This window comes from Phaeodactylibacter xiamenensis (assembly GCF_000759025.1).
In the GTDB taxonomy this organism is placed as follows: domain Bacteria; phylum Bacteroidota; class Bacteroidia; order Chitinophagales; family Saprospiraceae; genus Phaeodactylibacter; species Phaeodactylibacter xiamenensis.
The window spans coordinates 115,344-230,686 of sequence record NZ_JPOS01000020.1 but is presented as its reverse complement, the minus strand read 5'-3'; the positions used below and the strand labels follow the sequence as shown (position 1 = coordinate 230,686).

Below are 115,343 nucleotides of genomic sequence, written 5' to 3'. Positions count from 1 at the left end.
CCCCTGTCGCAGGGCGGTCAGCCAGCGGCGGGCGAAGAGGGAACGGGCGGGGGTTCGTTGGTTTTTGCTGCCGGATGTAAAGTAGCGGCGGGTGGGGTACGACAGGGCGTTTTCTACCTGATCGGCGCAGTCTGCATCGGCTTCCCAGGGGGTACCACCGGGTTGGCCTTTGTATCGGTCGCCAAAGGCACCGGAGTAGCAGGCGTCGAGCGCCAGGAGCACATGCTTGCTGTTGCTTTTGGTCACCCGGCGGCCCAGTTCGGCGTAGCTCAGCCAGGTATCGCCGTAGGTATCCCGCAGCTTTCCATTGTGCGGAACGAGGAAACCCTCGTCGGCAGCGGCGTCGTAGTAGCCGTGGGTGGAGAAGAAGTAGAGCACCTGATCATTGGGGCGTACGCGGGCGTTCCACTTCGTGATTTCATCCTTGATGTCTGCTTTGCTGGGGTTCTTGACGTAGTGGAGCTGAAAACCGTAGTCCGACTGCAAAAGGTTACCGATGGCTTTGACCTCCTCTTCGGTTTCCGGCAGGGATGTCCAGCCTTGGTCAAAGGAGGTGCAGTAGAAGAAAATGGCGTAGTCTTTGCCATCGCGCAGGGCGGACTGGGCGGAAAGGCTGTAGCTGAAAAACAGCAGCACCATTAAAGGTAGAAAACGGGGTAAAGTCATAGCGTAGAGGGTTTGAACACTGTGTAAAAGTACAAAAATTACAGGCTGAGCCGAATTGAAGATGGGAGAAGCCGCAACAAGTATAACAAATTCAGTAATTTGGCAGCAAACCCCATGGTTATGAAGATACCATACCTCTTATCGCTGCTTTTTTTGTGCCTACCTCTGGAGCCTCACGCGCAGGTATTCCTGGGCGACGATGCCGACTTTTTCAACAAAAAAGCCCGCCTCTACCAGCGCTGGCTCGATGCCAAAGGCTACGGGCAAGTGCTGAAAGTAGATGAAGCCAAGCTGGCGAAAAACGGCATGGAACTGGAGCTGTGGCTCAGCCTGCGCACCACCAACCCCGACGAAGGCGCTGCCCTTTGGAACGAACTGCAGCAAACCCTGGCAGAGCAGGAAGACGGCGAGTCGCTGGACGAAACCCTCTACTATACCTTCGTCCGCTTTATGGAAATTCCGCCCGCGCAGGGCAATATACAGGTGTACCTGCCGGCGGCTTCCGGCAGTGGTTACAACCCCTGTTTCTACTACTGGATATGGGAGGCTGACAATGCCATACAGCAAAAAAAACGCATCAATGCCTGCAAAGCACAGACGCTCAATATCCCGGTAGAGCTGCCCAGGGTGGAGCAAGCGGTGGGGACATCCGAAGTCGCTATTGACAAAAAGCGTAGCCGCCAAGAAGTCTTCGATGCGGTACTGCGCTACGCCCGGCAGCGCTATGAGCAGCCCCGGGAAGGCTGCGAAGAGCGAAAGCCCGAAGTGGAACAAACCGACTTCAATAACGAATATGTCCTCAAATTCCACGTCTCCGACCTCTGCCGCGAAGTGTTAACCGACGAAGAGCAGTCCCTCTGGTGCGATTTCGTGGAGCTGTGGTGGGGCGACTGCAACGATATGCGCCGGGAGCGCCTGGAGTTCACCTTCCACTACACCCCCACTGATGACGGCTACCTCCTCACGGGTAGCCTGACGGGCAAATTCGGCTCCGGCGTATACAAGCCCCGCAGCAGCGGCTATATGGATATGGAGCCCGACTTTGAAGACGACTTCCTCATCCCTTACGTCAACCGCTTTCAGCAAGACCTGAAGCGCTATCTGGAACGCCCCTAGCTTATGGACCACACCAAATCCTCCATCCGGCAGCTCATCACGCAGGGCAAGCTTGAAGCCGCCAATGCCGCTGCCCTCGAATACGCCGAGTACTCCGGGCTGAGCGACATCGCCAACGCCCTCACGGTACTTGGCAGTCGTGCGCAGAACCACCACGAGAAGTGGAACGCCGGGCTGATTTCTTACGAGGAATACTCCCGCGCCCACGCCCAAATCACCCACAGCCTTACCGACTGGGTGAGCCGCCTGCCGGATGAGCCCACGCCCGGCAAAAAGCGGCGCCGCCTGCTCACGGAGGCTACTTTCAAGAAACGCCTGTTTTACCTCTTGTGCCTCATCAAGGTAGCCGTCATCCTGCGGCTGTCCTACCACTGGAGCACGGGTGGCTTTAGCAATGACCAATTCCAGGGTACCGTGGCTTTGCTGGCCCCTGCTCTGGCCGCCTACATCTCTGTGATGGTGGCCGACTACCTGCGGCAGCACCACAAAGGGCCGGAGCCGCCCCGGTATATTTCGGGCCCGCTCGTCACCTTCTCTTATTTTTTGCTGCCCATCTACGGGCTGCTCCTACTCCTCTTCATTGAGCTGAAGGCCAAGTCTGCCTTCTCCTTCGCACAGATGAATACCTGGCTGGCGCTGGTGGAGAGTGTGCTGGGGGCTTACGTGGGGCAGATTGTGTTTTCGTTTTTTCGGAAGGGGGGGTGAGAAAGAATGCACTGCTCTTCCGTCTCCGTACCAAGCAATGCATTTCTAGTTGTATTTGACCCTCAAGGGTGCAGGACAGTCAGCGGGACAGATCGTGTACGGCAGCCATGTCCGTAGAGCTGACTGTTCAGACTTTAACTGTATTGCTGAGGCGAAACCCTATGTTGTTGTTACTATTGCCGGGGGTGTTGTTGTTACGATTAGCACAACGCAGTTTGGCTGGTTTGTTGTTCCAGGAGCCGCCCCGTTGAACCCGGTTAGAGCCCTCATGCTGACTGCCCTTGTAAAATTTCCTGCCTTAATCCGTAAAAAGGTTGCAACTGTGCCCAGTAGCTGTTCATACTTTGCAAAAAAGCAGCTTGATCTAAACCTCCCTTTCTGTAGACTTGCTCTTTGCTTTTCATCCGGCGTAACATGCGTTTGCCGTTAGGTCGGGCGATCCTTATTGTCTTGGGAAAAATCCTTCGACCAAGAAATGTTAACCCGTTAGCCGCTTGGTTGATGAAGGTCGCTTTCTCTTTCAGGTGCAGTTTTAATTGCGCTGAAAGGTAGCTTTCAATAGCTGTTTTGTAGCTTTTCAATGTCTCTTTATTCTTTGAAAACAAGACAAAATCATCCATATACCGGACGTATTTTGCGCTGAGCTGCTGTTTTACAAAGTGGTCGAAGGGGTTGAGGTAAACATTCGCAAAGAATTGGCTGGTTAGGTTGCCAATAGGAAGGCCTACCCCATTTGATCCGCCATTTTGTATAATGCCCTTGGCTACGCTCAACAATCGCTGATCTTTAATTTTACGATTGAGTAGTGCGATCAATACTTGTTGGTTGATGCTATCAAAGTATTTGTCAATATCTGTCTTCAAAAACCATTGATGCCCCCTCATAAAGGCTTGTGCCCGGTTTATGGCTAAGTGCGTGCCTTTCCCTTTACGGGTAGCATAACTGTCGTGTATGAAACAACGCTCGTAGATCGGTTCCAGTAGATTGATTAAGGCATGATGCACTACTCTGTCTTTGAAGGAAGCAACGGAAATGATCCGCTCCTTAGGGTCGAATATTTTGAAATAACGATAAGCACTTGGCTTATACCTGCCGTTGATTAATTCCTGTTGCAGCTCTAACAAAGCAGGCTCCAATTGAAAGGAAAATTGCTGAGTTGAAGGTTTTCCAACAGCTCCCTTCCGGGCTTTCTTATAAGCGGAAAACAAGTTGGAAAAGCAGGTAAAGTCATCGAATAATTGCCCATATCTTTTCATGACGGACTACTTTTTGCCCATGCGCCGCACATTTTGCCGGACTCATTGATGGCTCGTGCCAAAAACTCATATTGGGTCACACTCAAATACGAGCGGTCCTTACAGAGGCGGTTGAAAAACCGCAGTTTTTCCAGCTTCATGTTGATCTTTTTAATCAACTCTTTACGCTCGCGGGAATAAATAGCTTCGAGCAATAATTCTACCGTATCGAGCGCCAGATTGGCCATTCGCCCACTCACCGTAAAGCGAGTATGTTTGGGCATTCGCTCACAGCGCTCCAAAAGCCAATCAGTCGTCTGATACCAATGGTTGAATAACGGATAATCCTGAGGTTGTGCCATGAGTGTGAGTTTAAGAAAAAGGTAAATCATCTATTTTGCCAGCAGCTTCCTGTTCGGATTGCACCTGCTTGCCCCGCTCATAGAAGTCTTTAATGATATTGGTAATATGCGCTCCGTATTTTGTTAGCCGTTTTCTGCCAAAACCCTTTATTTGCTTTAAGCTCTCCAGCGTTCTGCATTTCATCTTTATCATTTGCAAAAACTGCGCATTTGTAGCGATCAGGTATACGGGGATACCTAAATCTCCAGCGTATTGCTTACGCCATTCTCGGAGCCGCTCATAAAGCAGCTGTTGCGCATCATCCAATGCCCGTATTTTATCTTCTCCCTTTAGCACCACTTCATACTGCACGGCAACGGACCAAAAGTGCCGGCCTTCCTCTTCAAAAAAGTGCGTTTTCATGCTGTACACCTTCTTATTCTGGCAAAACTGCGTGATAATCTCATCCGGAAAACCTTCCGAAACCTCATCAAACGGCAGTGTAAAGATTCGTAATTCCATATATGCTGACTATATATACGCCTATACTCCTGAAAATACCGTGCCAATTTTCAATATATCCTTATGCATTTCACTCTTATATATGCTGGTGCATATAGGCCATATATAGAAAGAGGGGCATGGCTCGTACGAGCCATGCCCCTCCTAAGGGAATCTGTAAAAAAATAAAAAGACTAAAACCTAACGACCTGCCCTGCTGAGGCGAAACCCTATGAAGTTGCTACTAAGGCCGGGGGCGGAGTAGTAACGAAAAGCACAACGCAGAAAGGCTGGTAAGAGGCCCCAGGAGCCGCCCCGTAGAACCCGGCCAGAGCCCGTACTGGGGCCACGGGGGTTACGACTGGGACTGTTTTTATAATAATCACTATCGTACCAGTCCCAACACCACTCCCAGACATTGCCGGATAAATCTGAAAAGCCTAGTGTACCTTGCTCGAACATTCCTACAGGAGCCGTACCTGGATATCCGTCATCGTATCCTTCCCAAATAGTCCATCCGGAATTCTCTTTTTTGGCACTTTCATCTGCTATATTTCCATTGGGTTTCCCATTACCCCATGCATACTTGTAATCTTTTCCCCGGCTACGCGCCGCAAACTCCCACTCCGCCTCCGTAGGCAGGCGGTAGCCATCCGCGTTCCAGTCCGCGCTTACGTTCGTACCGCTGATCCGGTACACGGGCTGAAGGTTCAATGCTTCACTTTTCCAGTTGCAGTAAGCTACTGCGCCGTACCAGGTCACCTCTGTTACCGGGTGTTTACCATAGCTTCCTTTCGTAGTATAAGTGCCGCTGCGTTGCTCTATTCGGGCATCTTCGTCATCCAAATCGTACCATTCTGCTCCATTGTATTCGTGCCGCCCTTTGGCATTGAGAAACTCGGCAAACTCCGAATTCGTCACCTCAAAACGATGCAGGTAAAAGTCATCCACCGTGACCGTATGCGGCTTTTCATCGCTGCCGGCATCACTATCCGAGCTCCCCATCTGAAAAGTCCCCCCTTCCACGAAGAGCATATCCGGAAGGTCGCGCCGGCGGGTGGTAGAGGAGGGCGTTATAGTCTCGCCCTGCTCAAAGACTTTAATCTTCGCCTCCGCCTGCGCCCGGTAGCGGCCATTGGGGTAGGCTTGCAGGTAAAAGGCGTAGGCTTCCTTGGTCTTCAGGCGCTGCGCCTGTGCCCATAGCTGCTCCTCTGCGGCATCTGTACCATCACTGCTGTTGCTACCCTGGCAAGCTGAGCGGTGCAGAAACACAAAATCCCCGCCCGCCTCGTGCCGGCTGGTAAAAGAGCCGCCCTCGGGCGTGGGGTAGGAAATACCGCCCAGGTAGTAGCGCAGGTCGCGGGAGGTGACCAAACCGGTGCGGGCGCCGTTGCGCAGGGCTTCCAGCCATTTTTTGGCGAAGAGGGAATTGGCTGGGGTGCGCTGTTCCCGGCTGCCGGAGGAAAAGTACAGCCGGCTGTCGTGCTGCAGGGCTAACTGGGCTTTCTGCTGACAATCGCCTGCACCTTCCCAGGGCAGGGCATCGGGTGCGCCCTTGTAGCGGTCGCCAAAAGCACCGGAGTAGCAGGCATCAAGAGCGAGGAGGACATGCTCGGCAGGATTTTTCGTGATGTAGCTGCCGAGGTCGTCGTAGCTGAGCCAGGTTTGCCCGTAGGCGTCAAGGCGGGGTATTTTGCCATCTGCCGGTACGAGGTAGCCGCGGTCGGCGGATTTGTCGAAGTGGCCGTGCATGGAGAAAAAGAAGAGTACCTGATCGTTTTTGCCGTATTTGCGGCTGTTGATCTCGGCGATCTTCTGGAGGATGTCTGCTTTTTCCACCTCCCGGTGGTACTGCACGGTGAAGTTGTAGTCACTTTCCAGTACCTGACCAATATTGCGGGCTTCACGCCCGGTTTCCGGCAGGTCTTCCCAACCGGGCTGGAAGTCGGTGACATAGAAGAAGTGGGCGTAGTTGTTGCCTGTAGCCTGAGCGCGTAGGCCATCGGAAAGGCTAGCCAGTAAAAGGATAAAAAACAGTAATCTTAAGTGGGGCATATCATGGTGGATTGGTGCTTGGAGTGTAAATATACGAATCAGCATTGTTAATTTATAAATTGGGAGGCTGATGATTATTTGGATAGTCTGCTCTGGAGTAAATTATGGAAGTCAACCTTTTTCAGGAAAGTTCCTCCCCCTTACCCACTCTTGTCCCGGCGCTGTAGCAACTGAGCGAAAGCGGCCAGAGGGGGAAAGTTCCTCCCCCTGCCCCCCTCCAGAGGGGGAAAGTTGCGCCTGGAGTTGGGTGCATTGAAGCGGAGCATAGTGCCTCAAGCTTTGCAATGCAATGCCCTAAACCTTTGGCTCCAGCCTAAGACAAAATACTACGTTACCTCATGCTACCCTGAAATCAACCAAAACCCTACGCCCAAAGCCGCCCCTGCTCCGCATTAGGCAGCAGGCGGAACGACTGCCGGTGGTGTGGCGTAGCCCCGTGCGCCTGTATAGCCGCCCGATGTGCTTTGGTGGGGTAGCCTTTGTTTTTGTGCCAGTCGTAGTGGGGGTGCATTTCGTGAATCTGCATCATATAGTCGTCGCGGTAGGTTTTGGCCAGTACGGAGGCGGCAGCGATCGACAGGTACTTTCCATCCCCCTTGATGATGCAGTGGTGGGGCAGGTCCTGATAAGGCTTGAAGCGGTTGCCGTCGATGAGCAGGCATTCCGGTATGGGGTCGAGTTGAGCGATGGCCCGGTGCATAGCCAGGAAGGAGGCGTTGAGAATATTGATCTCATCGATTTCTTTTGGGGCCACCTGCGCTACAGCCCATGCAATGGCTTCGGCTTCGACGATTTTACGCGCTTCGTACCGCTGTTTTTCTGACAATTGTTTGGAATCATTGAGCAACGGGTGCTCAAAATCTGTTGGTAAAATCACAGCAGCTGCAAAGACCGGCCCGGCAAGACAGCCGCGCCCGGCTTCATCGCAGCCTGCTTCAATCTGATTTTTGTCGAAAAAGGGCAATAACATTATCGCGAAGAGTTGAATTAGTGGCCACAAAGATATAGCTTACGTCCAAGAGATGATGAAAAGTCCAATATTTATCCTACTGCTACTGCTTACAGCCGCTCCACTCCTGGGGCAGGTGACGCTGCGTGGCCGGGTGATCGATCAGGATACCAAGGAGGGCGTACCTTTTAGCAACGTATTTTTCGAAGGCACCACCAAAGGCACCTCTACGGATGTGGATGGTTACTATGAACTTACGGTCAAGGAGCCCGGAGACAGCCTGAGCGCGAGCGCCATCGGTTATAATGTGGTGCGTAAGCCCGTGCTGCCGGACCTCGCAGAGCAGGAGATCAACTTCTACCTTGGCGGCTCCAGCCTGACCCTCAACGAGGTGGTGGTCATTGCCGGGGAAAATCCGGCCAATGCCATTGTGAAGGGCATTATTGACAACAAACCGGAAACCCGCATGAGCGCCCGGGAGTCCTACGCCTACGAAAGCTACGCTAAAATTGAGCTGGACCTGGAAAACATAGACGCAGAGCTGCGCAACAAGAAGCTCCTCAAGCCTTTCGACTTCATCTTCGAGAATATCGACAGCACTTCGGATGAGAAGCCCTTCCTGCCGATTTACATCAATGAGGTCCTCTCCGATGTGCTGTATGTGAAGGATGCGGGCCAGCCCAAACGCATTATCAAAGCACAACGCGCTACCGGCACTAACAATCAGACTGTCATCGAATACATCAAGCGCATCCACCTGGAGTACAGTATTTACGATGACTGGGTTTACGTGCTGGACAAACCCTTCGCCAGCCCTTTTTCCAAATCGGGGCTCAACTACTACGAGTACTACATCATCGACAGCGCCATGGTCAATGGGTACTGGAGCCATCAGTTAAAGTTTAAGCCCAAGCGCAAGCAGGAGCCAACTTTTTACGGCGACTTTTGGGTGGCAGATTCCACCTTTGCGGTACAGCGTGCCAATATGCGGATGACGCCCGATGCCAACATCAACCTGGTCAGCCGCATCATCATACACGAAGAATACGAGCCAAAAGGGGAGGTACCCAACTGGGTGCCGGTCAAGAAAAAGATGGTGGTCGACTTTTCCCCCGCCGAAAATGCGCCCGGGATGATCGCCCGGCGGACCGAGACCTTCAAAAACATGCGCCTCAACCAGGTCGGCACCAAACAGGATTACATTGAAAAGGAAGAATTTTACCTGCTCGATGAAGTCAAGGTAGAGAATGACTCCTTCTGGCAGGCTGCCCGCCACGAGCCGCTTTCCAAAACGGAACAGCAGGTCTACACCATGGTGGACAGCATTCAGAATATGCCTTTGTTCAAGACCTATGTGGAAGTCCTGGAGACTGTCTTCGTCGGCTACCTGCAAATTGGCAAAGTGGAAATCGGGCCCTATTCCTCCCTCTACAGCTTCAATCCGGTGGAAGGCGACCGCTTCAGTATTGGGGGGCGGACTACACGGCTATTCAGTGAAAACCTACGGCTTGGTGGCTTCCTGGCCTACGGGCTTCAGGACCAGCAATTCAAATACGGGGGCAATGTGGATTGGATTATGAGCCGCAAGCCCAGGACCACTGCCGGCCTGGCTTACGTAAACGACATCAGCCTCAACAGCGAGAATAGTGAGGAATTTGTGCAGGGCGATTTGTTTTCCGGGCTTTTCAGGCGTGACCTGCTTATGAAGTTGATGCGTGTAAGAGAGGGCAAGGTCTACTACGAGCGCTTTTGGAAAAACGGCTTGTCCAACCGCGTCACCTTCCTGCATCGGGAAATGGACCCCTACGGCGGTATTTTTCCCGACGGGCGCGGCTTCAACTTTGCTTACTTATCGGACCCGGGCCGATTGACGGATATTGATACGACCATCCGCACAACGGAGATCATTTTCAAAACCCGGTACGTCAAGGATGAGATGATTGTGGACGGAGACTTCAGCCGCAACAGCTTTGGATCCAAGCACCCCATTATTGAATTCCAGTATACCCTGGGCGTCGATGACCTGCTCGGCGGGCAGTACACCTACCATAAGCTCAACCTGAGTTACCGGCACTACTTTTATATGAACCCTGTAGGCTGGATGTCCTACCGCATACGGGCCGGCAAAGTTTTTGGCAACGTTCCCTTCCTGTTGATGGAAGTCCATCCCGGCAATGAGGGCTATCTGGTGGGGCGCAGCATTTTCAATATGATGACGCGGTATGAGTTTGCCAGCGATACCTACGCCAGCCTGATGCTGGAACACCACTTCGATGGGTTCTTCCTGAACCACATCCCGCTTTTGCGAAAGCTTAAATTCCGTTCCTACGCGACCTTCAAAGCGGTGATGGGCCGCCTCTCCAATGCCAACCGCGATGTCAACCGGCTCAACCTCTTCGAGCCTACCGATGTCAACACCTATCCGGGCTTCCGGGCACCGAGCCAACATCCCTACATGGAGGCCAGTGTGGGCATTGAGAATATCCTGAAGGTCTTCCAAATTGAAGCCGTATGGCGACTAAACTACCTTGATAACCCACAGGCAAGGCGTTTTGGGTTGAGGGGCGGTGTGGCTTTTTACTTCTAATTACCGGTAGGCCCTGAAGACCATATCCAGTTGCGAAGCATAGTTGGCAGGTGGAGAATAGGCAAAGAAGACAACAATTTCCAGCCGGACACTCTCCCGGAACAAATCCCGCTTGGCATTCCGCAGCCCGGGCAGCAGGTCAATGCGGTCATCTTCAGGGTAGCGTTGCAGCTGATCGATGTAGAAGACTTCATCGGCAGGGGTACAGTTTTCTGTCCCATCTTCACATATGCGTACCGAGACCCCCTCCATAAAGACATAATCAAACCCATCCAGGCACCGAAGGGTTGCCGAGTAGGCACTCACCTCAGAAATCGCCGAGGTATCCGTATTGTTCTGGTTGAGGAAGAAGTTAATATTGGTAGCCACCCCGCGAATGGCGTAAGCCCCCGGAAGCACAGGGCTTTCACCGGCTTGAATGGTGAAGCGGAAATTCGGGTAAGCCAAATCAAACAACGGCTGCCGGTTATCACGGCGGCAGGCAGCGAAGATGAGCACTGTGAGGAAGATGTAAACCAATTGCTTCATAATGTTCATAACAACCGAATGCCCGGAAAGATTGTGTGCGTGGGACATCTTAAAGATTGCTCTTTTTTCACGCCGCCCGGGCAAGCAAAATTAAAAACTAAATTTATGCTTGCCTTTCCAATTATCAACTATATTTAAGCAGTTGAACAAAACGACACACTTATGGGCGAGCAAAGAGTCTCTCTGGTACAGGATGAAGTATCTATGCAACAGTTTGTTAAGAAGCTGCTGCGGGATGTACAGGCATTGGAGTACATGTTGGACAACGACTGGTTTGAAAAGGACATCGTCCGTATCGGGGCGGAACAGGAGATGTGCCTGGTGCACCGAAAAACCTACAAGCCGGCTACAATTGCCATGGAGGCGCTCGACCACATGAAGGACTACGACTGGGTGGAGACGGAGCTGGCGAAGTTCAACCTGGAGACCAACCTCGACCCGCGGGAGTTCACCGGGCACTGCCTAAGCGAGCTGGAAAAAGAGAATGCCGGCAAACTAGACAAGATTAGTGACCGGCTAAAGGACATGAAAGCCCGGCTCATCCTGACCGGTATACTGCCAACGCTGCGCAAATACGACCTGGAGATGCACAACCTGACGCCCAAAAAGCGTTACTATGCACTCATGGAGGCCATCAATTCTCAGCTGCAGGGCAGTGCCTATGAGCTTCGGCTTTCGGGGATTGACGAACTGCTGCTGCGGCATAATTCTCCACTGCTGGAGGCTTGCAATACCAGCTTCCAGGTCCACCTGCAGGTAAGCCCCAACAACTTTGCACCGTTGTACAATATCTCGCAAGTTCTGGCTGCCCCCGTTATTGCCGTGGCTGCCAATTCGCCTATTGTCTTCGGCAAGCGCTTGTGGCATGAGAGCCGTATTGCGTTGTTCCAGCAGGCCCTGGATGTACGTACCACAAATGAACATATGCGGCAGCGCAGTCCCAGAGTCAGTTTCGGCACCAACTGGCTCAACGAATCCATTATGGAGATTTATAAGGAGGACATCGCGCGCTTCCGTGTACTGCTGAGTGCTGATGTGGAAGAAGATTCTATAAAGCTGCTTTCAGAAGGGAAGGTACCCAAGCTACGTGCCCTGCAGGTTCACAACTCCACGGTGTACCGGTGGAACCGCCCCTGCTATGGTGTGAGCCCGAATGGCCAGCCCCATCTCCGTATTGAGAACCGGGTCATCCCTGCCGGTCCAACCGTTGTTGATGAAGTGGCCAACGCTGCTTTCTGGCTGGGAGCTATGGTAGGCATGCACACTGCCTATCCTGATATCCGGGCTAAAATTGGGTGGGAAGATGCGCAGGACAATTTCATCAAATCCGCCAAATTTGGTATCGATACCAAGTTCACCTGGTTTGGCGACCAGAAAGTAACGGCTACTGACCTCCTGCAGCAGGAACTCATCCCACTGGCACGGGAAGGCCTGAAGCAACGCAATGTGGACAGTGGCGACATCGACCGGTATATGGGCATTATTGAGGAGCGGGCTAAAATGCATATGAGCGGCTCGCGCTGGCAACTGCGGGCCTACACCAAACTGTCCAAGGAGGTAACCCGCGATGAAGCCCTTTGTGGCCTGACCGCCTCCATCATCAAAAACCAGAAAGCCAATAAACCGGTACATACCTGGGACCTTCCTAATGCAGAAGATATGCCCGATTACAAACCCGCCCGCCTGATGGTCGATGAGTTTATGGAGACCGACCTGTTTACGGTGCAAAAAGATGACCTTATCGAACTGGTCGCAGAACTCATGGATTGGCGCAAAATCCGCTACATGCCTGTGGAGGACTCCAAGGGCAAACTCGTAGGGCTTATTACTTCCCGGCTGTTGCTGCGCTACTACACGCACCAAAGCCGGCTCAACGGCAAGACCGCAACCTGTGTGAAGGATATCATGATTAAAAGCCCGATCACCGTTGGGCCCAATGAGACGATCGTGCAGGCCATGCGCACGATGCGCGACAAAAAAATCGGCTGCCTGCCTGTGGTGCAGAACGATGAACTGATCGGTATCATCACAGAAATGGATTTTCTGCGCATCACTGGCCGCCTGATGGAACGGCTGGAGGCGGAGTTTGAGGATTGAGCCTAATCCAAAGCACGCTTTAAATCGCGCAACAGGCGGCGCTGCCCAAGCTCTATCCGAAACTCCATACGCTCGTTGAGCAGCCGGCCCTCCTCCGTTGAATTGGAAGTGCGGGGTGCAAAATCGCCCTTGCCCGCCACCGTCACCCGGCTGGTGCTGAGCTCGTATTTCCGGGTCAGCTCATTCACCAGGGTGGCAGCCCGCATGGCACTAAACTCCCATTTGCTGTTGATGCTGTTGCGGCGCAAAGGCTCGTTATTATTGTGGCCGATGACCGTGAGCTGCAGCGTGGGATAATCCGCCAGATACCGGCTGATGATTAGCAGGGTCGAGTCAGCCGCCGGTTCGAGGCGGGTAGTGCTGCCCGGATAAAACAGATAATCAGCTAACACAGATAACGACAAATAGCCCCCGGGTTCCAATTCAAGAGTAAAGGCAGCAGAATCCCGCCTTTGCAAAGTATCAAGCAGCTGAGCACCAAGGGTATCAAGCTCGGCGTTGCGGGCTTCCAGCAAAGCCTGGAAAGCCGCAATTTTGGCATCTCTTTCGGCAATGAGCGCGTCCCGTTCCTGCAGGCGGTCATCCAGGTCCTGCACTTCATTTGAGCGCTCTCTTTGCAACCGCTCAATTTCATCATCAAGGGCAATGATGCGGTCTTGTAAATTGCGCTGACTGGCGAGCAGGGCTGTATTCTCTCCCCGGCGCTCAGCAGTATCTAATCGCAACTGGTAGACGAGATTTGTAGTGGAATCCAAACGGTAAGTTAAGCTATCTGCCACCGCATCAGCCGTAGCGATTGCAGCCAGGTGCTTTTTTTTGCTCACACAGGACACCAGTAGCAGGGGAAGTACCCCCATCCAGATTATCTTCCTCATTTGCAGACGATTTATCCCCACAAATATAGCCTTCCTGCGTTGCCCGCTAAAAAATACGTGTGCATTCCTGAAATCAGCGAGCCCCGGAAAGGCGCGAAGGCTTTCCCGGGGCTCGAAAAGTTATTTGGAATTTGATCCGGCCAGGTTTAACGCAGCCGTATGCTGGAGGAGCCCAGCATGCCAATCTCAGTAAAGATGGACACCCGATAGAAGCCAGGGTCAAGCTTTTCTTCCAAGTCATAGACGAAAGACAAGCGCTGATTTTCAGCAATATCCACGTCTTTGGCCTTTACGGCGATGATATCCATTTCCTGGTTATTGACAATAGTTTTTGCCTTTACCGGATTGGCAGCAGCAATTGGCGTTCCCTTGTCATCGTTAATGGTCAGATAAAGGGTACGCAGTCCCTGCAGCTCGTCCGGTACACCAGTCAGGTCGAAGCTGACCCGGATGGTCCGTACACGGCGCGCTTTGGAGGTTACTTTGTCATTACCTTTTTCCAGCTCTACCTGAAAGGCAGAAGCCTTGAAGTTTTCCAGCGTCAGGCGGCTGTTTTCTTCTTCAATGGTGCGACGGATGTTGTTGAGCTGCTCTATTTCCGCTTTTGAAGCGGTAAGCTCGCCTTCCATCATGCCCACAGCCTGCCGCAGGGAATCATTCTCAGCTACCAGTCCCTGAATATTGGACTGCAGCTCGTCCTTCAGGGACATGAGTTCCTGAATCTCGGCACGCAGGGCATTGATCTCGGAGGAACTTTTCGCACGGATATTCCGGATGGCCGCCTCTTTCTGCGCGATGGTTTCCTGGGCTTGTGCCAGGTCGCCCTGCAATTCCCCGTTTTGCTCAGCAAGCATGGTATATTCACCCTGCAGGCTGTCCACTTCTGAAAGCAGGTCTTCTCTCAGTCCTTCCAGGTCTTCAACCGTACCCTCCAGTTTATCCCGGACGCCTTCCAGTTCCTTTCGTTGATTGCTTTGGTTGAGCCCCCAAATACCGGCGGCGATGAACAGGATCGCTAAGATAACGATAGCGGCAATCATGCCTTTTTTCTGGTCCATAGTTGTTACTGTTAGTTGGTTTTGATGATGAAGCTTGTCTTTTTGTCAAGCGTGTTTCTTCCCACCTAACGAAGTGCAATGGCCAAATCGCATGATGGCCTCCACTTTTTTTAACATTTTTTTAATTACGAAGTTGTCTAAAAATGATTTGTATGGAGTTTAGTTTTTCTCAACAAAATGATTGAAAAGGCTAGGAAATGAGCACTCATCCAATTTCTAGCAGATGTCTCGTACCGGACTAAAAGAGATTTGAAGCCATCAATCCAAGCGTTGGTCCGCTCAACAGCAAACCTTTCCTTATACAACTCAGGGTCTACAAGGTATTCATAATCAGTGTTTTTTGCATTCCTTTTGTTGATGTCTATGTTGGCAAGGATTTCCAGCCCATCACAGTACTCTCTAAAGCTCCTGCTGTCAAAACCAGCATCTGCATTCATTACCAAACCTCTTGGGTCGATATCGGCCTGCTCTAAAATTTCGCAGATATTTTTGAATGCCTTGTTAATTTCATAGAGGTCATGATGATTACCTGATACGGGTTTTGACATCGCTAACGGGATTCCGTTGGAGTCAGTCAAAAACAGCATGTTTGTTGTTTTTGCAGATTTCCGGCTTTGATACCCCACTGCCTCACCACCCATTCTAACTCGGGTCTGGCTACCGTCTAAAGCTACGGTGGACATATCCAAGGCAGCTTTATTTGCTTTCAATAATGCCGTCCATAAGCGATGCCAAGAACCATCTTTAGCCCATTTATTGTAATGATAAAACACTGTTTTATAGGATTTTATGGCAAATCCAAAAAACTGGCGCAGGGGTAACTCTCGCCATTGTGTACCTGTTTTTAGGCGGTATATTATTGCTTTGACCATTTTCCAAAGCTTAACTTTTGGCTTGCGCCCTAGATTTGTTGTGCTCAAATAGGGCATCAAATTGTGTGTGATGAATTTCTTGGTTAATTTTACGTACATAGTTGCGAAAGGAGTTTGGAAAAGTTTAGAGATTTCCAAATATCTCCTTTTGCAACTTTTTGTGCAAACCATCTCGATTTCACCACGATTCTTTTTTAGACAACTTCTACTCCGCAATGGTCATTCGCAGCGTGGCCCGCGACTGCCCCTGACTGAGCTGTAGATTGTAAGTCCCTGCGGGCAAGCCCTCTACGGGCAACTGTAATTGTTGCCCTCCCGCCAGCAAATCCATTTGTCCGCCGCGCAGACGTTGCCCAAATTGGTTGGTCAGGCTCCAGGTCATGACTCCGGCTTTAGGGCTACGGACGGACAATTGCGCCTGATTGACTACCGGATTGGGGAAGATCCGCGCCTTGAGTACACCGGCTTCTGCAAACGAAACACTTGTAGGGTCCAGGTCAAGTACTTCGATCAGGTCCAGGTAAATGAAGTTGCCATAGTCACCAACATTTTCAAATTCTATTGTTACGGCTTGTCCTGTAAAATCTGCCAGGGAGACAGTTTCTGTGCGCCATTCGTCACAACCTTCAGGTACGAACGGGCTGATTTCCGGGCTTGCTGTGGCCAGGTCGCTGCCAAAGGCTTCGTACACGGTGGTCTTATTGCCCTCGCAATCGATCAGGTTTACCCGAAGCCCATCGGCAATACCCGTCGTCTTTTGGGCATGAGCCACATCAAAACGCAGCGTGGGGTTATCCAAACTGCTCAGGTCGAAATTGGCACGCAGGTAATCACTTGTGTTGCGGGTATCGACCAGGAAGTTGTTGATGCGCATGGCACCGGGGTCGCAGAAGTCAAAGTCCACCCGTTCCCAGGCCGCGAGGTCGCCCTCAGGGTTCTCCACCGTCCAGGTTGTTGCCGGGAAGGCATCTTCAAAGGTCTCCAGGTAAGGCTGTTGCAGTTGCCGCACTTCCACATGGCTCATTTGTGCCAGGGTATCAGCAATACTGCCTTTGTAGGCGATTAGCTCCACGGCATAACTCCCCCCTTCCGGATAAATGACTGTCGGCATTTCTACCGTTGAAGTGGCGGGCAGCCCGCCCGGGAAATACCAGCGGATGCTGTCGTAGGCACCGGTTGTCAGGTTCTCAAATGCCACCGCCTCGCCCGGGCAAATCTCGCGGGACTCCGGCCCAAAGGCAGGCTGAAGAGCATCGACTTTAAACCGGAAGTAGCCTTCCGGAGCCACTATAGGGCGCACCTGAGATTTCCCGCTGTTGGCTTCGGCAGCCAGATAATACTCCACTACCGTATTTTCCGGGAAGGGAGGAATACTGCTTGTCCAAACAGATGCTGAAGTATCAGAAAGCACCATATTTACTGTGGTATAATCTGCCTCACCTGCCGTGCGGTAGTGCAGCGTAGCCTCCGCAATGCCACTCTTGTGCTTGATGATCGCGCTAAGCGGATAGGCATCTTCGGTACTTTCCTGGTCTTGCAGGCGGGCGTGGGCAATCCACAGCGGATCGTTTACGCCAACCAGCTTGGTGATGCAGTGGATCGCACCAAGGCTGGGGATGATCCCGTTGCAGTCAATACCCACGATATTGTAGCCGGGCAGGGCCTCCTCATAAATGCGCAGGGCGGTGGTATCGTACTGCTCATCGTAGGTAGGCACAAGCACGGTACCATTCACAAACAGGGAATTAGTGTACGTGCGGTAGTCCCCGTTTTGATCCGGGTAGCGCCCCTGTGCATCAGGTGGCATGGGGATTCTTAGGATGCGGTAGGGATTCCCGAATGGGGTCGGCACCTCGTTGAGCAGGTACTCAATATTGGCTTCTATCTGCGGCCCATCAGACACCCCTTCCGGATACTCCCCGATGATGATGGTTTCTTCGTCAATGAAACGCATGTGCATATCGAGGTGGTGGATCACATCGTAGGGCAGAGCAGGCAACTTCACATAGCGGTCCACACCGAAAAAGAGGTTGGCAATCTGGTCGATCTCTGCTTCGGTTTTGAAGGGGTTTTCCTCCAGGATCAGGTCAGAGGAAAAAATGGTGCCCATGCCATCACGGAGGTTGTTCCCTCCGCTGTGCACCCAATCGTAGGGCGGCTCTATGGCTTCGTAAATGGGTAGCCCGAGGTGCTGAGCGATGAAGGCCGGGATTTTATCATCATTCGGACGCCAGGGCCGGTTGTAGATGTAATCCGCGATCATCAGGCTGTCTACGTCATTGTGGTAAATTGTCCAGGGGCCGTAGTCCCGAATCCAGATGGAATCATACTCCGGGCTTAGTATCTCAACGTTTTCCAGGGAAACGTTCCCGGAACTGAGGTAATTCGAAACGGCAGAAGGGTTATCTGCAAAGATGATGACTTTGCATTCGGCGGAGCCATGGCGCACAATCTCCCTGAGCAGGATCGCATGCTGATTGCGCCAGCTTACCAGCAGTGCCTGTGATTCTTCCCACTCGGCCATCAGGCGCACCGGGGCGGGGGGTGGATCCGTGCTGACTTCCTGTGCCCGGGTTGAGGTAGCAGGCAGCAATAATAACCAAACGAAGCAGATCAGTAGTGTAGACCTTAGTTGCATAGGATGAGTTTTGTACCTCTTAAAGATACACCGATACCACTACTTTTTAAAAGACAACTTTGGATTGCGTCGCCAAAATTGCCAGAACGTTGTTATCAGCCTCCCTAAAAGATTGTACCTTTTCGTGAAGAAAAAATAATGTATGCCCGTTTTTGAAGAAAGTGGCCTGCAGTTCGGGTTCGATAACCGGTGGACGGTACGCAAGTACGATGCCCACCGCTTCTTTCAGGGCTTCAGCGGTGCCGGTCTGAAGGGGGTAGACTTCATTGCCCTATCAGGCAGTGCGCTGCTCTTGCTGGAAGTCAAAAACTACCGTCGGCGCCGGGCCTGGCAAACGGAAAACCCTTTTGACCGTATTTTGGAAACTCCGGAAATATTCGCCGGACATATGGCGGGCAAGTTTACAGATACCCTGCGGGCACTCCGGGCTATTGGCACTTACTATCGCCGAAAGTGGTTATTCCGACTATTCCGACCCATCTTGCTGAGGCGTTCCGGAGGGCACTCCGACTGGGCATTCTGGGCACAGGTGGATGCACATCTGCAAGGCGGCCAACCCGTGATCGCGGCACTTTGGCTGGAAACCGAACGAGACCAGGCTGTCTTCCGCGAGCAGCTAAGGCAGTCCCTGAAAAATCTGCTTGAAGATGAGGTTCAGGAAGTACAGGTGTATCATCTGGCCATGGACAAATCACCGGAGGGCATTCAGGTGTACCTTGCTCAAAAATAACCCTACTCTTCCTCCTCCGCGAGCCGCTGATTGTAGCGGGCTACCGAACGGGCGAATTCCAAAAAGTACTTATGTGCCGGAGTAAACCGGAAAATCTGATCGTCCAGCCTCTCAATGATGCGGCGGCGGTGCAGGCGGTTGTAGAAATTGCGGCGGGCCTGGGCGTCCTGCAGGTTGGTAGTAGCGTCAAGGACTTCCCGGAAGGAAGACATTTCAAACATTTGCTCCACCTGCTCAAACTCCAGCGTGTGAAAAGAAAGCTGCTCCAGCAGGTTATAGCCTTCCCGGTCGAGCTCATAGCATAATATACCCAGGAAGATGCACACATCGCGCGAAAGCGGGTCGCTGTCCCGCCCACTTTGCAAAAAGGCGTACTCACTGTGGTATTCCAGGGACAGCCCGAAGGACTCCCGAAAAAAAGCCTGATAAAAATCAACGTGCTGCTTTAGCGTCATGAAAGCCGGGTCGCCTTCGAGGAGGAAACGCCCGTCTACCAGCAAGGCTTCCACTACATCCTGATGGCCCTCGGGGAAAGTGATGCGGCGTTCCGCAGTGGTATCCGTATTCATAAAGCAGTCGATTTTTGAGCCCCTGTTTCCTGCGCTTTGCGGCGTACCTCCATGACGGGGAGGTCAAAAACAGCGGACTCGATTTGTAATTGGATGCGGCCTTCGCCAAATTCGGCTTCGTACTCGTCAGCTTCTTCAAAGAGCAGGCTGCCAATTTTGAGGAAGCGCTCGGTGGTAGGCATGGCTTCGTGCGCCTGCATCGCCTCATAGCACCATTCAAAGTAGTTGCCAACCGGGGCCGCAGCCTTAAGTGCCTGCTGGTAATGGCGGCGGTTGAAGTAGACCTGACGGGTGTTCACCGGGGCGGTTTCTTCTTCCTTAAGGACAATATCGGCCGGGCGGCGCTCAAACTGCTGCAGGAACAGCTCCAGCCCCACACCTATATTACTGCCCGTGAGCGTGAACAACCGGCGCGCGGGCATCACCGGCACTTCGTGCAGGAAAGGCCGCTCCAGAAAATAAAGCCAGCCACTGAGGATTTCCGACTCGGTCTGCAGGCGCTCGATCAGTGGCAGCAACTCGCGGGTCACCACATGGGATTGCCGGAGAATGCGGGCTTCAGCTTCACGCAACAACTCATGCAGACGCTCAAACCGTTGCCGGATACCGGTGTGCGGATGATTGAAGCGCTCCACATTAACATAAGCGGATACCTGATTCAGCAGATTGGTAATGGACTGCTTTTTCTGGACGTCGAGGATTCGGTTGAGCGGCTCGATGTAATATTCGATCAGGTGGCGGGCGCGGCGTACCCGCTCACTGTAGGGGATTTCGCCTTTGTTGGCCTTGAGGTACTGACTGTTGCGCAGCAGCTGGCTCGTATTGCTCTCTACATTTTCCAAAAACTCCTGCAGTTCCTGATAGAAGGCGTCGAGGCGTTCAGCCAGGATGAGAATGTCATCGTCCCGGAACGCCTGAATGCGCTTGAACAGCTCAAGGAAAGCCTGCCGGTACTTGGTCAGCTCCTCCGGCAGCAGCGGCTTAAACTCGTTAAGCAGAAAAGCCAGAAAGCCCCGCACCGGCTCATTGATGCGGAAGCCATTAGGCTGGCTGACCACCAGTTTGTAGTCCAGCATCCGCTTGACGATAACGTCCGCTTTTTCTTCTGTGGCTTCTTCAAACAGATCCCGACCAATGATGCTGTGCTCCAGTTGCAGGCGGTAGAGCGTGCGGAACAGCTCGAAGTTATCTTCGAGGAAGCGGAGGGCCTTATCTGGTTCTGCTTTTAAGATCATGCTATACCGCTTGGGCTACCTGAATAACGTGTTTCTGCTCATCAACCACCAACTGCCCGCTGGGCTGCCGCTGAATAAGCAGATACTGGTCAAAGCCGTCCACAATATCCGGGGCGGCAAAAATGGGATAAAAGTGGTGCTCTTTGCAGAACTCCACGAGCTGGGGCCGGTTCTTCCCATCGATGGTGGCAATCTCGTCGATAAACAAGACCACCCGGTTGTCCGGGCTACGCTGCGACAGCCGGCTGATGACCGCCATGACGATGATGAGGCGCAACATCCGGTCCGTACCATCTGACTCCACCTGCCGCCCGAGGTTGACCGAGCGGACTTTACCATTGATGGAAAGCCGCAACTGCAGGTTGAACAAATCACTAAAGGCGATGGCCTGCCCTTTCTCGAGGTACTCCCTCAGGATGTCGAGCCGCTTGGCAGTATGGTCGGGCATACGGAACAGCCCATCAGTGGTGAGGGACAGCTCAGCGATGGACCGCAGGTCGTTCTGCAGGCGCTCGTTGGGCTCAAGCAGTACATTGAGGGATTCCAGATTGGAGATTTGGATCTCGCCCATCGTCTGGTTGAACTCATGGTGCACGAAAGCTTTGAATTCCTCATAGGCATCCAGAAAACGCTGAGCCGGGTTAGCAAACTGCACAGCAATGCTTTCCAGCAGGCTTTCGATACTCTGCTGCTTATCCCCGATCGAGAGCATTTCCTGCTCTAGCTGGGTGACAAACTGTTGCTCGTCGGCCAGGTCAAACTGGGTTTTGTCTTTGAGCTGTTGGAACAGGCGCTGCCGGGCTTCCCGCTTTTGGGCCACCTCTTTGCGCAACTGCTTGATCTGATTGAATAATTGCCGGATGGCATCGGGCGTGCGCACCATTTCCTGTGCATCAGGCTCCATAACGGGCAGGTTCATTTCCTCCACTTCCCGCTGATCGCGCTCCATATCCCGTGTTGACTGCTCAATGCCCTGCACCTCTTCCTGCAGCTGTCGGATAGCACGCTGCCGCCGCTGCAAGTCCTCCTGTACGGTGCGGTATTCCTGTTCGAGCGTATTCAGCTGCTTCTCCAGCTTGCGGATAGCCTGCTGCTGGCTTTTTAGTTCGTTTTTGATTTCAGGCAGCGCGCGCACCTGCTGCAGGGACTCCTCCAGTTCCTGGCGTTTAGCCTTGGCGGCTTCGAGTTGTTTTTTGATTTCGGCGCTGTTCTGAGCCGTGTCCATCAGCTGGGCGTAGCGGTCGCGTTCCTGCTGTAGTTCGGCGACTTCTTCTGCCAGTTGCCCGGGGTTGCTTACTTCCTGCATAGGAAAATCCTCAGGCAGCTCAATCTGCCCGTCGAAGAGCTCAATGAGGCGGCTGGCCTGGCTGATGGGCTTCTTGATTTGTGCTTTTGGCAATCGGGCGATATCCGGATGCAGGATGCTGTTGAGGAGGCGGCGCTGCGCATCGTCTTTCGCCAGGTGGGCTATAAGCCAGTCGTTGATATCGGCCTGCTGTGCCGCTTTGCGCTGTATTTGCTGATCTAGGCGCTCAATGCGGCGCTGCAACTGCTCTGGTGGCTGGGCGGCATTAGCAGCATACTGCTGCAGCCGGAACCAGAGCTGCTCCACTTTCTCCTGCTGATTTTGCAATTGTTGCTCCAGCAGGCTTTCAGCGGGGAGTTCCAGTGCTTGCTGCTGCTGTTGCTGTAGGGTTTGGGCTTCGCTCTTCAATTGGCGAAGCTCATAATCAAGACGGCCCTTTTGCTGATTGATCCGGTCATTCTCCACACTTTTGGCCTGAAGCTCGCCCTCCATTTGCTCAATTTCCTGCTTTTTGCGATGGCGCTGTTCCATTAGTGTGGCCCGTCGCAGGTTGGCACTGGCGAAAAAGGTAGCCGCCTGCTGGCAAAGCAGCTCGTAGTGGGCTTTCACTTCGCTGACCAGGCTTTTGAACTGGGTGAACTCTGCCTCAATATTTTTAAGTACAGACAACTGCTGGCTTTGGTAGCGCAGGCGGTCAATCTGCTGTATATTCTGCCGGCTGTAGCTCAGCTCGTCCTGATCGCGGCTGTCGGCAATCAGCAGGATGTCCTTGAGGGCCCGGTTGTCGATGAGTTTAGAGTTGATGAGGTAGCGGTAGACTTTATTAAAACTATTGTACGTACCGCTGATCTTGCACTTATCGGTGAGCCAGACCACGGCATCATTTCGGTCCCCAACCTGATAGATGTGCTTGAGGATTTCCTGGACCTGATCGATTTTTTTGACCTTCGCGCCTGCTTTGACGGCGGTGCGCATTAGTTCCTTGTAGTTGCGCAGGTGTTGTCCATCTGCCTGCTCTTCAAAGAAATAGCTGCGTTGATAAGGCTGATCGATGCGGGTGTAGAGCACCTCATTGTCAGCATTGCGGTGCACAAGCATGCAATAGCGGCGGTCCCGCTTTTTGACCTCGAAGAGGATGAAGCTCCGCTCCGGGCTTGGGAAGTAGTGCGCCAGGGTCTCCTTATCGGCCGTACGCTGCCCGCTGAAGTTCATCAGGCGTTTATTGACCAGGAACAGGAAGTTAAGGGCATAGATCAGGGAGCTCTTGCCTACGTTATTGGGGCCTACCAGCTGCAGGGAGTGGCCGTGTTCGAATCCGACCTCTGCCATTTTGTAGGCACAGGAGTTAATGAGTACGAGTTTGGTCAGCATAGCCGACAAAGATAAAAAAACAAGGCTAAGAAAGCAGGGCTACAGTACTTTCATCAGGGTACGGAAAGCAACGAACTTACCCTTGTACCGGTCCTGATGGTCTTTCTGCAACAGGTAGGCATGCTTTTCCTGATAGAGTTGGTAGGTGGTCATATTGGGGCTCAGGTACTGAATGCTATAGGTGAAGCCATCGGACTCATCCGTACCCAGCAGGCGGGAAATCCGGTGCTCGATGAACATGCCGGTTTCCATAATCGCCGGGATGTGCACCCGGCGCATCCACCGCAGCCAGTCTTCGTGTACGTCGTGGTCTATTTTCACCGTAACATTATACAGGATCTTGCTCATGTTTATTTTTTAGCATTTTGTAGGAAGGGCTATTCTCCAAAGATTTCAGCCAGTTTGATTTCCAGGGCTTCTGCACGAAGTTTGTTGGCAATGACGCTGCCCTCAGCGTCAACAAGCACGGTGTGGGGGATAGAACGCACTCCATACAGTTGGGCGACTTCGTTCTGCCAGCCTTTCAGATCACTTACGTGAGGCCAGGTTAGTCCATCAGCTTCAATAGCAGCCAGCCACTTATCGCGGTCCCGGTCCAGGCTGATGCCCAGTATCTCGAAGCCTTTATCCTTGTATTTTTCGTATACTTTCACCACGTTGGGGTTCTCCCGTCGGCAGGGTCCGCACCAGCTTGCCCAAAAATCGAGCAGAACAACCTTCCCCCTGAAATCCGAAAGGCTCAGTGGCTCACCCTCGGGGCTATTCTGCGAAAAGTCCGGCGCACTGCCGCCTTTCATCAGGTTTTTCACCTGTTCGATCTCCGCATACATGCTCGCTGCCGCATCCGGATCTTTCTCTTTGTAAACGTCAATAAACGCCTGTGCGAAGTGAGCAAAGCTTTGGCTGTTCCTTTGCTTAAGTCCTGCCACGACCCCGGAGAGCGCCAGCTTGTGTGCCGGTGAGCCAGGCGCTATGCCGGACATTGCCCCCTCGATAAACTGCTGCTGCCGTTCCGCATTAATACCAATGCTCGCCAGCGTGGTGGCATATTCCTGGAACTTTTCGAAGGTCCAGGGCAACTGTCCGTATACCGGCTGGGAAAAGTCTACAAGGCCAAAAAACTCGTTGGCGAAGTATTCAATTTCATTACCGTACCCTTCCGGGTGGTTGTGGTAGCTCAGATAGGTGTTCAGTCGCACAATAGGGCCAAACAAAGGGTGTTGTTTTTCAGCGCGGGCCAGCAGGGCCAGCTTTTTTTCGTCCAGGGCTTCCATATCAGCAACGACTGCAGCCTTACCTGCACTGTCCCGTTTGGACTGGTAACGGCGGATCAACCCTGCGCCTTCCTGCTTGAGGGCATTGATTTCTGTCTTCAGCTCCTGATAGTTCGTATTCAATGGAGAGTCACCAACTGCGGCAGTCCGGATTTTAAGGCAGCTGCCAGACAAGCGTATGGTGTCCTCCTCACCAAGCAGGAGTGGGATCATATTGCTGCGGCTGGTCCCGATGTAGAAGAAGCTTGTTTCCTGCTTTGGCAAACGGACCTGATACTGATCCTCTCCGGTTTTCTCTACTGATTGGACCGGATAGAACTTGCTGCCGTCAAACTTCAGGAGGGCCAGCGGTTCCTGGCAACCGGCCAGATTTACTTCTACCACGACTTCCTGAGCCGGCGCTGCAAGAGTAAACAGGCATAGTATCCATATGGAAGACAGTAACTTATGCATGGTCTTATGTTTTGGCGTTATAAAGGTAAAATACAAAAGGTGAAGCATTTTACCACTCCACCTTTTACCCGTTCTTAGTTCAGTCGGATTTCATCCTCGTTCTCATCGTAGAACTTGTACTTGGTCAGGTGGAAATCATTATTCGCCTGAATACGCACCCACTTGTAGTAATTCATGTACCAGCGCATTTGCACGCTTGGGAGCCCTTTCTTGAGGTAAGCCTCAATGAAGGGGTGTACCAGTAGTTTGATTTTCGACTTTGGCCGGGACTGAACGATGAAGTTCAGGTCGCGCTCGATCTCGTCATAAATCAGCAGGGAAGCATTGATCTTTCCGGTACCGTTGCAGGTTGGGCAGACTTCAGAAGTGCTGATATTGACCTCCGGCCGCACCCGCTGACGGGTAATCTGCATCAGCCCGAATTTGCTCAGGGGCAAAATCGTATGCTGAGCGCGGTCTTTCTTCATAAACTGCCGCATGGCCTTGACGAGCTCTTTGCGCTGCTCAGCCTTGCGCATATCGATGAAGTCGATAATAATGATACCACCGATGTCCCGCAGGCGCAACTGCCGTGCAATCTCTTCTGCTGCTTCCAGGTTGACCCGCATGACGGTATCTTCCTGCTTTGAGCTGCCCATTTTGTGCCCGCTGTTCACGTCAATAACGTGCATAGCTTCGGTGTGCTCAATGACGAGGTAAGCCCCACTTGGCATAGTAGCCGTTTTGCCAAAGGATGCTTTGATCTGTTTGGTTACACCGTGGGCATCAAAAACAGGCTTATTGGTCCGGTGTAAATTGACAATCTTGACCTGCTCCGGAGATATATTCTCGAGGTAGCCCCGGATGTTTTGGTACATCTGCTTGTCGTTGACTACAATCCGGTTGAAGGAGTCCGTCAGTACGTCCCTCAGTATACTCGAGGTTTTATCCAGTTCGCTGAGGAGTTTCAAAGGCGGCTTGGCCTTGTGGAGCTGTTTGTGAATATCCTCCCAGCTCTGCATGATCTGAATGATCTCTTCGTGCAGGTCCGCCACTTTCTTGCCTTCAGCCGCTGTGCGCACAATTACGCCAAAGCTCTTCGGCCGGATACTCTCTACCAGGAGGTGGAGGCGTTTACGCTCTTCGGCATTACTGATTTTTTTGGAAACAGCCACGACGTTGGAGAATGGCGTGAGGACGATATAGCGCCCCGGCAGTGTCAGCTCACAACTCAGGCGCGGCCCTTTGGTGGAGATCGGCTCTTTAAGCACCTGAACCAGGATAGGCTGCTTCTTACTAAGCACCTGATCGACTTTACCGGTTTTGATGATATCCGGCTCCATCTTGAAGTTGTCAAGTGTATGAGTATTGACCCCGCCTGACATCGCACCATTCGTGAATTTGAGCAGCGACTTGAGCTTGGGGCCCAAATCAGTGTAGTGCAGGAAGGCGTCTTTAGGGTGCCCGATATCCACAAAAGCGGCATTCAGGCCAGGCATGAGGCGTTTGATACGCCCTACGAAAATGTCCCCTACGGTAAAATTGTCGTTGGTTTTCTGATAGTGGATTTCTACCAGTTTTCCGTTTTCAAGCAACGCAATTTGAACCTCCGTGGGGGTGGAATTGATGATAAGTTCTTTTTCCACGGTCATGTTTTTGGGCTCCTGCCTGAACTCTCGGGGCTCGCCTTATACCAAGGTAGCGGCAACCGCCCGGCACGGGCAGAAGTCAAAGATAAACTCGGTCTCAGCGATCAAGCGAGATACGAACAGCAGTGGAAAAGAACCGTTGAAGTGTCACCCTAAGCCAATTATAAAGTGCCTTTGATGTTAATAAAGGCAGAGCATAAAAGCTTTGGGCTCATTTATCGTAAAGTTAGGTCTGCTTTAACAGGAAGGAAGCTGCTTTGTCTTCATAAAAGGAGCCTGATTAGAGGCAAAATATCTTCTTGCTAACACGCGCCTACTGCGCCGTGTCGTTCTCTGCAGCTCTAAAGTATCCTATTATACAAGCTCTCCGGTAGCCGCTCTTTCGATTCGGGCTATACTTTTGGGCCTGTAACCTGTCAAAGAAGTTTTTTCTTTCTTCTGCCAGCACCTCATGTATAATCTGAGGCACTAACCTGAAGTGGATCAGCGGTTATTACAGCTGAAAGGGTATGAGGCGACGGGCCGTATTTGAATGACGGCTCCCCAACTTCATCCGGCATAGCTGATGTACAATACCACGCCTGAATACACCGCTTCCGGAGTCAGGCACAGGCCAGACTCCGGAAGCAACCGAAAATCACTTACTTATTCTTCTTCTTATGACGATTCTTGCGCAAGCGCTTTTTACGTTTGTGCGTTGCGATCTTATGTCTTTTTCTCTTCTTTCCACAAGGCATAGTCAGAATCCTTTTAAAAATGAAAAAATCAAATATTTAATGATAATTACTGTCTCAGTTGCCGGCACTGCTCAGCAAATGCATTAGCCTGCTCAGCATTTCCGGCGCCTTCATAAGCTTGAGCCAGTAAACAAATGGTTGTCACGTTCTGCGAGTCAGCTTTCAAAGCGGCCTCCAGGCGTTTGACGGCATTCTCAAACTGCCCGGTACGAATAGATAGCCGGCCAAGGGCATTAAGTACTAAAACATTGTCAGGCTGCTCTTGGTTGAGTTCTCTCAACATCAGCACCCCTTTCATTGGGTTGTCTTCCGGCGGATTATTGGTATAAGTCAGCGCCAGGTTAACCCGATTGGCCAGGTTTTCCGGATTCAGGGAAATGGCATTTTCAAAAGCCTGTATTGCCCGTTTCGAACAAAAAGACTTTATCCGCTCCTCTGTCGTACGCTGTGTACAGATAGAGTAGGTAGTCCCTGCGATGGACCATGCCCCCTCGTTATTTTCCACCTCAGCCACCTGCTGCGCATAGTGGCCGGCGATGGAGAAACGCTGCAATTGATACCATTCCCCGGAGAGCTCCTTGTACAAGCCTACCCGGATGCTGTCTTCAAGTGAAGACTCCAGGTCTTGCTCAAGGCCCGAAATCATCGAGCGCTGAGCAGGCTCAAGCACTGCTTTAGCTTCCTGAATGACCAAATTAATGTCTGTACTTTCAACCGATAGTGCTCTGGACGTTTCCAGACTTGCGATATCTTCAGGTTTTCGGTCGCAGCCCAGGTAGAGTACCAGAAACAAGGCTAATGCCCCGGCGATGACCGCCCACTGAAGCTTTGTCATATCAGCAAAAGTTATTTTGTATCTTCATCCGGGAGCGCATCCACATTTTCTTTCACCTGCTCCACGAAAACCTTCGCCGGCTTGAATGAAGGGATATAATGCTCAGGGATTTCTATGGCGATATTCTTCTTGATATGGCGACCGATTTTTTTGGCGCGCTTTTTAATCACGAAAGAGCCAAAACCGCGGATATACACGTTCTCACCATCAGAAAGGCTGCCTTTCACTTCTTTGAAGAAAGTCTCCAAGGTAACCAACACGTCTACCTTTGGCACACCTGTTTTCTCTGAAATTGCTGCAACCAAATCAGCTTTTCTCATCGTTAGTTCTTGGTTTATAGTCAGTTATAGCAATTCTTGCTTTTTCAAAACGAAGGGCAAAGCTCGGTATTTATTTTTTTAATCGAAAATAAATGTTTGGTTTATTTTTACTTTTTTTGGTTCGCGCTCAACTGGTTACAGCAAAAAATGACTTTTCCATTCCTTTCTTTATCTTTGCACATTGCAAAATTGCGGCTGTATTAGCCTACCTTCCGGGCTTAAAGCCTAAACTTATTTCTATGCTGCTATCAATGACAGGCTACGGCCGCGTGTCACATCCCTTTAAGGATAAAACCATCAATGTAGAGCTCCGGTCTCTCAATAGTAAATACACTGATATCAGGGCCAAAATACCTCAAAACTACCGGGAAAAAGAGCATGAACTCCGCAAGCTCATCTCCGACCGGGTGCACCGGGGCAAAATAGAGGTCAATATCGAAGTAGCTTCTGATAGCGGGGATGAGGAGTACGGCCTCAACGAACCGCTCTTCCGCAAATACCACCGGGAGCTGAGCCGCCTTTCTTCCGAACTCAACATACCGGATGGCGATATGCTGCAGGCTATTCTACGGCTGCCCTCTGTAGTGGCGACTGCGGCTGACAGCATAGACGAAGAGGAGTGGTCTGCCATGAAAACCGCGCTGAATGACGCGATAGAGAAGTTCACCGCTTTCCGCACCGCCGAGGGCAATGCCATGAAGGAGGATCTGCAACTACGCGTTGAAAACATCTCCAGCCTGCTCCAGCAATTGGACCCGGAGGAGGAAGAGCGCGTGACTAAACTGAGGCAGCGTATGCGGCAAAGTTTGGATGAGCACCTGGGCAAGGACAAAGTAGACGACAGCCGCTTCGAGCAGGAGATACTGTTCTATCTCGAAAAAATTGATATCACGGAAGAGAAAGTCCGCCTCGAACAGCACTGTAAGTACTTTATTGAGGAACTCAACAAAAAGCAGCCCCTCAAGGGCCGGAAATTAAGCTTCATCAGCCAGGAGATGGGCCGGGAGATCAACACTATGGGTGCCAAAGCCTATTCTTCCAGCATCCAAAAGCTGGTAGTAGAGATGAAGGACGAGTTAGAAAAAGTTAAAGAACAAGTGGCCAACACCGTATGAGTAAGTTATTTCTATTTGCCGCGCCTTCAGGAGCTGGCAAAACTACTATTGTCCGGCATCTCCTTGAGCGCTATGATCATTTGTCTTTTTCCACCTCAGCCACTACCCGGCCCAAACGGCCGCATGAAACGGATGGCAAAGACTACTATTTTATTTCTCCGAAGCAGTTTACGGAGTTAGTGAAAAGCGAGGGCTTTGTGGAATGGGAAGAGGTATATGAGGGCCTGTTCTATGGCACCCTCAAAAGTGAAGTGGAGCGGCTATGGGGAAAGGGTAAGCATATTGTGTTCGATATTGATGTAAAAGGTGCAGTCAATATTAAGGAAGCCTACCCCGAGGAGGCAATCGCTGTATTCGTCAAGCCCCCTTCACTTGAGGCGCTGCGTCAGCGGTTGGTTGCCCGTGGCACTGAGGACGAGTCTAATCTCCGTAAACGGCTGGACAGAGCGGCTGAAGAAATGACCTATGAGGGCCGTTTTGACATCGTACTCATCAACGATGACCTGCAACAAGCGCTCCGTGCTGCGGAAAAAATTATTGAAGATGCAATAAAGGAAGCCTAGACATGGCAACGCAAACGACTAACGGCATTCAGATTACGGTACAGCCTTCCTATCAGGCCGCTTATTCCCGTCCTGCTCAGCACCGCTACATTTTTGCCTACGAAATCACCATTGAGAACAACAGCAAGGAAACCGTGCAGTTACTTGGGCGCCACTGGTTTATCTGGGATGCCAACGGACATGTGCGGGAAGTGGAAGGGGAAGGTGTGATCGGACAGCAGCCTGTCCTGCCGCCGGGGGGCAAGCATCGCTATGCCTCCTGGTGCGACCTATCGACAGGCATTGGGAAAATGCACGGTGCCTTTCAGATGGTCAACATACTGGACAACAGTACCTTTAAAGCAATTATCCCAACCTTTTTCCTGATCGCGCCTGTCCGGCTGAATTAATCCGTATACGCCTTGAGGTCCGGAAAGTCAATGATATGCCTGCGGGCACGCATCTGATCGGCACGCCGCCCATCTATATACGCTGCTACGTAAGCCGATGTAAAGGCGCCCCTGAGCAACTTCACCTTAAACGCCTCCGCCTCTTCAAAAGTCGTAAAAGCACCTACCGTATACCGGTAATACGGACCATCCATCTGCCGTTCTACCATGACGCCTTCGTACGCATCGAGGCTGTTGGTGCCATAGGCGCCGCTTAGTGCCCCTACCTGTACCTTGTACAATAGCCGTTGATGAACAGGATGCCTGGGGACTGCATTAGCGTACCGGAGACCTACGACTGGAAGAGGGGTTGTGGCAGCCTTGCCTTCAGGAAGGTAGAATGAAAAATCAACACTGCATTCCTGATCACCTACTGCTTCAGAAAGCAATCCTCTGATAAAAATACGGTCGTTCGGTACTCCTTTTTTCAAAAGGGCTTTTGCGACAGCTTCTGCCTGCTGAGCACCTTTGAATATTGCTGCGCCTTTGCCACTTTCAACCTCTTTCTGGTAAGCCGTTAAAACCAGGTAGGCATCTTCCTGTTTTTGCATGGTGTCTGCGATGGTCTGCAGTTGCCGAAGCTGATCTGCGGAGAAGGCTTCCGGCGTATCCATTCTGAAGTAGATCGGGGGCAGGAACAACAGCCCGGCATTGCCTGCCTCAGAAGCGGTCTCCGGTGCCCCGTCCACCTGAGGCTGAACAGGAACCTCCTCCTGTTCACCTGTAATTTCGTGCTCCGCAGACATTTCTGCTTCTGGCACTGACGCCACCTCTTCAGTAGTGATGATCTCCTCAGGCAAAGCCGGTAGCGATTCCCCTTCTGGATTAGCAGCCATATCCTCCTGAGGCCCGGTTACTTCGGGTTCAACAAGCCTGGATTCTACATACCCGTAGTACTCATCCACACGGAGTTCCATCTCCGGCAAAAAGTTGTCAAAATGAGCGGCATAAAGGTCACGCTGTCCCATACCGTCCTTTCGGGAAGAGGCAAAAAAGCCCGTGAAGCCGTCCTTGGCGATCCGAAAGTAGGCATCATCTTCAGAAGAGTTGATCTTCGTCAGCAGATTTTCAGGCGTGGTCCAGGTTTCGGAATTGGCGTTAAAAACAGCTTTTACGATATCCAGTCCTCCGATACTAAAATCAGGATGGTTGGTGCTGTAATACAGGGTTATGCGGTCCCGGGCCAGAAAGGGCGTGGTTTCGTCATAGGCGGTATTGATTTGAGGGCCAAGGTTGACAGGAGTCCCCCACTGCCCGTTTTTGTATTCAAGGCGATACAGGTCAAGCCCACCGTAGCCTCCGGGGCGCCGGCTGGCGAAGAAAACCAGGTTGTCACTGGCGAAGAAGAACGCTTCATCACCAATAGCAGGATTGATAGGCCCTTTGAAAACATCAGAACTCACCGTTCGCTCTTCCTTATCGTTGCGGAAAGTATCCACAATAATCTTGGCGTCCTCATGGTGCCAGCCCTGAAAAAAATACAGGACAGTACCGTCCGCATTGAAATCCAGGAGCACATCGTGCCGCGTACTGTTGACCAGGTACCCCACAGAGCTTACTTCCTGCCAGTTCCCCCCACCACCGGTAGCAGAACGGCAGGAAAAAATATCGCTATAGAACTGTCCGGTACGGCTGTCCGGCATTCCATTCTCGTCTCTGCGCCCGCCCAAATTACCGCTGCGCATGGATGAAAAATACAACCGATTGCTGAAGTTAGGGCTGGGCACGGGTGCGAACTCATCGCCGTTAGTGTTCACTTTGGGCCCCAGGTTTTCAGCGTACACTTCAGAGGGCAGGTACTGCAGCCGCATACCGGTTGCGCAGCGGCGGATATCGTCCCATACCATTTTCCGGTTGGGGCTATTGGCGCGGATACGCCTTAAATAGTCTTTATAGTAACCCGCTGCTTCTGCAAACTGGTTCATAGCATGGCGGATCTTCCCCAGGTAGAGCCAGCATTCCGGAAAAGGATCCTTTTCACTACGGATAATAGACTGGAACAAGCGTCCCGCGGCTTCCAGTTGGTTGGTTTGATAATAGGATACCGCGAGTAGGAAGCGCGCTTCCTGGTCGTTGGCTACCAGGGACTCTGCTGTTTTTAACACAGCAAGCGCTTCTTCGTACCGTTGATTGACGAAGAACGCCTTGGCTTCTTCTTTTTTGTAGGCTTGTGCCTTGAGTGCGTGCCCCACTGTCAATGACAACAAGGCAAGTAGCAATATTCTCATAGCGCCTGTTACTTTTGAGGAACGGCCGCGGCAGAGGACCGTTCAGGGTTAATGTCGACAGGTTACCAAAGCTCTGCGCCAACAGGCATCAGAGCACAAAAGGCGTTATTCATGATTGTGCTTGTAAGGCATCAGGGTTGGGGGGTAAAAAACTTTTCTATTATAAAACTTAACCGCATCGAATGCAAGGAATATGCCAACTTTTATATCTAATTCCTGCATCCGATGCGGAAATAATGCATGTTAAATGGTTTGGGTATCATCAAACTGCTCCATATAGTCTCCTATCCGGCGCAGGAAGGAACCTCCAAGGAAACCATCCACAACACGGTGGTCGTAAGACAGCGAAAGGAACATCATATGGCGGACCGCAATAAGGTCGCCGTATTCAGTTTCCACTACCGCAGGCTTTTTCCGGATCGCGCCTACGGCTAAAATAGCCACTTGAGGCTGATTGATGATTGGCGTACCCATGACATTGCCAAAGGTACCTACGTTGGTCAGGGTGAAGGTTCCGCCCTGTATCTCATCAGCCCCCAGTTTATTTGCCCGGGCGCGGGCCGCCAATCCGTTAACCTGCTTGGTAAGCCCCATCAAATTAAGATGATCGGCATTTTTAATAACTGGTACGATCAGGTTACCGGAAGGCAGTGCTGTCGCCATACCGATGTTAACGTTCTTTTTGCGTACGATTGTGTTGCCGTCCACCGATACATTAACCATTGGGAAGTCTCGTATCGCTTTGGCTACGGCCTCCATGAAAATCGGAGTGAAGGTAATTTTTTCTCCGTGCTTTTCCTGGAACTGTTTTTTCACTTTGTTGCGCCAGTTGACAATCTTTGTCACATCCACCTCCACAAAAGAAGTCACGTGCGGTGAGGTCTTTTTGGAATTCACCATATGGTCCGCAATGATGCGGCGCATGCGGTCCATCTCAATAATTTCAACATTATCGGAAGCAGATACCCCGGCGGAAGCAGGTTGAGCAGGCGGTGCTTTGGGCTGTTTTGGCGCAGCAGTTTCCTGCACGGGAGCCTTGAGTTCAGGCGCAGAGGAGGGTTGGCTTTTGCGGTTTTCCACGTAAGCCAGGATATCCTTCTTAGTCACCCTGCCCTGTAGGCCGGAGCCTGAAATCTGCTCCAGTTCGGCCATGCTAATGTCTTCTTTTTCCGCAATGGTACGGACCAGGGGTGAGTAAAAGCGATTGCTGCTGTCCGTACGCTCAACGGGCGCATCAGCCTCAGCCATAGCAGGCTCTGGCTGAGGCTCTGGCTTATCTATGCCATTACTGCTGGTCTTTTCGGCAGGCGCCTCGGCTGTCTCTTTGACGCTTGGACTGGCTTGCGGAGTAGCTTCCTCTCCATCTGTACCAATAATCGCAATAACTTTACCAATCTCCACCGTTTCGTCTTCCTGAAAGCGGATTTCCTGAATCACTCCGTCTACCGGAGAAGGCACTTCGGAATCAACTTTATCTGTGGCAATTTCAAGAATGGTTTCATCCTCCTCAACGGAGTCTCCTACCTGTTTAACCCATTTGAGGATGGTTGCCTCCATGATGCTTTCCCCCATTTTGGGCATAATCAGTTCGACTTGAGCCATAATTCTTTCTTTCGTTGTGTATTTTGGTTCTATTTGGCAGGTCTTTGCCTGTGCCTTTTCAGACCGCAAAATTAGCCGTTTTGCACTTGTAAAACAAATAAAGCACTGCATTCCGAAAGCCCCTGCTCCTTACCTTGATTTAGCCATTGGCTAATGAGGCAGGATAATGTTTTTTCAGAAACCGGCGGATAAAATTCAGGGCATGTGCACCAGTATATTCAATATTTTTCTCACGGTCTTTTCCAGCCTTAAGCAGATAAGCCTCCGTCATATTGTGATCTCCAACGGCAAGCCAGATGGTCCCTACCGGCTTTTCCGGCGTACCGCCGCCCGGGCCGGCAATTCCGGAAACGGCAACAGCAATATCGCCTCCGAAGTGCTGCAGGGTGCCAGCCACCATTTCGCGGACTGTAGCCTCACTTACAGCACCATCGGTTTCCAGTGTAGCAGTGCGCACGCCCAGCTTTTCCTGCTTTACTATATTGCTGTATGCTACGATACCGCCAAGAAAGTATGCAGAAGAACCGGGAATACTGGTAATCAGGTGCGAAAGGTACCCGCCGGTGCAGCTTTCCGCTGTACTGAGCCACAGCCCGCGTGCTTTCAGCATTTGCCCGACTACAGCCTCCAGGCGGTCTTCTTCTTCTCCGAAGAGCAGGTCCTCCACCCGTTCTTTGAAACGGTTAGCCCACTGCTCAAGTTCGTCCTGGTATTGGTCAGACTGACTCCCCCGGCTGCTGAGCCGCAGCCGTACTCTCCCTAGATTGGGCAAATAGGCTAGCTTGATATGGGGCGGAAGGGCGTCTTCAAGGTCGGCGATGCGCTCGGCAATGCGGGATTCACCTTCTCCGGCTGTGAGTAAAGTACGATGCGCAATCCGTTCCAGGGGATACTGTGCCTTCAGGCGGGGCAGGACTTCCTTCTGCATGAGGGCTTTCATCTCGTAAGGTACGCCCGGCATGGAGACGATCACCTTACCATCTACTTCAAACCACATGCCCGGGGCGGTACCCATTGGGTTGGTCAGCAGCGTAGCGTTGTCCGGCATGTAAGACTGCAGCCGGTGGGCTTCCGTTGGCTGACGCCCGAGCTGCTTAAAAAACCGCTCGATGCGCCGGTAAGTCGGTTCATGAAAAGACAGCCTGCCGCCGGTAAACTCCGCAAGGACTTTTTTGGTGACATCATCTTTGGTAGGCCCCAGGCCTCCGGTCATTAAAATCACATCTGCGAAGCGTAGCCCTTGCTCCAATGCCTGAACAATGCTTTCTGCCTCATCCGAAACGGTCATTATCCCGGTAATATGCGCTCCATTAAGATTGAGCTGCTGCCCCATCCAGGCCGAATTGGTATCCACAATCTGCCCGATAAGAATTTCATCACCTATTGTGATCAGGTATACTTTCATGAACCTTTTTTCTGGAAAAGACCAGTAAGGGGCGATTTGTTGCGACAAATCAGGAAATATCAGGCACCAATGCGATTTCCTTAAGTGCGAAGGGCTGAAGCTCCCCACTGATGCGTAAAAGCAAGCGGCCGGCTTCATCTACTCCGGCAGCCTCTGCCTCGAACTCTCTGCCGTCAGGCAAACGATAAGTGCGCAGCTCCTGATACCCGGTCAGGTGCTGGTAATAATCGCGCCTGAGCCGGGTAGTCTGCCCTGCCCTCAGCTGAAGGTAGCGTTGCTCGAGTGCCTGTAAATAAGAAGCCGCTACCTCGTCCAGGTCGTGTATGAGGCCCGTATCCAGGTACAGTGAAGTGGCGAATGGCAGCTCAGGAGGGAAAGCCCGTTGATTAATATTGACCCCGGTCCCGATGATGCTATGCTGTACCAGCTGCCCGGCCAGCTGATTTTGGATAAGAATGCCTGCAACTTTACGCGGCCCCAGATAAACATCATTGGGCCATTTCACGCTTACTACAGATTTGGCATAAGCTGACAGCGCATCACGCAGCGCAAGAGTGGCAGCCATATTGAGCTCGAACTGTTTGCGGGCCTGTAAAAAATGAGGGTACAAAATGACACTCAGGGACAAGCTCTCCCCTTCCGGGCTCTCCCATTTACTGCCAATTTGTCCACGGCCTGCAGTTTGTGTGGCTGCCGAAATGACCGTTCCTTCAGTTGGTTTACTTTTTGCAAGGAGTTCCTGTGCGTAACTGTTTGTGGAAGCAAGAGCCTCGAAGGCATGAACAACCTTTCCGATAAAAAGGGTGTTTTTGTTAAGCAAGAGCAAATTATTTGATAATTTTATTTGTTGTAAGCCCCGGGAGGGGGCTATTCCACCTCAGAACCATATTTTGGGGCAAAACGAAAAACGAATGCCTCCTTTATTCATTGCAAAATTAACAAAATCTGAGTTTGAATTCACACACCAAAGTTCAACAACGCGAACTCACCACCGAGGCGCTGAACGAATTGATCATTGAAAGTATTCAGGACATCAAGGGCAAGAATATCATCAAGCTGGACATGCGAAAACTGGATGATGCCCCAACTGACTATTTCATCATTTGCGAAGGCGACTCCAACACCCAGGTAAAAGCCATTGCCGATCACATTCAGAAACGGCTCAAAAGAGAGGCAGATACCTTTGCCAGCCATGTTGAAGGCGACCGAAATGCGCTTTGGGTTTGCATCGACTACTTCACGACTGTAGCGCATGTGTTTCATAAAGAGCGGCGCTCTTTCTATGAATTGGAGAGCCTTTGGAGTGACGCACAGGTTACGGAATACAAGAGTTTATAGTCTGCTCAGAACTCTTGGCCGAATTCTGGCAACGAAATATCGTAAAGAACGTTACTACATAAATTTCCTGGGTATATCACCCCGGACATCCGGCTCTGATTACAGTCTTGTGGAAATACTCTAATTTTGGGGCGGCTACAGGACGACAAGCATTACAATCAGTTGAGACAGGGCCTGGCTCTGCCTGATTCGATAAACGTATATTTTAATGGAGAACAAGAATAACCAAGAAGATAAGAACAAGCCAACCGGGCCCAAATTCAATACTTATTGGATTTATGGGATTATTGCGTTGTTCCTGCTGGCACTGAATTTCTACAGTATGTCAGAAGGCACCATGGAACAAGTAAACCGGCAAAAACTCGGTGAAATGATTGCGGACCAGGACGTGGAAAAACTGGTGGTGGTCAATCAAAAACGGGGCTATATCTACATCAAGCGGCAGGCCCTTGAGCAAAAAACAGAGTTTTACAAAGATGCCGAAAGCCGCTCCTCGCTAAGCGGGGAGAACTACCAATACTGGCTTGAGGTAGGCTCAGTGGAAGCCTTTGAAGATTGGCTGCGGATCACGCAGGAGCAGGCAGACATACCTGAATCGGAGTGGATTTATCCAACTTTTGAAACCCGCCAGAATTGGCTGACGCCACTTTTGGGCTGGGTACTACCGATCATCATCGTGGTTGCCATCTGGGTTTTCATCATGCGCCGGGTAAGCGGTGGTGCCGGTGGGCCCGGTGCCCAGATTTTCAATATTGGCAAATCCAAAGCGACCCTTTTTGATCAAAACAGTAAGGTTAACGTCACTTTTCAGGATGTTGCCGGGCTTGATGAAGCCAAAGAAGAGGTCATGGAGGTCGTTGATTTCCTGAAAAATCCTAAAAAATATACTGCTCTGGGTGGTAAAATCCCGAAAGGAGTTCTGCTGGTTGGCCCTCCGGGCACTGGTAAGACACTCCTTGCCAAAGCAGTAGCCGGTGAAGCAGGGGTCCCTTTCTTTACGATTTCCGGTTCAGACTTCGTAGAGATGTTCGTGGGTGTTGGTGCCTCACGGGTACGCGATCTGTTTAAGCAGGCAAGGGAGAAAGCGCCTTGTATCATCTTTATTGATGAAATCGATGCGATTGGACGTGCCCGCGGGAAAGGTAATATGCAGGGAGGCAACGATGAGCGGGAAAACACCCTCAATCAGTTGCTGGTGGAAATGGACGGCTTCAGCACCGACAAAGGTGTCATCCTGATGGCCGCTACCAACCGACCGGATGTACTTGACAGCGCATTGCTGCGCCCGGGGCGTTTTGACCGACAAATCGGTATTGACCGCCCGGATCTCAAAGGCCGGATATCCATCTTTAAAGTACACCTCCGCAATATTAAGATTGGTGAAGGAGTCAATGCTGAAGCTCTGGCAGAGATGACACCGGGCTTTGCGGGAGCAGATATTGCCAACATTTGCAACGAAGCCGCGCTCGTGGCTGCCCGCCGCAATAAGCAGGCGGTGGATATGGATGACTTCAACTTCGCACTGGATCGCATCATCGGCGGCCTGGAGAAGAAAAACAAGCTCATCTCCCCTAACGAAAAGAAGATTATCGCTTACCATGAAGCCGGGCACGCCATCTGCGGATGGTTCCTGCCACACGCTTCTCCGCTGGTGAAGGTGACGATCGTACCACGTGGTGTCGGCACTTTGGGGTACGCCCAATACCTTCCTAAAGAAGAGTACATCACGCGCACCGAGCAACTGCTCGACCGTATGTGCATGACCTTCGGAGGACGGGCTGCCGAGTCTATTGTGTTTGATAAAATCTCTACCGGTGCGCAAAATGACCTTGATCAGGTTACCAAGATGGCCTATAGTATGATAACCGTCTTTGGCATGAATGAGAAGGTCGGCCAGGTTTCTTTCTATGGCCTGTCACAAGACCAATTCCAGCGCCCTTATTCTGATGACACGGCCTCCCTGATTGACGATGAGGTAAGAAAACTTGTCGAGTCTCAGTACATCCGCGCCAAAGAATTACTGACAGAACACCGGGAGGACCTGGAAAAGCTGGCAGAGGTATTGCTGGACAAGGAAGTCCTGCTCAAATCCGATGTGGAGCGCCTGCTGGGCAAGCGCCCGAGTGAGGCAGAGGACGATCCGGAAAGCGGCTTTGATGACCATATCGCCGGCCAGTTGAAACCTATAAAAAGGGAAGAGGCTGAGGTATCCACTGAAGCGCCTTCAGAACCTAATAATGCTGAGCAAAACGGCGAAGAGAACAAACAGGAAGAGCATCAGGAAGAAGAAACACCGACCAAAAATGCTTAAGGCATAAACAGCCTCTTACCTTCTGATTACAAAGCCCCGCCTGCTTCCGTGGAAGCAGGCGGGGCTTTTATCATGATGCCTTTTTAAATTTATTTTTTTCATATGCTTTTTATATCGGTATATACTATCACTTGTTAAGCCCACGTTAAGGAGCCAATTTTATGCATGACAGGGCGCTATTGAGCTCCGAAGGTCCCAGGTATCTGACTACAGAAGCCAATGATAACGAAGCCAGGTCTGAGAAATTGCCGCATGCCTAAACAATTTATATTTTTTTTCATATAGAGAATTTTTTAGTTTAATACTTTGCGAATGTGTCTAAAACCTGTTAACTTTGAAACATCCTAATCAGTTGTGGGGTAAACCCGCATCATCCATCAAACCAAAGAGTGTTTCGGGGGCAATGAGGCAACTCTATGCTCGGTCCGGCAAGCTGGTCTGCAATACTAAGACAGCTTCCGAAAGAGCAGTTTGTCATTTTTCCTTTTCACTTTTTCTGAGAACGACTTCAACACAAACTTACCTTGAGAAAACGCAAATAGTACGCCGTGGCCGTGGTCTGCACGCTCCACGCCCTTGTACTATTGGGATGAAGCCATCATTCTTGACCCCAGGCTGCAGGATTGACCCCCTGCGTGATAAGCAACTGTATTGTCAAACTGAACACGGCAAATCCATTGTATTCAAACCATAATCTTATGAAAAACAACGCTGCGGGCAGGCTTCATGCTCTGGAAGCTTAGGCTTCTGAAGTTTTCCCCAGCCACGAGCCGGTATGCTTCATTTCAACTGCCTTAGGGCTGATGTTGCGAAGCTTTCCGGATTTACACAGGTGCAAGCGCACGTAGCAGTGCCATGCGCTAACTAATGATGCAAACACTCACCTGTTGACAATGAAACGTTTGTCAGTAAATGGGAGTGGTGTGCCCCGACAACTGATTGATAACAAGAACCGATTGTTAACCAAAAACCGTTTTACACCATGAGATTCCCACTTACGTTGCTGGCGCTGCTGGCATCACTGCTTGCCTTTGCACAACAAGGCCTCAAACCCATTGACTTGATAAACACCGCTAAAAACGAACGTACAACATTTGAAGAGCTTAACTTATTTACCATCTCACAACAATCTGATTACGCCCCTGCACGGCAGCTTGATGCCAATGACTTTACGTTACTTGAACTTGACGAAGAACCCCTTTCTGCTTTGGTACACCTAAAACCCGACGCCATTAAGCTGTCGTTACCTGCTAAAGGCCGGTCCGGATCTATTGACCTGGAGATGGTCCGCGTCAATCCGCTTAGCCCTGGCTTTGTGGCGATTACAGCTTCCACACAGCGCCCGGTCAAAGCACCACAGGGGGCGCACTACCGGGGAGTCGTCAGGGGGGCACCGGGCTCGGTCGTCGCCCTAAGCTTTTTTGAAGACGAGGTCATGGGGCTGATCAGCACCCCCGGTCAGGGCAACCTCGTGCTCGGAAAAAACCAGGAAGCCCGCTCCCCTCAGGAGTACATCTTGTATAACGACCATAATGTGCTCCGCGAAATGCCTTTCGACTGCGCTACCTCTGATGATGCGCCGGATTACCGCCCGGAGCAACTGGAACCGGTGGTGGGCGAACGTGGCCCTGGCGATTGTGTACAGATCTACCTGGAGATTGATTATGATGTCGTGCAAAGCAAAGGCGGTGTGACCGGAGCAACCAACTACATCACCGGCTTATTCAATCAGGTAGCTACCTTGTACGCCAACGAAACCGTCAACATCCGCCTGTCCGAGATGCTGCTTTGGGACCAAATTAGTCCGTACAATGGCAACAACAGCTTTGTCATCCTCACTCAGTTTGTCAACGAGCGCCCCACCTTTAATGGCGACCTTGCCCAGCTAATCAGTTATCAGGCTTCCGGCGGCATCGCTTATCTGTCTGGCCTATGCAATGAATACTCGCCCCGGCACGGATTCAGCAGCATTAATGCAACTTACGCTGCCGTACCCACTTATTCCTTTTCGGTAATGGTGGTCGCGCACGAGCTTGGGCATTCCTTTGGCGCCCGTCATACCCACGCCTGTGCCTGGAACGGCAACAATACTGCTATCGATGATTGTGCAGGGTATACGGAAGGGAACTGCGCCTCCCCGGGTTGGCCTTCCGACGGCGGCACGATGATGAGCTACTGCCACCTGCGCAACGTGGGTATCAATTTCAGTAAAGGTTTTGGCTTTCAGCCCGGTAACGTCTTGCGCAACGCCGTAGCCGATGCGGACTGCCTGCAAGCCTGTGCTACAGATGGCGGAGGCGGAAGTATTGACACCTGCGCCGGACAGGAAGTCGCGCTGGAGATTGTCCTCGATGCCTATGGCATTGAAACCACCTGGGAAATCAGAGATACCAGTGGCGCATTACAATACAGTGGCGGCCCGTATCCCAATACAACAAATGGTACCATCATTAACGAAATGCTCTGCCTCAAGGAAGGATGTTATGTATTCGAAATCCGGGACACCTACGGCGATGGCATCTGCTGCGACTACGGTGATGGCTATTACGCCCTTACGGACACAAGTGGCTTACTGTTGGCCACGGGTGGGGAGTACGGTACCGGAGAGGAAGTCAATTTCTGCCTGCCTGCAGAACAGCCGGAGCCAGGAGACAACAATTGCCTCCCCATCAACTTTTCGGATTACGAAATCCTGTCCTTCGGTGGACCACAGGATGCGGGCACTCACGATCTGCTCGATGATGGCGAGGTCCTCCGTATCCAAAACAACGCCTGGAAAGCCATAGAAGTCAACTATGAGGTGACGCCTAATACTGTCATTGAACTGGAATTTGGCTCTACCCGTCAGGGAGAAATACATGGCATTGGCTTTGACGAAAACAACAGCATATCCTCCAACCGCCTGATCCGGTTATACGGTATTCAAAACTGGGGTTATGGCAACTACGACAACTATCCCGGAGGGGCAATTTGGAAAAAATACGTCATCCCGATTGGTGAATTTTATACCGGGGAATTTCAGTACCTGTTCTTCACGGCTGACCATGACCGACCGCCCCGCAATGGCAACTCCTACTTCCGCAACATCATTATTTATGAAGGAGACGACTGTTCAGGCAGCAATGGATTGGGCACCCCATTAGCGGCTTTGGAAGAAAATGCGCCCACCGCAGCACTTAGCCTGTACCCCAATCCCGTAGCGGATTTGCTCACGCTACAGCTTGATCAGCCACAATTGGAGCAAGCGAGGGTGGAAGTCTATGCCCTGACCGGACAGCAAATGCCAATCGGCACACTAGATTGGATGCCTGGTACCGTGCAACAGCAAATCGACGTCAGTCAACTGCCAGCCGGCACCTACGTCGTGCGGGTACAGGCCGGGCATCAGTACTGGGTAGAGAAATTTACCATTTCCAGGTATTAACATACAGACAGCCGCAAAAGGCTGTAAAGACATGGCATTAATTGTGTGAATTTCGAGCGCTGCGGCAAAGGAGCCGCAGTGCTCTTTTTTTGTTCATCAAAAATGCCGTTTTTTTGCTTATACATTAATTTTTACTACATTTATCACCATCGAGACAGAACAAGCTTCTTACTTTAAACCAAGACTCCAAACATTTAAGATTTACACCCCTGGTTATATCCATATTATACTGAGCCCGAAAATTTGAATGGGCTTAAAGTCAATCTGGATCAACGCTTGCCAGAACAAATGCTCCTGTACTCCTAACAGGTGTTTTCACCCGCATGGCACTTAAGTGCCGAGAAACAATCGGATAGTGACGCTCAGTTTGAGCTGTTCAAAAGCTTTGGATCACTGCAACATAGCCTGTTACAGGTTAGGTGCCGTGCATTAGGTCCTCTTCATGCTTTTTGAAGCAATACGGCTTTACCTGCTGCCATCAATGGGATTGGCCAGCAGTGGGTTTTGTATGCCTTCCAGGCTGCTTCTTCATTCTGAAATTCTTTTTAACCATTAATAATTAGTATGAAAACTCTACTTACAACAATCTCCTGTTTCCTTGCCCTGTCCCTCTTTGGGCAAGGCATCCTAAAGCCTGCCGAGCTCGTTAAGGCGGAGAAACGCAAGGGCATGCCTTTCCAAATGGTAACTGCTTTTGACCAATCTGAAGGACGGGCGAACCTTGGGGACGAGGCTCCTGACCAGTACGATCTGCTCGAAATGCGGGACGAGGTGGTACAGCAACTCCATGCCGAGCAGCCAGACCGCATCACGTTTAACTTACCCTCCACCCATCGCAGCGAGCTCGCCATTGAGCTGGTCAGGGTGGACCTCTTTACCGATGATTTCCAGGTTACGGACAGTCAGACCGAGTCTGCCGCTGATGTAGACTACGGCGTGCACTACCGTGGCATTATCAAAGGGGAGTCCGGTTCTATTGCCTCCCTGAGTGTTTTTGAAGATGGGGTCATGGGCCTGTTCAGCCCGGCAAGAGGGGGCAATCTCGTCCTTGGCCAGTTGGAAGGCAACCGCAATGAAACCCGCTACATCCTGTACAACGATAAGGATGTACTGGAGCGCATGGCTTACGATTGCGGTACACCCGACGATGGCGAAGGCTACACCCGGGAGGAACTGCAGCCACAAGTCGGCACACGGGCACTTAGCGACTGTGTGCGTTTTTACTACGAAGTAGATTATGACATTTTCCAAAACAAAGGGGGTACACAAGGCGCGACCAACTACGTAACGGGCATTGCCAACGAGGTGGCCACGCTCTATGCCAATGAGAATATCAACACCGTAGTTTCAGAAATTTTTGTCTGGAGCTCCAGCAGCCCTTACTCCAGTAATTCCAGTTCCGGAATGCTTTCTGATTTCCAAAACTTCCGTAATGGGGTCAATGGAGATCTGGGCCACTTGTTGTCCTATCAGGCCAGCGGTGGTATCGCTGCTGGCTTCTCCGGGCTTTGCAACAGCAATCCGGATAATAGCCTGTGTTTCTCTTCCATTAGCTCTTCTTATTCGCAGGTGCCGACTTACTCCTTCACGATTATGGTCACCACTCACGAGTTTGGGCACCTGTTCGGTTCCCGCCACACCCACGCCTGTGTCTGGAATGGCAATAATACGGCTATCGATGGCTGTGCCGGATCAACAGAGGGCTCCTGCTCTCTGCCGGGCTACCCCAGCAATGGAGGAACGATTATGAGCTACTGCCACATTCAGAACGTCGGGATCAACTTCAACCTCGGCTTTGGATCACAGCCTGGCAACGTCATCCGTAACCGTGTGTCCAATGCCTCCTGCCTGCAGGCCTGTGACGGTGGCGGCGGCAACCCCACCTGCAACGACAATGAGATTACGCTCACCATTAACCTGGACAACTACCCGGGAGAGACGACCTGGAGCGTGGTTAATGGCAGTGGCACAACCGTAGCTTCCGGTGGGCCATACAGCGGTGCAGGGTCTACCGTCACCGAAGACATCTGCCTGCCGAATGGCTGCTATGACTTCACCATCTTCGACAGCTATGGAGATGGTATCTGCTGTGGTTACGGCAACGGCTCGTACAGCCTCACCGATGGCAGTACGGTACTGGCTTCGGGAGGCAGCTTCGCCAGCAGCGAGGCCACTAATTTCTGTGTAGGCAGCACACCTCCTCCCCCGCCACCAAGCTACTGCGGCTCGGAAGGCAGCAATAGCAATTTCGAATGGATTCAGCGAATACAGTTTGGCAGTATTAATAACAACTCCGGCAACGACGGTGGCTATGGGGACTACACCAACCTTTCCACCGCACTCACGCCCGGAGGCTCTGTTTCCGTCACACTGGTGCCCGGCTTCTCCAGCTCTACTTACACTGAATACTGGCGCCTGTGGATTGATTACAACCGTGATGGCGACTTCTCAGATGCCGGAGAGCAAATCGGACAGGGCAGCGGTACAGGCACTTTGTCAGGTACCCTGAGTGTATCTCCAAACGCAACTCCAGGCACTACGCGCATGCGGGTAGCCATGAAGTACAACGCTTATTCCACGCCTTGTGAAACATTCAGTTATGGCGAGGTAGAAGATTACACCATTACTATTGGCTCTGCTTTACCCGGAGAAAATGGAATCGCCGTGGGCAATCCTTCCGGCCTGAAAAGCAACGACCTGACTAAAGGCGCCGGCTTCCGCATCTTCCCTAACCCCGCCAAAGACCTCGTCAATCTGCAATACCGTGCCGCAACTGAGGGCAAAGTGGAAATTGAGCTGCTCGACCTGATGGGCCGCACGCTGCAGGCGTTCACGGATCAGGCAGTGAGTGGCTCCAACGCCTTCCAACTGGAAACCAGCCAACTTCCGGAAGGCACTTACCTCATCCGGTTGACCCAAAACGACCAACAGCATGTGGAAAGGGCGGTCATCAGCCGATAATGAGGAATAACGGTCTCGATAAATTGTCTCGATAAAATAGCAGTGCCCGGTACAAGCTCGCAAGCCGTACCGGGCACATTTTCGGCTGCACGTAGACGCTGTTACCAGCGCAGGGCTTGCAGCATCAGGCCGAAAATATCGTTGTTTTGATAAATGCCCATAAACTTAGCTGCGCCGGGGCCGTAGGCATAAACCGGGATAAGCGTAGCAGAGTGCCCGCCAGTAGAGAAGGTAGGGTTGATATGCTCATAAGTCCGCTGCATGCGCACTTCAGCGGCTGAGAGGGACATCCCGCCCGTTTCATGATCTGCGGTAACAATCACCAGGGTATTCCCATCTTTTTCTGCAAAATTCAGCGCCGCATCAATCGCTTTATCAAAGTCTTTCACTTCCTCAATGATGTAATCACCATCGTTCGCATGGCCACCCCAGTCAATTTGAGAGCCTTCCACCATGAGGAAGAAACCATCTTTGTCCTCAGAAAGAAAATCAATAGCCATGGCGGTAGCTTCAGGGAGGAAGTCTCCCCGACCTTCTGACATTTTCGGCATACCATCAGAAGCCAGGAGGTAGCCATACTTTTTGCTATAGTCCCAGGCCGCAGGCTTGGCAAGAGCAGTGGTATCCATCAGGTAACCGTAAGCGGCAAGGGAATCCAGGTAATTTTTGCCATCCTTACGGCGGGCAAAGAACTCAATGCCACCACCCGCAAAGAAATCGACAGGCGCTGCAGGTAGCTGAGCCGCTATTTCATCTGCCATACCCCGGTTTTCCACATGCGCAAAAAAGGAAGCAGGCGTAGCATGCGTGATAGAAGAGGTGGCTATAACGCCGGTAGCCTGCCCCCGGGCTGCAGCCATCTCGAGGATCGTCTCCCGGGCAATCGTATCTTTATCTACTCCAATGGCGCTGTTGTAGGATTTGTAACCGGTTGAGAACGCAGTAGCGCCCGCCGCCGAGTCGGTAATCGTAGCGTCAGTGGGTTCATTTTGGTGCAGCCCGATGTGCTGGAAACGGGTAAAGCTGGGCGTTTTATCCTGGTAGTAAAAAGCAGTGGACATCTGCGTCAGCCCCATGCCGTCCCCAATCAGCAGGATGACATTTTTTGGCTTTTTACGGATGGCCATTTGCTGGTAGCTGTTGTTGCAGCTCTGTACCACGAGGATAGTGGCGAGGAGGAAGAGTAGCTTTTTCATATCGCGTAATGCAGTTTTAGGCAAAGGTAAGGTTTTGATGTTGTTTAAAAGTTAACTTTGTACATCGACTCGGATGACCTGCCCAAGGGCCATTCCGCAATCAAAAGCTTAAAAGATTATCACAGATGAGCCAAACCGTTTTTCAACTCAAAATCACGCTGATGGGCTCCCAAAAGCCTCCCATTTGGCGGCAGATACAAATCCCGGCAGGGCTGGACTTTCAACAGTTGCATGCGATCATACAAGGTGCCATGGGCTGGACCAACAGCCACCTGCATGCTTTTACCGATCGGCGGCGGAGTTTCAGTATCGGCATGCCTGACGAGTTCGATATGGATGAGACGCAGGACGGCCGCGAGGAAAAGGTACAAGACTACCTTAGCGCCAAAGGCGATTCACTGATCTACGAATATGATTTCGGGGACAGCTGGGAACATATCATAGAGGTCCAAAAAGTACTGGAGGCAGAACCGGGCGAAACCTACCCTAAACTACTCAAAGGCAAAGGGGCATGCCCGCCTGAAGACTGTGGAGGCATTTGGGGCTATTACCATATGGTGGAAGCCATCAACGACCCTAAGCACGAAGACCACGAAGATATGGTGGAATGGACGTGCGTAGAAGAATGGGATGTCAATGAATTTGACGAAGCGCACGCACGGGAGCGTATGCTTGATCGGTTCAATAACGCCAGGAATTCCTACGGTATGTTTTTTTAATCAAGCTTTTTGCAGCAATTGCCGGATGGCTTCTCCCACCTGCTCAAAGGGGAAGCCCTGAGCGATACGTTCCCACTTCGCCCGGATTTCCGGCAGGCATAAGTTGCCAATGCTGCCTTCATGCGTGTGCCGGATTTCCCGGGGTGGCTCAAAGGTACCGTTAGCAATCTGTCCGCCCACAATCTGGTAGGCTTCCCGGAAGGGCTTGCCTTCAAGCACCAGCTGATTGACGGCCTCCACGCTGAAGAGGTAGCGGTAGCGCTCATCTTCCAGCAGGCGCTCCGCCGGGCGGGCGTGGGGCAAAGCGTAGTTGAGAATGCTCAGGCACTGCTTGAGTTGCTGCAGGGCGGGGAAAATGGCTTCTTTCAACAATTGGAAGTCGCGGTGATAGCCGGAGGGCAGCCCGGCCGTCAGTTGGCTGATTTGCACGGGCAGGGCCTGCAGGCTGTTGCAGCGGGCCCGGAGCAGCTCGAAGACATCCGGATTTTTCTTGTGCGGCATGATGCTGGAGCCGGTGGTGAGCTCATCCGGGAAGGATAAAAAGGCAAAGTTTTGGCTGACGTAGAGCACGACATCTGCAGCGAGCTTGCCCAGGGTAGCCGCAGTGCCGGCGATACCATAGCTGAGCTGCTGTTCAGATTTTCCCCTCCCCATTTGAGCGTGTACCACGTTGTAGCTCAGGTCTTCAAAGCCCAGCAGTTCTGTGGTCATGCGACGGTCGAGCGGGAAGGAGGCACCGTAGCCCGCCGCTGAGCCCAGCGGATTGTGGTTGATGGTCTGGTAAATACCCTGCCACAGCCGCAGGTCGTCCACCAGGCTTTCCGCGTAAGCGCTGAACCACAGCCCGAAGCTGGAGGGCATAGCGGCTTGGTAGTGGGTGTAGCCGGGCAGCAGAATGTCTTTATGCTGTTCGGCAAGCTGTAAAAGGGTTTGAAACAGCTCGCCCATGAGCTGGGTGACTTCCTCTATCTCCGAGCGGAAGTACAACCGCAGGTCCACCAGCACCTGATCATTGCGGGAGCGCCCCGCGTGTATTTTTTTGCCGATATCGCCCAGCTCTTCGGTCAGCAGGTATTCCACCTGCGAGTGGATGTCTTCCATGCCTGCTTCCACAGTCATACCCTCTTCGGTTGCCTTTTTATACAGTCGGCGAAGGGCAGCTTGCAGTTGCGCCAGCTCCTCTTCGGTAATCAGCCCGATCTTGGTGAGCATCTGCACATGCGCCAGAGAGCCGAGGATATCCCAGGGCGCCAGGTAGGCATCGAGTTCGCGGTCCTGCCCTACGGTGAAGGCTTCAATTTGCTGATCGAGAGTGTAGGATTTTTGCCAGAGTTTCATAATGTAGCTGCAAAGTGGTCTTGGAAGTACAAGGTTTTCAACTTAGTATCAATACCATTTAGATGAATCGCCTCCGGACCTTATTTTTATTAATTGTAATAAATTCGTGTTGGCTGGATTTCCCTGCCTTTAGAAGAGATTTGATCAACTTTAATAAGAAGTCAAAAATCTTAGCGTAATCATCCTTTTCATACCTTAAAAAAACAATCGTGACCTCTTCAACTTTATGAGCAAAGACCCACTCACCAAAGTCTTTATCTTCTGTAATGAGAATTTGGTTGCTAGATTTAGCGTATTCGATTACTTCCTTATCACTAATACCAGGCGCTTCTTCCAATATCCATGTGACCTCAATATTTTGTTTCCGTAGCCCGGCTACAATTTTACCATTTAGTCCTTCATCAGCTAACACCATAATCTAGGCAGCCTTAATTACTTCTTCATTCTCAATAACTAATGCGGCATAAGTTATGGCAGCTGATATGTCCTCCCGCTTAAGATGAGGGTACATCCCCAAAATTTCCCCTGAATCGTATCCATCCGCCAGTTTTCGGAGTAGGAGCTCAACCGTAATCCTTGTGCCCTTAATAACCGGCTTGCCCAGCATTACATCCGGGTTTGATTCAATATGATCTCTTAAATTTACCATAACATAAGATATTGCTTATAAGTCCAATGACAGCCCTAACGATAAAATTAACAAAAATACACTACCGGTAGTTTCCAGGGCCCGACTTAGAGAAATGCCTAATCCCCTACCCGCTCCACATACCCCTCCAACAACCTAATATACCGCTCAATCCCTTCTTCCACTTCAGCTATCTTAATGTACTCATCCGCCGTATGCGAGCGGGCGGAGTCGCCGGGGCCAATTTTGACGGTAGGAAAAGGGCAGAGCGCCTGATCGGAAAGCGTGGGCGAACCGTAAGTGGACATGCCCAAAGCAATACCTGCCTGCACCAACGGGTGGTCTTCCGGTATACCACTGGGGTTGAGGCGCAGGGAGCGGGGCACGAGTATAGACTGTGTGTGAATCTGCAGGTACTCCAGCACCTCAGCATTGGTGTAATGCTCATTGGTGCGCACATCGATCACAAAATCGCAGCGGTCGGGCACCACATTGTGCTGATGGCCGGCCTTGATCTGCGTCACGGTAGCCTTCACCGGCCCCAGCAGGCGGCTTACCCGCTCGAAATCGTGCTGACGGATCCACTCAATATCCTTTAGCGCCAGATAGATGGCGTTGACGCCCTCATTTCGGGCCGCATGCCCGGCAATACCCGTGACCTCCGCATCAACCACCATCAGCCCGCGCTCGGCTATGGCCAGCTGCATCTGCGTAGGCTCCCCGATGATGCCCACGGCGATTTCCGGCAGTTCCGGGAGCACCGCAGCTATGCCATTCGCACCTGAGATCTCCTCCTCTGCGGTGGCTGCCAGGATGAGGTTGAAGGGCAGGTCTTCCCGTTCGTAAAAGTGCAGGAAAGTGGCGATCAGGCTGACGAGGGGACCGCCGGCGTCGTTGCTGCCCAGGCCGTAGAGTGTGCCGTTCTCCAAGTCTGCCGCAAAGGGGTCGCGCGTCCAGCCTTTTACCGGCTTGACGGTGTCGTGGTGGGAATTGAGCAGCACGTTGGGCTTGGTTTCGTCGTAGTGGCGGTTGAAGGCCCAGATGTTGTGCCCTTTTTGGTGCGTAGTTAGGCCTGCATCTTTCAGAAAACGGTCGATTAGCCCGGCCGTCTTCTCTTCTTCGCGGGAGAAAGAAGGCGTGGCGATTAGAGACTGTAGCAAGGATATGGCTTGGGCGGCAGTTGGTCGTGAAGACATGTCGTTTATAGCTGATTCAGCGGCAATTTAGGAGAAATTAAATTAACTTACTCTTTGGAGTGAGTTGTAAAACAAGAGCAACTACCCGGTTCGGCTATCTGTTTTTGATACAGGATGATTAAAAACTACATAGGAGATGAAAAAATCTGAAGAAATATATCAGAAACTAAAAGAGAAACTGACAGACGAGGAGATCGTAGAGCGCTATGTCATCCCTGAAGAAATAAGTGAGGCGGAACGGCAAGTAGTTGAGGAAGCGTTTAGGGCCATCCGGATGAATATGCTCAAAGAGCGGTCGGAGCAGCAGCAGCTATTGAGCGAGTTGATGCGCATGAAACTACTGATCAGGGATTATTTAAAAAACAGTCCGTATGATGAGGCTTTCTCCTTTGCTAACCAGCTTCAGGCGTATATTAAGATCATTGACCGGCAAAAACAGGATTTTGCGGAAGAAATCGACATCCACCCGACCCGTTTGAGCAGGATACTGTCCGGAAAAGAATGCCCAAACATTGAGTTGGTCTACCGGCTCGAAAAACATGGCGGCCAGCTGATCCCTGCGATTTATTGGTGGAAGTTACACGCCAAACAGTTAGAGTACCTCATTCAAAAAGATGAACAAAAGCGTTTGGAAGAAAGCCATAAGGTGAAAAACCACTTAAAGTTTAGGGCCTAGTGGTCTGTCAAGGCTAAAACTAGGGGTTGCCTGCGGCGAATTTTGAGGCTACTCTTTGTTGGATAACCCCTTACGTAGCGCTGCTATGCGCGGGAAGATCCGCCTTGATTAGCCTCAAAATTCGCTCCCACTCAACCCATAAATTAACACTTGACAGACCACTAGGCGATAGTTGTTTTGTTCCCTGTAGATGGATTAGTCAACTACTTCTGTCCCAGTCCCGGATTTCAACCCCGCCAAATCTGCAATCACCGCCCGCTTCGCCCCCGCCTGAACCGCCCGGAAGGCGTTATCCAGCTTTGGCACCATGCCGTCTACGATCACCCCGTTTGCCCGGAAATATGCATAGCTGTCTGGGTTTAAGGACGGGATAAGCGATGCCGGGTCTTTTATATTGCGCATTACGCCAGGCTGCTCAAAGCAGTACTGCAATTCCACCTCGTAATCAGGTGCCAGCCCAGCCGCAAGGGAAGCGGCAATGGTATCTGCATTCGTATTGAGCAGCTGTCCCTGCCCATCATGGGTGATGGCACAGCAAACGGGCACTAAGCCTGCGCTCAGTAAAGCCTGTAATTGCTCCGACTGCACGCTGACCACATCCCCTGCATAGCCGTAATCCACAGCTCCGCCCCTCCGTTTTTCCGAAAGGATGATATTGGCATCCGCCCCGCTCAGCCCAATGGCCGGGCAGCCGAGGGCTTGCAGTTGGGCAACGGTGCGCTTGTTTTCCAGGCCGGCGTAAACCATCGTCACCACCTCCAGCGTGACCTCATCGGTAAGGCGGCGGCCTTCGTGCATGCGCGGGGTGAGGCCCATGGCTTTGCTGATTTGGCTGGCGCGCCGCCCACCGCCGTGTACCAGGATTTTATGCCCCGGTAGCTCGTGGAAGTAGCGCAGGCAGTCGCTGAGGGCTTCGGGCTGCTGTAGCAGGGCTCCTCCGATTTTTAGAATGGTAAGTTTGGACATGTTATTGGCTTTTCAGCAGTTCTTTAATCGCCGCCATCGCCGCCCAGGTCCGGTTGTTGCTTTGCTCGAGATGCAGGGAGCGCGGGCTGTCAATCACAGTGTCCGAAACGACCACATTGCGGCGTACCGGCAGGCAGTGCATGAAGCGACCGTTATTGGTCACCGCCATTTTTTCCGGGCTGATCATCCAGCGGGCATCCTGGTTTTGCACTTGCCCGTAAGCCTGGTAGGGCGACCAGTTTTTGACGTATACAAAGTCGGCTCCTTCTAATGCCCTTTTTTGATCGTAGATGACCGGGGTATCGCCCACGAATTCCGGGGCCAGCTCGTAGCCCTCCGGGTGGGTCAGGCAGAGGTCCATATCGGCAACCTGCATCCATTCAAGGAAGGAATTGGCGACCGCCTGTGGCAAAGCTTTGGGGTGAGGCGCCCAGCTCAGCACTACCTTTGGGCGGTGCGCCGGGCGGTGCTCAGCAATCGTCACCCAGTCAGCCAGGGACTGCAGCGGGTGACGGATAGCCGATTCCAGGCTGAGAACCGGCACTTTCGCATGCGTTTTGAATTGCTCCAGTATAAAATCCTGATAATCGCGCTCGCAGTCTGTCAGGCTGGGAAAGGTGCGCACACCGATAATATCCGCGTACTGACTGATGACACCCGCCGCTTCCTTCACATGTTCTGCCTTATCGGCATTCATAATGGCGCCATCCTCAAACTCCAGCTGCCAGCCTTGGCCGGCGTTGTGCACCATCACCTGCATGCCGAGGCTGAGGCCGGCTTTCTGCGTGCTCAGCCGGGTGCGGAGACTGGGGTTGAAAAACAAGAGGACCATCGTCTTGTGCTGCCCAATGGAAAGCAGGTCTTCCGGCGGGCTTTGCTTGAGCTCCAGGGCACTTTGGACCAGCGCTGCCGGGTCCGCTACATCGTGTACGGAAGTGAAATGCTGCATAAGGTTTAGAATTGAGAAGGTTTGAGCCGCAGGCCAGCCGCTTCGTCCAGCCCAAACAGCAGGTTCATATTTTGCACCGCCTGCCCGGACGCGCCCTTAAGCAGGTTGTCGATCATGCTGACAATGAGGAGCTTGCCTTCGTGCCAGTCAAGGTAGACGATACCTTTGTTCGTATTCACCACCTGTTTGAGGTCCGGATTAGTTGGGGAGCAAAATACGAAGGGAGAGTCGGCGTAAAACTCCTCAAACAGCTCTGTGGCTTTTCCAGCTTTTAGATCGGTATAGAGGTAGGTACTTGTGTAAATACCCCTGGGGAAATTGCCCCGCAGCGGCAGGAAATTGATGTCCAGGTCAAAATCGGGCTGCAACATGCGTACGCTCTGCCCAATTTCCTGTAGATGCTGATGCCGGAAAGCCTTATAGATGGAGATGTTGTTATTGCGCCAGCTGAAGTGGGTAGTGGCTGAAGGCGCCTGCCCTGCCCCAGTGGAGCCTGTGACGGCGTGCACGTGCACATGATCTTCCAGCAGCCCGTTTTTAGCCAGAGGCAGCAGCGCCAGCTGAATCGCCGTGGCAAAGCAGCCCGGGTTGGCAACACGCGTAGCCAAACGGATACGGTCGCGCTGTAGCTCGGGCAGGCCGTATACAAAATCATGGTCTTCGCTTTCCGCCCGGAAGTCGGTGCTCAAGTCAATAATGCGGACCTCCTCCGGCACTTCATTTTCCGAAAGGAAGCTGGCCGAGCGGCCGTGCCCCATGCAGAGGAAGAGCACATCCACACTGCCATATTCTGCTTCGGCCTGAAATTGGAGGTAAGTCTCGCCCAGCAGGCTTGTATGCACTGCGGCGACTGCTTTGCCTGCCTGACTATTGCTTTGTACCCAGGCGATTTCAACATCCGGATGATTGATAAGAATACGGAGCAGTTCTCCGGCCGTGTAGCCCGCTCCGCCTACAATACCTGCGTTAATCATCTTTTGGTGCATTTTGCTGTACGAAATGGTGGATTTTCAGGTTGGTCGACAGGATTTTGGTGAAGCCTTTGACATCCTCCCCGCTCCAGGCTTTGTTCATCTCGCCGTATTGCCCGAAGCCGCTGTTCATCAGGTCGTAATCTGACTGAATGCCGATGAGCTCAAAGCGGTAGGGGTGCAGTTGGACGGTAACGCTACCGGTCACTGTTGCCTGTGTTTCGGCCAGAAAAGTTTCGATATTGCGCATCACCGGCTCCAGCAGTTGCCCCTCGTGCAACAGCATGCCGTACCAATTAGCCAACTGCTCTTTCCAGTACTGCTGCCACTTAGTAAGGGTGTGCTTTTCCAGCAAATGGTGCGCTTTGATGATAATGAGCGGGGCAGCCGCTTCAAAACCAACCCGCCCCTTGATGCCGATGATAGTATCGCCCACGTGCACATCGCGGCCAATGGCGTAGGGGGCTGCCAATTCCTGCAGCGCCTGTATGGCTTCCAGCGGGTGGTCGTAGGAAACTCCGTTCAGCCCGGTCAGTTCCCCTTTTTTGAAGTGGAGAGTGACTACCTGCGGCTCCTTTTGCGTAAGCGGGCTGGGATAGGCTTCCTCCGGTAGAGTCTGGTCGGAAGTCAGGGTTTCCGCCCCACCCACACTAGTGCCCCATACGCCCTGATTGATGGAGTATTTGGCTTTCTCCCAGGGCCAGTCGATGCCGTGCTTTTTCAGATAGTCAATTTCTTCCTGCCGGGACAGCTGCATATCGCGGATGGGCGTGATGACCTGCAAGTTGTTGCCCAGTACCTCGAAGACCAGGTCAAAACGCACCTGATCATTACCAGCGCCGGTACTGCCGTGGGCTACGGCATCTGCGTCCAGGCTATTGGCGTACTTGACGGTCTCCAGCGCCTGAAACATCCGTTCGGCACTTACGCTCAGCGGGTAGGTGTTATTTCGGAGCACGTTTCCGTAAATGAGGTAGCGCAGGCATTGGTCGTAGTAGGTGGGCAAGGCGTCCACGGCTTTATAGGATGCCGCGCCTAGCTGCAGGGCTTTCTGCTCCAGGGCTTTCTGCTCTTCCGGGGAGAAGCCGCCAGTATTTACCGTAAGGGCATGCACTTCCATGCCTTTATCGGCGGTCAGGTGTTTTACGCAAAAGGAAGTATCGAGGCCCCCGCTGTAGGCGAGGACCACTTTAGGTGGTTGGCTCATGTTTATTGAAGGGTTTAACGTTGGTTGACAATCATGTTGCTCATATCGTAGGCCATGGCATCTGCTTCCTCTTTGGAAGGCGCAAGCATAGCCGTGCACAGGCACATCCGGCGCTGATTGCGCTCGAGGATGTCGTAGTTAGGGCAGGATTTACAGCCCGCCCAGAAGGCCTCATCCTGTGTCAGTTCAGAGAAGGTGACCGGCCGGTAGCCCAGGTCGGAGTTGATACGCATTACGGCCATGCTAGTGGTGATACCGAATAGTTTGGCCTGCGGGTACTTGTTGCGCGACAGCTCGAAGGCTTTGGCTTTGATTTGGCGGGCCAGGCCGTGCTGCCGGTACTGTGGGAAGACGATGAGGCCCGAATTGGCAACATAGCGCTCGTGGCTCCACACCTCGATGTAGCAGAAGCCGGCTACCTGGCCGTCCTGAAGGGCGATAATGGCGTTGCCATTCTTAATTTTAGTACGGATGTACTCGGGCTGTCGCTGAGCGATACCGGTACCACGGGCGCGGGCAGACTCAGCGTACTCGCGGCAGATTTCTTCAGCATAAGCCTCGTGAGAAACGTCCGCTATCTGGATATCAAACTTCATGTGTCAAATTGATGCCTTTAGCATTTGGTACAGAGACCAAATGGTATTCAGATTGATGAATGCAAAACGTGGTTTTAATTTTCAGCAGGGAAAAGGAAAGGGTAAGCAAAGCTACACCCCGGATGGGTTATATGTTGAGTATACGCCCCTATGGGCGACGTGGGAAGCGTCGACGAGCACCTGCCGGGAATGTCCGCAGGAATAATGGTGAAATGATAATATTTGCTACGTCGTGTTGCATTTAGACATGCAAGCTATAGGAGATTTCAAGAAAATGCAAAATTTGCCCGGAAAAAATTAAAATTTGCCCTTTTGTGATCTAGTGCATTGAAGGAAAACAGCCAAAGCCAGAAATTTGCAGCAAAAAATGAGTCAAAAGGCACCCTTGATTACCCGAGATGTTTTGGCCATAGAGCGCACAAGGCTGGCCAATGAGCGTACTTTTCTGGCCTACTTCCGTACTGCGGTAGTTTTCCTAAGTGCAGGGTTCGCTATACTTGAGATGTCAGCGCTGGAAGAAATCCGGCCTCTTGGATGGTTCCTCCTATGCTTGTCCCCTATAATTCTGGCTGTAGGTATTGGGCGGTTGGTCTACATCCGCGCGCACATCAAAAAATACTATCAGTTGTGACAGTGCAGTTGCTTTTTACCGGCACAACCACTATATTTGAAGTACCAAACTACTTTTTAAGGAACAAAAACCTCTGTGGCTGAAAGGCTACAGGGGTTTTGTTTTTGATTTTCAGTCTTTCAAAAGGCGATGATTCATCGGGTGCAGATAAACAAAAAGCCACACCCGGCAACTCCGGATGCAGCTTTTTTATCAGCAAGTCGGTAAAATTCTGATTGAAGTGCTTTATTCCTCAACGTAGTTTTTAGGCAGCTCGCCGGAAGCGCTTACCCACTCCTGCAGCGCGTAGGCAAATCCCCGGCCGGAATGTTCTACCTTAGCCAGCAGCCCTTTCTTATTGGCCAGTTTATGCAGGCTCGCGTTAAGCTTGGTCTTGATCTGAGCAGCTCCCAGCTTGATCTCAGGATTTGCCACCCCGATTTTTGTCAGTTCAGAAGTGGTCAGGACTTTGCCTTTGTCTTTAATGCTTTTCAATACAAAGTCATCCCATTCTGACAAACGATAGCCCGGGACATGCTCATTGGCAGGTGTCTCTTTTGCGGTTTGGCTGGCCTTTTCTTTAGCGGCCTTCGGTTGGGTTTCTGTAGTTGCTTTCTTTTTGCTTTTGGAGCCAGGCGGGCGGCCAGGCCCCTTTCCCTTTCCTTTTGTTTTGCTAGTGGCGGCAGGTTTGGCATCCTTTTTCTCTGTGGTTTTCTTATTCTTAGCCCCTTTTGGACGACCGCGCCCTTTAGTCTTAGGAGCAGCAGCTTTCTCTTCTTTTTCCTTTTTGGGAGCTGCCTCTACTTCCGGTACGTTCACAGTGGCTGTAGAAATTTCCAGCCCAAGCGCTGTTTCCGCTTCGGACAGATAGCCTTCCAGTTCGCTGACCATAGCCTGCGTTTTGACCACCTGATACTGCAGTTTCCTCAAATCGGAATTAAACTTATTAATTAAATCCCTTAGTTCTAAAGGGGATAGCTTTTGAAATTCCATTTTTTGTTTTTTATTTCGTTCTCAATTAAAATGCAAAACTAATCAAAACGTTTATTTTACTGCCTTTTTTCTATTAAATTTCAAAATAAGAAAAACAAGATCAGTATACAACAATGAAGCAATGGAAGGCATTCTAAGTATTGATTTTAACATTGAAGCCTAATTCGTTTTTTTGAATTTTAAATTTACAACATGACTGCCTCTCAGCATATCAAAATACAGAGTACCTTAACAATGACCCGAAAGCTTAACCCCAAGCCACAGGCTTAATACCAATTCCGGTTTTTGAAGCTTAGCAAACCATTCACCCGCCCACCAATGAGGAAGATAAAGAGATTTCAGGCCTGTACATCTTAAAGTCATCCAGCGTTGATCGAAAAAAATGGAGAATTTACCGTGCATAGTGTAAGATTGGGGCATCACAGGGCGTTAATTGCCTGTTGTTCAAACCAAAACACCCGACCACCATGTCAAAGACCAAGGAGTTCCTGCTATATTGCTCCGGAGCAGATACCTCAATTCTCGAAAAATGCCCTTCCGACGAAAATAAATTTATCGGTATTGGCGGCACTGTACTCTTCACCGGCTTGCTGGCATTTTTCTCTGCCGGCTATGCTGTCTATACTGTTTTCGACAATTATTTCTTTGCTTTCGTATTCGGCCTGATCTGGGGGCTGATGATTTTCAACCTCGACCGGTACATCGTAGCCAGTATGAAGAAGCGCGGGACGTTCTGGAAGGACTTCGCTATTGCCTTCCCCCGCCTGCTGATGGCGGTATTGCTTGCGCTGGTCATTTCCAAGCCTTTGGAGCTGAAAATCTTTGAAAAGGAAATTAACGCCGAATTGCTGGTAATGGAACAGGAGGTATTTAAAGACCAGGAAGCTACCATACAGAGCCGATATCAGTCGTCCATCCAAAGCCACCTCGACCGCATACAGGGCCTGCAAGCCGAAATCCACACCCAGGCTTCCATCCGCGACACGCTCGCCCTAATGGCCCTGAGAGAAGCAGATGGCACCGGTGGGTCCGGCAACAAAAACCTGGGCCCTATTTACCGCGCTAAAAAGGCCGATGCGGATAAAGCAGAAGCCGAGCTGCAAACGATCAGAATGCGGGTATTGCCCCTTATCGCTGAACAGGAATCAGCAGTGAATGAGCTGGACAGCCTGATGAAAGCGGACATCGCCGGACTGGAGCGGGGCGCTTACGGAGGCATGGCGGCACGTATGGAAGCGCTGCACCGGCTAGGCTCGGAAAGCGACGCCATCTACTGGGCCAGTATTTTCATCATGCTTCTCTTTATAGCCGTTGAAACAGCCCCTATTTTTGTAAAACTCATCTCACCGCGCAGCCCCTATGACTACCTGCTGTACAACTATGAGCATGAGTTCGAAATGGACAACCTGGAAAAAGTGAGCCTGCGCAATAACGCCATGAGGAACAAAGTGAAGTTCGATACCGAAACCAGCATTTACCGGACGCAGCAAGAGATCAAAATCGAAAAAGAACTGACCAATACCTACCTGCGCCGCAGGAAAGAAGCCATCGAGCAAACGCCCGTGGAGTGGGAGCAACCTCCATTCCTCAGAGAAGCAAGTTGATGCTTAGTCAATTGCCTGCAGCCCTTTCAGCACATCTTCCGGCAAAGCCTCGAGCACTTCCTTACCGTGACGATACCCTTCGTCCCGAATATGCTCATAGGCTTTCCAGGAGGCGAACCCAAACTTCTGCACATTGGGATTGAAGTGGATATCAAGGTACTGAATCGTCTCTTTGCGCCGGGCTGTGCTGTACAAGAGCGAGGACTTGGTGATGATGCTGGTCATGGAAGGCATTTTGTACTTTCTCTTTTTTCTTCGGAACTTATCCCGCAGCAACTCCCAGGAGCTCGGGGTTTCATCAAAGTCCAGGGTGTAATTTTTATCCGCAAGGAAGTCTACCCCAATAACGGAGCCCGCGCCCATTTTGCGCATTACATCCACAGGGAAGTTGTTGAAGTTGCCCCCGTCAACCAGGAGGTCATCCCCTAATGGAACAGGTGGAAAAACGCCAGGTACCGCCCCTGATGCGGTAAGCAGCTTCACGGCAGAACCACGGGTAAAGACTTCTTCCCGGGCTTTACTGAGATTGCTCACTACAACGTGCAGCGGTATCCAGGAATCAGCCAGGTCAACATCCGGATGGCCAGTCAGGCATTCAATAGCCCGGCTGATCATATCCCGGAACCGCTTCCCTTTAATCAGGGAGACCAGTGGCAAGACATTCAGGTCTTTGGTCGGGTTGTACGCGGCTGCCCCTTTCAGGCATTTATCGGTCTGTTCGTAAGTAGTGTCAAAAGAAATCACAGCCGCCAGCATAGCACCCGCACTCGTGCCGCCTACGATATCGACCGGCACGTCCTTTTCCAGAAGGGCCCGGTACACACCGATATGTGCAAAGCCTTTGGCACCCCCACCTGCCAGGGTCAGCCCGATGGCATTGCCGCACAAACTCCGTACTAAGCGGGGAATATCGCGTGGATTGTCCTGCCGGATGTGAAAATGACGGTGCAGCCACGGGCGCTGATCAAGCCAGTTTACAGTTCCTCTTGGAAAGGGCGCGCCTGCCGGATGTTGCAGGACCAGTATTTTGGGGGCCATCCCTGCTGAGAAGGCCGTTTCCAGTTCCATCTCCAGAGGCGTTAGTGCAGGCCCGGCAGTAAAGGGCGCCCAAAGCAGCACCTGATCTGCCTGCCGCATGCAGCGGAGTATCCACTCTTTCTGATCCGGCCGGCCGGTAAAGATCAGGAAGTCGTGAGCTGATTCCTGCTCTTCCAACCAGTGGCTTACCCGTTCGGAGGCCAGACCTGCAGAGCGATTCTGCATTGTCTCCGAGCTGTAGGGAACATCGGCTTCTGTTAATACCCTAACGCTACCAGCTTCCTGAAGGGCACCTTGCAGCGCTTTGAAGTATTGCTTAAAATCTTCGTTTTGATCCTGAGCGAGCAACAACATAGTGGCCGGGCGTTTCACCTGATGTTGCCCGGCATCATCCCTGCGCAGCCGCTTAATGATGCGTTTGGTAATGCGGTGCCCTAACTGTGGAAAATGCTGAAGGGCCTGAAAGTAAGCCTCCGCAGAGATTTTGATCAGGACGCTGTCCCTTATCGCCATCACACTGGCCATGCGGGGCTCCTCGGAGTGAACGGCAATTTCCCCCACGACCTCTCCCCTTGCTACCTCGCCCAGTACTTCAGATGGGTTGCCCTCTCCGGCAGACCGGCGCAGCGCAAGCAACCGCCCCCGCACGAGAAAGTATACAGCATCTCCCTGATCACCTTCTTCAAAAAGATAATCGCTACCATGCAGCTTGATCCATTGGATGTGAGGCAAAAGAAAATCGAGCAGCGCTTCGTCGAATTCACCGAATATTTCACCCAGGCCTTTATGCAGCAGGTGTTTATCATCCTTTTTTACAGTAGAAAACATAAGCCATCAATTTTAGTCACACGCAATCAATAATCCACAACCTGTAGCATGCACTACAGGAAGGACCCTCCCTGCACCGCTCTGGCACAGACAGCTCCGAATTTTCAAGGGGATATTGGTCTGACAAAAATCGATTAGGCCCTGAAAGGGAAGCGTTATTATCACTTTTTCTGGCCTTTAAGGCGCTTGAACGCAGCCACAATATAATTGTTTTTTTGGTAAACGCTAAAACACCCGGCCTCATGGTTTCAAACCATCTGCCAACGGCTACTCTGCCTGAGGCTCGATAGCAAAAGTTAAAAACTAGCCCTGATTTTAACTTCCTACCCCCGGTGGGGAGTATCTTTGACGGGAACAACCAAAACAAAACGTATGGATTTAAGTCAGGTTGCTGCCCAGGTTTTACGGCAGGCGGAATACTACCTCCCCCACCTGACCTCCCGGCAATACACCGAACAGCCACAACTGTTGCAGGGCAGCTCCGTGGGGCAACATACCCGCCATTTTATTGAGTTTTTTGAATGCCTGATTGAGCAAAGCCAGCAACCTGCCGGAGAAATTGACTACAGCAAACGACGGCGCTCACCCGAAGTGGAAACCCAGCCTGGCAAAGCCCTTCAAAAAATCGAGTCGGTCTGCACACAACTTTCACTGCTGGAAGCGCCTCAACCGCTACGGCTGCAATGCAATGACCTGCAACATATTGCAGAATCCAGTACCATACCCACTACCCTGGAACGTGAGCTGGTCTACAATATCGAGCACACCATCCACCACCTGGCCATTATCAAAATTGGCCTTGCGTTGGTAGCCCCTGAGCTTATCCTCCCGGAAGCATTTGGCACCGCTCCTTCAACGATGGCTTTCAGGGCAATGCGATAGCTCTTTTCTTTTTACCGCACAACGACTACGCCAAACTTTGTCGGACATTTAAAGGCTAATTTACTTATATTGACGTTAATATCGGCTGGCTTTAACCCTCCCCGTCAACAAATTGAGCTGTTGATGTGTAAAATAGTAAGACCAGCCCGAGCAAATGCACAACCTTTATGTCGCAAAGCCTACCTATTCCACCTAATGAGGAAGAACGCCTCAAAGCACTGGCATCCTACCAGATTATGGACACCCTTGCTGAAAAGGAATTCGACAACCTCACCCGTATTGCCTCCCATATTTTTGATGCGCCTATTGCACTAATCACCCTGCTGGACGACAAGAGGCAGTGGTTCAAATCTAAAATAGGACTCGAAGCAGAAGGCACCCCCCGGGAAGTTTCCTTTTGCCAGTACGCTATAGTAGATGGAAAGACACTTATCGTCAACGATGCTCACGAAGATGAGCGCTTTGAGGACAATCCTCTCGTCACCGGCAACCCCAACATCCGGTTTTATGCCGGGCACCCTATTACAAATGAACAGGGGCACAGCCTGGGCACGCTCTGCGTAATTGATGACAAGCCCCGCTCTGCCACACCAGAACAAATTGAATTGCTCAGGGGGCTGGCAGAAACTGCTATGAGCCTTATCGCATGCAGAAAGATCAATTACCGCCTGGAAATCTACAAGCGCTTCTTTGATGAGTCGCTAAACCTGATGTGCATCGTGGATATGCAGGGCATCTGCAGAGAGATTAACCCCTTTTTCATGAAAAAGCTGGGCTGGGAACAATCCGAACTTCTTTCCAGGCCTCTTATGGACTTTTTCCACCCGGACGATCAGGAGCGGGCTTATGCACAACTGGAAAAACTCAACGAGGGCGAGCCAGCCGTGGAGTTTGAAAACCGCCTGCGCAAAAAAGACGGGTCTTACATTTGGGTACAGTGGAACTGTCAGCCTGACCCCGCCGCCGGGCAGATGTTTGCCATTGCCTACGACATTACGCCCCTCAAAGAGAAAAACGCAGCCCTTCACGAAGCTATCCACCACAAGGACATCTTCCTTTCCAATATGAGCCATGAAATCAGGACACCGATGAACGCGATCATTGGGTTTTCGGACCTGATGGAGCGGACTGAACTCGGCCCCACACAGCGGGAATACCTGGACGCCATCTCCGTGGCCGGCAATAACCTGCTGGCAATCATCAACGATATTCTTGACCTTTCGAAAATTGAAGCTGGTAAAATTGACCTGGAATCCAAGCCAATGGAGCTGAAAAAAGTCATACAGGATGCCATCAAGCTCAGCCAGTCCAGGGCGGAAGAAAAAGGACTCCGCCTGAGGGCCAGCCTGGACATGAATGCACCGGAATACATCATGGGCGACCCCACCCGCCTGCATCAAATTCTGGTGAACCTCATTTCCAATGCCGTCAAGTTCACAAACGAAGGGTCTGTAACGGTAGATGTCGAAGTCAAAGACCGGGATGAAGAACATGCAGGCCTGTGTTTTAAGGTTTCCGATACCGGCATAGGTATTTCGGAAGAAGACCAGGAGCGTATTTTCAACCGGTTTGAACAGGCGCGGCAGCCCAAAGAAGTGCTCTTTGGAGGGACCGGGCTGGGCCTTAGCATTGTAAAAATGCTGGTGGAGCTACACGGCGGCCACATTGAGGTAGAAAGCCAGCTGGGCGAGGGAACCACATTTTCCTGCTACCTGCGCTTACCCATTGCCCAATCTCCTGAAAAACCTAAAGCAACCAACGTGGATACCAACTCACCCCTGAAGCTTTCCGGCGTACGGATATTACTGGCGGAAGACAATAAGCTCAACCAGAAACTCGGCTCCTTTGCCCTGAAAAACAACGGCGCCATCGTGGAATTTGCGGAAGACGGAGAAGCTGCCGTCGAAATGGCCCAAAAGCAGGCGTACGACATCATACTGATGGACCTGCAGATGCCGAAAATGAACGGCTATGAAGCGACCCGGCAGATTAGAAAAATGCTGAAGACCACTACCTCAATCATTGCCTGTACAGCGCACTCCCTGGTTGGAGAACGAATGAAATGCATTGAGGCAGGAATGAACGATTACATTTCAAAGCCCTACACAGAAGCTGTCCTCGTAGAGGCCATTCAGAAAGCCCTTCGTGAAAAGTAGTGCCGTGCCGGTATTATCCCAGAATGTGGGACGGGATAGACAACAGCGGCATGTTGCAGTGGTACGACATTTCCTTAGCGTGGCTGTACCGGAGCAGTTCCTGGAAGAAGTTGCGCTTATGCGTGACCATCACCAGCACGTCTACCGAATGGGTCTCCATGTACCTGGTCAGCCCCTCCCGGATATCCGTGCTCTCGATTACCTCAAAAGTTGTATTGTCGTAAGCGGGTAGTTTCCCCTTAAACTGATCCATCTCGTGGCGGTAGTCTTCGGCGTGGGACAAGTCTACATTCACACAGTGTATTTTGGCGTTGAATGGCCGGCAGATTTCCACTACTTTCTGGAAGGCTTCCACCTCCTCGTCCTGATAATTCACAGCAAAAGCAATATCATCAATCTCTCCGTCAAACGCTGCCTTTTCAGGAATAGCGAGTACCGGGCAATTGGCATTTTCCAGTACTTCCCCTGCCACACTGCCCATGAAGATTTCTTTCAGCCCCCTTGCACCTGTGGTCCCCATCACGATCATTTCCACTTGTTCCTCATCCGCCACCTTCAGGACGGTTTCCACTGTCCGGCCAGGCTTAAGCAGATGCTGTACGCTAAGAGCGCCAAAGCCCTCCCGCTGTTGAATATTACGCAAAATCGGAATAGAATCCTTGAAATTCTCAAACTCATCCAGGTCATAGCTTTCGTAAAACTCAGAAAGGGTATGGGGCAGGCCTCCACCTCTGACCTCCGGCTTCTGATACACATGGAGGGTAATCAGTTCAGCTTCCATGTTTTTGGCCAGGTGCAATGCATAAATAAAAGCACGCTCTGCAGCTACAGAAAGGTCAGTGGGAAAAAGTATCTTTTTCATGGTAAGTTGGTTTCTTTTGCTTAGAGCTCAACCAGGAAACCCGGGCATGGCCCTTTAGGACTACATATAGAAGTACGAACCGAAAATTAGTGAATTTCGGAAAGTTGAATGCGATAAATGCGGGAAATTTTGAGATTACTTTAAATCCTGAGTAAAGATTTGATTTCTTCTACTTCCAGAACCCTGCCGCTCGCTACCACCTGCTCTCCAATTTGCAATGCCGGAATAGCCGTGATACCCAGGTCCATCATCTCCTGAATATCAGAAACTTCCTCTATGCTCACCTCCAGGCCCAACTCTTTTGCGGCCCTTTGCATATTAGCATGCAGATTGCGCGAAAGGTTGCAACCAAGCCCAAAAAGTCGTATTTCTGTATTCGTCATGGCGTTCAATTTGCCTGAGCAGGTAGATTCATGGAATTCGTAAGTAAACCGGGCCGCAGTACGTAAATGAATTCCGTACAGCTTATTTCACGGTTCAAAATTGCAGTAATACCTTTGTTATTCTATTGACATTTGTCAGCCCCCTTTCTGATTTTTCTCAAAAAAGGGGCTACCTTGAGGTATACTGTCAACGATACGATAAATAAAATACCTTACCGATTAGTTCTGGTTTATGGAAGTGACTTTTATCACCCTGCTGTATTTTGCAGCGTTCCTGCGCCCAGCCAAAAGACTATATTTACATGCTTAGATACTTTCTACCCCTATCCTTTCTACTTTTGAGCACTGCGATCTGTTTTGCTCAAGATAAAGAAACCCTGCGCCAGCTGCCTCCGGAAGCTGTTCAGCTTTATCCCACTTTGGAGGATATGGAAGGCTACGCGGTCGGACAGTACAAAGATTACCTGCTCATCTTTGGGGGAAGTATTCGTTCCAAAATATCAGATAACAATTACCAGGATTTCCCCAATCTTGATATTCTGCTCATTGATTTTAATGAAAACCGGGCCAGTGCCTATACCAACGGCAGCTATGAGGGCAGCCTTGGAGAACAGATCAGCGCCACGGGGCTATCTTATTACCAAAATGATGGCCTACTCTATCTGCTGGGGGGCTATGGCTACAGCGAAACGCACAATCAGTTTATCACCTTCCCCTACATTACCGTTATCAACGTGAAGCAAACCGTCCTGTCACTCCTCAATGGCATGGACCCGGTCGCCAGTTTTTACCAGCTTTGCGACGACCGCATGGCTGTTTTTGATGCTGAAATGGACTATAACGGTGATGAGTTTTTCCTCATGAATGGCAAATTCGCGTATAAACTGCGCCCATTCGCTGACAACCCGCGTTATGTGGAGGAAAAATACAATGAAGAGATCCGCACCTTTAAAATCAGTAAAGACGGGGCAGAATGGCACCTGGAGCATTTTGAGACCTGGTACGACCTTGAAGCCTTTCGGGAGCAGTATGGCACTCTTATTCCGGAACGCATCGAGCAACAGCTGCAACAGCTGCAACAGTCCAGAAACCTTAGCCAGTGACAATAGTCACTCTTCGCGCTGAGGGAAGTCATTTAGCTGGCCTGAAAACCCCTTTACATTTGTAGTGTAAGCAAAAGAATTGATAGAGATCGATTCAAAGCTAACATGGTCAATTGGGTGTTCAATCATTTTTGCCGGAGTAGCGTAAGTTTTTTGAGACGAAACGATCAACCGGCTATACAGCCGCACTGTCGAATTTTTCAGTGCGGCTGTTTTTTTCCTATTTCTGCTTCACATAAGCTTCCACCCCTTTACCGGAAAGCTCCGACTTTAGAGCCTGGGCACTAGCAAGCCCATCAAAGCGGTCAACTAACGCCACCGCATAACGCCCCCGGTCGAAAAGCTCTACAGAAGCGTTGGCGTACCCCATCCCTTTCAGTTTGCTGACCATCTCTTCGGCATTATTCCGGTATTTAAATGTGCCGGCCAGCACCATATATTGCCCACTGGCGACAGAACTGAAATCCGGTTTTATACGGCCGTCTTTTGCAGGGCCCCGGCTGGAGGATGTCTGCAGATCGCTGTCTGCATCCTCGTAGGCAGGTTCATCACCTTCTGTTATGGCTTGATCGCCTTCACCTGTATTGTCAACGGCCGCCCCGCCTTCATCATAGTAGCCATCATCAAAGGTGGCTATCGTATCTTCCGGATAGTACTCCTCTTCTGCGTATTCGTCCTCTGGATCCGAAACCATTTGATCTGCAGTAGCCGGGGCTTCCGGACTGCTCCCCAGCAAATTGGTGGTCATGTAGATCAGGTAGACGAGCGCAGCTACGCATACAGCAACAATAGCAATGGTCACATAATCGAGTCTTGACATAGTGGAGTTGGTGTTGTTTGGTGATGAAAATAGGTAAATTTTACTAACTACTGTTAAATCTGTGCATAAGCTCAACTTTTAACAGCTAACATGCAATATCTAAACGCTCTAATGGGTTAATGTTCCCGTCTGTTATCTACAGCAACAACGCTTCCCCTAGTAAAATTTTAATCTCCCAAAAAAACAGTCTTAATCCGGAATACCTGCACGCTTTTGAATGGAAGCCTGCATGTGGCATCTGTTTGACTTGATGCCGTCATCAATGCCTTTGACCAAATACCAGAGGCTGATAACCCTTAAAGTATCCTAAAAACCGATTGATTCCCCATTCCCTGACCGGGGCCGGCTTTGTGCTGGCCCTGGTTTTTTATTTTTTTCACCCCTTAGTTTTACTTTTAAACTAAGAGTGCGTAAACTTGTAGTGCGATAGATAGTTTACAAACAAAACTAAGCTTGTTTTTACTGAGGTCAGACTACCTTGTAAAAGCCAGGCAGGCTATTGCCCCCGGGGATTTTTTATTCTCAAATCCTAAAATTTAAACAAGATGGGTTACGCAAGATGGTCGAGTGATGCCTACCAGCATCTCCGGGCAAGTTATGCCAACAAGTCAAGAAACGATATTTTTCAGGCCAACCGCCACCGGCGGATGAATGCCGCTGTGAACCCCTACGGGATTCGCGTCCGGGAAAGCCGGGATTCGCAACGGCACCCTAATTCCTTAGCCATTGGTGTTTTCCTCGATGTGACGGGCTCGATGGGCCGTATGGCCGTATACCGGAGCAGCTCGTGCGTTACAAACTGGGCGCGCTTATGAATACGCTAATTGCCCACGGCGTTAAGAGCCCACATATTATGTTCTCTGCCATTGGCGACCACCTCTCTGATCAGGCTCCTCTGCAGGCCGGGCAGTTTGAGGCAGGAGCGGATGAGCTGAGCGACGGGCTGTCCAAACTTTGGCTGGAAGGCGGCGGGGGCGGCCAAATTCAGGAGTCCTACCTCCTCGCCTGGCTACTGGCGGGCCGGCATACCTCCATCGACTGCTTTGAAAAGCGGGGGCAGAAAGGTTTCCTCTTTACTGTAGGGGACGAAGCCAGCTGGGAACGGCTCTCGCCTGAGCAGGTACAGCGCATCATGGGATACTGCCCCCAGCATACGCTCGATGCGTCTACGCTGTTGCGGGAAGCCCAACGAATGTATCATGTTTTCCACATTCACATCAACGAAACCAGCTACCGCAATCACCCCGAAGTGATCGGCTTCTGGAAAAGCCTGCTGGGGGAGCGCGCCCTGATACTGAATGACCACAATGCTCTGGCCGAGCTCATCGCCGCCACAGTAGCTATAATCAGTAGGCACCCATTTGAGCAAACGATGGCGGGCTTCGAGCCAGCCGCCGCACAACAGGTATCTCAGGCGTTAGCTCCGGGTACAGGCTGGAACAAGCGCTCTTCTAACACTACAATCCTTCCATTATGAGCACACAGATTGTCATTGGGCTGGGCTACGGCGACGAAGGCAAGGGCCTGGCCACCGATTATCTGAGCCGCCGGGCGGCGCACCCCGTTGTGGTGCGCTTCTCGGGCGGCCATCAGGCAGGGCACACGGTAGTAGGCCCCAAAGGGGAGCGGCATGTATTTTCGGGCATTGGCGCGGGCACTTTTCAGGGTGCGCCCACCTTTTGGAGCCGGTACTGCACCTTTTCGCCTCCGGCTCTGCTGAACGAGCATCAGTCGCTATCGAAGCTGGGCTATCTGCCCCGTATTTTTGTGGATACGCTGTGCCCGGTCACCACGCCTTACGATATCGCATACAATCAGCTGCTGGAGCGCAGTCAGCGACATGGCAGTTGCGGAGTGGGCTTTGGGGCTACCATTGCGCGGCATTCGGAAACGCCCTGCCGGCTCTTTGCGCAGGACCTTGCATTCCCGGCAGTCGTGCAGCAAAAACTTAAAGCCATTGAGCAGTACTACGTGCGCAAAGCCAATGGGCTGTTGGCGGCAGAAAACTGGAAAGAGGAGGTCATGGCGTGGCAGGAACAGTTGCCGGCCGTGCTTAAGCGTATCCACCTCACCTCAGAATCCCGGTTTTTTGAGCGGTACGAAGGAGCCAATTTTATTTTTGAGGGCAGTCAGGGTATTCTGCTGGACATGGAGCACGGTTTTTTTCCGAATGTTACCCGGGCGCACACCACCTCCCGCAATGCACAGGCCATTATTAGGCGTAACGGGCTGCCAGAGCCGGAAGTGTTTTGCATCACCCGGGCTTACCAGACCCGGCATGGCAATGGTTTTCTGAGCAATGAAGGCATTCCTGCGGACCTGGTTCTCAACCCCAAAGAGACCAATCAGGAAAACGAGTGGCAGGGCCAGCTGCGCTACGGCACGCTGGATGTGGACCTCTTGCGCTATGCCCTGCAGTCTGAGGCCAACTACTCCGCCGGGCAAAAACGGCACCTGTTCCTCACCTGCCTCGACCAGTTGCAAGGGCCCCTGCAGGCTACCCTTGGCGGCAAACGGCATACTTATCAGACACCGGACTTAATCGCCCGCCTCCTCCCAGGCATTACCGGCATAGTTTACCAGAGCTACTCCGATGACGGGCAGCAGGTCAAAGGCGCTACTTTTACGGCAAAGGCCATAGGCAAATAGTTATCTTTACGCGGACCATAATCCGCAACCTATGACACTAAGAGAATTTTTTGACGTACTGACCAACGATCCGACCTATGTACTGGTTTACCTGTCCATCATACCGGTCATGGCCTTTGTGGCCGGGCTGACGGGACAGGACAAAGGCCACGAAGCACCGTGGAAATACCTTTACTCCACGCTGATTTACTTCATTTGTGTGCCGGGGATTTTTTCCATCACCGTCTCGGTCTATCAGTTTCTGTTTGAGCGGCGCAGCATTTGGGACGCGGATGTATTTGTGCAGGTCCTGCCCATTATTTCCATGGTCGTCACCCTGCTTATCATCCGGCGCAACGTCAACCTCGACTACATCCCGGGCTTCGACAAGCTGGGCGGGCTGGTGATGATCATCGCCTCCACGCTCATCATCATGTGGTTCATAGACCGGATGCGGATTATTGTATTTTCGTACCTGCGCTTTGAGTATGTTATCTTTTTCTTTGTTGGCCTGCTACTGGTCATCCGGTTTGGGTGGAAGCGGGCGTTTGGGAGTGCCTGAGCCTATGGCATTACACCCCCGGACAACAGTCCTCTTTATCATGAAAATGGTTAAATTAGTAGTGGGGCAAAAATAAAATGCACAACTTTTTAAAGCTTTTGCTCCAACATCTTTCAAAACCCGCCCTTTGGTTGGTTTTATACGACGTTGGAACAAAACCAGTTGTGCATTTCATTTTTCGAGTAGCCCTCAGGAAGGTAAAGCCAATATGATGATTAGGGACCTGCCGGTATTGCTGTACACTGCCATTTGTCTGGCTGCCATGGCCGGGCTTAGCAACAAGGCTTCCGCCCAGTTGGGGGGCCCCAGGTTTATCAACTATGGTGTAGGCGAAGGGTTATCGCAGAGCACGGTCCTTTCGGCCTACCAGGACAACTATGGCTTCCTCTGGCTGGGCACCCGGGACGGGCTCAACCGTTTTGACGGGTATGCTTTCGAGGTATTCCGCCGGCGGCCCGCCGACAGCACTTCCCTGGCAAACAACGTCATCAATGACATCACCGGCGACTCTCTTGGTAATATCTGGATCGCCACTCAAGGTGGGGTAAGCCGGTACTTGATCAATCAGTCGGGGTTCCGGAACTACACGATCCCCAATCTCCCTCAGCAGGAGACCCGCTGCCTCTGGATTGACCCTCAACATCAGCTCTGGGCCGGGACGAATGATGGCCTCTTCCATTATAATCCGGTAACGGATGCCTTTGAGCAGCCCAATACCCCTCTGGTAAAAGCGGTGGGTGAACGCTACGTCACCAAAATCTTCACCGACGGGGAGGACAGGTTATGGGTGGGAACAACCAGCGGTTTATTCTGTCAGCTGCCAGATCAGCAAACCATCATTACTTATACTCCAAATGCCCAAAGACCAGCCCACCAAATCAGTAACGAGCGGGTGGAGGATATCATACAGGCCCCCGACGGCAAACTTTGGGTGGCCACCTACGGCGGGGGAGTATGCGCCTATGATCAGAAGGGCCAACTGACGACCCACTACGATGACCGCCCGGAATCAGAAGTACGCCTCTCCAATGCCTTTGTGCGCTGCCTCGAAGTCACCCCCGATCAAAAGCTGTGGATTGGTACCTTCCAGGGGCTCAACATCCTGGACACCCGGACGCTGTCTTTACAAAAAATTTTACAGGACAGCCGCTCCAGCAGTGGGCTGAGCCACGGCTCCGTACGTGCCCTGCTGCAAGACCGGAAAGGAGCGATTTGGGTGGGTACCTACTTTGGCGGAGTAGACTATTTCGATCCGGACAATCAGCGTTTTCAGCATTATACCCATCTGCCGGAATTGGATTACAGCCTGAGCTTCAATGTCGTCAGTGCTTTTGCCGAAGCCACAGACGGCAAATACTATGTAGCCACAGAAAGAGGCGGCCTCAACCTCTTTGACCCTCAAACCCGGCGGTTCCGTCGGCTGCGGGGCCAATCCGGGCATGAGCTCAGGAGCATGACAATCAAATCCCTCTATGCCGCTCCGGACGGGCAGCTATGGGTGGGCACCTTTAAAGGCGGGCTCCATGCCTATGATGCTAAAACCAACCGGTTTACCCCTCACTTTGGTGCCGAAACCTCACAACTCCCTGCACTTTCCGATGCCATTGTAAATGCCATTGCTCCGGCGGGCACCTATCTTTGGATTGGTACGGATAAACACGGCGGGCTGCATAAGTTTGACCCACAGTCCGGACAGTACGTAGATTATCCCATGCGTAAAGCATTGCATCAGCACCTGCTGAATGTAAACGTTAAAGCCATCCATGCCGATCAGCTGGGCAACCTCTGGCTGTCCACTTTTGGCCGTGGCCTGGTCCTGTTTAATGAACAAACCGGCCGCATCACTACTTTTGAGCACCTCCCCGGAGACCCTAACAGCCTGCCGCGCAATGATGTCACTCATGTGCTGGAAGACCAGCAGGGGCAAATCTGGGTAGCCACCAAAGGGGGAGGCATCTGCCGCTTTGACCGGCAACGCCAGCAGTTTCAAACCTTCGATACCCGGAATGGCTTGCAAAACAATACGGTACTGGGACTATTGCAGGACCAGCAGGGGCAAATCTGGGCCAGCACCATCAATGGTATTAGCCGCTGGGAAAATGAAAACCAGCGCTTCAGAAATTACAGCTACACCAACGGCTTCCCACTCGAAGAGCTTAACGAGGGTGCCTTTTTCACCGCTACCAACGGGCAGCTCTTTTTTGGCGGCAGCAACGGGTTTGTCACTTTCGACCCCGCCTCGCTGGCCGACAACACCTATGTCCCACCAGTATACCTGACGGCACTCAAGCTGTTCAATAAAGATGTAACTCCGGGCGATGATACCCGCTTACTGAACGTCAGTATGCTTCAAACTGATGAACTACAGCTGCGCTATTTTCAGTCCATCATTACCCTCGAATTTACAGCCCTCAACTTTTTGCGCCCGGAGCAGAACCGTTACCAATACAAGCTGGAAGGGCTGGAAGACGATTGGAACGAGGTCGGTAGCCAACGGTCGGCCACCTACACCAACCTCAAGGAAGGCACCTACACCTTCCTGCTCAAAGGGGCCAACAACGATGGGCTATGGAACCCGGAGCCCACTCAACTGAAGATCACCGTGGAAGCTCCGCCCTGGCGCACCTGGTGGGCTATACTACTGTACAGCCTGGTCATTCTGCTGGGCATCTACCTGCTCCGCTACCTCAGCCTGCGCAGTGCCCGACTTCGAAACGAGATCCGCATTAAGGAACTGGAAAAAGAAAAGCTGGAGGAAGTCCATCAGCTCAAGCTACAGTCCTTTACCGATGTCTCTCACGAATTCCGGACTCCTCTTACGCTTATTATCGACCCCCTTGAGCAGGTGCTGGAACAACACAAGGCTGAAGACTGGCTGGGGCGGCAATTAAACCTTATGCACTTCAATGCCCGCCGCCTGCTCCTGCTGGTCAATCAGGTGCTGGATATCAACGCCTTGGAGACCGGCAAAGTAGGGCTGCGAAAAGAGCCTGTCCCGCTTGGGCAAATGACCAAACACATCTGCGATACCTTTCGGGGGCAGGCCGCCAAGCATCAGCTTGAGCTCTATTTTGCAGATGAACTGCCGGAGGCCTGGTACGAAGCCGACAAAGACAAGCTCGAAAAAATCATTTATAACCTCATCTCCAATGCCATCAAATTCAATAAGCCGGGCGGGCAGGTGCGGGTGGCACTGTCGCAAAAACCAGATAACGGCAAGGTTCAACTGACCGTTGCCGATACGGGTCAGGGCATTGCTCCGGAAGTGCGCGAAAAAGTCTTCGAACGCTTCTACAAAAGCGAACAGACCAAAGGCACCGGTATTGGCTTATCGCTAACCAAGTCCCTGGTAGAGGCCATGGGCGGCTCCATCAGGCTCCAAAGCCAGCCGGATTCAGGTACGACTTTTACCCTGCTTCTCCCGCTTAAGCCCGTAGGGCAGTCGGACGAAAACGTAGCATCCGCTTTCGTGAAGCCGCTGCCGGTGGAGTACCAACTCAGCGTAGACGAGCCCAATGCCGCTCCGGAAAACACCAACAGCAGCAGCAAGCTTCACCTTCTCATTGTGGAAGACGACCCCGACCTGCGCCGTTACCTGCGGGACAACCTTTCGGGAGCTTACAAAATCACGACTGCCAAAAACGGGCGCAGCGGTTTAGAAAAAGCCCGTACCCACACCCCTGATTTCATCCTTTCTGACATCATGATGCCCGAAATGGACGGTATAGAGATGTGCCGGGCGCTGAAAACCGATCCCGAATACTGCCACATCCCTATCCTGCTGCTTACCGCAAAGGGAGAAGATACCGATCGTGTACACGCCCTGGAAACCGGTGCCGATGATTACCTGGCCAAGCCGTTCATCATGAGGGAACTGCGCAGCCGCATCCAAAACCGGCTCAAAATGCGCGACCTTCTGAGGCGACGCTACAGCCACGGGCCGGATTTACAAACCGAAGCGCTGCAGCTCAGCAGCTACGACGAGGAGCTGCTCCAACGGGTGCAGGCTGCCGTGGAAGCCCACCTTGATGACCCGGACTGGAGCGTGGAAGCATTAGCCGAGGCCGTCAACCTGAGCCGGGTACACCTCTACCGCAAGCTGAAGGGGCTGCTCGATGTATCTCCGAGTACCTTTATCCGCAACATCCGGTTGAAACATGCCGCCCAACTGCTTGCTCAGAACAAAGTCAATGTGAGCGAAGTCGCCTACCGCGTCGGATTTCAGGATCCTGCCTATTTTGGCAAAAGCTTTAAGAAACAGTACGGCCTCAGCCCCTCTCAGTACGCCAAACAAGCCGGGAAGTAACCCCATTACCTGCCTTTTGTAACGCTTTTACGCACACAAGCAACGTATTCCCCCTTCCCTGTAACCTCAGTGCCATTTTCCTGTAGCTGCCGGACATACATTTGCATTAACTCAAAAACGGGAGAAGGATGAGCTCAGATAAAAACGACCTGGATGAAAAATTGAGATTTAATGCCGTAGTCGAAGTACTCGTCACACTAATAATCCTGGCTGCCGCATTACTGATCCTAAATGCTTTGTAAGCAATGAAGTACCTATTCCAAATAATCATACTACTATTAGCAAGCGCCACCCTGAGTGCACAGACCGGTACCGCTTTCGGTATCATCACAGATGCTGCCACCGGCGAGGCACTGCCCGGGGCTACAGTTGTGGCCATGAGCAACGGCCGGGGCACGATTACCGAACTCACCGGCGAATACCGCCTGCCCAACCTGCCGGCCGGCAAACAGCAACTACAGATTTCCTACATCGGTTACCAAACAGATACCCTGGATGTGGACGTTCCTGCCGGTGGGACGGTGAATGCCAATGTAGAGCTGCTCCTAAATGCCACCGTACTGGGAGAGGTCGTCGTGCGTGGTCAGCTCGAAGGGCAAAAGAAAGCCCTCAACCAACAGCGCTCCGCCGACAATATTATCAATGTGATTTCGGCAGACCTGATCGGCCGCTTCCCTGACCTCAACGTGGCAGAAGCCCTGCAGCGTGTACCCGGTGTGAATATCAGCCGCTCCCGGGGCGAAGGCTCCACGGTTTCGCTGCGGGGAACGCCCACGCACTTTACCACCATCAACATTAATGGCGAGCAGTTGCCTTCCACGCAGAGCGATGGCTCCCGTAATGAATCACTCGACCTTATCCCGGCTGATCAACTGGCCTCTATGGAGATTACCAAAGCCATCACGCCCGATATGGATGGGGATGCCATCGGTGGTACGGTCAACCTGCGTACCCCAACCGCCACAGGCATGGATCTCAAGCTGAAAGCCGAAGCCGGCGGGGGCTACAACAGTATGTCCCAAAGTTACAACGGCATCGGGCGCTTCAAAGCCGGGCGCCGATTTTGGGAAGATGATAAGCTGGGTACCGGCCGCTTCGGTGCCCTCATCGGGCTGAGCTACTTCGAGACCGACAACGAATCTGACGAACTGGAAGCCGTGTGGTCGCCATTTGGGGATACGCCGGTACTTGGCCTGGGCCGGGACACCGTTGTCATCGAAAATCATCAGGTGTCTGACCTCGTCAACCAACGGACGCGCATGGGTGCGACCCTCACCCTGGACTACAAATTTTCACCCAATTCCGACATCATCTTCAACTTCATGTACTCCCGCCGGGGCGATACCGACGAAAGGAACCGCCTCCGCACCTTCCTCAACGAATCTGCCGGCGTCACCTGGGTTTCCCTGGATACCATCCGCGGGGCAGAGCTGCGCCGGGATATCCGCCTGGCGGAGTCTTTTTCTGAGAACCTCTCCTACAACCTGCAGGGACAGCACAAATTTGGTCGCGGCACTATCGACTGGGGGCTCTACCACGCCGATAGCCGGCGGGTGGAAGATGCCCTTATTGGCCGTTTTGAGCGCGGGGAGCAGAGCCGGATCGACCTCTATACGCTGAACTCCTCCGGCATTTACAGCGATTTTGCCCAATTCCGGACCATCGGTAGTGAGCTGGGCTTCTTTGACCCATTCCTGATTACGGATATCAACCGTTTCGAGCAGTCGAGCCTCAACCTCGATGCCACCAACAGCGTGGCTAAGGTCAACTACGAACTACCCTATCAGATTGGTTCGTACCAGGCTACGTTCAAGACCGGGGTTAAATACCGGCGGCAAACCAATATTAAAGCCTTTGACAGCGATGTCTATAACTTTTCAGACCCCAACCGGGTACTCGATCAGTCTGAAGGCTTTGCCAGCGTCATCAGTGATTTTGAGGATGAGAACTTCCTGGACGGCAATGTACGTTTCGGCCCCGGTATAGACCCCGGGAAATACCGGGATTTCGTTGACCGCAACGACAACTTATTCATCTTCGACCCCATTCGGTCTAACCGTAACTCATTCAATGCTTCCTACGAAGCCTCCGAGGACATCATCGCCGGCTATGCCATGACCCGTATACAATTCCGGAACCTCATGGTGCTCGGCGGGCTGCGGTACGAAACCAATGAGGTCAATTACGATGCCTTCTCCGTCAATAATATTACCGGAGAGGCCACTCCCATTACCGATGGGACGAATTACAGCTTTTTGCTGCCCAATATCCACCTGAAGTACAGCCTCGGCAAATTCACCAATCTGAGGGCTGCCGCTACCTGGAGCTACGCACGCGCCAACTTTGACGACATCGTGCCTTTTCTGAATATTGACGAGGAAGGCTCCCGCATACAGGCCGGCAACCCCGATCTGCGCCCCGGCTCCGCCCTCAACCTCGACCTGCTGGCGGAACGCTACCTGGGCAACGTGGGCATTATTTCCGGTGGCCTGTTTTATAAGCAAATCGACGATTTCCAGTTTAGCCGCAACCTGCGCTTTCTGCGCCCGGGCGATCCCTTCTACGATGAGTTCCCAGGCTTCCAGTTCCGGCAGGAGCAAAACGGGGAAACCGCAGTCGTGTACGGTTTTGAGATGAACGTGCAGGCCGCATTATCATTCCTTCCTAAACCACTGGATGGGTTGGGGCTCTTTTTCAACTACACCTTCACCGAATCGGATGCCTTTACCAGCGACCGGGACAACATCAGCCTGCCCGGGCAGGCGACGCATACCTGGAATGCTGCCCTGAGCTACGACTACAAGCAGTTTTCTGTAAAAGGGTCCCTGAACTACAACGGTACCTTCCTGAACACCGTAGCCGGGGAAGCCCGCAACGACCTGGTACAGGAGGGGCGCCTGCAGGTTGATCTGAATGGCTCTGTAGCCGTTACCGATCGCATCACCCTGTTTGGGGAGTTCCTGAATGTGACCAATGCCCCCGTGATTGTCTATCAGGGCATACGGGAGCGCATTGCACAGTATGAAGTCGTAGGCTGGTGGAACCGCTTCGGCCTTTCTTACAGATTATAATAACCGAGTAGAACCATGAGAATCCGAAATACCACACTTCTGTTCAGCCTGGCGCTGCTTTTACTGAGCTGCCAAAAGGACGACAACACCTTTGAAAAGCAAGGCCCGGAAATTCAACCCCTCGTGCCGGTGGAGTCCTTCCGGCAGGACCGGGGGCGGGAAGTCAACCTGAGCTTTGAGCTGCGGGCCATCAGTGGGCTGGGCGCCTTGCAGGTACTAAAAGACGGAGAACCTTATGACAATATCGACTTTCCGGCAGACGACCTGATCTTCCAGTATGACTTTAACTATCTCGTGGAAGAACTCCCGGATGGCACAGCGCTAAACTTTACTCTGGAGCTGACCGATCAGCTTGGCGCTACTGCGGAGCCCTTTACCTTTGAGGTGATAGTTGGCCCGCCCTTCGACATTACCGACGAGACCATTGCCGGCACCGAGGTCAAAGTCATTACTGGCCGGATCAACCGCGACATCCTTTTGGAAGCCCAGCATACCTACCTCATCAACGGGCTGGTATCGGTGGAGGACAACAGTACCCTCACGATTGAGCCCGGCACAACCATCCTCATGCGCACTTTCAATGGTACGGAGGATTCCCGCCTGGCGATTACGCGAGGGTGCCGGATCATTGCCGAAGGCACCAAAGACAGCCCGATTGTCTTCACCAGTCAGGGCATCCTGGATGGCACCGCAGCATGGGGTGATTGGGGCGGCATATTTGTCTACGGCAATGCCCCCACTAATCAGGCCGCAGTGGTCTTTGAGGAAGGCTTCACCTACGGCGGCAATAACCTGGGCGAAAGCTCCGGCTCCCTGCGCTATGTACGCATTGAATATGCAGGCAAAAGTGATGCCGATGGTATTCAGCTATATGGCGTAGGCTCTGGCACGCAAATCCGCTACCTGCAGGTGTGGAACTGCTTCGACAACGGCATCCGTTTCAAAGGCGGCGGGGCGGATATCAAGTATGTCGTAGTGACTGACCACGGGGCCTACGGGCTTTGGGCAGAGCACGGATGGCGGGGCAGAGGGCAATTCCTCCTCTTTCAGACCTCCATTGCGGCTACCATTATCCCGGTCAACTTTAACAACATTGCCCGTTCCCTGGAGCTGCGCAACGATGCCAGCAATTTTGAGCTGGAGCCCCGCACTTACACCTACATCTCCAATGTAACGATGATTGGCAACGGCAGCACCGATGCAGATGGTACCCGGCGGGGGTTCCGGGTCAGAAGGGGCGCAATGGGGCTTTTCCACAATATGATCGCCACCAACTACCCGGACGATGCAGTGCGGGTGGAAGATGTGGCGACCGAACGCCTCGACGATGGCACCATGGAGATCGGCAACATCCGGTCCTGGAGCAACAAGACCAATTACGACGAACTGGCAGCCGATTACTTTCTGCCCGATCCCGATTTCAACCTGAGCGAAGAGCCTGTACCCGGCATCACGCCCGGCAATTTTGTGGGCTCCGTGCCCAGTCCGTTCAATCCGGCAGCAGATGCCCGTTTTGGCAACTGGTTTACACCTGCGCCTTACATCGGTGCAGTCGAAAACGAAGCCAACGACTGGACGGCCGACGGCAGCTGGTGCAAAAACCAGGACGGCACCATACGATAGAAAAATCAAATTTTAACTTCTTCTAAATTCACTTGTCATGAAACCTCAACATTCTTTTTTTCACCCTCTTGTTATTCGCGCTGGGCGGTATGCTTTTATTCCAGGCCTGCGGCGATGACGAAGAGCCTGTTTTCCCTGCACCCGCAATTTCCGTAGTTGGCGACAACCTCGTCAACCTGAAGCCCGGCCAGGATATCACCGTAGAGCTCAGCCTTCAGGCAGAAGGTGGCCTTAGTTCCATCATCGTGAACCGCGGCGGCGGCTTCTTGGAAGAAATCACGCTTCCCGACCCGGACGCCACGACCTTTACCTACACCGGGCAAATAGTTTCTGCCGATGCGATGGAGGGAGAACTGGTGGAGTACGAATTTATTGGTGTGAACACCCAGGACCTGGAGTCTGCTCCGGCAGCTTTCAGCGTGAGTGTCAATCTGTACGATGCCATTGATATTGGTGGCACTTCTGTGTTTGATGTAGACCTGCCGACAGATGGCATCATCCCGGCTGGTACGACTGTGAAGTTCGCCGAGGGCCGTTCTTACTACCTGGCGCAGCCTGCACCAGACGTGAACATCTCTTTTGAGGAAGGCTCCACTTTCCAGATTGAAGCGGGTGTGACCATCTATCTGCAGGCCGGTGTGGATATGGACGTAACGGTCTTTGGTACGGCCGATATCCGCGGCACCGCTGATGCTCCGGTGGTGATGACCAGCGAAAACGTACTGCGCCCCGGTGCAAACCCGGAAGCAGGCGACTGGAACGACTTCCAGATTGAAGGGCAGGGCAAAGGCACCAACAGCGGGTTTGTACAGTACCTGCGTATTGAGTATGCCGGAGACCGGGCTTTCGTCCTGGACGATGTAGGCAACGGCACACAGGTATCTCACGTGCAGGTATGGCAGTGTACAGATGAGGCGATCTTCATTGCTGGTGGCGATGTGAATGTTTCCCACCTCATTGCTACCAACTCCGAAGACACCCAATACCGCACTGATGATGACTACAGCGGCAACATGCAGTTCATCATTGCCGTAAGTACAGTACCCGGTGCAGGCGCAGAGTCCATGTACCTGCGTGGCGACTCAGAGGCGCTGATCTCCAACGTAACTGTAGTAGGGCCAGGTGCTGAGTTTGAACCAGATGGCGAACCAGATGGTGTCCGCTTCTGGTCTACCCGTGGCAACAAAATGTATAATGCCGTAATTACTGGCATCCCTTCCTGGGCAACCCGCGCCGAGGCCAATGAAACCGATGGCCGGCCTGAGGTCACAGACATCAACGGCCCGGTAGTCTTTGCCTACTCCAATGTATTTGGCTGCGATCAACTGGCACGCGATGATGCAGAGCCGTTCTTCACAGATCCCTCATTCAACAACTCTGAAGAAGCCATCCCTGGCATTGGGGCTAACGACTTTGTACCCGACGCCCGCGCAGGCAGCGACTTTGATCCTTCCTCCCTGGGCAGCTTCTTCGCACCGGCCAACTTCAAGGGCGCTATAGAAAGCCCGGATAATGACTGGACACTCGGCTGGGTGAAAAACCCGGATGGAAGTGTACGGTAAGCCTCTAAGAATTTGAGTGTAATTAAGCTTTTCTGTCGGCTGGGCATCATTTGCTCAGCCGTTTTTTTTGCATCAGTGTTGCATTTTTGGAATCCCCGTGTTATTTTTGCAACATCGTTGCATTAAATTAAAATTCTAAAGATGAAAATGCTAAAGTATTCCTCGCTTCTAATGCTAGCGCTCAGCGTAATGGTTTTCACTGGCTGTGATGAAGAAGATGACCATGATCATGACCACGATCACAACGAAATCACAATCAACATCCTGGAGCCTGGTGCCGATGAGGTGGTGGCCGATGCAAGCGACGTTCATATCCATATTGAAGTCGAAGCTACTGATACCAATCATGATATTGACATCGTTCTCCATCCAGATGGTGATGTAGATACTAAGATTATTGATCAGCACATGCATGACCACGATCAAAAAGTTGTTTTCGAGCAGGACATTGATCTGTCAGGGTATCCTGCAGGCACTAAATTCCACCTCGAAGTGGAAGCCTGTAGTGACCACGATTGCGAAGAGAAAGTGTTTGCTGATGTAGAGTTCTCTATTCAGTAAGCCCCTGTTCCTCAGCCCGGCTTAACCTAAAGCGCCGGTAGTGCCTCTGTTGCATTACCGGCGCTTTTTTTTGCCCTCTACTCACTGACCACCTAACCAAAGTCACTGAAAACCACTGAGAAAAGTCATCTGCTTTGCGCTGAAATTCCGGTTACATTTGAATAGAACATAAAACCAGGGCATCATGAAAAACTTCATCCGGACTACGATACTGCTTTTGGCGACTTTGCTGATGACCAGCGCTGCCAGGCGGGATGTGCGCCCCGGCATGGTGCAATTTGACCGGGCATTTCTACCGGCACTGGATTACACCCTGCAAGCCAATACGCACGATGCTAAAAAGGCCGTCTTCTACCTGGAATTCCGCTGGCGTCGGCTGCGCGATCAGCTCGCGCATCAGTACCCTGCCGAAAAGGAGACCCTGCGCCGCATTGACAGCTGGCTGGGCGATGCGTACTATGCAATTGATGCTAACCGCCCCTACACAGCAGCCAATCAGTTAGAGCACGTGAAGTACGAACTGATGGTCCTGCGCGGGCACTACGGCATCGACTACTATCTGGATGACCTTTATGACTTTCAGGGCGGACTGGAGCTGCTCACAGAAGCCGCCAGTGATGAAATGCTTTGCCTTATGGATTGGGGTGAATTTATTGCCCTCGGCAAGGAGCTCCGCCTGGAATGGCAGTACATTATGCAAAAGCCTTTTGATCAGGAATTGTACGACTTTGACGACCAAACCGTCAAACGACTGATATACGAACAACGAGCAATGGCGGAAGCTCTATATACTTTCGCAAAAGCAACCAACCGGGCAGACCGGAATGCAGTAGCCACTGCGGCCAAAGACCTCATGCCTCACTACAACGAAGTACTAAGGCTCTTTGGAGACTACCAGTCTACGCAAACATTCTTTGCCCGGCACAACCTTATTAGATAACAGAAAATCGGCCATTATGAATCCGGACACACCTATTCGGGAAATTATGACAACCAACCTCATTACGGTTGGGCCCGACCGCACCGTAGAAGCCATTCAGGAGCTGTTCCGCGAGAATGAATTCCATCATATCCCAGTCGTTGACCGGGGCGAACGTCTGATCGGCATCATCAGCAAGGAAGATGTTTTCAAGCTTTCTTATGTACTGTCGCTACAGACCACCGGCAAGAAGTATTCTGAAAAGGAATACCAAAGCCTGAAAGCAACCGACATTATGACCCGTTATCCGGTCACGCTTGACCCTGACGATACCGTGGGGTTGGCAGCAGATATCTTCCTGGCCAACAAGTTCCATGCCCTACCCATCGTCGAAGACGATCAGTTGATGGGGCTGGTGACTACGCACGATCTGCTTTCGTACCGGTTTGGAGAGCCTATGCCTCCCAAGCAGGAAGAAGTATTCGAAGAAGAACTTTAAATCCGAAAAATCAACAGCCATGACTGATAAAACCACCACCGTTGCTCAAATCATGAGCACACCTGTAATCACAGTGGGGCCGAATGACACAATGAGTGATGTACAGGATATCTTCCGCAAAAACAACATCCACCACATCCCTGTGGTCGACGATGGCAAAGTGGTGGGTATCATCAGCAAGTCTGATTACTATCGCCTGTTGCACGGCTTCACCCTGTTTAAAACTCAGAAAAGCGAACAGTACAACGATGCCATCATGCGCTCCCTCCTGGCCGGAGAAGCCATGACCCGGCAGGTGGCTACCCTTGCTCCCGGTGATTCGCTGGAAATGGCCGTCGGCTTTTTCCGGGAGAACCTCTTCCACGCCTTACCGGTAGTGGACAAAGGCCGCCTCATCGGCATTGTGACGACTTTTGATTTGCTTACGCACGCTTATTCCACACCCTTTATGATGGAAGAGCAATAAGAAACATACACTTCTTGGTTTATTTCAGCCGCTTCCGGAATGCCTCGGGAGCGGCTGATTTTTTATTGGAAAATCCGTATCTTAAGGGAGCTTAAGTGATGCACAGACCTACAGACGAACCAAAACACGGTTTAGCCGGTCTTATATACGACATTGCTATACTGACGCTGTTGGGGTTTGGGCGGGCCATACCTCCAACAGGTCAGCATTTACTCGGCCGTCGTGGTTTAGCTACTGACGATCATATGGATGTCAGCACAGGTTCGACCAAACCACTTCGTGACGAGTATATTTAACCACAATGCGCTTAGCTATGAAAACAAATTACCCATTATTATCCCTTAGAAGTGGTGTAGCCCTATACTGTGCACTTGCTTTTCTGATGGTTTCGGCTCCGTTTGCTGTAGCGCAGGAGACTTGCGCACAATCGCTGCTCCACGAACGGCTCATGACCGAAGACGAAGCCTACCGGCAGCGGCATTTAGCCTTTGAGGAAAGGCTGGCGGACAAGCGCTCTCGGATCAGCGCATCAGCCCGGTCCAATGACGAACTGCTCGTCCTCCCCGTTGTCTTCCATATCATTCAGAGCGATGAACAGGACCCCGTGCCGGATGCGCAGATGCAACAGGCCTTGCAGCACCTCAATGATGCCTTTGCAAATACCGGCTACTACAATGCCGCGCAGGGCAGCAACACCTATATTCAATTCTGTATGGCGCAACGCACACCGGACAATTTACCCTCCACCGGTGTGGAAAGGGTGACCTCCCCCCTGGCTGTGATGGAAGAGCAGGAAAACGACATTGAACTGAAAAACCTGAGCAGGTACGCCCCCCTGCACTACATCAACATCTGGGTGGTGGAAGAAGTCTGCATAAACGGCAATTGCAACTTCCTTGGCTACGCCTTCCTGCCCGGCGCACACGGACAGGACCGAGATGGTATTGTCGTAGAAGCTGACTACACTGGCACATCGCCCGACAGCAGCAGTCTCCTTGCCCACGAAATGGGGCACTACCTTGGGCTGTACCACACCTTTGAGGGCGGGTGCGAAAATGACAACTGCCTGTTCGACGGCGACCGCGTTTGTGATACGCCGCCCGATCAGACGACTGCCAAGCCGCCCTGCGACCAACCCGATAACAGTTGCTTTACCGATACCGTCGATGTTTCCGACAACAACCCCTTCCGCCCGCTAAGCCTGGGCGGGCTGGGGGATCAGCCGGATGATTACCGCAACCACATGGACTACAGCCGCCTGGAATGTGGCATTCATTTCACCCCGGACCAGATCGAACGTATGCGGCTATCTGCCTTAAACCAACGGCAAAGCCTCCTGAGCTCATTCGGCTGCCGCCCGCCCTGCCCGGCACCGGTTACGGCCGATTTTGCCCCCCTGCCGGCATCCGTCCCTCTGGATGTGCCCATTCCCCTGGAGAACCTCTCGACTAATGCGGACACCTATGCCTGGTACCTCAACGACAGCCTGATCAGTACCACCGCCAATCCGGTGTGGACGCCTGGTACCCTGGCCCCGCAGCAACTTCGATTAGTGGCTTCCAGTGGAGATACGCTCTGCCAGCCCGCAGTATTTCAGCAGCAGGTCACGGTCTTTTGCCCTGTTGTCGCCGCCTTCACGCCCACGGACACCACTGTGCTTGTCGGCGCCACGCTGAATTTCGAGAACACCTCCACCGGTGCCAATGCTTACCGGTGGTTCCTACAGGACAGCCTGGTCTCTACAGCGGATTCCTATACATTCAGCAGTAGCACGCCTGGTTTCTACGAGATTTGCCTGGAAGCAAGCACCGGTCTCTGTGCCGAGGCTATTTGCAACCGTTTTCAGGTACAAGGGCCCTACAATGGTGGCCCGTGCGAGAATACCTTTATCACATCTGTCACAGATACTTTTACAAATGAAGTGGAGTTTCCACATCTAACGGATATCGAATTCGCCCCGGATGGTGGGTTATACTTTTCAGGCTATGTAGGCAGTAGCTTTTTCAATAGTCAGAACTCCTTCATCAGTAAAGTCAACCCGGATGGACAAATCGGTTGGACCAGACAAATTGATATTGACCCGGATTTGAGGATATTTCAGATTACCCCCTCCGAAAACGGGATAATAGCTTGCAGCGGTAATGGATTCAACTATGGGTTCAACTTGATGGAGATCAATACCCAAACCGGAAATATTGACTGGGCAGAAAGGTGGTGGGCAGGTCCCGACACAACAGTACTTATTCAAAACATAACCCCTCTTGAAAATAGCGATAGTTACTGGCTAGCTGGAGACTACAATATTGACCTGGGAAATAACAACTACTTACAAAGAGACTTTTACGGCAAGTACAATAGCCATACCAATTCACTGGACTTCATACGGTCCTTCAATTACTATGAAAATGCCTACACTATAGACATCTCCGGCCCAATTGAAAACGCTGTTCTACTCAATGAGCATTTTTACCAGACCGTACATTGGGCTGATTCGACCTCCAGTAATGTTATACTTGAAGCGCTACAGCCAGATGGAACTATACTTTTTTCCAAAGAATATTTACCTCAAGTTGACTCAGGCACAACTTATTTCCCTGGTGCTATGCTTGCCACCGAAGATGCACTTTTCCTGACCGGCACTGTCGCCACGGAGAATATTTTAGGTAGTGAGACACTAATAATTAAACTTACGCCAAACGGAGAGGTCATTTGGTCAAAAAGCTATAGTTCGGAGAGCTTACTTTACCTTCAAGGTGGATCCAGCCTTTCGCAAAAGGCCAACGGAAACATTTTATTGGGCTCACAGGGAGCATCAGGCACCATAGACAACCCCAACAATTTTCACGCTTTTATAGAAATTGACCCTGATGGGATACCCATTGAAGCCGTACAGGTAGACTACACTACACTGAGTGACAATCACTTTTACACTTTTTACAAATTACTGCACCGGGACAGCACCACCACTTTCGTCACCGTTAACGAAGACCTAAGCTTCGAAATCCGCAAAGTGTACGAAGATTGGACAGGCTGCACCCCGTTCCTCCCGTTAGCAATAGAGAGCGAAGATGTGGCCGTCGAAGTCATTGAGCACCAACCCACTTTGGAAGATGTACCACTGGAACGCATCCCCATTACCGGGAGCACAAGCCCTTTTTACAGAAACCATGAGGTCACCTGCTACTTCGAGCCGGCCCCCTGCCCGCAGGCGGAAATCTGCGACAATGGGCTGGACGATAACTTCAACGGGCTGACCGATTGTGAAGACGAAGCCTGCCCCTGCTCGGCAGACTGCGGGCAGACTTTTGTCCAATTGCTAGATGCAGGCAGCGGGGCAACCACGTTGGTACAAGGCAACAACGGCGATTTCTACCTGGGCGGCCACGCGGGTGAAGCCGCTGCCATTACCCGCGCCACACTGGCGGGAAGCATCGTCTGGCAGTACACCTTTGACCTGAGCCCGGGCGCAGACCGCATCGTCCACCTGCGACCCGATGGCAGTGGCTTGCTGCTGGGCGGCGCTATCGGACAAGCCGGGGACGAGCGATGGGGCACCCTTTTCAAATACGACCCGGTAGATAACGCCCTGCTTTGGTCGACCACCCTGCCACTTGGCAACAACGGTAGCCTCCGGAAAATCGCCCTGAACCCCGAAAATGGCCATCTTTTCTTTACGGGCAGCCTGGGGCAGGGCAACACCACAGCGGGCCTGCTGGGCGAAGTAGACACTGGTTCCGGGGCATTGCTCTGGCACCGGCAACTGGCGCAGGGCGATCAGGCTTTTCTGGAAGGGCTGACGGTTGTAGGCAGCGCCATTTACGCCACCGGGCAGGCCGGTTTTGAAACCGGCCCGGGCAGCGCCCGCCCTGTCAATGCCGCCTTCACACTGACAGGCGCAGAAGTCTGGTCGAGGCAGTACCTTGCTCCTCCCGGCGTCACCGCCCAACTCTCAGGAAGAGCGATTGCGCCGGATGCCACCGGGCTGATTTCCGCTTTTCAGGGCGCACCGGCGGGCACCGATGCGCAGGCTGAAGGTATCATTGGGCTATACAAAACGGACTTCTCCGGCAATCTGGTTTGGGGCAGGGCCTTCGAGGTGCCCGGCTATACCGCCCTCCAGCCCGGGCTGGAACTGGTCAGGGCGCAGGATGGCTTCCTCCTGAGTGCGGTGGGCCAGGGAGAAAGCCAGGATTTGCTCCTCCTCAAAATCGATGCTGAAGGCAATCCGCAGTGGGCGAGAAAATACGGATTGCCGGATCAAAGCACTTTTGCTTTTGCGGAGGGCGGCGGCAACCGTATTTTGCAAACCGGCAGTTCCATCTACCTGGTGAGCACTTCAATAGATGCCGGAGGGACTGAAAATGCGCTATTCATCCGCACCAATCTGGAGGGGGAAATCCTGGAGGGGGAATGCACCTTCACCGCACCGGTCACCGTCAATGCTACCGACTGGGAGGTACTGCACGAAGAGGCCTACACCGCTCAGCCCCTGCCGCACAGCTTCGACCCGGCCGTTTCTCAGCCAGAGCCTGGGGTAGGCAGCCTGAGCAACACCTTCCTGTGCAGCCCGCCGACCTGCGAAGACCTCTGCGTCCAAAACCTGGTACTGGAAGTTGACAGCGTATTCTGCAACGGGGACAGTCTGCGCACCCGAATCCGGATTTGTAATTTTGAAGCCGGCCCGTTCTTTGGAGCGTTGCCCGTGACTTACTACGATGGGAACCCACAGTCCGGCGCAGTAGCAATAGACAGCTTTGTCGTGCAGGTGGACAGCATCCTGAACAACCGCTGCGACACCCTTTGGCTTGACCTGCCCTATCCTTCGGGCACTGGATATCTGGTGCTGAATGACAACGGCAGCACTGCACCCCCTTTCGACCCGGAGACTGCTTTTGCCGGAGGTGCCATCATTGAATGCACCTATCTGGACAACCTCGCGCCTTTGCCCTTGCAGCGCACTGCGCCGGTGGCGGACCTTGGCCCCGATCAGGAAGCCTGTGAGAATGCCACCGTTGTCCTGTCGCCTGGCAACTTTGATGAATACCTTTGGCAGGACGGCAGCACAGAAAGCACCTACACCATTTTCGATGCCGGTACTTTTTGGGTGGAAGTGACGAACCGCTGCGCCCTTAGCGATGCAGATACTATTCAGGTGACCTATACCGACCCCGTAGTGCTGAGTGCAGACCCTGCGGTAGGCTTCCTCTGCCCGGAGGATACCGTACAATTATCAGCCGAAGCCCTCAGCGGCTATACCGTGGAGTGGTCGCCTGCGGGCAGCCTGAGCTGTACCAACTGCACCACGCCCCTTGCCAGCCCGGACAGTACGACCCTGTACGTTGTAACCTCTGAGAATGGCGAAGGTTGTGCCAGCGTGGACAGCATTACCCTCAGTCTGATTCCCTGCGATCAAACACTGGACACGGTTGTCTGTGCCAATGACAGCCTCCTGCTTGAAAATACCTGGTTCCTCCCCGGAGATGCCGACACCCTGACCGATGCTTCCGGCACACTACAACTGATTAGGGTTACCCCTATTGACACCCAACTTGTATTCCTGGATACGCTGGCCTGCGCTGGCGGGACTATCGACTATGCCGGTACCACACTCGCTCCGGACACCACTGCTCTGTTCACCTTTACCAATGCGGAAGGCTGTGACTCTACGGTTGTCTTCAACGTAGGAGCAAGGCCACCCATAACCGGCAGTTCAAACCTACAGATTTGCGCGGGCGATACGGCAACGGTTTTTGGCTTGCCGCAGACCGAAGCCGGTACGTATGCTCAAACCTTTGCATCAGTTACCGGCTGCGACTCCGTCCACACTTTAACGCTGACCGTGGTTGATACCCCATCCGTTCAGTTGGATGATGCACGGCTCGATTGCACGACCCTGACAGGCGAATTGGAAGGCAGTCCTTTCGGGGGCACACCGCCCTACGCTTACACATGGAGTAATGGCCCTACCACTGCTTCAAATACCAAGCTGATGCCAGGGTTGTACACCCTTACCATCACCGACGCTAATGGCTGTACCAATTCGACCAATGCCAGGGTGCTGGATGAGCTGCCACAAATCGCCCTCTCGGCAATCGTGGATTCCGCCTCCTGCTTTGGGACTCCCGATGGACAGATTACCGTTTCGGAAAGTACTGGTGGTACGGCTCCCTACGCCTACCGCCTCGACGATGGTGAATTCTTTGAAAATCGTCAGTTCGACAACCTGGAAGCCGGTGTCTATACCTTGTCCATTCGCGATGCGCGGGGATGCCTGAGCGACACCCAAATCGTGGTAGGCAGCCCCCCTGAATTACTGTTAGCCCTTCCCGCCGACACGACTCTGGAACTGGGCCAGACAGTAGAACTTGCGGCTCAGGTGAGTGGCGGGCCAGACCGGTTTGAATGGTCTCCTCCAGATGGCCTTGATTGTACCGATTGCCCCAGCCCAATAGCCCAACCAGTAGAGACGACCACCTATCAGTTGCTGATCACCACCCTGGAAGGCTGTGCCACAGCGGAAAGCATCACCATTATTGTGGAGCGCCCCAGAAAGCTTTACATCCCAAATGTCTTTTCACCCAATGGTGATGGCAGAAATGATGTATTCCGGATTTTCCCCGGCCCTGGGATTCAGCAAATTGTACAAGCACAGATTTTTGACCGTTGGGGCGGGTTGGTCTTTGAAGCAGGCAACTACACACCGGATGCCACGCAACCTACCTGGGACGGCACCGTTGGCGGCAATCTGATGTCCTCCGGAGTCTTCACCTATACGATTGAAGTGTTGTTTATTGATGGGCAGGTGGAGCGCTTTTCGGGCAGTGTGCTGCTTTTGCGGTAGTTAAAACACCCGCGGCTCAAACCCCTCCGCATTCATGATGGCAGCGGAATCACCGGTGGCGCGGATGACGAACAGGCCTCGTTTTTCGGCCATATCTTCGCTGTTTTCCTCCGCACGCAGGAAGGCGACAGCACCGTAAACGTTGTGGTCATGGTATTCGGACAGCCAGGTTTTTACCTGTTGCAGCTTTTTGACGTGCTGACGGACATGCTTCGTGCGCAAGGTAGTCTTGACTTCAATGACCACGATCTCTTTGCCGTTATGGGCAATGATGTCGAACTCATAGCTAGTGCCTTCATAGGTACCTTTCACGCGGGTGGAGGTCCGGTTAATTTTGATACCCTTTTCCTGAAGGATCCGCACCACATCACCCTCAACCAGAGACTCCATGAGGCGCCCCCACTGTGATTCGAATAAGTCGAAAGCCTGTTGAATCCGTTTGTCGGTTTCCTTGAACTTTGCATCTGTTTCTTTGAACTTTGCGTCCGTCTCCTTAAACAGTTGCTTGATTTCTGCCCAGGTCAATTCTTCTGCCATGAGTAGTCCGTTTTAGATTTATGCTTAATGTAAAACTCCTGTTGAGGCGGTTAAGTTCCCAACTCCCTGCACCAGGCAGCCTTTTACAAGCCCCCGGGCAGCATATCTACCACAATTTTTCTACCTTTGGGCGTCTTAAATTGGACTTGAAAAATATCCGAACCGCTATGTCAGCAGACACCTTCCGCAAAGTAGACGAAATGAAGGCGGCCATTGAGGCCGATCAGCCGGGCGACCTGCAGGCGCTCGAGCAGTTTCGCATCAAATACCTGGGCTCCAAAAACGTCATTAAGGTACTATTTGGAGAAATCCGTAATATCCCGAACGAGCAGAAAAAGGAGTACGGTCAGCGGGTCAATGCTGTAAAGGAAGCCGCAGAGGCCAAGTACAACAGCCTGAAACAGCAGCTCGAAACTGCGGCAGAAGAAGCGGCCGTCAAAGACATCGACCTGACCGCACCGGGCGAACCCATCGAACTGGGCTCCCGCCACCCGATTGCGGTGACGATGAACCGCATTATCCGCATCTTTGAGCGTATTGGTTTTGTGGTGGCCGACGACCGGGAAATTGAGGACGACTGGCACAACTTCACCGCTATGAATACGCCGGAAGACCACCCGGCACGCGATATGCAGGACACTTTCTACCTGCAAAACAGCATGGAGATGCTCCTGCGTACGCATACGTCTTCCGTACAGGCACGGGTGATGAAGCATACACAGCCGCCCATCCGTATTATTGCGCCGGGCCGGGTGTACCGCAACGAGACCGTCTCTGCACGCTCCCACTGTCAGTTCCATCAGGTGGAAGGCTTGTATGTGGATGAGAACGTCTCTTTCGCTGACCTGAAGCAGACGCTGCTGTACTTCGCCCGGGAGATGTTCGGGCCCGATGCGCAAATCCGCCTGCGCCCTTCCTACTTTCCATTCACCGAGCCAAGCGCGGAGATGGATGTCTACCTCGGCACCGAAACCGAGAAAGATTACCGCCTCACCAAAGGCACCGGATGGCTGGAAATCCTGGGCTGTGGCATGGTCGATCCTACTGTGTTGGAAAACTGTGGTATTGACTCGACTAAGTATACCGGCTTTGCCTTCGGCATGGGTATTGAGCGGCAGGCGCTGCGCCTGTATGACATCGGCGACATCCGCCTTTTCTTTGAGAACGATGTGCGCTTCCTGAAGCAATTCGCTTCTACGATCTAGAAAAAACGACTATGAAACCGAGTATCCCTAAAGGTACACGCGACTTCGGCCCGGCTGAGGTCATCAAACGCAATTACATATTCGACACCATACGGGAAGTCTTCGTGCGCTATGGCTTTCAGCCTATCGAGACGCCTGCCATGGAAGACCTCGCTACCCTTACCGGCAAGTACGGGGAGGAAGGCGACCAACTGCTGTTCAAAGTACTGAATAACGGCGATTTCCTCTCCAAAGCGGATGATCAGGCGCTGCAGGCTAAGGACTCGGCAAAGCTGGTCCCTTCCATTTCCAAGCGGGGGCTGCGCTACGACCTTACCGTGCCCTTCGCCCGCTTTGTGGCCATGCACCAAAACGATATTCCTTTTCCTTTCAAGCGCTACCAAATTCAACCGGTTTGGCGTGCCGACCGGCCCCAAAAAGGGCGTTATCAGGAATTTTACCAATGCGATGTGGATGTGGTGGGCTCGGAGTCTCTCATGTTCGAAGCCGAACTAGCACAGATTTACGATGAGGTCTTCCAAAAGCTGGGGCTCAAGGTGGTCATCAAGCTCAACAACCGGAAAATTCTGGCGGGCATGGCAGAAGCTGCCGGATTATCTGAAGACCGCTTCATGGACATGACTATCGCCATCGACAAACTCGATAAAATTGGCATGGATGGCGTGAAGCAAGAGCTCAGCAAGCGGGATATCTCTGCCGAAGCCATTGAAAAAATTGAGGCCATGCTGGGCACCACTGAGCTGGAAGCCCTTAAATCCACCTTTGCGGCAAGCAAACCCGGGCTCAAGGGCATTGAAGAACTGGAAACGGTCTTTGAATACCTCAATATGGGACCCACCTACAATACCATCCAATTCGACATCACCCTTGCCCGCGGGCTCAACTACTACACCGGCTGCATTTACGAAGTAGCCGTTGACCTGGAAGCCGAAGGGCAGGAAAATATCAAAATGGGCAGCATCGGCGGGGGCGGCCGCTACGCCAACCTCACCGAAAACTTTGGCATGAGGACCAACGGTTCCGGTGTAGGTGTTTCCTTCGGGGCGGAGCGCATTTACGATGTTATGGAAGAGCTCAGCCTCTTCCCGGAAGACAAAGCCAATACCCTGCAACTGCTGTTCATTGCCTTTGATGAGAAAGCGCACCGCTATGCCTTCAAAGCCCTGCAGCAGGCACGGGCAGCGGGCATTAATGCCGAGCTTTACCCGGACCCTGCCAGGGTAAGGAAACAGATGAAATACGCTGATCAGCGGAATGTACCGTACACGGTCGTTATTGGCGACCGCGAGATGGAATCAGGCGAGCTCGCCTTCAAAAACATGGTAACAGGCCAACAGGAAAACCTCCAACTGAATGCGATCATAGACCAACTGAAGTGATGAAGCGTTTTTACCTCAGCTTACTGTTTTGTGCCCTCGGCAGCCTTGCTATTGCGCAGGAGCTGCAGTTGGAAAACACCGTCAGCAGGCGTACCCTCACCCTGCAGCCGGGCAGTACTGTCGATTTGCATCTGGATTTGCCCGCCGCTCAGATGGTCCGCTCCAATAACCGGGTGCTGACCGGTGCGCTACAGACTCCGGAAAGAGGGCTGCTGCAAATCCTACCCACAGAGGAGACCAAGCGATACCTTTTTGAAAATGGGCTAAAACGAGAAGATAAAACCTATTATGAGGAGCTCCTCGGCCGCCAACCCTACCGCCTTCCTCTGGAAGAGGTCAACTCGATCCATTACCGCACTCCGGCTATCGAGGGCCTGAATAAAGCCGGTAAAATCCTGATGGTGGCTGGTGGTGCCGGTGCACTGCTCGTTGCCCCCCTTGCCAGCATTGATTATGGAGAAGGCAGCTTCAATGGAGACCGCTACTTCCGCATCGCCGGGTACAGCCTGATTACGGCTGGCGTGGGCGTGGGACTGAACCTTAGTACCCGAAAACGGGATTTTGCCATTCTCCAACCCGGCGAAAGCCCCCAAAAAAACCGCTGGACCCTAAAGATTCTTAACTAATCCGCCATGCCCAAATTCACCCACCTCTCCCAAGTACGTACGGCTATTGAAGATGGCGACCTGACCTGCACAGCGCTCGTAGAGTACTACCTCAATCAAATTGAGCAGCAAGCCCATCTGAATATCTATGTTGAGGTATATGCGGAAGAGGCACTGGAACGTGCCCGTACCCTCGACGCCCGCTATCAGCAGTCGCCCGGAGAGCTTGGCCGGCTGTATGGTATGGTGCTTTCACACAAAGACGTGATTTGCTACGCCGGGCATGGCGTTCAGGCCGGCTCTAAGATTCTGGAAGGCTTTGAATCGCTCTACTCTGCCACTGCTATTGAGCGGCTGCTCGCTGAAGATGCCATCATCATCGGGCGGGTGAATTGTGATGAGTTTGCCATGGGCTCCTCCAATGAAACCTCCCACTTCGGCCCCGTACGTAACGCCGCTGACCCAGATCGGGTGCCCGGCGGTTCTTCCGGAGGCTCTGCGGTAGCGGTACAAGCGGATACCTGCCTGGCTTCCCTCGGTTCAGATACCGGAGGCTCGGTGAGACAGCCGGCATCGTTTTGCGGTGTGATTGGGATGAAACCCACCTACGGGCGGATTTCCCGCCACGGGCTGCTGGCCTATGGCTCCTCTTTTGATCAAATCGGCACCCTGACTCATTCGGTAGAGGACGCAGCATTGCTCTTGGAAATCATGTCCGGCCCTGATGAATACGACAGTACGGCAAGCCAAAAGCCGGTGCCAACGGCAGCGGAGATCAAGATTGCCCCCTACGGAAAGCGCATTGCCTATTTTCCTTCTGCCCTACAGCACGAAAGCATACAGCCCGAAGTAAGGGCTACTGCCCAGACCTTCATTCAGCAACTGCAAGAGGAAGGGCATACGGTGGAGGGCGTTGAATTTGACCTCCTTGATTACCTGATCCCAGCCTATTATGTACTGACCACAGCCGAGGCGTCTTCCAACCTCAGCCGGTACGATGGCATCCGCTATGGCTACCGCAGCAAAAATGCAACAGACCTCTTGTCAACCTATCAGCAGTCCCGTACAGAGGGCTTCGGTACAGAAGTCAAACGCCGCATTATGCTTGGCACTTTTGTGCTCAGCGCGGGCTACTACGATGCTTACTACACCAAAGCCCAAAAGGTACGCCGCCTGCTCAAAGAAAAAACGGATGCCATTTTCCGGGACTACGACTTCATTATGATGCCTGCTGCGCCAACCACAGCGTGGAAACTAGGCGATAAATCAGCCGATCCGGTAGAGATGTACCTGGCGGATATTTTTACGGTACAGGCCAACATGGCTGGCATTCCGGCTATTTGTATCCCTGTAGGATCAGACGACGCAGGACTGCCCATTGGCATGCAGCTGATGGGGCCTAAATTCGCGGAAACAGCACTGCTGAGCCTGGCCAGCACCCTGATCCGTTAATCAGAATACTTAACATGACCCGACCCAAATATACGGAACGCGTAGCTCAGTTTGAATCGGCTGCCGAAGCCCTCAGCCAGCGTTACAATCGTCTTTCCATCATTCGCCTGCTGATCTTTCTGGGGGGTATTGCTGCGGTGGTACTCCTCTGGAATGGGGCAAACGCTCTCGTGGGTGTGGTTAGCATAATTGTCTTTCTGGCAGGCTTCTACCGCTTCGTCACCTGGCACCAACGGTTGAAAGCCGAAGAACAACATCAGCGCAACCTCGCCAAAGTCAATGATTGGGAGGCTGCGGTGGAACAGCACGATTTTTCAAACTACGACGATGGCGCCCGCTTCCTTGATCATGGGCACCCCAATGCTATCGACCTGGATCTCTACGGGCCTTTTTCCATGTTTCAGTACCTCAACCGGGCCGTCACTGCCCTGGGACAGCAAATGCTCGCCCGATGGCTGGCCGAACCAGCCACACCTGAGGCCATCCAACAACGGCAGGCAGCCATACAGGAACTCGGCCCAATGCTGGAGTGGCGGCAGCACTTTCAGGCCTACGGACTGGAAACAGAGGATAACCTGGAGCAAATCAGCCTGCTGCACCGATGGATGAAAGAGCCCCCTTTTCTGACTGACAAAACATGGGTAGCTGCTGCCCTTTACATCATGCCGCTATGGTCGGTTGCAGCTGCCGTAATCTGGGCGCTGTACCTGCCCTGGTACCTGGGTATTTTACTGTACCTGCCAGCCCTGCTTATCCTGCGGCGCTTCGTGGAACGGGTCAACGAAACGCACCAAAAAACAACGCATGCGGAGCTGGCCCTACGGCACTATGCACAGCTCATTCAGCATATTGAAGGGCAAAAATTCCAAAGCCCCCTCCTGCGTCAGCTCCACGATGAGCTGTCGACCGAAGGGCAGCCCGCCTCTGCTATGATCCGCCGCCTGTCCTATATCATCCGGCAGCTGAATGTACGCTATAATGCCTTTTCCTTTATTTTCAACATCTTTGGATTATGGGAACTGCAGTATGTCTACCGGCTGGAGCAATGGAAAGCCGCTGTGCAGGGGCACCTGCCCAGGTGGTTTGAAGCCATGGCCAGCTTTGAAGCCCTGAGCAGCCTGGGCAATATTCATCATAACAATCCGGAATGGGCTTTCCCTGCCATCACAAATGGTGCCGTGGTGGAAGCCGAAGAGCTGGGGCACCCCCTGCTGCACCGCGACAAGCGGGTGTGCAATGATATCCACCTGCCCACCAATGGGCACATCAAGCTCATCACGGGTTCGAATATGGCTGGCAAGAGTACCTTTTTGAGAACGGTAGGCCTGAATATGGCGCTCGCTATGGCCGGCGCCCCGGTCTGCGCCCGCAGCATGGCGCTCCCGCCCCTACAGGTATACACGAGCATGCGCACACAGGATGCCCTTCAGGAAAGCACTTCCTCCTTTTATGCCGAGCTCAAGCGCCTGAAGTTCATCATTGAGGCCGTGGAGGATACCGCTGACCATCAGCCGCCAAAACTGCAAGCCTTCTTCCTCCTCGATGAAATCCTCAAAGGCACCAACAGCAACGATCGGCATACCGGCTCCAAAGCACTCATCCGGCAGCTCATCCGCAGCCGGGGCTCAGGCATCATTGCCACCCACGACCTGGAGCTGGGGCAGCTGGAAGCTGAAGCCAACGGCACCATTGAGAACCTCCGCATAGAAGTGGAGATTCAGGATGGCAAACTGCACTTCGACTACAAGCTTAAGAAGGGCGTGAGCCAGTCCTTCAATGCCACCCTTCTAATGAAGCGGATGGGTATTAAGATTGAGGAGTAAGCTTTACGGGCAGAATATTGACCTTTTTCTTCTAAATTTGTGTTGATTGTACAAATGGTTGAAATGCTGCACTCTATATCAGTAGTCTGTCATTCCGCCATGAAACAACACAGCTGTTTCTCATTTAACGATCAGTAATATGCGGACTATCACAGTAGATATTATAAACGAAAAAGCACTGAACCTTTTACGGGACATGGAGTCTTTGGAGCTTATCCGTTTGAGAAACAGCAAGCCCGAAGAGCATGGAGAACCTGTAGACTGGACTAAGTATAAGGGAGCTATGTCCAAACAGCTTTTAAGCGAGATTGACCAACAGTTAGACGAATTGAGAGGCGAATGGGACTAAAATATCTTTGGGACACCAATACCGCTATTTATTACTTGCAGCAACAATTTCCGCCCTCAGCTGAAAAGTTCATCGATGAGACCCTACTGGATTCCAGTCCTGCGATTTCAGTGATCACCGAAATAGAGTTGCTCTGCTGGAAGACAGATTCGGAGAAAGATTTGATTGTTCTTCGTAACTTTATTCATGACGCCCAGGTCCTCGAGCTGGAGAAGGCTATAAAGTTAAAAACCGCAGAAATACGAAAGGCTCATAAAATCAAGCTCCCGGATGCAATCATTGCTGCTACTGCCCTGGCTCATGATTTTACACTACTCACCAGAAATGTCAAAGACTTCAAGCATATTGAAGGTCTAAGCCTCATTAACCCTTATGAAAAATAAGTGGGTGTGCTTTCTGAATAGTCTCACCTGTCCTTCCCTCAGAACCAAAAGGCGTTTAGGGTTAAGTTCTGCATCAGTCTGCTTATCTATCATTACTATTTGGATGCTAAAAAAGCATCTCTAAACAGTTCAACATTTGAGCAATTAAGAGTCAAAATATAATTCTGAATTGCACTGAAAAATAGAGGTCGCCGTCTTGTCGAAAGTATAGTTTTAACCAATAGCACCATAGAAAAACCTGATGCTTTGTGTGATAGCCGGCACATAAATCATGTCCATATGATCATAGATTTGTGTTATCAAATAATAAAACAAATAGAAAAACATGGAAGATAACACCACGATCAATCAAATGCCGCGCATCGGCGATCAGGCACCTGACTTTACCGCCTCTACGACTACCGGACCTCTGAAGCTTTCCGAGTACAACAAAGACAGCTGGGTGATTCTATTCTCTCACCCTGCCGACTTCACACCGGTTTGCACGACTGAGATGAGCGCTTTTGCGGTTGACCAGCAATTCTTTGACGAGCGCAACACCAAGCTGCTCGGTCTTAGCATCGATAGCATTCACTCCCACCTGGCCTGGGTAAACAACGTAAAGGAAAAGACAGGCGTCTATTTCCAGTTTCCTATCATCGCTGACCTGGACATGAAGGTGTCTCAACTGTACGGCATGCTGCACGATAAGGAAAGCTCTACTGCTGCTGTACGCGCGGTATTCTTTATCGATCCTAAAGGCACCATCCGCCTGATGATGTACTACCCGCTCAATGTGGGCCGTAACATGGAAGAAATCAAGCGTGCACTGATTGCCCTGCAAACAGCAGACGAGTGTAACTGTGCCCTGCCTATCAACTGGACTCCGGGCGAAAAAGCCATCGTTCCTCCACCCAAAACACTGGCAGAGATGGACGAGCGCATCAAGAATACAGAATACGAAATGGTAGACTTCTATCTGGCGAAGAAGGATATCTAAACCTGGATTAGAAGTTAGTCAAGACCGATAACGATGAGGAAATGGGCGCAGCAGGGATGCTGGGCTCATTTTCTTTTGGGCGGTAATAGGTGCTTGTAGAATATCTCGCCATTGATTTACCTGAAACACCTGTTAAGCTTGGGCGTAAATGTAGCCCAAGAAGCAGGGAACTTTAGGAAAGTGTTTTGTGTTATTTAGCTTTTAGCAACATTATAATAATGGACACAACAAAACAGCCTCCCTTAAACGAGATACAACTCACGCTAATCCGTTTGTTTAGCAGAGAAATGTCCTCTGATGAAATGGCACACATCAAACAGTTGCTGATGGATTATTACGAAAATGAACTACAAAAAGAGCTGGATGAGGTGATAGCAGACAAAAACCTTACAACAGCTGACTTTGAAGAGCGTCTAAATCAACAACAACGTAATGCCCATTGAAAGTTGTCATTGACACCAACTGCTTAATCGTTTCCATTCCTCGAAAAAATCCTGAGTTTTGGCTATATAAAGCATTTTCGGATGGATTATTTGAATGGTTGGTTAGTAATGAAATTCTCACTGAATACGAAGAACAACTCTCTTCCTTTTACTCTCCTAAAACTGCCGACTTAGTTTTAAAAATTCTTTCAACTGCTCCCAATGTCAATTTTACTGAACCATATTTCCGATGGGGGCTTATAGAAACTGATCCTGATGATAACAAGTTTGCAGATTTGGCGATTTCAGCCAACGCCAACTATCTGGTAACTCATGATAAACACTTCAAAGTATTAGACACTATTCCTTTTCCCACCGTAAAAGTCGTTGACCTGCCCTCTTTCAGGCAGGCGCTTTTCTATTGATCGCCACTACTTTTTGATTTCGATCCATCGGCTAACATGCTATTTCCGCACCACCCACCCCTCACAATCCGGATAAGCCTGCAGCAGCCCTCCCCAATCCGCATCTGGCCCCATCACACTAATGGCAGACGCCAATGCATCAGCTGTAGCACAATCGGAGCAAAGCACCGTAACCTGTGCGCCGTGCTGCACCCCAAGCCCGGTACGAGGGTCAATAATATGACTGTAGCGTTGCCCTTCCCAGCTGAGGTAGCGGTAGTGGTCGCCAGAGGTGGCGATAGCGCGGTGGGCCAAGTGCAGGTTGACAGATTGGGACTGTCCAAGGCTGTCCACTTGCTGCACCTGAATGGCCCAGCCAGGCGCATCCGGCGGGGGTGACGTGACGCGGATATCTCCGCCCCCATCCACGAGGCTGCTTTGGATGCCATGGGAGAGCAGGACCTCAGTCATCACATCCACTGCGAACCCTTTGGCAATCCCTCCGGCATCGAGCTTAACCCCGGAGCGCAACACCTGCAGGCGCAGTCCGGGCAATACCTGAATGGATTCATACCCCACCCGTATCCGGGCTTCTTCAATCTGCTTAAAACCGGGAAATTGTTGTTGACGGAAGGCGCGGCGCCAGAGCTTGGACAGTGACCCAATCGTCAGATCAAAGGCGCCCTGACTCAATACGGATAAGCTCTGCCCCTGCTGCACCACTTCCCAAAGCGGGCGGCTGACCTTCACCACAGCACCGGAGTCCAATTCGCTTAACCGGCTCAGCTCACTTTGCGCGTCGTAGTCGCTGAGGCGGGCATTGAGGGCCTCAAGCGTATCAAATGCTGCCCCGGCAGCCGTTTGGGCCAGGCTGTCGGAACCGGCGTACAGGATCACCCGAAACGCTGTACCCATTTGTGGGTGCGTGAAGGCATAACGCTCTTGCGCACCTGCCGCCACGCACCACAAACAGCTTAGCCATATTAACGGGCTGTGCAGATTCAACATCCTACAGCACCTTGGTTTCTCCAGGCACTGCGATGGGATAGGTACCGTCTTCCAGCGGCATGACCTTCGGGTTCGCGTCCCAGGCCAACTTCTCCGGCATCAGGCTGAGGTCCGAATTCAGGGCAGCGTCCCACTCAATGACTTGCCCGGAGTATGTCGCCATGCGCCCCATGATGGCCGTTAGGGTTGCCTTCGCACCATTCTCTGCATCTTCGTATTTGTAGTCGCCCTTCGCAATAGCTTCGAAGAGGAGATCATGCTCGTATTGATACGGATTCGGATCCTTTCGGTCGTTGTAATCCAGGATGCTGTGGCCACTGCGGGTCAGGATGACGCCCGGCTTCGGTGCTGTGCCATTGGTACCATGAAAAGCTTCCGTCACCATAGTGGGACAGCCCTTGATATGGCGGCATTGGCTGTGCATGAAGGAACCATCAGCATATTCATACTCTACCGTGTGGTGGTCGAAAATCTCACCGTGCTCCGGCCCGGTGCGCACCTGCCGCCCGCCCATACCGGATGCCCGTACCGGATAGGCTTGTTTGACCCAGTTGCCCACGTCGAGGTTGTGAATATGCTGCTCATTGATGTGGTCGCCACAGAGCCAGTTGAAGTAATACCAGTTTTGCATTTGGTATTCCATCTCAGTTTGGCCTGGCTTGCGAGGGCGTACCCACACACCACCGCTGTTCCAGTACACACGGGAAGAAGTGATATCCCCGATAGCGCCCTCATGCAGCAGGTCGACCCATTTTTGGTATTTTTTTTGGTAATGCCGCTGCAGGCCCACCACTACATTCAGTTTTTTCTTTTTCGCCACTTCTGCGGTCTCCAGCACCTTGCGTACCCCGGGGCCATCCACGGCCAGGGGTTTCTCCATGAAGACATGCTTCCCAGCTTTGATGGCCGCCTCGAAATGGTCAGGACGGAAGCCGGGAGGGGTGGCGATCAAAACCACATCACACAGATCAATCACCTGTTTGTAGGCATCAAAACCATGGAAACGGTGCTCCACGGGGACGTCCATACGGGCCGCATCGATTTCGTAATTAGGCATTTCCGCCTGCAGCTGCTTATAGCTGCTTTCCAACCGGTCCTGAAATGCATCCGCCATAGCGACTAACTTCACGGATTCTTTAACGGACATCGCCTGAAGGGCAGCACCTGTGCCACGCCCGCCGCATCCAATGAGCCCGACTTTGATGGTATCTTCGCCTGCTACATAAGCTTTAGCGGAAAGTATAGAGGGCGCCATCATCAGGCCACCCGCTGCGAAACCGGTCTTTTTGACAAAGTCCCGGCGTTTCATTTTTGAAGGTTGATCGTTTTGCATAGTCGTACAATTTTCTGGTTAGGTATTTTAGTGACGGAGAAAAATAGATGTTACCACTTGATCGCTTTTCCGAAAAAAGCCTCTACTTCTTCCGGACTTGCCTGCTTTGCCGGCTTCACCAACCGAAAGCCTACAAAGGGCGAGTCGGTATTCCACCAAAGGCTTTTGGGTATCTGCGGGTCGCGTTGCTGCCAGCGGATGGAGGACTTCTCGCGGGCCATACAGGTGCAGTCTTCGGCATCCGAATCAAAAGAGCCGCCCTTGACGACCCGCCCGTAACGTTGCTCCGGCACCGCCCATGGGTTATCGAGTACTTCCTCCCCGGCAGTCTCCGGTTCGGTGTAGGCATCGAGGGTCCACTCGGCAACGTTGCCTAAAAGGTCGTAAATGCCCAGCCAGGTGGGTGCTTTTTCACCAGCTTCATGGTAGGTCTCTTCACTGTTGCCATAATGCCAGGCGTGAGCATCTAATTCTCCCATTTCTTTGGTGCTCAGCTGGCACGCATAGGCCCACTCCGCCTCGGTGGGCAGCCGGTAGAACTCCCCGGTTTTTTGGTACAGCCAGCCGCAAAAGAGCAGTGCAGCCTGCTGCGTCATATTCACGGCGGGATGGCGGGGCTCATGCCCCATGCCAAACGTTACATCGATATAGGGCGGAGTTGGGCGGCTTACCGCATCTGCCTCAAAACCACCGCCTTCCCAATTGCTCTCATCAGTGTCTTCTTCCCGGTGCTGGAAAAGACTGAACAAGTCGTGCGTGACTTCATAGGTGCCTATCCAAAAGGGATCAATTTCTGCCGTTTGAATTACCTCGCCCCTCTGCCACTCGAAGGTCCCGCCAGGTAAATAGACCGTTTCCACTGCTACCGTAGTCCCGGGAATGGTTGTTGAAGAAGCCGCGCCTGCTTCGGGGGCCTGGGCCTGTAAAGAGCTCCATGCAGCCAGCCCCAAGACCAGGGCGAGCAGCGGGGCTTTCGTCCAATGCTGCATAATATAGATTTTAGTTAAAGGACGTTGTTGCCGTCTAAATGTAATGAAAATGGAGGCAATTACAGAGCAGACTGTATGGTAAAGTCGGCAGGGTTTCCAAAAAAAGAAAAGCACCAGCGACGGTGAGGCAGCTGATGCTATCCGTTTTGAATCAGACGGGTGATTTCCTGCCGTAGCAGGGCTTTGTAGTGTATGTATACATTTGATGCCTGATAAATAGCTGAACCCCTATCTATCTCTGGTGTTTTTCTAAAAAACACCTGCCTATGCAGCTTGCTACCGGTATCAAATCGAAAATTGTCCTCCATATTCGCAACGGAAATCAGGAAAAAAAAGCAGATGCCATAGCCTGTGAAGAACCGCTGGAAATTAAGCTGGCTTTTGGACCTGCCGGACAACGTGAGCACCGTAGCCTGGCTATTACCATGCGGACGCCCGGTCAGGATGAGGTACTCGCTCTTGGCTTTCTGTTTACTGAAGGTATTATTGGTCGGGCAACGGAGGTGACTGGCATTCGTCATGTTGGGCAGGCCCTCTCTCCTGAATCTGCGGAGAATATACTGTTGGTTGAATTGTCACCCGATACCCCTGTGGATTTTGAGCAGCTCAATCGTCATTTTTACACTTCATCCAGCTGCGGTGTATGTGGCAAAGCTTCCATTGAAATGCTCCGCACAGTAAATTTATATTACCCTCAACAAGGCTTTCCTGTATTCAGCCTTTCACAAATCCTGAGCTTTCAACAGCAGATGTCCGGCAAACAAAATCTGTTTGATCAAACCGGGGGGATCCATGCGGCGGCTTCTTTTGATGAGAACGGCAAGTTGCTTTTTCTTCAGGAAGATGTTGGCCGCCACAATGCAATGGATAAACTCATAGGGCAAACGCTGCGTTTCGGCCAGTTTCCTATGCGGAATCAGGCGATAATGGTTAGTGGCAGGCTTAGTTTTGAGCTGGTGCAAAAAGCAGCAATGGCAGGTGTACCTCTGTTGGCGGCAGTCGGCGCACCGTCCAGCCTTGCCGTAGAGCTGGCAGAATCCCATGGTATGACGCTAATTGGATTTCTAAGAGGAAAGCGGTTTAATGTATACTGCGGGCAGGAAAGGGTAAAGCTGTAATCAACTACGCTACGGCCTGCAATGCGGCCCGGTACTGCTTAGGGGTCAGCCCATACTGTTTTCTGAAAAGCTTTATAAAGTAAGAACAGTTTTTGAACCCCGTATCCAGGCAGATGCTTTGTACGCTGGCATTGGGATCCTCCTCCAGTAACCTTGCCGCTTGTTTAAGACGTTCCTTGTTAACAAACTCCACGGGAGTGAGCCCCAGGAAATCACGAAAGTAGCGATAAAGAGAAGCCTGACTCATGCATGCTAAACGGGCAAGCGCTTCAACGGAGATGTCATTAGCCATGTTTTGCTGAACGTAGTTTCGCAAGAGCTGCACCTGCTGTGCTTCACGCTCCTGATCCTGAAGTTCCCGCCGTTCTTTTTCCTGCATCAAAAGCACCGCCATTTCCTTGAGCCCCATCTCCAGGAGCGGGTGAGCACTCAATGCACTTTGTTGTTCCCGGCGGGTGAAATAATCAATGATTTTACCAAGCGGAGCATCATTTTTGGTGTCCGTATTACTGTGCCAATCAAAAAGGCTGTCCAAAACAGCTTTGATTTTTGGCTGATCGAGGTAATACTGCTCAGCCTGCCCCAGTTCCTCCTTGATCCCGATATACAAGACCCCTTCGATCTTCCCATCTACTTCAAAAGGCTCATAAACGGAAGCGTACCAGTTATTTAGCACAAAAGCACTGCCCCGGTATGCTTTTCCTTTTAAAATAGACTGTATAACCGGGGATTCATTAGGGATGAATGTTCCTACCGCCCGATCACCTTCCAGGGTTTCAATATTTGTAGCTATACGTAAAAAGCCCTGAGGGATACGCTGAAAAATCGTGGCTTTACATTGAGTCCGCTTACTGATTTGATCGACAATTTCAGTACTATATTGCACCATGCGCCGTCCGAGGTACCACTTCGGGATTTTGACTTTTAGACGCTCGTGGGTAATTTGGTTGATGGCGGTCATACGGAGTGGCTCACCTAGCTTAAGCTGAATACGCCCCTCCTGCTCAAAGCGCTGACGGGCGAAAGCAAAAGCCTCATTCACTTCCTTTTGGATTTGGCGGCACCGCCGATGAAAGGAGACGGCCATTAACTGAGCTCTCTGATCATTAGTAGCCTCGCCCGCATAAAGTTCATATTTCCATAGTACCTCTTTGACCACTGTTCTAGCCTCCCGAAGCCAGTCACGGTCAAGTTCAACGGACCTGCCCGTCCATTCCACGGGCACAGCCTCATTTTCCAATTGGGCCACATAAGATTGGGCCATGCTATTTGCCTCTTCTTCAGAAAGTTTCCCTTGCTGTACGAGCTGCTGCAACTGCTGTTGATAGATATGAAAAGCCTGTTGCAAACTATTGCTTAACTGCTGGAAATACTGTTCTACACGATGAGGCATGAGTTTCGGGAATTAGGAGAAGAAGGGGAGGTCCCGCAAGCACCTTCCCTTCTTTTTTCCTGGTATTAATTGAATAAGGCAAACGACTTTATGATCGTTTGTGAGACGCCCCATATCAAGGGCAACCCAACAAAGAGCCAAGCCATTGCCACCTGAGGAGTCAGTCCTTTTTGATTCTTTTCCATAAATCTAAAATTAAACAATTAATAATCTTATAACAACCCTGTTAGCAGGATTTAATTTACCCCGGAAGGAGCCTCCGTTTTATTTTCTTCCGTTGCACCAGACCCTGCCTGCCCCTCCTCTATTATCATCATATATTTATCATCAACAGCTTTAACCATCATATTGCAGATGAAGCCCACAATAAGCAGCCCAGCCATAATGTACATCGTAATGGAGTAGGCTTGTGCCGCAGGCAATTGCAGGGTTTCGATTTGGTATGCCCGGATATAGTTTACCAAAACCGGCCCGAGGATGGCAGCGGCAGACCATGCTAACAGCAACCGCCCGTGGATGGCACCTACCTGCATCGTTCCAAACATATCCCTTAAATAAGCCGGGATGGTCGCAAAGCCGCCTCCGTACATACTCATAATAATACCAAAACAAAAGACAAACATTACAATACTTCCCATATTACCGATGGTCGGAATAGCAAAGTACAATACAGCGCCCAGCAGGAAAAAGACGTTATAGGTATTCTTTCGCCCAATACGATCAGATAATGAGGACCAAAAGAACCGCCCCGCCATATTGAAAAGGCTCAAAAGCCCTACAAAACCGCCGGCAGCTGCAGCACTTACTGCCGCTTTCTCCCCTACTGAAGCCGCAGAGAACATCTCCTGAATCATAACGGAAGCCTGTCCCAGTACGCCAATCCCGGCAGTAACGTTCAACATCAATACGGCAAAGAGCAGATAGAATTGTGGTGTCCGGATAGCCACATCGGCATCCACATGCCCTTTGGCAACAAAGTGACGCTTACTTGCAGCCTTAGGCACCCATCCTTCAGGTTTCCAGCCTTTTCGTGGGACACGTACGGTAAATACACCAAACATCATAAACAGAAAATACAAAGCTCCCATTACCAGAAAGGTTTGGGCGACCCCTGTGGATGTCGCTGATTTGAACGTATCCATCAAGGCCACCGACATAGGGGAAGCTATCATTGCGCCACCACCAAACCCCATGATGGCCATACCCGTAGCCATACCCGGCCGGTCCGGAAACCATTTAATGAGTGTGGAAACTGGTGAAATATAGCCCAATCCAAGACCTATACCCCCCACGACTCCATGACCAAGGTACACCAACCATATTTGATGGAAGTGAATGCCCAGTGCGGCAATAAAGAAACCTCCGGAAAAACAGAGCGCGGAGGCAAACATAGCCATTCTGGGACCTACACGTTCGAGCCATTTGCCGAAAATAGCTGCTGATGCCCCTAGAGTAAATAAGGCAATAGAAAAAATCCACCCCAGGGTCGTCAACTCCCAGTCTTGCGGACCTGACTCTGTAATACCGATAATCCGGGTCATGGGTTTGTTAAATACACTATAGGCATAAATCTGCCCAATGCATAAATGTATCGCCAATGCAGCCGGTGGCGCCAGCCAACGGTTATAGCCAGGCTTAGCAACCGAGTGCTCCCGGTCCAAAAAGGAAAAAAGTGCCATACCTTTTAGTTTTTTATAACGGTGTTCAATAAACAATACTCCGGGGTGATTCTGACACCAGAATGTCAATTACAAGAAATTGCAGTAGCAGACAAAAATTAAATAGTTGACAATGAGTATTTTATAAAAATGACATAGTAGTAATGAAGTGTTTCTTTTATTAAATGTATGTCTGAATTCACCCCAGACATACATTTATTTGATCTCACTTGCCATTTCATCCTCATAAAGTGCTGATTGTCAGTTTTTGAAAAATGCTAAAATCGCCCCGGACTATTGCAATAAAAATAGTTTTTTACAAAATTTATACTTGCAAAAAAAACACCTTGCCAAATTTTAAAATATCATTATTTTATCAAAACGCTGGGATGTTTTGATAAAATAGAGTCACAACTTCGAAATGATTCCATCTATTTTTGCATCATCTCGAAACATTATTAAGCTCAAATACTCTCTTTTTAATATTTGTTTGGAAAGAACTGACTGAATTGACCATGGAAAAGAAAAATAATACCTCCGTAGAAGAAAAAGGGCATAATATAGTGGTAATGGATAGCCGCCGGGTATCCGGAGCACAACCTCCCGAAACCTTTACAGGATTGAAGGTGGGCAAAATACAAGATAAGGCTGCAGGCGTTAAAGGAGTGACTACCGCTCTTGGCCATGCCTCTAAGTATATGGCTCCGGGCAAGGCCTTCAAAACGATGTTCAAGCTCAATCAAAAGGGCGGCTTCGATTGTCCGGGATGCGCTTGGCCCGACCCCGATGACGAACGGTCCAAACTGGGCGAATACTGTGAAAACGGGATGAAGGCGATTGCTGAAGAAGCTCAAAAGAAAACAATTGACCGGGTATTTTTCGCCCATAACTCCATTGCAGAAATGCGTGAGTGGAGCGACTACGAAATCGGGAAGAAAGGCCGCTTATCAGAACCCTTGGTGCTTCGGGAAGGCAGTACGCACTACGAACCCATCAGTTGGGAAGAAGCCTTCAAGATGATCGGTGAAGAATTGCGCGGCTTGGACACTCCTGACCGGGCTGTTTTTTATACTTCCGGCCGGGCAAGCAACGAAGCCGCTTTCCTCTATCAGCTCTTCGTGAGGGAATACGGCACCAACAACCTGCCAGATTGTTCCAACATGTGCCATGAATCAAGCGGGCAGGGGCTATCACAAACCGTCGGCATTGGCAAAGGTTCTGTAACGCTGACTGACCTGTATGAGGCCGAAGTGGTCATGGTAATCGGTCAAAATCCTGGCACCAACCACCCACGAATGCTTTCGGCCCTCGAGCGGTGCAAGGAAAATGGAGGCAAGATCATCACTGTAAACCCCTTGCCCGAAGCCGGGCTTCAGAAATTTATTAATCCGCAGCGCCCAGGGAAAATGCTCACGGGCGGCACTAAGCTAACCGACCTCTTCCTTCAGGTAAAGATCAATGGCGATATCGCGCTGCTGAAAGCGATTATGCTTCAGCTTTTGCATGAGGAACGGAAAAACCCAGGGACCGTTTTTGACTGGGACTTCATACAAGAGAAGACAGATGGGTATGAAGCCTTTATCGAATCCCTGAAACAACACGACTTTGAGGACCTTGTGAAAGCTTCCGGAGTTTCCCGGGAACAGATCAAGGAAGCCGCGCAGATGCTGAAAAAATCCAAAAAGATTATCATCTGCTGGGCGATGGGGCTGACGCAACATGAAAATGGTGTAGACAATATCAGGGAGGTGGTCAATTTGCTCCTGTTAAAGGGTAGTATTGGCAAGCCGGGAGCAGGGACCTGTCCGGTAAGAGGGCATAGCAATGTACAAGGCGATCGCACGGTAGGTATCTGGGAAGCCCCGAAACCTGCTTTCCTCGATAAGCTGAAGGAAACGTTTGGGTTCGAGCCGCCCCGCAAACATGGCTTTGCCGTAGTGGACGCTATTAAAGCGATGCATGAGGGGGAGGCATCTGTCTTCTTTGCCCTGGGAGGCAATTTCCTCTCCGCTACCCCGGATACCGAATACACTGCCGAAGCGCTGCAACGATGCAACCTGACCGTTCAGGTTTCGACCAAACTCAACCGTAGCCACCTGATTCATGGCAAGCGTGCACTCATTCTCCCCTGCCTGGGCCGCACAGATCAGGATATGCAGGAAGGCGGACAACAGTTTGTCAGTGTAGAAAACTCAATGGGCGTGGTACATACCTCTCAGGGCGTCCTGACTCCTCCATCTGATAAGCTGAAGAGTGAGCCTGCCATTATTGCGGGGGTAGCCAAAGCCACCCTTGGTGCAGACAGTAAGGTAGACTGGGACAAAATGATCCAAAACTATGACCACATCCGGGACGCTATTGAACAAGTGGTACCCGGGTTTGAAGATTACAATCAAAGAGTGCGCGAGCCAGGAGGGTTCTATCTGCCAAACGGAGCCCGGGAGCAGAAATTCAATACGCCTTCCGGCAAAGCTATTTTTTCAGTAACAGCGGTCCCCAACAAGCAGGTTGGTGATGGGGAATTTATCATGATGACGGTGCGCAGCCACGATCAGTTCAACACCACGATTTACGGGCTGAACGACCGCTACCGCGGCATCTACAATGAGCGCCGGGTGGTTATGATGAATCAGGAGGATATTGTACAGGCGGGGCTGAAAAGCGGGCAGGTCGTTGACCTGATCGGCCAATACAAAGGACAGGTACGCACCGCCCGGAAGTTTATTGTTGTCCCCTACGATATTCCCCGCCGTTGTATAGCCACTTACTTCCCGGAAGCCAATGTGCTGGTCCCCATCGATGCTTACGCAAAAGGCAGCAAAACACCGGAATCGAAGTGGGTGGCGGTACAGATTCGGATGCATGAGTAAATAAAACAAATGTTATGGCAAGGGATATCTATCATGATATAGTGGTAACCGCTCTGAAGGGGGATGGCTGGACAATTACCCACGACCCTCTGATTTTAACGTATGGTGTAAGCGCTGTAGAGGTAGATTTAGGGGCTGAAAGAATGTTATAGTTCTCCAAGGCGAGATTAATGCATTTTGACTTGCTCTTTTTTCCGCTCGCTGCGTTGAAAAGCCTCGCCGTCCGTACGGATGCCTGCGTTTTTCGCCTTGCGAGCGAAAAAAATACCTGCGTCAACTTTGCACAAATCCTGCCTTGGAGAACTATAGCAGCTGAAAAAGGCACTGAAAAAATAGCAGTGGAGATTAAGAGCTTTCTTGGTACATCAAGGGTATATGATTTTCACCAGGCTATCGGGCAGTTTGTAATTTATAAAATGGCATTAAAGCGTAACCAAGAGTTGAGAACACTTTTTTAGCTATAACATCTGATGTGTATCAATCATTTTTTCAAGACCAAGAGATGGTAAAAGACGCTATTTCGGAACTAGGTTTAAAAATTTTGGTTGTTAATGTCAAGACAAAAAGCATAGACTTATGGGTAAAATAGATTCCTACACGGAAAAGATCATACAAGTCTTACAGCAGCATGAGGCTTTTCGTCCCATTGGCGACTGGGTGGAATATGAGAACCAAGTCATTATTGATCGAGATAACTTACATTTTCAGTTACTTCGGGTTGGCTGGAAAGAACTGGAGCGCACACACCACTGCGTAGTCCATATCGATATTAAAAACAATAAAGTCTGGATTCAAGAAGACCGAACTGAAGTAGGCATCGCTAATGAGCTTATGGAGATCGGGATACCCAAAGAAGACATTGTCCTCGCTTTCTATGCGCCATATAGAAGAGCTCATACCGGCTTTGCCAAAGCATAAGTACCCCGGTCCGCAAAAGCGAAACGAAAGGGCTGCGCTGTGCTGCCTGATTTTTCAAACGCAATCCATTTACTCCAATGGCCTTAACCAAACTCTACGACAACCACGGACGCCACATCAACTACGTGCGCCTGGCCGTTACGGACCGCTGCAACCTCCGTTGCTTTTACTGTATGCCGGAGGAGGGCATCAAATACGTTTCCAAGGAAGCCCTTCTGTCTTACGAAGAGATGCTGCGCCTCATGCACCTGCTTGCGGACATGGGCATTGAAAAGGTGCGAATTACCGGTGGAGAACCCTTTGTGCGCCGCGACATGATCTACTTCCTGCGGCAGCTCTGTGCTATTGAGGGCATCAAAAAAGTGAATATCACCACCAACGGTACGCTGACCGAGGACCTGGTACCGGAACTTAAATCCATTGGCATCAACTCCGTCAACCTCAGCCTTGATGCGCTGGACAAAGACCGCTTTTTTGAAATTACCCGGCGCGATGCCTACGATAAAGTGATGGCTACCTACCGGGCCTTGCTGGAACACAACATGCCCACCAAAATCAACGCGGTGGTCATGGATGGCAAAAATATTGAGGATATCATCCCAATGGCCATGCTTACCCAAAAAGATCCGGTCAGCGTTCGCTTTATCGAGGAAATGCCCTTCAACGGGGAAGGCGCCCACTACGAGACCCTGGCCTGGAACCACCGCCAAATTCTGAAGCACCTTCAGGCCAGCTTTCCTGATATGGAGAAGCTGCCGGACCCGCCCTACTCCACTTCCTACAACTACCAAATCCCCGGGCACAAAGGCTCAGTGGGCATTATCGCCGCCTATAGCCGGACGTTCTGCGGCACTTGCAACCGGATCCGCATCACCCCGAAGGGCATGCTCAAAACCTGCCTCTACGACGATGGCGTTTTCAACATCCGGGATATTATGCGACAGGGTGCTACGGATGCGCAACTCAAGTCCACCTTCCGGGAGGCTCTGGGCAACCGCGCCAAAGATGGCTGGGAGGCAGAGCGCAACCGGTCGTTTGGTTTACCGGTACAGGAGTCGATGTCTACGATTGGGGGGTAGGGAGTTCATAGGAGAAGTTCACGCAAAGGACACAAAGGCAAACGCTAAGGGCACTAAGCCCAGCCCCCAACTTTCCGATCTTTGCGAGCCCCTTCGCGACCTCTGCGTGAAAAACAACCCTCAGAAGCCCATACAAAGGGCGCGAAGGCCAACTTTACGCCCCCAACTGCTCCAGCACTTCCTCCAAAGTCCGGCGGAAGTCTTGCTGCCAGATGGCGATCACTTCCTCTAAACGGGCTTTAGCTCGAGCTACGGCTTCCAAATCCCCCCCTTCTGCTGAGACCAGTAACAGGAAGTACTCCAACAAGGCTTCAATGACCGGTCGCTGCGACAAGTGCCAGCGTGTTGCTTCGTTCTGTTCCGAATCGTACAGTAAAATGAAAAGGTCTTCCAGCGCAAAGCGCATTAAAATGTGATAGTGCCCGTACTCTGTGGCTTGTGCTTTCACCATAAAGCGCCAGTCCCGCCGGGCAGCTTCCAAAAGCGCCTGCAGTAACATGCGCACCATCAAATAAGGCAAAGGCTGACGGGGCGGAACCGCTTCCAGGGCACGGAACAACGCTTCCAGCATATCGTAAATCAAAGGCTCCTGCCCTACCCATTGAGGGTGGTCCTGTAAGGCTTCATAAACCACCTCCAGCATATCCAGGATTTGCTCCCGGCTCAGATGGGGCTTCCAGCGGCCCGAACGGGGCGGCTCCGCAATAGCTTTGAGGGTTTGCTCCAGGGCGATGACGAGCAGGTTGACCGGCTCTTCTTCATCCAAATCCAGTACCAGGTGAAGGTGGTGGGCAGTACTTTCAATGGTCAGCCGCAGCAGCTCCGGCAACAGGGCAGGCTGCCCTATCCCACTGTCGAGCAGGGCACCAGCAACATCGGATACCAGCAACTGTAAGACCCGGTCCCGGCCAACGAGTTCCGGATACTGATCCAGCGCCATGAGCGCGGACTCCACCAGCTGTTCGGCTTGTGCCTCATCAAACCCTTCATTGAAATTGATGCCGTTCTGGCCAAATAGTACCAGATCGATCAGAATGAGGCCGCGTTCGTTTGGATAGCGCAACAGTAAACCGTCCAGTATGTAGGATAAGATTTCTTCCAAAAGGTGCAGGCGGTGAGCAGGCGTATCTTTTTTGGTGGGGAAGGTGAAGCTGAACACCATGCGCAGCGCATGCTCCAGAATGCTGCGCTCCAAGCTATCGGTAGCAAAACGTAGTGCACTCAGTACCTTTGGGCTCCGAACCGCCGCATACAGGCTGCCCTGAATAACCATTTCCAGTGTCCCCGTTGACAACCGGCTACCAGTCGGCACCGTTTCCAGTACATCAAATACGGTATCCAGTACGGCCCGCAGTACCGTATCTTCCTCCGTTGCTTTGGTGATCCAGTCAGGATAGCGCACGACTTCTTCCAGCAGTAACTCCAGAATGTAGAGCCCCTGATCCGGGCTCAGCCCCGGCCGCCAACGCCCTTCCCGGTCCTCCCGGCGGGTCAGTGCAGCTAATATTTCCCGGGTAGCCAGGACTAATAAGTGACGGGGGCTTCCGGTATCGGCATCGATGAGGACATGCGCATGTTCGCCCGTTTTTTCCAGGACCAGCCGTAGCAGAAAAGGCAGCAACCCCGGTTGCCGCAAACCGGCACTGTCCACCGCGCGGGCCAGGCTGCGGACCAAATGCTGCATCCCTTCATTTTGCGTGACCAGCTCGGGATAGTTCGCGAAGGCCAAAAGAGCCGCATCGATCAGGTCATCGGCAAGGTCAGCATTGAAGCCTTGGGCGTAGACTATACCACTTTCAAATAAGACCAGCTCTGTGAGGACCAGACCAGCACGATTGGGGTGTTCTGCGATGATGGTTTCGAGTACGTATTCCAGCAGTTCTTCCAGCAGTTCCAGGCGGCTGAGCTTTGGGGTTTTCTTATCATAAGCGACCACGAAAATGAGCTGTAGCGCCTGCTCAAGGATGATGGTTTCCCGCTCGTCTGTACTCCAGGGCAGGGTATCAAGGACGGATTCGCTAGTCAGGGCAGTGCGCAGGCTAAGACGAATGATGTAGTGCAAGACGTCAGGAGACAAGCGTTCGCCTTCCGGCAAATGCCGTAGTGCGCGAAAAACCACATCCACCACTTCTGCAAGGACAGGGCGACCCCTTACCTCTTCATTGATCCAGGCCGGATTAGCTACTACTTCTGCCAGCAGGAATTCCAGAAGATCCCGCCAATCTGAACGGGTGAGCGCGGTCTCCCAGCCGTTTTGCTTCGCATTCCCGGCAATCACCGTGAGGATCTGACGAAGGGCACTGACCAACAGGTGCTTAGCAGTGCCTTCAACTGTGGGCCAAAGTGCAGGCAAATGCCCGGCGGACTGCTCTAATATGATGCGGAGGATCTCCGGCAAAAGACCGGGTTGATTTAGGTTCGTCTCCTGTAGGGCAAGAACGGTTTGAGCAATTAGGTCTTCCAGTTTACGCTCCCCGCTAATCAGACTCGGATGGGCAGCAACTACCTGCAGCGTCACCTGTACCAGCTCATCGAGCGTTTTTACGCTTAGTGCTTCCCGCAGGCTCACCCGGCCCGGATCGTCATCAAGGATAGCACGCAACAGAACACCCGTGCTCCGCTC

The 115,343-nt window shown here is 51.9% G+C and carries 92 protein-coding genes and 2 pseudogenes (2 of these 94 cut by a window edge); 47 read left to right on the top strand and 47 right to left on the bottom strand.

What is annotated here, in order from left to right:
* A protein-coding gene (locus IX84_RS32300) for an SUMF1/EgtB/PvdO family nonheme iron enzyme (protein ID WP_052515914.1) crosses the window boundary here: on the bottom strand, positions 1-666 show its 5' end (the start). The gene continues 726 nt to the left of window position 1, outside the view; the window shows 666 of its 1,392 coding nt (coding positions 1-666); it begins with the start codon at positions 664-666; its stop codon lies off the left edge, out of view.
* Between the two features lie 120 nt (positions 667-786).
* Between IX84_RS32300 and IX84_RS10075 the strand changes: the two genes are divergently transcribed.
* Entirely contained in the window at positions 787-1,782 is a 996-nt protein-coding gene (locus IX84_RS10075) for a hypothetical protein (protein WP_044219585.1), read from the top strand.
* Between the two features lie 3 nt (positions 1,783-1,785).
* Positions 1,786-2,487 (top strand): hypothetical protein, encoded by a 702-nt coding sequence (locus IX84_RS10070; RefSeq protein ID WP_044219581.1) that lies wholly within the window; start codon positions 1,786-1,788, stop codon positions 2,485-2,487.
* 127 nt (positions 2,488-2,614) lie between these two features.
* Here the strand turns inward: IX84_RS10070 and IX84_RS34530 are convergent.
* The 6 genes and pseudogenes from IX84_RS34530 to IX84_RS10045 all read right to left on the bottom strand — a co-directional run.
* Positions 2,615-2,707 (bottom strand): annotated as a pseudogene (locus IX84_RS34530) (hypothetical protein); the annotation flags it as partial.
* 46 nt (positions 2,708-2,753) lie between these two features.
* On the bottom strand, positions 2,754-3,743 hold the full coding sequence (locus IX84_RS10065) for a reverse transcriptase domain-containing protein (RefSeq protein ID WP_044219580.1): 990 nt from the start codon (positions 3,741-3,743) through the stop codon (positions 2,754-2,756).
* A complete protein-coding gene (gene avd, locus IX84_RS10060) occupies positions 3,740-4,084 on the bottom strand; it encodes a diversity-generating retroelement protein Avd (protein WP_044219783.1) in 345 nt (114 codons plus the stop codon). The genes IX84_RS10065 and avd overlap by 4 nt, the downstream gene beginning before the upstream one ends.
* Positions 4,085-4,094: 10 nt before the next feature.
* Entirely contained in the window at positions 4,095-4,586 is a 492-nt protein-coding gene (locus tag IX84_RS10055; RefSeq protein WP_052515913.1) for an HRDC domain-containing protein, read from the bottom strand.
* A gap of 180 nt (positions 4,587-4,766) precedes the next feature.
* Positions 4,767-6,620, bottom strand: coding sequence for an SUMF1/EgtB/PvdO family nonheme iron enzyme (locus IX84_RS10050; RefSeq protein ID WP_044219577.1), 1,854 nt, complete (start codon positions 6,618-6,620; stop codon positions 4,767-4,769).
* A gap of 364 nt (positions 6,621-6,984) precedes the next feature.
* A complete protein-coding gene (locus tag IX84_RS10045) occupies positions 6,985-7,590 on the bottom strand; it encodes a ribonuclease HII (protein ID WP_044219573.1) in 606 nt (201 codons plus the stop codon).
* 52 nt (positions 7,591-7,642) lie between these two features.
* Here IX84_RS10045 and IX84_RS10040 point away from each other — a divergent pair, with 52 nt between their 5' ends.
* Positions 7,643-10,156, top strand: coding sequence for a DUF5686 and carboxypeptidase-like regulatory domain-containing protein (locus tag IX84_RS10040; RefSeq protein ID WP_052515912.1), 2,514 nt, complete (start codon positions 7,643-7,645; stop codon positions 10,154-10,156).
* On the opposite strand, the gene IX84_RS10035 is transcribed toward IX84_RS10040, so the two are convergent.
* Positions 10,157-10,732, bottom strand: coding sequence for a hypothetical protein (locus IX84_RS10035; RefSeq protein WP_044219571.1), 576 nt, complete (start codon positions 10,730-10,732; stop codon positions 10,157-10,159).
* Positions 10,733-10,846: 114 nt separating this feature from the next.
* Between IX84_RS10035 and IX84_RS10030 the strand changes: the two genes are divergently transcribed.
* Positions 10,847-12,781 (top strand): CBS domain-containing protein, encoded by a 1,935-nt coding sequence (locus IX84_RS10030; protein WP_044219568.1) that lies wholly within the window; start codon positions 10,847-10,849, stop codon positions 12,779-12,781.
* A gap of 2 nt (positions 12,782-12,783) precedes the next feature.
* Here IX84_RS10030 and IX84_RS10025 read toward each other — a convergent pair whose 3' ends face one another.
* The 4 genes from IX84_RS10025 to IX84_RS10010 all read right to left on the bottom strand — a co-directional run bounded on the left by IX84_RS10025 (position 12,784) and on the right by IX84_RS10010 (position 18,224).
* Positions 12,784-13,656 carry an OmpA/MotB family protein gene (locus IX84_RS10025; protein ID WP_081968691.1) on the bottom strand — a complete coding sequence of 291 codons (873 nt, stop codon included), beginning with the start codon at positions 13,654-13,656 and terminating at the stop codon, positions 12,784-12,786.
* A 146-nt stretch (positions 13,657-13,802) separates the two neighbouring features.
* A complete protein-coding gene (locus IX84_RS10020) occupies positions 13,803-14,714 on the bottom strand; it encodes a hypothetical protein (protein WP_044219563.1) in 912 nt (303 codons plus the stop codon).
* A gap of 137 nt (positions 14,715-14,851) precedes the next feature.
* Positions 14,852-15,724, bottom strand: coding sequence for an IS5 family transposase (locus IX84_RS10015; protein ID WP_238578257.1), 873 nt, complete (start codon positions 15,722-15,724; stop codon positions 14,852-14,854).
* A gap of 67 nt (positions 15,725-15,791) precedes the next feature.
* Positions 15,792-18,224, bottom strand: a complete 2,433-nt coding sequence (locus tag IX84_RS10010; RefSeq protein ID WP_044219562.1) for an agmatine deiminase family protein — start codon at positions 18,222-18,224, stop codon at positions 15,792-15,794.
* A gap of 142 nt (positions 18,225-18,366) precedes the next feature.
* On the opposite strand from IX84_RS10010, the gene IX84_RS10005 reads away from it, so the two are divergent.
* On the top strand, positions 18,367-18,954 hold the full coding sequence (locus IX84_RS10005; protein WP_044219559.1) for a hypothetical protein: 588 nt from the start codon (positions 18,367-18,369) through the stop codon (positions 18,952-18,954).
* 2 nt (positions 18,955-18,956) lie between these two features.
* Here IX84_RS10005 and IX84_RS10000 read toward each other — a convergent pair whose 3' ends face one another.
* From IX84_RS10000 to IX84_RS09965, 8 genes are all read right to left on the bottom strand, one after another.
* Positions 18,957-19,523: a condensin complex protein MksE gene (locus IX84_RS10000; RefSeq protein ID WP_044219556.1), complete on the bottom strand. Its 567-nt coding sequence runs from the start codon at positions 19,521-19,523 to the stop codon at positions 18,957-18,959.
* Complete coding sequence (locus IX84_RS09995; RefSeq protein WP_044219554.1) at positions 19,520-20,758, bottom strand: hypothetical protein; 1,239 nt, start codon at positions 20,756-20,758, stop codon at positions 19,520-19,522. The genes IX84_RS10000 and IX84_RS09995 overlap by 4 nt, the downstream gene beginning before the upstream one ends.
* 1 nt (position 20,759) lies before the next feature.
* Positions 20,760-23,435 (bottom strand): ATP-binding protein, encoded by a 2,676-nt coding sequence (locus IX84_RS09990; protein ID WP_152604984.1) that lies wholly within the window; start codon positions 23,433-23,435, stop codon positions 20,760-20,762.
* A 39-nt stretch (positions 23,436-23,474) separates the two neighbouring features.
* Positions 23,475-23,783: a DUF4286 family protein gene (locus IX84_RS09985; RefSeq protein ID WP_044219547.1), complete on the bottom strand. Its 309-nt coding sequence runs from the start codon at positions 23,781-23,783 to the stop codon at positions 23,475-23,477.
* A 29-nt stretch (positions 23,784-23,812) separates the two neighbouring features.
* The gene (locus IX84_RS09980; RefSeq protein ID WP_052515911.1) at positions 23,813-25,162 is read right to left on the bottom strand and encodes a peroxiredoxin family protein; all 1,350 of its coding nucleotides are present in this window, start codon (positions 25,160-25,162) and stop codon (positions 23,813-23,815) included.
* A 74-nt stretch (positions 25,163-25,236) separates the two neighbouring features.
* Positions 25,237-26,787 (bottom strand): Rne/Rng family ribonuclease, encoded by a 1,551-nt coding sequence (locus tag IX84_RS09975; protein ID WP_044219771.1) that lies wholly within the window; start codon positions 26,785-26,787, stop codon positions 25,237-25,239.
* Between the two features lie 786 nt (positions 26,788-27,573).
* On the bottom strand, positions 27,574-28,362 hold the full coding sequence (locus IX84_RS09970; RefSeq protein ID WP_044219545.1) for a tetratricopeptide repeat protein: 789 nt from the start codon (positions 28,360-28,362) through the stop codon (positions 27,574-27,576).
* Positions 28,363-28,373: 11 nt separating this feature from the next.
* Positions 28,374-28,682 (bottom strand): HU family DNA-binding protein, encoded by a 309-nt coding sequence (locus tag IX84_RS09965; RefSeq protein WP_044145658.1) that lies wholly within the window; start codon positions 28,680-28,682, stop codon positions 28,374-28,376.
* A gap of 239 nt (positions 28,683-28,921) precedes the next feature.
* Between IX84_RS09965 and IX84_RS09960 the strand changes: the two genes are divergently transcribed.
* The 3 genes from IX84_RS09960 to apaG are packed head-to-tail and all read left to right on the top strand — an operon-like array spanning position 28,922 to position 30,749.
* Positions 28,922-29,797 carry a YicC/YloC family endoribonuclease gene (locus IX84_RS09960; RefSeq protein WP_238578255.1) on the top strand — a complete coding sequence of 292 codons (876 nt, stop codon included), beginning with the start codon at positions 28,922-28,924 and terminating at the stop codon, positions 29,795-29,797.
* A complete protein-coding gene (gene gmk / locus IX84_RS09955) occupies positions 29,794-30,360 on the top strand; it encodes a guanylate kinase (RefSeq protein ID WP_044219543.1) in 567 nt (188 codons plus the stop codon). The genes IX84_RS09960 and gmk overlap by 4 nt, the downstream gene beginning before the upstream one ends.
* Positions 30,361-30,362: 2 nt before the next feature.
* On the top strand, positions 30,363-30,749 hold the full coding sequence (apaG, locus tag IX84_RS09950; RefSeq protein ID WP_044219541.1) for a Co2+/Mg2+ efflux protein ApaG: 387 nt from the start codon (positions 30,363-30,365) through the stop codon (positions 30,747-30,749).
* Here the strand turns inward: apaG and IX84_RS09945 are convergent.
* From IX84_RS09945 to IX84_RS09930, 4 genes are all read right to left on the bottom strand, one after another.
* On the bottom strand, positions 30,746-33,016 hold the full coding sequence (locus IX84_RS09945) for a tetratricopeptide repeat protein (RefSeq protein ID WP_044219540.1): 2,271 nt from the start codon (positions 33,014-33,016) through the stop codon (positions 30,746-30,748). The genes apaG and IX84_RS09945 overlap by 4 nt on opposite strands.
* 243 nt (positions 33,017-33,259) lie before the next feature.
* The gene (locus IX84_RS09940) at positions 33,260-34,618 is read right to left on the bottom strand and encodes a dihydrolipoamide acetyltransferase family protein (RefSeq protein ID WP_044219538.1); all 1,359 of its coding nucleotides are present in this window, start codon (positions 34,616-34,618) and stop codon (positions 33,260-33,262) included.
* Positions 34,619-34,757: 139 nt separating this feature from the next.
* The gene (locus tag IX84_RS09935; RefSeq protein ID WP_044219536.1) at positions 34,758-36,023 is read right to left on the bottom strand and encodes a competence/damage-inducible protein A; all 1,266 of its coding nucleotides are present in this window, start codon (positions 36,021-36,023) and stop codon (positions 34,758-34,760) included.
* A 49-nt stretch (positions 36,024-36,072) separates the two neighbouring features.
* Positions 36,073-36,843, bottom strand: a complete 771-nt coding sequence (locus IX84_RS09930; protein WP_052515910.1) for a biotin--[acetyl-CoA-carboxylase] ligase — start codon at positions 36,841-36,843, stop codon at positions 36,073-36,075.
* Positions 36,844-36,974: 131 nt separating this feature from the next.
* Here IX84_RS09930 and rsfS point away from each other — a divergent pair, with 131 nt between their 5' ends.
* From rsfS to IX84_RS30890, 4 genes are all read left to right on the top strand, one after another.
* Positions 36,975-37,361, top strand: a complete 387-nt coding sequence (gene rsfS / locus IX84_RS09925) for a ribosome silencing factor (protein WP_044219535.1) — start codon at positions 36,975-36,977, stop codon at positions 37,359-37,361.
* Between the two features lie 208 nt (positions 37,362-37,569).
* Positions 37,570-39,672: an ATP-dependent zinc metalloprotease FtsH gene (gene ftsH, locus IX84_RS09920; RefSeq protein ID WP_081968689.1), complete on the top strand. Its 2,103-nt coding sequence runs from the start codon at positions 37,570-37,572 to the stop codon at positions 39,670-39,672.
* 982 nt (positions 39,673-40,654) lie between these two features.
* Entirely contained in the window at positions 40,655-43,096 is a 2,442-nt protein-coding gene (locus IX84_RS09915) for a zinc-dependent metalloprotease (RefSeq protein ID WP_081968688.1), read from the top strand.
* Between the two features lie 564 nt (positions 43,097-43,660).
* On the top strand, positions 43,661-46,057 hold the full coding sequence (locus tag IX84_RS30890; RefSeq protein WP_052515909.1) for a zinc-dependent metalloprotease: 2,397 nt from the start codon (positions 43,661-43,663) through the stop codon (positions 46,055-46,057).
* 101 nt (positions 46,058-46,158) lie between these two features.
* Here the strand turns inward: IX84_RS30890 and IX84_RS09905 are convergent, their stop codons facing one another.
* Positions 46,159-47,253: an alkaline phosphatase gene (locus IX84_RS09905; RefSeq protein ID WP_044219532.1), complete on the bottom strand. Its 1,095-nt coding sequence runs from the start codon at positions 47,251-47,253 to the stop codon at positions 46,159-46,161.
* Between the two features lie 125 nt (positions 47,254-47,378).
* Here IX84_RS09905 and IX84_RS09900 point away from each other — a divergent pair, with 125 nt between their 5' ends.
* On the top strand, positions 47,379-47,972 hold the full coding sequence (locus IX84_RS09900; protein ID WP_044219531.1) for a plasmid pRiA4b ORF-3 family protein: 594 nt from the start codon (positions 47,379-47,381) through the stop codon (positions 47,970-47,972).
* On the opposite strand, the gene argH is transcribed toward IX84_RS09900, so the two are convergent.
* The 4 genes from argH to IX84_RS09880 form a co-directional block, all read right to left on the bottom strand.
* Positions 47,973-49,310 (bottom strand): argininosuccinate lyase, encoded by a 1,338-nt coding sequence (gene argH, locus IX84_RS09895; protein ID WP_044219530.1) that lies wholly within the window; start codon positions 49,308-49,310, stop codon positions 47,973-47,975.
* A gap of 58 nt (positions 49,311-49,368) precedes the next feature.
* On the bottom strand, positions 49,369-49,725 hold the full coding sequence (locus IX84_RS09890; protein WP_044219529.1) for a DUF5615 family PIN-like protein: 357 nt from the start codon (positions 49,723-49,725) through the stop codon (positions 49,369-49,371).
* A gap of 3 nt (positions 49,726-49,728) precedes the next feature.
* Positions 49,729-49,959 carry a DUF433 domain-containing protein gene (locus IX84_RS09885; RefSeq protein WP_044219528.1) on the bottom strand — a complete coding sequence of 77 codons (231 nt, stop codon included), beginning with the start codon at positions 49,957-49,959 and terminating at the stop codon, positions 49,729-49,731.
* A gap of 98 nt (positions 49,960-50,057) precedes the next feature.
* The gene (locus IX84_RS09880) at positions 50,058-51,134 is read right to left on the bottom strand and encodes a M20 family metallo-hydrolase (RefSeq protein WP_044219527.1); all 1,077 of its coding nucleotides are present in this window, start codon (positions 51,132-51,134) and stop codon (positions 50,058-50,060) included.
* A 136-nt stretch (positions 51,135-51,270) separates the two neighbouring features.
* On the opposite strand from IX84_RS09880, the gene IX84_RS09875 reads away from it, so the two are divergent.
* Positions 51,271-51,810, top strand: coding sequence for a helix-turn-helix domain-containing protein (locus tag IX84_RS09875; protein ID WP_044219525.1), 540 nt, complete (start codon positions 51,271-51,273; stop codon positions 51,808-51,810).
* A gap of 195 nt (positions 51,811-52,005) precedes the next feature.
* On the opposite strand, the gene argB is transcribed toward IX84_RS09875, so the two are convergent.
* From argB to IX84_RS09850, 5 genes are read right to left on the bottom strand one after another with little or no spacing between them, the layout of a single operon-like run.
* Positions 52,006-52,776 (bottom strand): acetylglutamate kinase, encoded by a 771-nt coding sequence (gene argB / locus IX84_RS09870; RefSeq protein WP_044219523.1) that lies wholly within the window; start codon positions 52,774-52,776, stop codon positions 52,006-52,008.
* 1 nt (position 52,777) lies between these two features.
* Positions 52,778-53,725: an N-acetylornithine carbamoyltransferase gene (locus IX84_RS09865; protein WP_044219521.1), complete on the bottom strand. Its 948-nt coding sequence runs from the start codon at positions 53,723-53,725 to the stop codon at positions 52,778-52,780.
* Between the two features lie 5 nt (positions 53,726-53,730).
* Entirely contained in the window at positions 53,731-54,699 is a 969-nt protein-coding gene (gene argC / locus IX84_RS09860; RefSeq protein WP_044219520.1) for an N-acetyl-gamma-glutamyl-phosphate reductase, read from the bottom strand.
* Positions 54,692-55,903, bottom strand: coding sequence for an argininosuccinate synthase (gene argG, locus IX84_RS09855; RefSeq protein WP_044219517.1), 1,212 nt, complete (start codon positions 55,901-55,903; stop codon positions 54,692-54,694). The genes argC and argG overlap by 8 nt, the downstream gene beginning before the upstream one ends.
* A gap of 14 nt (positions 55,904-55,917) precedes the next feature.
* On the bottom strand, positions 55,918-56,499 hold the full coding sequence (locus tag IX84_RS09850) for a GNAT family N-acetyltransferase (protein ID WP_044219514.1): 582 nt from the start codon (positions 56,497-56,499) through the stop codon (positions 55,918-55,920).
* Positions 56,500-56,866: 367 nt separating this feature from the next.
* On the opposite strand from IX84_RS09850, the gene IX84_RS09840 reads away from it, so the two are divergent.
* Complete coding sequence (locus IX84_RS09840) at positions 56,867-57,130, top strand: DUF202 domain-containing protein (protein WP_044219507.1); 264 nt, start codon at positions 56,867-56,869, stop codon at positions 57,128-57,130.
* A 225-nt stretch (positions 57,131-57,355) separates the two neighbouring features.
* On the opposite strand, the gene IX84_RS09835 is transcribed toward IX84_RS09840, so the two are convergent.
* Positions 57,356-58,102 carry a hypothetical protein gene (locus IX84_RS09835; protein ID WP_044219506.1) on the bottom strand — a complete coding sequence of 249 codons (747 nt, stop codon included), beginning with the start codon at positions 58,100-58,102 and terminating at the stop codon, positions 57,356-57,358.
* A gap of 467 nt (positions 58,103-58,569) precedes the next feature.
* On the opposite strand from IX84_RS09835, the gene IX84_RS09830 reads away from it, so the two are divergent.
* The gene (locus IX84_RS09830) at positions 58,570-59,706 is read left to right on the top strand and encodes a DUF4407 domain-containing protein (protein WP_044219504.1); all 1,137 of its coding nucleotides are present in this window, start codon (positions 58,570-58,572) and stop codon (positions 59,704-59,706) included.
* Between the two features lie 3 nt (positions 59,707-59,709).
* On the opposite strand, the gene IX84_RS09825 is transcribed toward IX84_RS09830, so the two are convergent.
* Positions 59,710-61,572, bottom strand: coding sequence for a patatin-like phospholipase family protein (locus IX84_RS09825; RefSeq protein WP_044219502.1), 1,863 nt, complete (start codon positions 61,570-61,572; stop codon positions 59,710-59,712).
* Positions 61,573-61,944: 372 nt separating this feature from the next.
* Here IX84_RS09825 and IX84_RS09820 point away from each other — a divergent pair, with 372 nt between their 5' ends.
* Positions 61,945-62,454 (top strand): hypothetical protein, encoded by a 510-nt coding sequence (locus tag IX84_RS09820; protein ID WP_044219499.1) that lies wholly within the window; start codon positions 61,945-61,947, stop codon positions 62,452-62,454.
* A gap of 167 nt (positions 62,455-62,621) precedes the next feature.
* A complete protein-coding gene (locus IX84_RS09815; RefSeq protein ID WP_052515908.1) occupies positions 62,622-64,610 on the top strand; it encodes a GAF domain-containing hybrid sensor histidine kinase/response regulator in 1,989 nt (662 codons plus the stop codon).
* A gap of 13 nt (positions 64,611-64,623) precedes the next feature.
* Here IX84_RS09815 and IX84_RS09810 read toward each other — a convergent pair whose 3' ends face one another.
* Together IX84_RS09810 and IX84_RS09805 are read right to left on the bottom strand one after the other, a co-directional pair.
* Positions 64,624-65,472 (bottom strand): universal stress protein, encoded by an 849-nt coding sequence (locus IX84_RS09810; RefSeq protein WP_044219496.1) that lies wholly within the window; start codon positions 65,470-65,472, stop codon positions 64,624-64,626.
* Positions 65,473-65,612: 140 nt separating this feature from the next.
* Positions 65,613-65,855 (bottom strand): thioredoxin family protein, encoded by a 243-nt coding sequence (locus tag IX84_RS09805; protein WP_044219493.1) that lies wholly within the window; start codon positions 65,853-65,855, stop codon positions 65,613-65,615.
* A 302-nt stretch (positions 65,856-66,157) separates the two neighbouring features.
* Here IX84_RS09805 and IX84_RS09800 point away from each other — a divergent pair, with 302 nt between their 5' ends.
* Positions 66,158-66,958: a hypothetical protein gene (locus IX84_RS09800; protein ID WP_044219491.1), complete on the top strand. Its 801-nt coding sequence runs from the start codon at positions 66,158-66,160 to the stop codon at positions 66,956-66,958.
* A gap of 220 nt (positions 66,959-67,178) precedes the next feature.
* Here the strand turns inward: IX84_RS09800 and IX84_RS09795 are convergent, their stop codons facing one another.
* Positions 67,179-67,778, bottom strand: a complete 600-nt coding sequence (locus IX84_RS09795; RefSeq protein ID WP_044219489.1) for an SPOR domain-containing protein — start codon at positions 67,776-67,778, stop codon at positions 67,179-67,181.
* Between the two features lie 545 nt (positions 67,779-68,323).
* Between IX84_RS09795 and IX84_RS33905 the strand changes: the two genes are divergently transcribed.
* The 13 genes from IX84_RS33905 (at position 68,324) to IX84_RS09735 (ending at position 90,816) form a co-directional block, all read left to right on the top strand.
* Positions 68,324-68,593: a hypothetical protein gene (locus IX84_RS33905; protein WP_202965230.1), complete on the top strand. Its 270-nt coding sequence runs from the start codon at positions 68,324-68,326 to the stop codon at positions 68,591-68,593.
* Entirely contained in the window at positions 68,590-69,255 is a 666-nt protein-coding gene (locus IX84_RS09790) for a hypothetical protein (protein WP_202965229.1), read from the top strand. The genes IX84_RS33905 and IX84_RS09790 overlap by 4 nt, the downstream gene beginning before the upstream one ends.
* Positions 69,252-70,427: an adenylosuccinate synthetase gene (locus tag IX84_RS09785; RefSeq protein WP_052515907.1), complete on the top strand. Its 1,176-nt coding sequence runs from the start codon at positions 69,252-69,254 to the stop codon at positions 70,425-70,427. The genes IX84_RS09790 and IX84_RS09785 overlap by 4 nt, the downstream gene beginning before the upstream one ends.
* Positions 70,428-70,458: 31 nt before the next feature.
* On the top strand, positions 70,459-70,968 hold the full coding sequence (locus tag IX84_RS09780; protein ID WP_044219486.1) for a hypothetical protein: 510 nt from the start codon (positions 70,459-70,461) through the stop codon (positions 70,966-70,968).
* A 208-nt stretch (positions 70,969-71,176) separates the two neighbouring features.
* Positions 71,177-75,274 (top strand): hybrid sensor histidine kinase/response regulator transcription factor, encoded by a 4,098-nt coding sequence (locus IX84_RS09775; RefSeq protein WP_081968687.1) that lies wholly within the window; start codon positions 71,177-71,179, stop codon positions 75,272-75,274.
* Positions 75,275-75,519: 245 nt separating this feature from the next.
* On the top strand, positions 75,520-78,345 hold the full coding sequence (locus IX84_RS09770) for a TonB-dependent receptor (protein ID WP_044219480.1): 2,826 nt from the start codon (positions 75,520-75,522) through the stop codon (positions 78,343-78,345).
* Between the two features lie 15 nt (positions 78,346-78,360).
* Entirely contained in the window at positions 78,361-79,968 is a 1,608-nt protein-coding gene (locus IX84_RS09765; protein WP_044219477.1) for a hypothetical protein, read from the top strand.
* An 89-nt stretch (positions 79,969-80,057) separates the two neighbouring features.
* The gene (locus IX84_RS09760; RefSeq protein ID WP_152604983.1) at positions 80,058-81,530 is read left to right on the top strand and encodes a hypothetical protein; all 1,473 of its coding nucleotides are present in this window, start codon (positions 80,058-80,060) and stop codon (positions 81,528-81,530) included.
* Positions 81,531-81,671: 141 nt separating this feature from the next.
* Positions 81,672-82,091 carry a hypothetical protein gene (locus tag IX84_RS09755; protein ID WP_044219473.1) on the top strand — a complete coding sequence of 140 codons (420 nt, stop codon included), beginning with the start codon at positions 81,672-81,674 and terminating at the stop codon, positions 82,089-82,091.
* Between the two features lie 184 nt (positions 82,092-82,275).
* On the top strand, positions 82,276-83,031 hold the full coding sequence (locus IX84_RS09750) for a hypothetical protein (protein WP_044219471.1): 756 nt from the start codon (positions 82,276-82,278) through the stop codon (positions 83,029-83,031).
* Between the two features lie 16 nt (positions 83,032-83,047).
* Entirely contained in the window at positions 83,048-83,509 is a 462-nt protein-coding gene (locus IX84_RS09745; protein WP_044219468.1) for a CBS domain-containing protein, read from the top strand.
* A 19-nt stretch (positions 83,510-83,528) separates the two neighbouring features.
* Positions 83,529-83,975: a CBS domain-containing protein gene (locus tag IX84_RS09740; protein WP_044219466.1), complete on the top strand. Its 447-nt coding sequence runs from the start codon at positions 83,529-83,531 to the stop codon at positions 83,973-83,975.
* A gap of 313 nt (positions 83,976-84,288) precedes the next feature.
* Entirely contained in the window at positions 84,289-90,816 is a 6,528-nt protein-coding gene (locus IX84_RS09735) for a M43 family zinc metalloprotease (RefSeq protein WP_160213718.1), read from the top strand.
* Here the strand turns inward: IX84_RS09735 and IX84_RS09730 are convergent, their stop codons facing one another.
* Positions 90,817-91,353 (bottom strand): YraN family protein, encoded by a 537-nt coding sequence (locus IX84_RS09730; RefSeq protein WP_044219460.1) that lies wholly within the window; start codon positions 91,351-91,353, stop codon positions 90,817-90,819. It lies immediately after the preceding gene.
* Positions 91,354-91,520: 167 nt separating this feature from the next.
* On the opposite strand from IX84_RS09730, the gene pheS reads away from it, so the two are divergent.
* From pheS to IX84_RS09680, 10 genes are all read left to right on the top strand, one after another.
* Entirely contained in the window at positions 91,521-92,558 is a 1,038-nt protein-coding gene (gene pheS / locus IX84_RS09725; RefSeq protein WP_044219458.1) for a phenylalanine--tRNA ligase subunit alpha, read from the top strand.
* Positions 92,559-92,569: 11 nt separating this feature from the next.
* Positions 92,570-93,937 (top strand): histidine--tRNA ligase, encoded by a 1,368-nt coding sequence (hisS, locus tag IX84_RS09720; protein ID WP_044219456.1) that lies wholly within the window; start codon positions 92,570-92,572, stop codon positions 93,935-93,937.
* A complete protein-coding gene (locus IX84_RS09715) occupies positions 93,937-94,563 on the top strand; it encodes a hypothetical protein (protein ID WP_044219453.1) in 627 nt (208 codons plus the stop codon). The genes hisS and IX84_RS09715 overlap by 1 nt, the downstream gene beginning before the upstream one ends.
* Before the next feature lie 6 nt (positions 94,564-94,569).
* Positions 94,570-95,994, top strand: a complete 1,425-nt coding sequence (gatA, locus tag IX84_RS09710; protein WP_044219451.1) for an Asp-tRNA(Asn)/Glu-tRNA(Gln) amidotransferase subunit GatA — start codon at positions 94,570-94,572, stop codon at positions 95,992-95,994.
* A 14-nt stretch (positions 95,995-96,008) separates the two neighbouring features.
* Positions 96,009-97,817, top strand: coding sequence for a MutS family DNA mismatch repair protein (locus tag IX84_RS09705; protein WP_044219448.1), 1,809 nt, complete (start codon positions 96,009-96,011; stop codon positions 97,815-97,817).
* A 139-nt stretch (positions 97,818-97,956) separates the two neighbouring features.
* Positions 97,957-98,166, top strand: a complete 210-nt coding sequence (locus IX84_RS09700) for a hypothetical protein (RefSeq protein ID WP_044219445.1) — start codon at positions 97,957-97,959, stop codon at positions 98,164-98,166.
* Positions 98,157-98,549 carry a type II toxin-antitoxin system VapC family toxin gene (locus tag IX84_RS09695; protein WP_044219442.1) on the top strand — a complete coding sequence of 131 codons (393 nt, stop codon included), beginning with the start codon at positions 98,157-98,159 and terminating at the stop codon, positions 98,547-98,549. Before IX84_RS09700 ends, IX84_RS09695 begins: the two co-directional genes overlap by 10 nt.
* Before the next feature lie 325 nt (positions 98,550-98,874).
* A complete protein-coding gene (locus IX84_RS09690; protein WP_044219440.1) occupies positions 98,875-99,528 on the top strand; it encodes a peroxiredoxin in 654 nt (217 codons plus the stop codon).
* Between the two features lie 218 nt (positions 99,529-99,746).
* On the top strand, positions 99,747-99,971 hold the full coding sequence (locus IX84_RS09685; RefSeq protein ID WP_044219437.1) for a hypothetical protein: 225 nt from the start codon (positions 99,747-99,749) through the stop codon (positions 99,969-99,971).
* Positions 99,968-100,375 carry a putative toxin-antitoxin system toxin component, PIN family gene (locus IX84_RS09680; RefSeq protein ID WP_044219434.1) on the top strand — a complete coding sequence of 136 codons (408 nt, stop codon included), beginning with the start codon at positions 99,968-99,970 and terminating at the stop codon, positions 100,373-100,375. Before IX84_RS09685 ends, IX84_RS09680 begins: the two co-directional genes overlap by 4 nt.
* A gap of 39 nt (positions 100,376-100,414) precedes the next feature.
* On the opposite strand, the gene IX84_RS09675 is transcribed toward IX84_RS09680, so the two are convergent.
* The 3 genes from IX84_RS09675 to IX84_RS09665 are packed head-to-tail and all read right to left on the bottom strand — an operon-like array spanning position 100,415 to position 103,684.
* On the bottom strand, positions 100,415-101,362 hold the full coding sequence (locus IX84_RS09675; RefSeq protein WP_044219431.1) for an FAD:protein FMN transferase: 948 nt from the start codon (positions 101,360-101,362) through the stop codon (positions 100,415-100,417).
* Between the two features lies 1 nt (position 101,363).
* On the bottom strand, positions 101,364-102,695 hold the full coding sequence (locus IX84_RS09670; protein ID WP_044219429.1) for a Gfo/Idh/MocA family protein: 1,332 nt from the start codon (positions 102,693-102,695) through the stop codon (positions 101,364-101,366).
* A gap of 50 nt (positions 102,696-102,745) precedes the next feature.
* Complete coding sequence (locus IX84_RS09665; RefSeq protein WP_044219426.1) at positions 102,746-103,684, bottom strand: formylglycine-generating enzyme family protein; 939 nt, start codon at positions 103,682-103,684, stop codon at positions 102,746-102,748.
* 266 nt (positions 103,685-103,950) lie between these two features.
* Here IX84_RS09665 and fdhD point away from each other — a divergent pair, with 266 nt between their 5' ends.
* Entirely contained in the window at positions 103,951-104,802 is an 852-nt protein-coding gene (gene fdhD, locus IX84_RS09660; RefSeq protein WP_044219422.1) for a formate dehydrogenase accessory sulfurtransferase FdhD, read from the top strand.
* Positions 104,803-104,806: 4 nt separating this feature from the next.
* On the opposite strand, the gene IX84_RS09655 is transcribed toward fdhD, so the two are convergent.
* The 3 genes from IX84_RS09655 to IX84_RS09650 form a co-directional block, all read right to left on the bottom strand.
* On the bottom strand, positions 104,807-106,195 hold the full coding sequence (locus IX84_RS09655; RefSeq protein ID WP_044219419.1) for a Cache 3/Cache 2 fusion domain-containing protein: 1,389 nt from the start codon (positions 106,193-106,195) through the stop codon (positions 104,807-104,809).
* Between the two features lie 65 nt (positions 106,196-106,260).
* Positions 106,261-106,380: an MFS transporter small subunit gene (locus tag IX84_RS34780; RefSeq protein WP_455566665.1), complete on the bottom strand. Its 120-nt coding sequence runs from the start codon at positions 106,378-106,380 to the stop codon at positions 106,261-106,263.
* Between the two features lie 51 nt (positions 106,381-106,431).
* Entirely contained in the window at positions 106,432-107,874 is a 1,443-nt protein-coding gene (locus IX84_RS09650; protein WP_081968685.1) for an OFA family MFS transporter, read from the bottom strand.
* Positions 107,875-108,368: 494 nt separating this feature from the next.
* Here IX84_RS09650 and IX84_RS09645 point away from each other — a divergent pair, with 494 nt between their 5' ends.
* The 4 genes and pseudogenes from IX84_RS09645 to moaA all read left to right on the top strand — a co-directional run bounded on the left by IX84_RS09645 (position 108,369) and on the right by moaA (position 112,720).
* A complete protein-coding gene (locus tag IX84_RS09645; protein WP_081968684.1) occupies positions 108,369-110,723 on the top strand; it encodes an FdhF/YdeP family oxidoreductase in 2,355 nt (784 codons plus the stop codon).
* A gap of 14 nt (positions 110,724-110,737) precedes the next feature.
* Positions 110,738-111,181: pseudogene (locus tag IX84_RS34525) on the top strand (element excision factor XisH family protein).
* A gap of 118 nt (positions 111,182-111,299) precedes the next feature.
* Positions 111,300-111,641, top strand: a complete 342-nt coding sequence (locus IX84_RS09635) for a XisI protein (protein ID WP_044219416.1) — start codon at positions 111,300-111,302, stop codon at positions 111,639-111,641.
* Positions 111,642-111,718: 77 nt separating this feature from the next.
* The gene (gene moaA / locus IX84_RS09630) at positions 111,719-112,720 is read left to right on the top strand and encodes a GTP 3',8-cyclase MoaA (protein ID WP_044219414.1); all 1,002 of its coding nucleotides are present in this window, start codon (positions 111,719-111,721) and stop codon (positions 112,718-112,720) included.
* Positions 112,721-112,874: 154 nt separating this feature from the next.
* Here the strand turns inward: moaA and IX84_RS09625 are convergent, their stop codons facing one another.
* Positions 112,875-115,343 carry the 3' portion of a hypothetical protein gene (locus tag IX84_RS09625; RefSeq protein WP_044219410.1) on the bottom strand. The gene runs 861 nt beyond the window's last position, so 2,469 of the gene's 3,330 nt are visible here — the last part of the coding sequence; its start codon lies beyond the right edge, outside the window; the stop codon is at positions 112,875-112,877.

Bases quoted from the DNA above. Each gene is read 5' to 3' on its own strand.
- IX84_RS10075 (WP_044219585.1), top strand. From the start codon at position 787: ATGAAGATACCATACCTCTTATCGCTGCTTTTTTTGTGCCTACCTCTG.
- IX84_RS10070 (WP_044219581.1), top strand. From the start codon at position 1,786: ATGGACCACACCAAATCCTCCATCCGGCAGCTCATCACGCAGGGCAAG.
- IX84_RS10065 (WP_044219580.1), bottom strand. From the start codon at position 3,743: ATGAAAAGATATGGGCAATTATTCGATGACTTTACCTGCTTTTCCAAC.
- avd (WP_044219783.1), bottom strand. From the start codon at position 4,084: ATGGCACAACCTCAGGATTATCCGTTATTCAACCATTGGTATCAGACG.
- IX84_RS10055 (WP_052515913.1), bottom strand. From the start codon at position 4,586: ATGGAATTACGAATCTTTACACTGCCGTTTGATGAGGTTTCGGAAGGT.
- IX84_RS10050 (WP_044219577.1), bottom strand. From the start codon at position 6,620: ATGCCCCACTTAAGATTACTGTTTTTTATCCTTTTACTGGCTAGCCTT.
- IX84_RS10045 (WP_044219573.1), bottom strand. From the start codon at position 7,590: ATGTTATTGCCCTTTTTCGACAAAAATCAGATTGAAGCAGGCTGCGAT.
- IX84_RS10040 (WP_052515912.1), top strand. From the start codon at position 7,643: ATGATGAAAAGTCCAATATTTATCCTACTGCTACTGCTTACAGCCGCT.
- IX84_RS10035 (WP_044219571.1), bottom strand. From the start codon at position 10,732: ATGTCCCACGCACACAATCTTTCCGGGCATTCGGTTGTTATGAACATT.
- IX84_RS10030 (WP_044219568.1), top strand. From the start codon at position 10,847: ATGGGCGAGCAAAGAGTCTCTCTGGTACAGGATGAAGTATCTATGCAA.
- IX84_RS10025 (WP_081968691.1), bottom strand. From the start codon at position 13,656: ATGAGGAAGATAATCTGGATGGGGGTACTTCCCCTGCTACTGGTGTCC.
- IX84_RS10020 (WP_044219563.1), bottom strand. From the start codon at position 14,714: ATGGACCAGAAAAAAGGCATGATTGCCGCTATCGTTATCTTAGCGATC.
- IX84_RS10010 (WP_044219562.1), bottom strand. From the start codon at position 18,224: ATGCAACTAAGGTCTACACTACTGATCTGCTTCGTTTGGTTATTATTG.
- IX84_RS10005 (WP_044219559.1), top strand. From the start codon at position 18,367: ATGCCCGTTTTTGAAGAAAGTGGCCTGCAGTTCGGGTTCGATAACCGG.
- IX84_RS10000 (WP_044219556.1), bottom strand. From the start codon at position 19,523: ATGAATACGGATACCACTGCGGAACGCCGCATCACTTTCCCCGAGGGC.
- IX84_RS09995 (WP_044219554.1), bottom strand. From the start codon at position 20,758: ATGATCTTAAAAGCAGAACCAGATAAGGCCCTCCGCTTCCTCGAAGAT.
- IX84_RS09990 (WP_152604984.1), bottom strand. From the start codon at position 23,435: ATGCTGACCAAACTCGTACTCATTAACTCCTGTGCCTACAAAATGGCA.
- IX84_RS09985 (WP_044219547.1), bottom strand. From the start codon at position 23,783: ATGAGCAAGATCCTGTATAATGTTACGGTGAAAATAGACCACGACGTA.
- IX84_RS09980 (WP_052515911.1), bottom strand. From the start codon at position 25,162: ATGCATAAGTTACTGTCTTCCATATGGATACTATGCCTGTTTACTCTT.
- IX84_RS09970 (WP_044219545.1), bottom strand. From the start codon at position 28,362: ATGACAAAGCTTCAGTGGGCGGTCATCGCCGGGGCATTAGCCTTGTTT.
- IX84_RS09965 (WP_044145658.1), bottom strand. From the start codon at position 28,682: ATGAGAAAAGCTGATTTGGTTGCAGCAATTTCAGAGAAAACAGGTGTG.
- IX84_RS09960 (WP_238578255.1), top strand. From the start codon at position 28,922: ATGCTGCTATCAATGACAGGCTACGGCCGCGTGTCACATCCCTTTAAG.
- gmk (WP_044219543.1), top strand. From the start codon at position 29,794: ATGAGTAAGTTATTTCTATTTGCCGCGCCTTCAGGAGCTGGCAAAACT.
- apaG (WP_044219541.1), top strand. From the start codon at position 30,363: ATGGCAACGCAAACGACTAACGGCATTCAGATTACGGTACAGCCTTCC.
- IX84_RS09945 (WP_044219540.1), bottom strand. From the start codon at position 33,016: ATGAGAATATTGCTACTTGCCTTGTTGTCATTGACAGTGGGGCACGCA.
- IX84_RS09940 (WP_044219538.1), bottom strand. From the start codon at position 34,618: ATGGCTCAAGTCGAACTGATTATGCCCAAAATGGGGGAAAGCATCATG.
- IX84_RS09935 (WP_044219536.1), bottom strand. From the start codon at position 36,023: ATGAAAGTATACCTGATCACAATAGGTGATGAAATTCTTATCGGGCAG.
- ftsH (WP_081968689.1), top strand. From the start codon at position 37,570: ATGGAGAACAAGAATAACCAAGAAGATAAGAACAAGCCAACCGGGCCC.
- IX84_RS09915 (WP_081968688.1), top strand. From the start codon at position 40,655: ATGAGATTCCCACTTACGTTGCTGGCGCTGCTGGCATCACTGCTTGCC.
- IX84_RS30890 (WP_052515909.1), top strand. From the start codon at position 43,661: ATGAAAACTCTACTTACAACAATCTCCTGTTTCCTTGCCCTGTCCCTC.
- IX84_RS09905 (WP_044219532.1), bottom strand. From the start codon at position 47,253: ATGAAAAAGCTACTCTTCCTCCTCGCCACTATCCTCGTGGTACAGAGC.
- IX84_RS09900 (WP_044219531.1), top strand. From the start codon at position 47,379: ATGAGCCAAACCGTTTTTCAACTCAAAATCACGCTGATGGGCTCCCAA.
- argH (WP_044219530.1), bottom strand. From the start codon at position 49,310: ATGAAACTCTGGCAAAAATCCTACACTCTCGATCAGCAAATTGAAGCC.
- IX84_RS09890 (WP_044219529.1), bottom strand. From the start codon at position 49,725: ATGGTGTTAGCTGATGAAGGACTAAATGGTAAAATTGTAGCCGGGCTA.
- IX84_RS09885 (WP_044219528.1), bottom strand. From the start codon at position 49,959: ATGGTAAATTTAAGAGATCATATTGAATCAAACCCGGATGTAATGCTG.
- IX84_RS09880 (WP_044219527.1), bottom strand. From the start codon at position 51,134: ATGTCTTCACGACCAACTGCCGCCCAAGCCATATCCTTGCTACAGTCT.
- IX84_RS09875 (WP_044219525.1), top strand. From the start codon at position 51,271: ATGAAAAAATCTGAAGAAATATATCAGAAACTAAAAGAGAAACTGACA.
- argB (WP_044219523.1), bottom strand. From the start codon at position 52,776: ATGTCCAAACTTACCATTCTAAAAATCGGAGGAGCCCTGCTACAGCAG.
- IX84_RS09865 (WP_044219521.1), bottom strand. From the start codon at position 53,725: ATGCAGCATTTCACTTCCGTACACGATGTAGCGGACCCGGCAGCGCTG.
- argC (WP_044219520.1), bottom strand. From the start codon at position 54,699: ATGATTAACGCAGGTATTGTAGGCGGAGCGGGCTACACGGCCGGAGAA.
- argG (WP_044219517.1), bottom strand. From the start codon at position 55,903: ATGAGCCAACCACCTAAAGTGGTCCTCGCCTACAGCGGGGGCCTCGAT.
- IX84_RS09850 (WP_044219514.1), bottom strand. From the start codon at position 56,499: ATGAAGTTTGATATCCAGATAGCGGACGTTTCTCACGAGGCTTATGCT.
- IX84_RS09840 (WP_044219507.1), top strand. From the start codon at position 56,867: ATGAGTCAAAAGGCACCCTTGATTACCCGAGATGTTTTGGCCATAGAG.
- IX84_RS09835 (WP_044219506.1), bottom strand. From the start codon at position 58,102: ATGGAATTTCAAAAGCTATCCCCTTTAGAACTAAGGGATTTAATTAAT.
- IX84_RS09830 (WP_044219504.1), top strand. From the start codon at position 58,570: ATGTCAAAGACCAAGGAGTTCCTGCTATATTGCTCCGGAGCAGATACC.
- IX84_RS09825 (WP_044219502.1), bottom strand. From the start codon at position 61,572: ATGTTTTCTACTGTAAAAAAGGATGATAAACACCTGCTGCATAAAGGC.
- IX84_RS09820 (WP_044219499.1), top strand. From the start codon at position 61,945: ATGGATTTAAGTCAGGTTGCTGCCCAGGTTTTACGGCAGGCGGAATAC.
- IX84_RS09815 (WP_052515908.1), top strand. From the start codon at position 62,622: ATGTCGCAAAGCCTACCTATTCCACCTAATGAGGAAGAACGCCTCAAA.
- IX84_RS09810 (WP_044219496.1), bottom strand. From the start codon at position 65,472: ATGAAAAAGATACTTTTTCCCACTGACCTTTCTGTAGCTGCAGAGCGT.
- IX84_RS09805 (WP_044219493.1), bottom strand. From the start codon at position 65,855: ATGACGAATACAGAAATACGACTTTTTGGGCTTGGTTGCAACCTTTCG.
- IX84_RS09800 (WP_044219491.1), top strand. From the start codon at position 66,158: ATGCTTAGATACTTTCTACCCCTATCCTTTCTACTTTTGAGCACTGCG.
- IX84_RS09795 (WP_044219489.1), bottom strand. From the start codon at position 67,778: ATGTCAAGACTCGATTATGTGACCATTGCTATTGTTGCTGTATGCGTA.
- IX84_RS33905 (WP_202965230.1), top strand. From the start codon at position 68,324: ATGGGTTACGCAAGATGGTCGAGTGATGCCTACCAGCATCTCCGGGCA.
- IX84_RS09790 (WP_202965229.1), top strand. From the start codon at position 68,590: ATGAATACGCTAATTGCCCACGGCGTTAAGAGCCCACATATTATGTTC.
- IX84_RS09785 (WP_052515907.1), top strand. From the start codon at position 69,252: ATGAGCACACAGATTGTCATTGGGCTGGGCTACGGCGACGAAGGCAAG.
- IX84_RS09780 (WP_044219486.1), top strand. From the start codon at position 70,459: ATGACACTAAGAGAATTTTTTGACGTACTGACCAACGATCCGACCTAT.
- IX84_RS09775 (WP_081968687.1), top strand. From the start codon at position 71,177: ATGATGATTAGGGACCTGCCGGTATTGCTGTACACTGCCATTTGTCTG.
- IX84_RS09770 (WP_044219480.1), top strand. From the start codon at position 75,520: ATGAAGTACCTATTCCAAATAATCATACTACTATTAGCAAGCGCCACC.
- IX84_RS09765 (WP_044219477.1), top strand. From the start codon at position 78,361: ATGAGAATCCGAAATACCACACTTCTGTTCAGCCTGGCGCTGCTTTTA.
- IX84_RS09760 (WP_152604983.1), top strand. From the start codon at position 80,058: ATGCTTTTATTCCAGGCCTGCGGCGATGACGAAGAGCCTGTTTTCCCT.
- IX84_RS09755 (WP_044219473.1), top strand. From the start codon at position 81,672: ATGAAAATGCTAAAGTATTCCTCGCTTCTAATGCTAGCGCTCAGCGTA.
- IX84_RS09750 (WP_044219471.1), top strand. From the start codon at position 82,276: ATGAAAAACTTCATCCGGACTACGATACTGCTTTTGGCGACTTTGCTG.
- IX84_RS09745 (WP_044219468.1), top strand. From the start codon at position 83,048: ATGAATCCGGACACACCTATTCGGGAAATTATGACAACCAACCTCATT.
- IX84_RS09740 (WP_044219466.1), top strand. From the start codon at position 83,529: ATGACTGATAAAACCACCACCGTTGCTCAAATCATGAGCACACCTGTA.
- IX84_RS09735 (WP_160213718.1), top strand. From the start codon at position 84,289: ATGAAAACAAATTACCCATTATTATCCCTTAGAAGTGGTGTAGCCCTA.
- IX84_RS09730 (WP_044219460.1), bottom strand. From the start codon at position 91,353: ATGGCAGAAGAATTGACCTGGGCAGAAATCAAGCAACTGTTTAAGGAG.
- pheS (WP_044219458.1), top strand. From the start codon at position 91,521: ATGTCAGCAGACACCTTCCGCAAAGTAGACGAAATGAAGGCGGCCATT.
- hisS (WP_044219456.1), top strand. From the start codon at position 92,570: ATGAAACCGAGTATCCCTAAAGGTACACGCGACTTCGGCCCGGCTGAG.
- IX84_RS09715 (WP_044219453.1), top strand. From the start codon at position 93,937: ATGAAGCGTTTTTACCTCAGCTTACTGTTTTGTGCCCTCGGCAGCCTT.
- gatA (WP_044219451.1), top strand. From the start codon at position 94,570: ATGCCCAAATTCACCCACCTCTCCCAAGTACGTACGGCTATTGAAGAT.
- IX84_RS09705 (WP_044219448.1), top strand. From the start codon at position 96,009: ATGACCCGACCCAAATATACGGAACGCGTAGCTCAGTTTGAATCGGCT.
- IX84_RS09700 (WP_044219445.1), top strand. From the start codon at position 97,957: ATGCGGACTATCACAGTAGATATTATAAACGAAAAAGCACTGAACCTT.
- IX84_RS09695 (WP_044219442.1), top strand. From the start codon at position 98,157: ATGGGACTAAAATATCTTTGGGACACCAATACCGCTATTTATTACTTG.
- IX84_RS09690 (WP_044219440.1), top strand. From the start codon at position 98,875: ATGGAAGATAACACCACGATCAATCAAATGCCGCGCATCGGCGATCAG.
- IX84_RS09685 (WP_044219437.1), top strand. From the start codon at position 99,747: ATGGACACAACAAAACAGCCTCCCTTAAACGAGATACAACTCACGCTA.
- IX84_RS09675 (WP_044219431.1), bottom strand. From the start codon at position 101,362: ATGTTGAATCTGCACAGCCCGTTAATATGGCTAAGCTGTTTGTGGTGC.
- IX84_RS09670 (WP_044219429.1), bottom strand. From the start codon at position 102,695: ATGCAAAACGATCAACCTTCAAAAATGAAACGCCGGGACTTTGTCAAA.
- IX84_RS09665 (WP_044219426.1), bottom strand. From the start codon at position 103,684: ATGCAGCATTGGACGAAAGCCCCGCTGCTCGCCCTGGTCTTGGGGCTG.
- fdhD (WP_044219422.1), top strand. From the start codon at position 103,951: ATGCAGCTTGCTACCGGTATCAAATCGAAAATTGTCCTCCATATTCGC.
- IX84_RS09655 (WP_044219419.1), bottom strand. From the start codon at position 106,195: ATGCCTCATCGTGTAGAACAGTATTTCCAGCAGTTAAGCAATAGTTTG.
- IX84_RS34780 (WP_455566665.1), bottom strand. From the start codon at position 106,380: ATGGAAAAGAATCAAAAAGGACTGACTCCTCAGGTGGCAATGGCTTGG.
- IX84_RS09650 (WP_081968685.1), bottom strand. From the start codon at position 107,874: ATGGCACTTTTTTCCTTTTTGGACCGGGAGCACTCGGTTGCTAAGCCT.
- IX84_RS09645 (WP_081968684.1), top strand. From the start codon at position 108,369: ATGGAAAAGAAAAATAATACCTCCGTAGAAGAAAAAGGGCATAATATA.
- IX84_RS09635 (WP_044219416.1), top strand. From the start codon at position 111,300: ATGGGTAAAATAGATTCCTACACGGAAAAGATCATACAAGTCTTACAG.
- moaA (WP_044219414.1), top strand. From the start codon at position 111,719: ATGGCCTTAACCAAACTCTACGACAACCACGGACGCCACATCAACTAC.